Below are 115,343 nucleotides of genomic sequence, written 5' to 3' on the forward strand. Positions count from 1 at the left end.
ATATTAACGATGCTGTATTTAAAACCGCGAAAGAAGCGGGTTATCAAACGGTTCTATGGTCGTGGCATCAAGACCCGCGTGATTGGGCAAATCCAGGGGTTGAATCCATTGTAAATCATGTAGTGAAAAATGCTAAAAGTGGAGACATTGTATTGTTACATGATGGAGGAAATGATCGTAGTCAAACAGTAGCAGCGTTAGCAAAAATTTTACCTGAGTTGAAAAAACAAGGCTATCGATTTGTAACGGTTTCAGAATTACTACGTTATAAACATTAGAAAAAATCCCAAAAGGAAAATGGACCTTTTGGGATTTTTCGTTACTGGTTCTTTTTACGTTTCTTATTATTTTGTCGCTCTGCTGGAGTTAAAGGCTCGTTTGCAAATTCTTCATTGAAACCAGCACCTTGTCCTTGTGCAGATGCCGCATTCATTCCTGAAATAGTATGATTTGCTTTTCTTTTACCCATTTTATTTCACCTCTATAACATTTTTTGTGTGTTGAATGATAAGCAGTTCATAGTATGTATGAACTGTAAGCAAAGCGCTAATAGAGCACTTTACTTTATGATAATAGTATTCATAAGGAGCATGAACATTATTCAAATTTAGAAACATAAAGAAAACTTATGATAATCTATAAGTTTCTTATTATTTACTTATTTAGAAAGTTGTAATAAGATATTATCGTAAGGTATTGAAAAGTTTGTCTACATTTTATATTCAGACAACTTAGTCACGTTTAACAGGGGGGAAACATAATGGTCAAACATAATCCATTTCAATCACGTGCAACTTTTGAATTAGATGGAAAAACGTATCATTATTATGATTTGAAAGCGCTTGAAAACGCAGGGGTTGGCAACGTATCTCAATTACCATATTCCGTGAAAGTTTTACTTGAATCAGTACTTCGTCAAGTAGACGGACGTGTAATTACAGAAGAGCATGTTACAAATTTAGCGAAATGGGGAACGAAAGATGTGCAAGATATCGATGTTCCATTTAAACCATCTCGTGTAATTTTACAAGATTTCACTGGTGTACCAGCTGTTGTTGATTTGGCTTCGCTGCGTAAAGCAATGGCAGACATGGGTGGGGATCCTGATAAAATTAATCCAGAAATTACTGTAGACCTTGTAATTGACCACTCTGTACAGGTTGATAGAGCGGGTACGGCAGACGCGCTTGCATTCAACATGGACTTAGAGTTTAAACGTAATGAAGAACGTTATAAATTTTTAAGCTGGGCACAAAAATCATTTGATAACTACCGTGCAGTTCCACCAGCTACAGGTATTGTACACCAAGTAAACCTTGAATATTTAGCACCAGTTGTTCATGCTGTGAAAAATGCTGAAGGTGACTTAGTTGCATACCCAGATTCATTAGTTGGAACAGACTCACATACAACAATGATTAACGGTATCGGCGTTCTTGGATGGGGCGTTGGTGGTATTGAAGCAGAAGCAGGAATGCTTGGACAGCCTTCATACTTCCCAGTACCTGAAGTAATCGGTGTGAAATTAACTGGTACACTTCCAAGTGGTACTACAGCAACAGACGTTGCATTAAAAGTAACACAAGTATTACGTCAAAAAGGTGTAGTTGGTAAATTCGTTGAGTTCTTCGGTAATGGACTAAAGAGCATGCCTTTAGCTGACCGTGCAACAATTTCAAACATGGCACCAGAATATGGCGCAACTTGTGGATTCTTCCCAATCGACGATATTTCATTAGAATACTTACGTTTAACAGGTAGAGATGAAGAGCAAATTCGCGTTGTGGAAGAATACTGTAAAGCGAACGGCTTATTCTATACAGCGGACAGCAAAGATCCAATTTACACTGATCTTGTTGAAATTGATTTAAATACAATTGAATCTAACCTTTCTGGACCGAAACGCCCACAAGATTTAATTCCACTTTCAGATATGAAAGATGCGTTCCACAAAGCTGTTGTAGCACCAGTTGGAACACAAGGACTTGGATTTAATGAGCAAGAGTTCGATAAAGAAGTGAAGGTTACATTAGAAGATAAAGAAGTAACGATGAAAACAGGTGCAATTGCAATCGCTGCAATTACAAGCTGTACAAATACATCAAACCCATACGTATTAATTGGGGCAGGTCTAGTTGCGAAGAAAGCAATTGAAAAAGGACTTGTAGTACCTGAGTACGTAAAAACATCATTAGCACCAGGATCTAAAGTTGTTACTGAGTACTTAGATAAATCAGGTTTAACAACATATTTAGATCAATTAGGTTTCCAAACAGTTGGTTACGGCTGTACGACTTGTATCGGTAACTCTGGTCCATTAGCAGAGGAATTAGAAGAAGCAATCGCAGCAAACGATTTATTAGTAACATCTGTTTTATCTGGTAACCGTAACTTTGAAGGTCGTATTCACCCGCTTGTAAAAGCAAACTACTTAGCATCACCACCACTTGTTGTGGCATATGCACTTGCAGGTACTGTTGATATTGACCTGAAAAATGATGAAATCGGTAAAGATGCAAATGGCAATGCTGTATACTTCAACGATATTTGGCCATCAGCTAAAGAAATTGAAGATGTAGTTCAAAGTGTTGTTACATCTGAACTGTTCAAGAAAGAATATGCACAAGTATTTAACAGCAATGAGCGTTGGAACGAAATCCAAACTTCAAATGAAGCTCTATATACTTGGGATAATGATTCAACTTATATTCAAAACCCACCATTCTTTGAAGGTTTATCAAAAGAGCCAGGTGAAGTTGAAACGTTATCAGGCTTACGCATAGTTGGTAAATTTGGTGATTCTGTAACGACAGACCACATTTCACCAGCAGGTTCAATCGGTAAGCACACGCCAGCTGGACGTTACTTATTAGAAAACGGCGTACAACCAGTTGACTTCAACTCTTACGGTTCTCGTCGTGGTAACCATGAAGTTATGATGCGTGGTACATTCGCGAACATCCGTATTAAAAACCAAATCGCACCAGGAACAGAAGGCGGATATACAACACATTGGCCAACTGGTGAAGTAACATCTATCTATGATGCTGCTATGAAATATAAAGAAGAGGGCACAGGCCTTCTAGTTGTTGCTGGTAAAGATTACGGTATGGGAAGTTCTCGTGACTGGGCTGCGAAAGGTACAAACTTATTAGGTATTAAAGCAGTAATCGCAGAAAGCTTCGAACGTATTCACCGCAGTAACTTAGTGTTAATGGGTGTGTTACCACTTCAATTTAAAGATGGCGAAAGCGCTGAAACATTAGGTCTTGTTGGTAACGAGTCATTTGAAATTCAAATTGACAAAACAGTTAGACCACGCGATCTTGTAAAAGTAGTTGCAACTGATGCAGATGGCAACGAAAAACAATTTGAAGTAGTAGCTCGTTTCGATAGTGAAGTTGAAATTGACTACTACCGTCACGGTGGTATCTTACAAATGGTTCTTCGTGAGAAAATTGAAGAGTCTAAAGTGTCGAACTAAATAATTGAAATGAACGATAAGGAAGCTAACAACTGTTAGCTTCCTTATTTTATGAAAAGGGATGAAACCATTTGGTTTCATCCCTTTCTTTTTACTTTAAAAAATGGAGGAAAGGTCATGAAAAAATATAAAAGAATATTGTTACCGTTACAGAAAGAAAAAATGTTAGTAATAGCAGCTGTATGCAGTGGATCCTTCGCAGCTATTTTAAACTTATCTAGACCGATTTTAATGGGATTAATTGTAGATAACCTTATTCAACGGGAGTTAAAGGAGGTGTATTTTTACATTACTTTGTTTACAGTTAGTCGCATGCTGATGTGGGTGAACAATCTTTCATTTGATTATATAAGCTCCAAAGCAAGTCAACGAATATTGCGAAAGAAGCGTATAGATGTATTACGCCATTTTTTCTCATTATCGTTTGAAGAGAGTGAGAAAATTAAACAAGGAGAGTTAGAGACGTTAGTTGTGTCTGATATTCCGAATTGGATTAGGTTATATGGTTCTATATTAATAGAATATATTCACGCCATTGCGCAATTTATAGGTGCGTTCATAGCACTACAACATATAGATATCATGTTCATATTATGGGTAACTCCGTTTTTATTTTTAAGTGCAACGGTTCCGATGTTGATGGGGAAAAAGGTAAGAAATATTGCAAGCATTGCTCAAAGCGATCAATCAAGTGTTGTAGAGATGGTTTCACAGTTTGTAAAAGGAGCACAAGATTTACGTAGTTTGCAAAAAGAAAAGTGGGCCATGTGCTTATTTAAAGGAGTAACGGCACAATCTTATAAAACAGAAGTAAAGAAGACGATGATGCAACATTGTATTGGAGTAGTTGGAACAATGATTGAAACAGGAGCATATATCGTTGTTCTCATTATGGGTACGCAGAAAATAATGAAGGGGGAAATGGAAGTTGGCTCACTTGTTGCGGTATTAGCTACAATTGAAATGCTCTTTTTTCCAGTTCGTTACGTTGGCGATTTATTAATGATGACACAAGTTGCAGTCGCTTCGGCAAATAGAGTTTTTTCATTTTTAGATAAAAGAGTGGCAGATAGTAAGGTAGAAAGAGCGATGGGGATGACGGTAACAAATGTTTCATTTCAGGAAAGTGATGGAGAAAAATGCAGAATTAAGAATATCGATTTGCAAATTCATCCTGGTGAACTCGTTATTATTATAGGAGAAAGTGGTGCAGGAAAAACAACGCTTTTAAAATTAATGACAGGGTTGTATAAACCATCAAACGGTAGCATTGTTTATCATGGTAATGAGGCTCGTATGACGACAGTGTGGCAAGAACCTCGATTTTTCCGAACGACAGTAATAGAGAATATGTATTTCGGGGAAGTGTATTTAGAAAACCAGTTAGAAAAAAATATGGAACTTGTTAATGTGAAGCCAATTATTAGAGATTTATCAGAAGGGATTCAAACTGTACTACATAAAAGCGGTGAAGAGTTTTCGGGAGGAGAAAGAAAACGTCTTGCATTATTGCGAGCAATAGGTTCAAATCCGAATCTTATTATGTTAGATGAACCGACTGCGGGATTAGATCCGAGCAATCAAGAAACTGTTTGGGATATGATAGAAGGATTAGGAAGAGATGTCACGAAAATTGTGGCAACACATGATGTCGAGAGGGCGATGATAGCGGATCGGGTTGTTGTCATGAATAATGGAATTGTTGTGGAATGTGGGGACCCTAGAGAATTATTAACATATAAGTCATTTTTCAAAAAGATGTTAATAAAAAGATAAGAGCGACATAGTGCTCTTATCTTTATTCACTCGTATTAAGTTGATACGTATAAGACTCAGTATCGTTAGCGTCAAACTCTTTCACCAGAGTAAGTTGGTTTGTATCTGGATTATATTTGAAAATTTTGACCGTATGTTCGCTACTTAGAGAGGGGTTATATTCTTGAATAGCGAATGTATTTTCAGCAATCTGTGTCATATTACTGGTCGAAACATTTTCTGTAGAATCATGATTTGTAGAAATTTCAACGACTTTTTTACTATTGAAAAATAAAAGAACAATTACTAAAACAACTAAACATATCCGTATATAACGAAGTTCTTTACTTATAGGATGTTCTCCCAAAATAATCATCCTTTCTATAACTACTGTATAGTAGTGGTAGTCATAGTCGTCGTGAAGAAACTAAGAAAACCAAGGCCGGCTAATAGGATAAATGAGATTAAAGCGATATAGAGGCAAATACGTCCCACTTGCCTTTTTTCAGGATCTTTACTGAAGAGCGAGATGATCCAAGTAATAATGCCGATTGGGGAAAATATAAAACTAAGAATATATAATAGTATTTTTTCAAATAAGTTCATAAAAACATCCTCCTTTTTGAAATTTCTATATGTGGAGTTTTCTTCTTATTAATGCTGCCGTTATGTAGGAAAGTACAGAATAAACAGCACTAAAAATGATCCAAGTATCAAAGCTTTGTAAAGCTAGGTGTATGTCAAATTCAGAAACGATAATGAAAAATATAAACGGGACAGTAAAAGAAATAATAATAGCAGCCCATTTAAATTTGTATAGCAAACTGCTCAAACAAATACATAGTAATGGTAAAGTGAAAAAAACGAAAGTGAAAGGGTTAATTAGCAATTGTAAAATACATATCACCTCGCAGTCTTTGTATATATTTCTAATTATATGATATAAAGGTAAATATTTCATTTAAATTACAAATATTCCGATTATTTCGACTGTGAATATTTCCAAGCTCGTCCGTATAAGCTAAAATAAGATATATAGTATTTTGTTAATTAAGTTATAAGAAGACAAACACGTTAGGGTGATATAAAATGTGGCGGAAGTTTACGATTATTGTAGTGTTACTTTGTTTAGCCGGATATGCAGCGTATGAACAGTTTGGTAAAAACGATCAGGTGGTACAAGGGAAGCAAGAAAAAAGTGAAGCTGCTATGAAAGAGATGATTGCAAGTAATGGTATTGAAATAGGGAAGAGTGCTCCGGACTTTATATTAATGAAGTTAGATGGAACGAATGTAAAGTTATCGGATTTAAAAGGAAAGAAAGTGATTGTAAACTTTTGGGCAACGTGGTGTGGACCTTGTCAGCAAGAAATGCCTGATATGGAGGCTTTCTATAAAGAACATAAAGAAAACGTAGAAATTTTAGCAATAAATTATACACCTTCAGAAAAAGGTGGGGGCGTAGAAAAGGTAAGTAATTTTGCTAAGGAAAAAGGAATTACTTTTCCTATTTTATTGGACAAGAATATTGATGTAACGACAGCCTATAAAGTAATTACGATCCCAACTTCGTATTTTATAGATACGAAAGGTGTCATTCAAGATAAGTTCATTGGACCGATGACGCAAAAAGAGATGGAGAAACGGATTGCTAAATTAAAATAACGGTGAAAAGGTAGAGGTGGAAAGTTCCCATTTCTGCCTTTTCTTTTTCACGTAGTGATAGCAGCATGTTATGATAAAAGAAATATAAACGTTTAGAGATAAAGGAGTGTATGGAGTGGGGAATATATCCTTACCGTTAGATTATGTTGTAATTGATTTTGAAACAACAGGATTTAACCCTTATAATGATAAAATTATTCAAGTCGCAGCAGTGAAATATCGTAATCATGAACTAGTAGATCAGTTTGTTTCCTATGTGAATCCAGAGCGTTCAATTCCAGATCGGATAACGAGTTTAACAGGTATTACAAATTATCGTGTTTCAGATGCACCAACGATTGAAGAAATATTACCTTTATTTTTAGCATTTTTACATACAAATGTAATTGTCGCTCATAATGCATCTTTTGATATGCGTTTTTTGAAAAGTAATGTAAATATGCTTGAGCTGCCTGAACCTAAAAATAAAGTGATTGACACTGTGTTTTTAGCAAAGAAATATATGAAGCACGCGCCTAATCATAAACTTGAAACGTTAAAGCGAATGCTTGGCATTCGTTTAAGTTCTCATAATGCATTTGATGATTGTATTACGTGTGCAGCTGTTTATCAAAAATGTGCATCTATTGAAGAAGAAACAAACAGGAAATCGGACACGGAAGTACTTGATGAAACAGCAGTATATGAAGCAGTAAAAAAGGTGCTTGTACGAAATAAACGTGATATCGAATGGGTTCGTTGCATGAATGTAGGAAGTTATTTAGATATAAAAGCTTTTTATCCAGTTATGAGGGTAAAAGTAAAAGGGCGAAAGAAATACGTGTTAACAGAGATATTAGAAGATGATGTGAAGGGAATATGTACGAGTTTAAATTGTGAACCGGCGTTAAAAAGTGAAGTTGGTAACACGAGAATTATGCTTAATAGCTTAGAGGATGTCCTGAAATTAGAAAGTTATATTTTAGAACAGTATGATTTCGTAATGCAAGCGCTAAGTGAGTATAAACAAAGTGAAATGAATGCAGATGAAAAGTTAAAAGAGTATTTAAATATGATGGTATAAAAAACTCCGTGTACAAGAAGTTGTACACGGAGTTTTTTTAGGAGTACTAAAACATAAAATTTTCTTGTAAATCTGATTAAAGGGTTTTTCATTTGCTCATACTATGTATAGTAAGAATGCGAAGGAGAGAGGGTGAACAGCATGAGAAGAAGTCGCCGTAAATCATTTGACGAACTTGTGAAAGAAAATAAACAACAATTATTAAGCGATCGTGATGCAATCGATCGTATTGAAGAGCGTATTGAAAAACGTTATGAAATGAAACTTTTTAAGCAAGCTGAATAATTCTTAACACTAGTACGATACTAGTGTTAAGGAGGCGATAGTAATGGGTAATCCGAAAAAGAATTCAAAAGATTTTGCACCGAATCATATTGGGACACAATCAAAAAAAGCTGGTGGCAATAAAGGAAAGCAAATGCAAGACCAAACAGGTAAACAACCGATTGTTGATAACGGTTAAAAAGGGAGAATGTTGTCATTCTTCTTTTTTGTGACGGATTTTTAATAGTAAAAAAGGGCTGACTTTTGTCAGCCCTTTTTCGTAATCGTAAAATTTTCAACGAGTAAACGCCAATTTTGCGGGAATGGTAAACCGATCTTCCAGTAACTAATACCACCAATGCCTTGTTCTTTCATTAAGTTGAATTTACTTTGAATAGATCTCGAATCTTCAAACCAAACTTCGTGTTGTACGCCGTTTTCGTCAAAGTAATTGAAATGTGGAGCTTGAGCTGTGAAATCATAGCGGATAGGAACATTGTATTTACGAGCTAGTGCAACAGCTGCGACAGAGCTAACTGCTTTTGCTGGCGGATTCCCTTGTTTGAACGGAAGTTTCCAATCGAATCCGTATAAATTTTGCCCCATCATAATTTTTTGGGGAGGCATTTGAGATTTTGCGTATTGAAGTACTTCTTTTACAGGACCGATAGGAGAAATAGCCATCGGTGGTCCGCCTTGCCAACCCCAGTCGTATGTCATAATAACGACGAAATCAACAATTTGTCCTTGTGCTTTATAATCGTGAGCTTCGAAAAATTTTCCTTTTTGATTTGAACTTGTTTTCGGTACAAGCGTTGTACTTAATGTGTATCCGTTAGGTAATCGTGTTTTCACATTTCGTAAAAAACGATTATACGCTTCGCGATCTTCAGGTGCCACGCTCTCGAAATCAAAATGAATGTCTCGCATACCGTACTTCTCAGCTGTTTGCAAAATGTTTGTAATAAATTTGTTTTGAATCGTTGCATCACGTAAAATAACTGACGTTAGATCGGCACTGAAATTTCCGTTTTCAATATTTGTAATAACGAGCATAGGGATGGTTTTGCCTTGCGTTGCAATATTAGCGATTTTAGCTGTTTCAGTTGGTTCTTTTAACGTACCATCTCTTTTTGCCTCAAAACTGAAGTAAGCTAAGTATGTTAAAAATGGATTAATAGCACGCGTAGCATTAACTAAACTTTCTTTAATAGGTATAGTTGAAGGTTGTAAATAAGCGATGGATTCTACTGCTCGTTTTGTTCCTTTCGGTATATATAATTGCTGTCCGACATGGAGAATGGATTTTAAAGATAAGTTATTCACTTTAGCTAAGCTAGCGAGAGGAACGTTATATGTTTGAGAAATTCGATAGAGGCTATCGCCAGGCTGTACATAATAATTATTTCCTTTCGTATTCACGATTAGTGCCTGACCAACGACGAGTGTTTCAGATGGATTTAGTCCATTGTCTTTTACTATTTCATTAGGTGTTGATCCATATTTTGATGCCAAGCTATATACGCTATCACCGCTACGAACAGTTACAATTTGAATCATATGCTTGCTCCTTTCGGTAAAAGATTCACTGTTTTTATTTTATTTTTGATGTCACTGTATTATGATTAAATGTATGCAAGGTAGCAGAAGTGAAAGAAGGCGAATACATATGTTTGTAGCAGAACATGAAGTTGAAATCCGTTATGCGGAAACAGATCAAATGGGTGTTGTTTACCATTCAAACTATTTGGTGTGGCTGGAACTAGGTCGCACGAAACTTATACAAGATTTAGGATTTTCATATGTTGAAATGGAGAAAGAGGGAATTATTTCTCCTGTGTTAGACTTACAAATTTCATATCGTAAAGCGATGCGTTACGGTGAAAAAGCAATTGTGAAAACGTGGGTGGACAATGTGAGCCCGCTTCGTGTTGTATATGGTTATGAAATATATAACGGTGACGGAGATCTTTGTATTACTGCAACTACGACGAATATTTGTGCGAAAAAAGAAGGGTTCAGGCCCGTATCCTTTAAAAAGTTATATCCTGAGTGGTATGCGAAATATGAGGAAATTAAGAAAAAATAAAAAAAGTGTGGCAGAAGCCACACTTTTTTTATTTTTCATAATTAAATTGCGGGAAATCATCACCGTCGTTAAATGTAACAGATAAATTATGTCCATCGAAGAACCACTCATCATCGCCTTCAATAAAGAAGTTAATACCTTCTTCTTGAGTTTGAACAGCAGGATGTGCAGGGTCATCTTTACGAATACCTAAAGAAAGTCCTTTTTGCACAGTACTGCAACCGCCGTATTGTACGAAAAGGCGTAGTGTTTCACCCGATTGTAAGTTTAATTCGCTTTTATACCATTGTGCTGCTTCTTTTGTTACGGAAAGATTCATGTATAGTTCCTCCAAATTATGTTGCTTTTTCTTTAGTATAAAAAATAACGCAAAAAGACGCTATTAATATGCTTCACGTTTTCTTTTTGCGTTATGTGGGTTACGATCTTATTTTTGCTTTTTTGAAAAGTTTGCTTTCGGTTCAGTTTTATTTATAATTCGTCCGATATTTGCACGGTGTTTATAAATAACCATACCTGCTAATAAACACATCGCAATAATGAAGATTTTATCCCCGCTAACAATGGATGCAATAACAGCAACGACGGCTGTTACCATAGAAGAAAGTGATACGTATCTTGTTGTAAATAAAAGGCTGAAAAAGACAACAGCTAATATTGCAAAAACAACTGGAGAGTAGCATAATAGCACGCCAGCAGAAGTTGCAACAGCTTTACCACCACGGAATTTTGCGAAAATCGGATACACATGTCCAAGAACAGCTGCTAATCCGAACCATAGTGGATGAACATCTAATCCGAAAATAATCGGTAGGCTTGTTGCTAATGTACCTTTTAAAATGTCAGCAATTGTAACGATAAAACCTGCTTTTTTCCCTAGTGTGCGGAATGTATTTGTTCCGCCTAGATTACCGCTTCCGTGCTCACGAATATCGATTCCGTAGCCGATTTTTCCAACGACTAGTGCGAATGGAATCGAGCCAAGTAAGTAGGCAACGATAAATAAAAGATATGTAGTAACCATAAGTTCAGTCTCCTTTATTCAAATGTGTTGATAAAGGGTAAAAAGAGTTTTTCCCGTATATTGTACCATACATTTGTAAAGAGCACATTTCTTTTTTGTAAATGAAAAATTCATTATTTCGTGAAAAAAATTTCACAGGAATGTTACATTTCTCACAGAAACACCAAGACTATATGTAGTAACATTTTAATCAAAAGACAACAACATATTGGTGGAGGGTTATAAATGTTACAACGAAATGTACGTGGAGAAGAATTAATGAAAGTGTTTGAGACGATTGTCCACGGTAGTGAGCAAGATTTAATGCAAGAAAATGCAAATGTAGATGGCCGCTCTCCGATGGGGGTAATGGGAACGTTCGCATCAGAGAGTGCGAAATATTATGCAGTTGAAAATTTATTGTCAGATCAAGTGAAAAAAGCGATAAATCAAAATATATTATATCCACATGATTTAGATTTTTATGCGACAGGAACGACGACTTGTTCGCAAATTCCGTTAGCTCAAATGCTTGCGAACGGTTTTCATACCGGACATGGGCATATGAGACAGCCGCAGGATATTAAAAGTGCATTGGCTCTTTCGTCTATTATTTTTCAGGCGAATCAAAATATGCAACACGGTGGTCAATCATTTGCACTCTTTGATATTGATTTAGCTCCATATGTGAGAAAAACAGTAGCGAGACATAAGAAACGATTACAGTCATATCCGCTTACGAAAGAACAAATAGAAAAATTTGCATGGAAAGAAACAGAAAATGATACGTATCAGGCGTGTGAAGCTTTCATTCACAATTCAAATAGTATGCATAGTAGGGGCGGGGGACAAGTACCGTTTATTTCTATTAATTATGGAACAGACACATCAAAAGAAGGTCGGTTATTAGTTAGACAGCTTTTAAAAGCGACACAAGCTGGTCTTGGTAAAGGAGAAACACCAATTTTTCCTATTCAAATTTTTAAAATGAAAAAAGGTGTGAACTTTGAAGAATGTGATCCGAACTATGATTTATTTGAATTAGCGCTAGAGACAACTGCTGAACGGTTATTCCCTAACTTTTCATTTTTAGATGCGCCATTTAATGCCGTGCATTATGACGGGCGACCGGAAAGTGAAGTATGTTACATGGGATGTCGTACCCGTGTTATGTCTAACATACATGGAGAAGAAACAGCGATTGGAAGAGGTAATTTATCATTTACGTCTATCAACTTAGTGAAATTAGCGTTAATTAGTGGCTCAAAAGAAGCATTTTTTGAAGCGTTAAATTATTACTTAGATTTAGGAATTAAGCAATTATTAGAGAGATTTGAGTATCAATGTACGAAGCGAGCAAGAGATTTTCGATTTTTATATTCACAAGGTGTATGGCGCGGTGGAGAAAAGTTACATCCTGAAGATTCTGTAGCATCCATTTTAAAGCAAGGTACGTTAAGTCTTGGTTTTATCGGTCTTGCGGAGTGTTTAGTAGCTTTAACTGGAAAGCATCATGGAGAAGATGAAGAGTCATGGAAACTCGGGTATGAAATCATTTCCTTTATGAGAGATAGAATGGATAAAGCGACGGAAGAACATGAACTGAATTTCTCAGTAATTGCAACTCCTGCAGAAGGATTATCAGGGAAGTTTGTGAAAAAGGATAGGGAAGAATTTGGTGTGATTAGCGGTATAACGAACCATAATTATTATACGAATTCATTCCATATCCCAGTTTACTATAACATTCAAGCGATAAATAAAATTCGTTTAGAAGGACCTTTCCATGCCCTATGTAACGGGGGACACATTACGTATATTGAGCTAGACGGAGCAGCTATGCATAACAAACAGGCGTTAAAACAAATTGTACGAGCGATGGCAGATCATGGCGTTGGATACGGTTCAATTAATCATCCAGTTGACCGTTGTAAGTGCTGTAGTTACCACGGAGTTATTGGTAATGAATGCCCAAGCTGTGGAAATGAAGACGAGGCTAATATAGAAAGAATTCGCCGTATAACAGGTTATCTTGTAGGTGATATGTCGAAGTGGAATAGTGCGAAACGCAGTGAAGAGATGGATCGGGTGAAGCATAAATGAAAGTGATGAACATCATTCATGATAGTGTAGTAGATGGAGAAGGGTTGCGGACAGTCGTGTTTTTTGCGGGCTGTCCGCATCGTTGTTTCGGCTGCCATAACCCGAAATCGTGGAATATTTGTAATGGGACTGAAATGACAGTAGAAGAAATTGTGAAAGAGATTGCAAGTAATCCATTAACTGATGTAACATTTTCAGGTGGAGATCCATTTTTTCAAGCTGCGGAAGTGAAAAAAGTAGCAAAGGCTGTGAAAGACTTGAAAAAAAATCTATGGATGTATACAGGTTATACGTTAGAAGAGATACAGAGTTCTCAAAATAATGATATGATAGAGTTGTTACATTATGGGGATGTTTTAGTCGATGGAAGATTTGAAATCGAGAAAAAAGATTTAACACTTCCATTTCGCGGAAGCTCCAATCAACGTATTATTCGATTGAAAGAGTAAAAAGGCGGGATAGATGATATGAATAAAACAGTATTACTAGTTGAAGATGAAAGAAGACTACGTGAAATCGTTAGTGATTATTTTCGTAATGAAGGCTTTGAAGTAATCGAAGCAGAAGACGGAAAAATAGCATTAGAATTATTTGCAGAGCATGAAATTGATTTAATTATGTTAGATATTATGTTACCAGAAATAGATGGATGGTCTGTTTGTAGACGAATTAGAAAAGAATCAGCAGTACCAATTATTATGCTAACAGCACGTTCAGATGAGGATGATACATTACTAGGGTTCGAATTAGGTGCAGATGAGTATGTAACGAAACCTTTCAGCCCGAAAGTGTTAGTAGCTCGAGCGAAGACGTTATTGAAACGTGCGGATGGCGTGGTAGGAGTAGCGGAAGAAAATACTATGTCCTTAGCTGGAATAGAAGTAAATCGTCTATCTAGAACGGTGCTAGTAAATGGAGAAGAAATTATATTGACACATAAGGAATTTGAACTTCTTGTTTATCTAATGGAGAATAAAGGAATTGTGTTGTCACGTCAACATTTATTAGATCAGTTATGGGGATATGATTACTACGGTGATGACCGAACAGTTGATACTCATATTAAAAAACTACGAAATAAGCTAGGAGATAAAGCGAAGCATATCGGTACTGTTATTCGAGTTGGTTATAAATTTGAAGAATAACCTTGAAAATACTATGTAATTTGGCTTTGGGATATAGCAAATTTATACTCTCTTTTGTAGGTGGAATGTACAAAAAATACTTTTCTTGTCTACAATGTTAGATAAGAGTATTTTTTTAATTGGATTTCACGATGAGTTCACAAGAAGGACACAAACTGTGACTATACTGAAAGTACGAATTCACCAGAGAGGGGAAATAAAACATGGGATATTACGACGGACCGAATTTAAATGAAGAGCATAGTGAAACGAGAGAAGTGAGAAAATCAGGCGGTAAAAAAGGTTATTTTTTCACAGGTTTAGTCGGAGCGGTAGTTGGGGCTGTCACAATTAGTTTTGCAGCACCATATATGCCATGGGCTCAAAATAATGGAGCGGCCGTATCATCATTCAGTTCGGATTCAAAAGTTGAAGGTACTGTAGTTCCTGTTGTCAATAAAGCTAAAAATGAAACTGATTTACCTGGTATGATTGAAGGCGCGAAAGATGTTGTTGTAGGTGTTATTAATATGCAACAAAGCATTGATCCATTTGCAATGCAACCAACAGGCCAAGAACAACAAGCTGGTTCAGGATCAGGTGTTATTTATAAAAAAGCAGGAAATAAAGCATATATTGTAACAAATAACCACGTAGTAGATGGTGCAAATAAACTTGCTGTAAAATTAAGTGATGGTAAACAAGTAGATGCAAAACTAGTAGGAAAAGATCCTTGGTTAGATTTAGCTGTTGTTGAAATTGACGGGTCTAATGTAAATAAAGTTGCCACTTTAGGTGACTCAAGTAAAATCCGTGCTGGTGAAAAAGCAATTGCAATCGGTAACCCACTAGGGTTTGATGGAAGTGTAACGGAAGGGATTATTAGTAGTAAAGAACGTGAAATTCCAGTAGATATTGATGGAGATAAACGACCAGATTGGCAAGCACAAGTTATTCAAACAGATGCAGCGATTAACCCAGGTAATAGTGGTGGTGCGTTATTTAACCAAAACGGTGAAATAATTGGGATTAATTCAAGCAAAATTGCACAACAAGAAGTTGAAGGGATTGGATTTGCTATTCCAATTAATATCGCAAAGCCAGTTATTGAATCGCTTGAAAAAGACGGAGTAGTGAAACGTCCAGCTCTTGGAGTAGGTGTCGTTTCATTAGAAGATGTGCAAGCTTATGCAGTAAATCAATTGAAAGTACCAAAAGAAGTAACAAGCGGCGTTGTATTAGGTAAAATTTACCCAATATCACCTGCCGAAAAAGCTGGCTTAGAACAATATGATATTGTAGTAGCATTAGATAATCAAAAAGTAGAAAATTCACTTCAATTCCGTAAATATTTATATGAAAAGAAAAAAGTAGGCGAAAAAGTAGAAGTTACATTTTACCGTAACGGTCAAAAAATGACGAAAACAGCTACTTTAGCAGATAATTCAGCTACAAAGAATCAATAATTGAAATAAAAGAAAGTCTCTTTCATATTGAAAGAGACTTTCTTTATCGGCTATACTAAAGGAATAGGAGGGATAAATTATGACAATTGAAAACCCAACTCGTACGGAAATTGGTGAAGTATTAAAGAAAAGCAAAACGATTGCAGTTGTTGGATTATCGGATAAGCCAGAACGTACATCGTATATGGTTTCAAAAGCAATGCAAGATGCGGGGTATCGCATTATTCCGGTAAACCCAACAGTAGATGAGGTACTTGGAGAAAAAGCAGTTTCTTCACTAAAGGATATTAAGGAACATGTGGACATTGTAAATGTATTCCGCCGTTCAGAATTTTTAATGGATGTTGCGAAAGAGTTTGTAGAGATTGATGCAGATGTTTTTTGGGCACAATTAGGAGTACAAGATGAAGATACATATAAACTGTTAAAAGAAAAAGGCTATACTGTAATAATGGATCGTTGTATTAAAGTAGAACATGCGATGACAAAGTAGTATAGATTTTAAAGAGAGAAAGATTGATTCAGCCCTCGTTATAGATAAGTAGGGCCGATGAACGAGGTGTTCATCATGAGATTTTTTAAAGGCTGTTTTTGGGGATTATTACTCGTTATCCCATTTTGGATATTGATCATTTGGATCATGATAAAGGTGTGGAATGTGTAATCTTGGCATACATATCCATTTCTCGTTGACAAACGATTATTTTTCTGAAATAGTAGCCTAGAGGAATCCTTGTGAAAAAAACAAGGATTTTTCTATTGAAAATGGTATATAAAAGAGATAAGATAACTTGCCAAAACTATAGTCGAGGCGTTATTCTATAATAGAAACATATGTTCTGATTTGATTAGGAAAGGGGCAAGGAGTTTGGCGAAGCATCAGTTCCAATATAATGAAGATGCAATTCAAGTGCTAGAAGGACTTGAAGCCGTTCGAAAACGCCCGGGTATGTATATCGGGAGTACGGATAGCCGTGGATTGCATCATTTAGTATATGAAATAGTAGATAACTCCGTTGACGAAGCGTTAGCGGGATTTGGCGACGAAATTTCTGTCGTAATACATAAAGATAATAGTATTAGCGTTATAGATAAAGGGCGAGGAATGCCTACGGGAATGCATAAACTTGGGAAACCTACACCTGAAGTTATTTTAACTGTACTTCATGCTGGTGGTAAGTTTGGTCAAGGTGGTTACAAAACGAGTGGTGGTTTACATGGTGTTGGGGCATCAGTTGTAAACGCCTTATCTGAATGGTTAGTCGTAACGATTAAGCGTGACGGAAATATTTATGAACAACGCTTTGAAAATGGCGGTGTGCCTGCAACGACGTTAGAGAAAATCGGGAAGACGAAAGAGTCTGGTACGACAATGCATTTCAAACCAGATACAACGATTTTCAGCACGACAAATTACAATTACGAAACATTATGTGAAAGATTACGTGAATCTGCATTCTTATTAAAAGGGATGAAAATCTCAATAAAAGATGAGCGAAATGATTTAGAAGATGTCTTTCATTATGAAACAGGAATCGAAGCTTTCGTTTCATACTTAAACGAAGAAAAAGATTCAATCCATCCGGTAGTATATTTCACTGGTGAACAAAATGGAATTGAGGCAGAGCTAGCATTCCAATTTAACGATGGCTACTCAGAAAATATTCTTTCGTTTGTAAATAACGTACGTACAAAAGATGGTGGAACACACGAAGCTGGGTTTAAGACAGCAATGACTCGTGTGTTCAATGAGTATGCTCGTAAAGTATCGTTATTAAAAGAAAAAGATAAAAACTTAGAAGGTACAGATATTCGTGAAGGTGTAGCGGCTATCGTTTCTGTACGTGTACCAGAAGAAGTCCTTCAGTTTGAAGGACAAACGAAGGGGAAACTAGGTACAAGTGAAGCTCGTTCTTCAATTGATGCCATTGTATCAGAGCATTTAGCTTACTTTTTAGAAGAAAACCCGGATGTTGCTACACTTCTTGTGAGAAAGGCAGTTAAAGCAGCGCAAGCACGTGAGGCTGCTCGCAAAGCGAGAGAGGAAGCACGTACTGGTAAAAAGAAAAAGAAATCAGAAGGTACATTAAGTGGTAAGTTAACACCTGCACAATCACGTAACCCGCAAAAAAATGAACTGTACCTAGTGGAGGGTGACTCTGCCGGTGGTTCAGCGAAACAAGGTCGAGACCGACGTTTCCAAGCGGTATTACCGTTACGTGGTAAAGTAATCAATACAGAAAAAGCAAAACTTGCTGATATCTTTAAAAATGAAGAGATTAATACAATCATTTACGCTATTGGCGGTGGTGTAGGGAATGAATTCGCTGTTGAAGATATTAACTACGATAAAGTTGTAATTATGACCGATGCCGATACAGATGGTGCACACATTCAAGTATTGTTATTAACGTTCTTCTACAGATATATGAAACCACTTATCGAAGCTGGCAAAGTATTTATTGCACTTCCTCCTTTATACAAAGTAAGTAAAGGAAAAGGGAAAAGTGAAATAATTGAGTATGCATGGTCCGATGAAGAATTAGATGGTGTAACAAAAAAGGTTGGTAAAGGCTACATGCTGCAGCGCTATAAAGGACTTGGCGAAATGAATGCAGATCAATTATGGGAGACAACTATGAATCCCGAAACACGTACGTTGATTCGTGTGAAAATTGACGATGCATCAAGAGCGGAGCGCCGAGTTACGACATTGATGGGTGATAAAGTAGAACCTCGTCGTAAATGGATCGAACGAAATGTACAATTTGGTATGCAAGAAGAAGGAAATATTTTAGAAAATGAAATGATTATGGAGACGGAGGTGGAATAACATGCAGGCAGAGAAGTTTCATGACCTCCCGCTTGAAGACGTGTTAGGTGACCGCTTTGCACGTTATAGTAAATATATTATTCAAGACCGCGCGCTTCCAGATGCGCGTGACGGTTTAAAACCTGTACAAAGACGTATTTTATATTCTATGTATGTAGAAGGAAATGTACATGATAAAGCATTTCGTAAATCAGCTAAAACAGTTGGTAATGTTATCGGTAACTACCATCCACACGGTGATTCCTCTGTATATGAAGCGATGGTACGTTTAAGTCAAACTTGGAAAGTACGTAATGTTTTAGTTGAAATGCATGGTAATAATGGTAGTGTGGATGGCGATCCAGCAGCGGCAATGCGTTATACGGAAGCCCGCTTATCACCAATTGCATCTGAGTTGTTACGTGATCTTGATAAAGAAACAGTAGAATTTGTGTCAAACTTTGATGATACGAGTGAAGAACCTGTTGTGCTTCCAGCGATGTTCCCGAACTTATTAGTGAACGGATCTACAGGGATTTCAGCTGGTTATGCAACAGAAATTCCTCCCCATCACCTTGGGGAAGTAATTGATGCGACGATGATGCGTATTGATAAGCCGAATAGTACTGTTGATGATTTATTAACAGTTATGAAAGGACCAGATTTCCCGACCGGTGGTATTATTCAAGGGATTGATGGTATTAAAAAAGCGTATGAAACAGGAAAAGGTAAAATTATTATTCGCGGGAAAGCTGAAGTTGAAACGATTCGCGGTGGTAAGCAACAAATCGTTATTACAGAAATTCCATATGAAGTAAATAAAGCGAACCTTGTTAAAAAAATGGATGAATTACGTCTAGATAAAAAACTAGATGGAATTGCTGAAGTACGTGATGAGACAGATCGTACAGGTCTTCGCATTGTTGTAGAGCTGAAAAAAGAAGTAAATGCTGAAGGTATTTTAAATTATTTATATAAGAATACAGATTTACAAATTCCATATAACTTTAATATGGTTGCGATAAATAATCGTCGTCCTACACTTATGACGTTACCAAAAATTTTGGATGCATATATTGGACACCAAAAAGAAGTCGTAACAAAGCGTTCTCAGTATGAGTTACGAAAAGCAGAAAATCGTCAACATATTGTTGAAGGTTTAATGAAAGCATTATCAATTTTAGATCAAGTAATCGAAACGATTAGATCTTCTAAAGATAAGCGCAATGCGAAAGATAACTTAAGTGCTAAATTCGGCTTTACAGAAGCACAATCAGAAGCAATCGTTTCGTTGCAATTATATCGTTTAACAAATACAGATATTACAGCACTGGAAAAAGAAGCGGATGAATTAAGTACAAAAATTGCAGAATTACAGGCAATTTTACAAAGTGAAAAAAGACTTCTTCAAGTTATTAAAACAGATTTGAAGAGAGTAAAGAAAACATATAGTGATGATCGCCGTGCTATTATTGAAGACCAAATTGAGGAAATTAAAATCGATGTGGAAGTGATGATTCCGCAGGAAGATGTCATCGTTACTGTAACGAAAGAAGGATATGTGAAACGAACAGGTTGGCGTTCGCATAATGCATCGAACGGGAAAGACTTCGGTATGAAAGAGGGTGACATCTTACTGGAGCGATTCGATACGAATACGACAGAGACAGTCCTCTTATTTACGAATAAAGGAAACTATATATATCTGCCAGTATATGAAATGCCAGAAATCCGTTGGAAAGATTTAGGTCAACACGTTGCGAATCTCGTTTCGCTTGAGCGGGATGAAATGATTATTTGGGCGACTGTCGTACCGAATTTTGAAGAAGAAAAACGATTTATCGTATTTGTAACAAAGAATGGCATGATTAAGAAAACAGAATTAAACCAATATAAAGTACAGCGTTATTCAAGGGCGTTTGTTGCTGTAAACTTGAAAAAAGATGATGAAGTAGTAGATATATTTGCAACAGATGGAACGAGTGATATCGTTCTTGCAACCTATGGTGCATATGCACTTATTTTCCATGAAGATGAAGTAAGTCCAGTCGGTGTAAGGGCCGCTGGTGTGAAAGCAATTAATTTAAAAGAAGATGATTATGTTGCTTCTGGTAAACCGTTAAATGGTGAAAAAGATCAACTTATTCTCGTAACGCAGCGCGGTGCTGTAAAACGTTTAAAAGCATCAGAAATTGAAAAATCAACGAGGGCGAAGCGAGGTCTTGTTATTTTCAAAGAGTTAAAACGTAATCCATACCGTATTGTCGGTATTGAAATTGTTCGAGACGATGAACTAGTTTACATGAAGACAGAGAAGCACATCGTAGAAGAAATTGATCCGAAAGCGTATCGAAATAAAGACCGGTATAGTAACGGTAGTTTAGTACTAGATGTTAATGATACTGGTGAAGTTATTGAAACGTGGACGAAAAAACGACCGGAGTAAAGTGAAAGCATCTTGCTATGAATAATAGCAAGATGCTTTTTTCTAGGCAAATTATTATGTCCATAACAATAATCTTGTTATAATAATTGAATGAAATCGTTCTCATAAAGTGAAACTTTAATCAGTGAGTGTTTTTTTTATCCCCACTGATTATTAGTTGAAGCCGGACAGATGGAGGGGCAACATGAAAAGAATAGGTGTAGGGATTGTAGGATTTGGGTTTTCTAGTACAACATTTCACATCCCATTATTACAAACGATAGAAGAATACGATATTCGTGCTATTTTATCTTCAAAAGAAGAACTAGTGAAACAAGCGTTACCAAACGCTGAAGTTGTTGGCACAATTGAGGAATTAGTAAATCGTGCTGATATTGAGTTAGTGGTCATTACTTCACCGAATACGACTCATTTTCCATATGTAAAAGAAGCAATTTTACATGGTAAGCATGTAGTTGTGGAGAAACCATTCGTTGTTTCAATTGAAGAAGGGGAAGAGCTTATTTCGTTAGCAGAGCAACATAATGTGGTTTTAAGTGTATATCATAATCGTCGTTTTGATAATGATTTCTTAACGATAAAGAAATTGTTAGAAGAAAATAGAATAGGAAATGTATACGCATATGAAGCGCATTTCGATCGTTTTCGCCCGAATGTACGTGATCGCTGGAGAGAAAAGAATTTACCAGGATCAGGTATACTATATGATTTAGGATCGCATTTAATTGACCAAGCACTATCATTATTTGGGAAACCAGATGCGATAAGTGCAGATGTGATTAAACAACGACCAGGTGCAGAAATTGATGATTACTTCCATGTTATACTTCACTACGGGGTGAAACGTGTCACTTTACATAGTAGCAGTTACGTTAAGCAAGCAGGTCCACACTTTACACTGCATGGAGATAAAGGTTCTATCGTGAAATACGGTATGGATTCACAGGAGGAACAATTAAAAAATGGAATGAAGCCAGGCGATAACGGTTATGGAGTAGACGCTGAAGAGAATTTTGCTACTGTAGATGTTGAAGAAAAGCTAGAGCGTATTCCGACAGAAGTTGGCTGTTATGACATGTATTATAAAGGTGTAAGAGATAGTATTGTAAATGGTGAAAAACCACCTGTAACAGCACAAGAAGGCTTAGAAGTTATCAGGCTTATTCAATTAGCGATTGAAAGTAGTGAAACAGGTAGAGTTATCACTGTAAAATAAAAAAGACACGAATTTCGTGTCTTTTTTTATTGAGAATATGTGAATAGGGCAAATTATTTAGCCTAATCGTTTGTCATACATTAACTGGATTTGTATGCCGTATGGATCTTCAATAATACCATATGCTTCACTAAAGATATTTTTTTCTAGTGGAGAGATTACCTTCACGTTCTTATCGGAAATTAAATTATTATAAAATCTTTGTATTTCTTCTAAATTAGCACTTTGAATACAAAGTGACATGTTATTTCCAATGTTAAAACGTTCCTTAGGATTCATTGTATCTTCTGCTATCATTAGCTTTGTATTCCCAATTTGTAAAACAGAGTGAGCAATATGATCCTTATTTTCACTTGTAATTTTAAAAGAACGATCTCTTTTCGCCAGTTCTTCATACGTAACAATCATTAACTGCTTAGCTTCTAAATTGCGTGTATAAAAATTAATTGCCTCTTTTGCATGCCCATTCATTGAAAGAAAAATAGCTATTTCTAATGTCATACATATACAACTCCTTTATTAGTTAATAATTATAATATAGACTAAAAAGGTTTCAATACATGACACCTTTCGGGAGGGGAATATGAAAAAAACGGAACGAATTAATGATATGCTTATTTTCTTAAATAATAAAAGGCATTTTAATTTAAAGGATTTAATGGTTAGATATGCTATTTCTAAAAGTACAGCTTTACGAGATATTCAATCATTGGAAGAAATAGGTGTACCATTATATTCTGAATTAGGTAGAAATGGAAGTTATAAAATTATAGAAAATAGTGTGTTATCGCCAATTTATTTTAGTGTGGATGAAATGTATGCGTTATACTTTTCGATTCTCACATTAAATGGATACAAGACAAAACCATTTAATATAGAAAGTATTGCACTTGAAAATAAATTTAAACATGTATTACCTGAAAATGTGAGTAAAAATATTTCAATTATGGAACAAACGCTTTCTTTTGAAGTAACAAATCATAGTAATTTTAGTCCGTTCTTAAAAGAAATTTTACAGGGGATTTTTGCTGAGCGAGTTTATCATTTAACATATTTAAAAAAAGATGTGGAGAAAGTAATGGTAGCTCAATTTATTCGAATCGAATCTAAATTTGGCCAGTGGTATGCTAAAATCTTTAATTTTGAGACAAATCATGTTCAAATCATTAGATGTGATAAAATTCTTTCTATTGAGGAAACAAGCAATACGAATCCAAAAAATCTTGAAGAATTGTTAAGTTATCTTACAACTTTTCATAGAAAGCCTGATGCAACTGATTTTAGTGTCATTGTTAATCAAAAAGGAAAAGACATTTTTGATAAAGAGAATTATCCTTCCATGAAGATACAAAAAGAAAATGAAAATTACATTATAACAGGCTATTTTAATAAGCAAGAAGTTGATTTTATTTCGAACTATTTTCTGAATTTCGGAGAAACGATTATCTCCATTCAGCCTGTTATGTTAAAAGAGTTAATCTACAATAAGGTATTATCTATAAAAAAGCATTTAACTTCTTTAAGATAAAGTTAGTTTTAATCATTTTTTGATGTGAAAAAGCCCTTGAGATTTAAATATCTAAAGGGCTTTTTTGTGATGTTATTTGTTCACTAGAAACATTATTTTTCTGGGACGGACAGTCCATAAAAGAACATCGTAACGATATCTTGTATATGTTTTTCGCGATCGCCTTCAAGAAGCTGTGCTCCGAAATCATCACCTAATTTAGTGAACATTTGAATGTATAATAACATCATTTCTTTAGTAAGGTGAGGGTTAATTTCATTTTTTTGCTGTGCTTGTTCTAATATTTCTAAATACCAAGGTAGGATTTTTTCTTTTTGATAACTATAAATAAACTCTCGGAGCTCTTCATCTCTTTGCATCATTTGTAGTAACATATCTGGCTGAAATAACCCACCAGTATTCATTTTTCTTACAATCATTTTTTGCATCATATCATGAAAAGGTAATTTTTCCGCTGCAAGATCTTTATAATATTGAAATTCAGATATAATAAATTCTTGTATAAGCTCTCGAAATAAAGCATCTTTACTTCCGAAATGATTATAAATGGTAACTTGAGAAACGTTTGCTTTTTTTGCAATATGTTCTATTTTCACTTCATTAAATCCACGTTCTGAAAATAATAAGAAGGCGGCCTCTTTAATGGCACGTTTTTTCTTTTCTTTCACTTTTTCAAAGCCGTTCAATACAATCACCTCAATTAAAATATACAAGAAAAAATAATGGAAAACAATAATTTTGAAATATGGACATATAAATATTTCAAAAAGTTGTTGCGAATATGAAAGATGAGGAGTACAATAATTTTGAAATATCACATATTTAATATTTCAAAAAATGAGGTGGAATTATGATTTCAGTTCAAAATGTCACAAAACAGTTTTCAAATGGAAAAGGTTTGTTTCATATTACATTTGATGTAAAAGAAGGAGAAGTATTCGGTTACTTAGGACCAAATGGTGCCGGGAAATCCACAACGATTCGTAATTTAATGGGATTTATAAAACCGACAGATGGTAAAGCGACAATTTTTGGATTAGATTGTTGGAATGAAGCAGCGAAAATTCAAAGAGAAGTTGGCTATTTACCAGGAGAAATCTCTTTTATTGAAGGAATGAACGGATTAGAGTTTTTAAAGTTAATGCAAGGAATGCGTGGGCTTAAGGATACGAAAAGAAGAGATGAATTAATAGAACGTCTGCAATTTGATGTGAAAACGCCGATTCGAAAAATGTCTAAAGGAATGAAGCAAAAAGTAGGGATTGTTGCTGCTTTTATGCATGATCCAGAAGTGTTAATTTTAGATGAACCGACATCAGGGCTCGATCCACTTATGCAGCAAGTATTTATAGATTTAATAGTAGAGGAAAAACAAAGAGGAAAAACAATTCTTATGTCGTCGCATATTTTCACTGAAATTGAGCGTACGTGTGATCGAGTAGCGATTATTAAAGATGGTCGCCTTGTAACGGTTGAAAATATTCATGATTTACAAAGTATGAGACGACAGGTAATAGATGTAACCGTATCATCGCAAGAAGAGATTGAATCTCTGGCGCAATGTAATTTGCAATTTGAAGCGGTGAAAGGAAGAGAAGCATCGATTATTGTACAAGGAAACTATCAAGCTGTTTTACAAACACTTTCAAACTATAATGTAACGGCACTTCAAACGAGAGCAATGGATTTAGAACATTTATTTATGCATTATTACGATAAGAAAGGAGGGGTAAAGCATGAATAGGCAATTGTTTTTAGCTAGTTTGAAAGAAACACAAAAAAGTATTTTGAGTTATGCAACTGGTGCAACTCTATATTTATGGTTGTTAATTTGGATATTCCCTTCAATGGTATCGGCGAAAGGGTTAAATGAATTGATAAGTGCTATGCCTGATAGTGTGAAAAAAATTGTTGGCATGGAAAGTCCGATTCAAAACGTAATGGATTTTTTAGCTGGTGAATATTATAGTTTATTGTTTATTATCATATTAACAATTTTTTGTGTAACGGTTGCAACACATTTAATTGCTCGTCATGTAGATAAAGGAGCAATGGCATACTTGCTAGCAACACCTGTATCTAGAGTGCAAATTGCAATCACACAAGCGGCTATTCTTATATTGGGACTACTGATTATTGTAGCTGTTACGTATGTAGCGGGTATAGTAGGTGCAGAATGGTTTTTAGAAGATAATAACTTAAATAAAGAATTATTCCTGAAGATAAATGTAGTCGGAGGGCTCATATTTTTAGTCGTTAGTGCTTATTCATTTTTCTTTTCTTGTATATGTAATGACGAAAGAAAGGCACTTAGCTACTCAGCGAGTTTAACTATTTTATTCTTCGTAACGGATATGGTAGGTAAATTAAGCGATAAGTTAGAGTGGATGAGAAATATATCATTATTTACGCTATTTCGTCCGAAAGAAATTGCTGAGGGAACGTATAATATATGGCCAGTGAGTATAGGTTTAACTGCTGGAGCCCTTTGTATTTTCATAGTAGCAATTGTAGTGTTTAGAAAGAGGGATTTACCGTTGTAAAGTAGAAAGTCCACTGAGAAAGTGGGCTTTTTTTGATGAGGAGGAAGCGAATGAATCATTTGTTCCGGGTTCAGTTATATGTAAATGATATTGAGAGGTCATTATTGTTCTATGAAGAAGTAATTGGTTTACAGTTGTATAAAAAAGATATGCATGCAGCACGTTTTAATCACGACCAGTTTTCTTTATTGCTAGTCAGTGATTCAAGATTGAATGAAAATCACTATTTTTACAATCGAAAAGAAATGAAGGGGAATGGCTTTGAACTAATTATTGTTGTCAATCGGATTGAAGAAGTATATGAACGTTGTAAAGGGAAGCGGTGCACAATACAAGAAGAAATTCAAACGTATCCGTGGGAGATGAAGGGATTTAAAGTTACGGATCCAGATGGATATTTCCTTAGAATTACATCTGAGTAAAGGTAAACATGAAGAATGTTTACCTTTTTTTATGAAAATATTCAAAAAAATGAACCTTTTTCTAGGCTCATCCGTCTAATACATGTAAAGTTAAATTTGAAGTGAGGATGAAACAGGAGGAGCAATTGTGAAAGTAATCCCTTTATATAAAATGATTGTAAAAGAAGAAACCGATGTTTCTTTAGCGAAAAAAGGTAATCATGAAGCGTTTATGGCGCTTATACATACAGAAAAAGTGAAGATGTATCGCATTGCAAAGGCTATGTTGCGTGATGAGACAAATATAGAAGATGCGATACAGGCAACAATTTTAAAAGCCTATGAAAGTATTAAAAAATTAAAAAAAGAAGAGTTTTTTCAAACGTGGTTAATTCGAATTTTAATGAATGAGTGTAACAATATTATTAGAGCGTATAAAAAGGTAATTGTGACAGAAGAGAATGATTACAATATGAGTGCGTGTGATCAGTATGAAGATATAGATTTGTGTAATGCGATTCAATCGTTACATGAAGAATTAAGAGCTGTTACGGTGCTTTATTATTATGAAGATATGAATCAAGAGAGTATAGCGAAGCTTTTAGAAATACCAAAAGGAACAGTAAAATCGAGATTATCACGTGCGAGGGAACAACTGCAAAAACAATTAAAGATGGAATAGGGGGTGTATAGGATGGATAACGAAAAATTATTTGATGAGAAATTAAAAAAGAGAATAAAAGAAGAGAATGTGATAGTACCGACAGAGTTAAATGAAAAGATTAATCGTACACTACATAATCTTCCGGTCAAAAAGAAAGGTTACAGAGTTTATATGATGGTTATAAGTGCAGCTGTTCTAGCACTTTCAATCGTATCTATGTCGGAGTTCTCTGATCAAATTTTCGCTCAAAATGGTGGAGTATTTCAATATGTAAAGAAAAAGGCGTTTTCTGATTATGAAAATGAAGAGGAAATAAAATCGAACGTAAATTATCCAGATAAAGAAAAAATTCATGAAAAGATGCTGGATTCTATTGATCATTTTAAAAATATTTCAGGACAATTTGAGGAATATTCTAGCTCGTCAAGAATTGCTACAACATACAAATATGCGATTGATACGGAGCAACAAAGTGGGATCTCTTCGAAAGAAGATAAACTAGCGAAAAAACGAACAATTATATATAACGAGGGCAAGAAAAAAGAATTTGATGATGAGAAGTATACATATAAAGAGACAAAATGGAGCCCAAAAGAAAGAAACTATGAACTATTAAAATTAAATCCCGCGGAAAGATTATTGAGAAAATCAGGCGAGAAAAAAAGATATGATGATGAATATATGGGATTTGCTAAGTATAGTATTCAATCAGAGTTTGCGGATTTATTAATTCGATATAAAGATTGGAATTATAAAGAAACGAAGTATCTTGGACTTGATTGCTACAGAATAGAAGGGACAATAAACATAGAAATGCCTGTAAGTACATCTGAAGATTTAAAAGGGAAATTTGAAATGGTTGTAGAGAAAAATACGGGGATTATGCTAAAGTTCCTTAGTTTCCACGAAGGTATGATTCAATATTCGATTACGACTGAATGGATACAAATAAACAAAGGGTTGAAAGAGAATGTGTTTCAAAAGGATAGCGCTAAGTATGAAAAATTGAAAAATATATTAGATGAATAGAAAATGGAGGGAACTATATGGAGAATACCTCTTCTTCAAGAGAAAAGAAAAATAAAAGACAATATAAAAAGACAATGATAATAAGTGTATTGTTAGTAGTATTACTATTTGGCGGAGTGGGATATGGTGCTTATGTGTATATGAAAACTTCTAATCTCGTACAAAAGTCTAGTGTACATTTAGCACGCGGTGAAAAATCAAATTTACGTGAGAACGCTGTAAAGCCGATTACAAATAATGTTTCACTTTTAATTATGGGAATTGATGAAAATCAAGAACGACAAAAGGAGTATAATGGTGCTTTTCATACAGATGCATTACTGCTAGCTACTTTTAATAAAGATGATAAGACAGTGAAATTAACGAGCATACCACGTGATACATATACATATGTTCCAGTTGAAAAGAAAAAAGATAAAATAACACATGCATATGGTAGTGGTTTCGTTAAAAATGGTAAAGATGGAGGGCCGCAAGCTTCAGTGGAAGCGGTAGAAAAATTGTTACAAGTGCCTGTTGATTATTTTGTGAAGTTTAATTTTAATGCATTTACTAAAATTGTTGATGGATTAGATGGGATTGAAGTAAATGTCCCAGTTGAATTTACGGAGCAAAATAGTAAAGATGAGCCTGACGCAATTCATTTGAAAAAAGGACTACAAAAATTAACAGGGGAAGAAGCACTTGCACTGGCAAGAACGCGTCATATTGATAGTGATGCAATGAGAGGTCAGCGTCAACAGCTTGTTATTGAAGCGATGTTAAGTAAATTAAAAAGTGTAGGTTCGATTACGAAACTAGAAAAAATGGTTGAGGCGGTTGACGGTGATTTTAAAACAAACTTAGTAATGGATGATATTTTATCATTTTATAAGTACGGTTTAAACGGTTCAGTTGAAAAAATACAATTAGCTGGTGACGATTTATATTTACCTAATGGTCCAAATGGGCAACGTGTATATTATTATAATCCTAATAAAAAAGATCTACAGAGTTTGAGTAATACGCTTAGAACACATCTAGGATTAAGTGAAAAGCAGATTGAGGAGAATTGAAGCAGGCATAATGTCTGCTTTTTTATTTTTGTAGAAAAGAGGTTTGTTACGATATACATTATTTATTAACAATAATTTACAAGCGTTTTATAGTGGAGGGATATAAAGACTATTAAATCAGTACATAGAACTCAATGAGGTATAGTGTTTCGAAAGATTATGGAATTTTTATGAATATTACTGTAAAAAAATAATTTTTTAAAAATTTTCAATAATAACACTTTACAAAACTCAAAAAATTAGTAGAATAATAGTTAATAAGAATCTTCTGATAAATATATAAAGAAAAACAGAATTATCAGAAAATTCTTAAATGAGAGCGTTAAGAATTAGGGAGGGTACAGAAAGTGAAAAAGAAAAAAATCAAAAAACTAACAGCAGTTGTAGCACCAGTTTTAGCAATGAGTATGGCATTAACAGCATGTTCTACATCAGGCGGAGATAAGAAGACAAGCACAAATTCTAGCTCTGGCGGAGATAGCAAATCAGAAGAAAAATTAGCAGCGAAACAAGTGCTAAATCGTACTGAAACAAATGAGATTCCAACAATGGATACTTCTAAAAATACGGATACATTAGGTTCTCAAATTTTAGGGAACACAATGGAAGGTTTATATCGATTAGATAAAGATAACAAACCAATCCCAGCTGCGGCAGAGTCAAGCACGAAGAGTGAGGATGGTAAAAAATATACATTTAAATTACGTAAAGATGCAAAATGGTCAAATGGTGATCCTGTAACAGCGAAAGATTTCGTATATGCTTGGCAACGTCTATTAGATCCAAAAACAGCTGCTGAGTATGCATTTATCGCATTCCCAATTAAAAATGCAGAAGCCGTTAATAAGGGGGAAAAACCTGTAACTGAACTAGGAGTAAAGGCAGTAGACGACCTTACTTTTGAAGTTGAATTAGAACAAGCAGTACCATACTTCTTAAACTTAGTAGCATTCCCATCGTACTATCCGTTAAATGAGAAGTTCGTAAAAGAAAAAGGGGATAAATACGGTTTAGAGTCTGATACAACAGTATATAACGGACCGTTCGTTCTTACTGATTGGAAGCACGAGCAAGGCTGGAAACTTAAGAAAAACGATCAATATTGGGATAAAAAGACTGTAAAACTAGATGAAATCAATTATAGTGTAGTAAAAGAAGTAGCTACAAGAGTAAACTTATATGATACAAATGCAATTGATTTCGCGCTATTAACAGGTGAATTCGTTGATAAGTATAGAAACAATAAAGAAGAGTTTGGCTCATACTCACAAGTAAGTACTTACTTCTTACGTATGAATCAAAAACGTGGTGGACAAGATACACCGTTAAAGAGCCAAAAATTACGTGAAGCAATCGCATTATCAATCGATAAAAAGAATTTGTCAAACGTTATTTTAAATGATGGATCTAAGCCTGCGGACTTCTTAGTACCGAAAGGATTAGCAACTGGACCAGACGGTAAAGACTTCCAAGAAACATTTAAAAATGGTATTAAACCAGATGCGAAAAAAGCAGCAGCTGCATGGAATGAAGCGAAAAAAGAGCTTGGGAAAGACCAAGTTACAATTGAGCTATTAAACTATGACACTGGTAATGCGAAAAAAGTTGGCGAATATGTAAAAGATCAAATTGAGAAAAACTTAAAAGGTGTAACTGTTAATATTAAACTTCAGCCATTCAAACAAAAGCTGAAATTAGAAACAGAGCAAGACTATGATATATCATTTGCTGGTTGGGGACCTGACTACGCTGACCCAATGACATTCTTAGATATGTTCCAGTCTAATCATTCTCATAACCAAATGAGCTTCGCTGATTCAAAATATGATGATATGATCAAAAAAGCTGGCGGAGAATTAATGGGTGACGCGAAGAAACGTTGGGAAGAGCTAGGAAAAGCTGAGAAATTACTTCTTGAGCAAGATGTAGCGCTTGTACCTTTATACCAACGTGGTGATGCATACGTTCAAAAACCAAACGCAAAAGGCATCGTTCACCATAACATTAGCCCAGAGTATAGCTTCAAGTGGGCATACATGACTGAAAAAGATGGGAAATAATTTTAAACAGTAATACTAGATTTAGGTGGATTTATAAAAGTTTCTTAGCTTATTTTGTAGTGAGAATCTCATCGTCCACAATAGTAAGATAAAATGATAGAGCATTCTAAAAGTAGACTATTTACTTTTGGAATGCTCTTTTATTATGAGATTAAATGTAAATGAATTGATAGATATAAATAATTTGTATAGTAACAATTGTGAAAAATACATTTTACTATAACAAAAAAATAATTTTTAGAATATTTTAAAAATAACTTTACAAAAATAGAAAAGTTAGTAGAATATTAATTAATAAGAATTTTCTGATAACTAGTTATTAGAAAATCTCTCAAAATTAGTTCCGTACATATAATTGGGGAGGGTACAAAAATGAAGAAAAAGATGAAAAAGTTCACGGCGGTTGTAGCGCCAGTTTTAGCGATGAGTATGGCGTTGACAGCGTGTTCTGGATCTGGTGGGGAGAAGAAATCAAGTACGACGTCTAGTGGTGGTGGGGAAGAGAACAAATCCGAAATTAAATACGCAGCAAAACAAGTATTAAATCGTACAGAGAATCAAGAAATTCCGACGATGGATACGTCTAAATCTACTGATACGTTAGGGTCACAAATTTTAGGGAACACGATGGAAGGATTATATCGTCTTGATAAAGATAATAAGCCAATCCCAGCTGCTGCAGAATCTAGTACGAAAAGCGAGGATGGCAAAAAATATACATTTAAATTACGTAAAGATGCAAAATGGTCGAATGGTGATCCTGTAACAGCGAAAGATTTCGTATTTGCATGGCAGCGCTTACTTGATAAAAATACAGCGTCAGAATACGCATTTATTGCTTACTATATTAAAAACGCAGAAGCAATTAATAAAGGTGAAAAACCTCTAACAGATTTGGGAGCAAAAGCATTAGATGATTATACACTAGAAGTAGAATTAGAAAAGCCAGTACCATATTTCTTGAATTTACTAGCATTCCCGTCATACTATCCGTTAAATGAAAAATTCGTAAAAGAAAAAGGCGATAAGTACGGTTTAGAAGCAGATACAACGGTGTATAACGGGCCGTTCGTGATGTCTTCATGGAAACATGAACAAGGATGGCAGCTAAAGAAAAATGATAAGTATTGGGATAAGAAGACTGTGAAATTAGAAGAAATTAACTATAGTGTAGTAAAAGAAGTTGCGACGAAAGTAAACTTATATGATACAGGATCAATTGATTTCACACTACTATCAGGAGAGTTTGTAGATAAATATAAATCGAACAAAGAAGAATATGGCGAGTATGCAGAATCAAGTACATTCTTCTTACGTTTAAATCAAAAGCGTAACGGACAAGATACGCCGTTAAAGAGCAAAAAACTTCGTGAAGCAATCGCATTATCAGTTGATAAAAAAGGTTTAGCAAATGTTATTTTAAATAATGGTTCAAAAGCAACAGATCAATTAGTACCAAAAGGACTTGCGACAGGACCAGACGGTAAAGATTTCCAAGATACATTTAAAAATGGTCTGAAATATGATCCGAAAAAAGGTGCAGCAGCGTGGGAAGCAGCGAAAAAAGAACTTGGCAAAGATCAAGTTACAATTGAATTACTAAGTTATGATGATGGAACTGCGAAAAAGATTGCTGATTATGTTAAAGATCAAATTGAGAAAAATTTAAAGGGTGTAACGATTAATACAAAAATTCAGCCATTCAAACAAAAATTAAAATTAGAGACTGCACAAGATTATGAAATTTCTTATGCAGGTTGGAGTCCAGACTACGCGGATCCAATGACGTTTATCGATATGTTCGAGTCGAAGAGCCCGTATAACCAAATGAGTTACTCAAATGCCAAATATGATGATATGGTATCAAAAGCAGGTAATGAATTAATGGGTGATGCGAAGAAGCGTTGGGAAACGTTAGGAAAAGCAGAAAAATTATTCCTTGAAGAAGATGCTGGGTTAGTTCCTTTATATCAAACAGGAAGAGCGTATGTAATGAAACCGAATGTTAAAGGAATTGTGAAACATAACATTAGTCCAGAATATAGCTTTAAGTGGGCGTATGTAACGGAAGGGAAATAAGAAAAAAGAGCGTTTGAAAAATATATTATTTATTTTTTAAACGCTCTTTTACTATTCAATTAAATTTAAATAAATAGAGAAGAATAAGAAAAGTGGTACTTACATATAGTAGATGGGGGAGAATTCGTATAGTAGTAATAGATTGTTATTGATTTAAATAAATTAATTATTATGAATATTAATTAAAAATACTTTACAAATTACGAAAAATTAGTAGAATAATAATTAGTAATAATTTTCTGATAATTCAAATTAGAAATCTCTCAAAGTTAGTTTCGTACATATAAATTGGGGAGGGTACAAGAATGAAGAAAAAGATGAAAAAGTTCACGGCGGTTGTAGTGCCAGTTTTAGCAATGAGTATGGCGTTAACAGCATGTTCTTCTGGATCTGGTGGGGAGAAGAAATCGACTACAACGTCTAATAATGGCGGGGAAGAGAAGAAATCTGATATAAAATATGCAGCGAAGCAAGTGCTAAATCGTACAGAAACGAATGAAATTCCGACGATGGATACTTCTAAAAGTACAGATACACTTGGCGCACAAATTTTAGGGAATACGATGGAAGGTTTATATCGCCTTGATAAAGATAATAAGCCAATCCCAGCTGTAGCAGAATCTAGCACGAAAAGCGAGGATGGGAAAAAGTATACATTTAAATTACGGAAAGATGCAAAATGGTCAAACGGTGATCCAGTAACGGCGAAAGATTTCGTATTTGCATGGCAACGTCTCGTAGATCCAAAAACAGCTGCTGAGTATGCATTTATTGCTTACTATATTAAAAATGCAGAAACAATTAATCAAGGAAAAGGAGAAGTTGCTACATTAGGTGTAAAAGCGACAGATGATTATACGCTTGAAGTGGAACTAGAAAGACCAGTACCATATTTCTTGAACTTAATGGCATTTGCGTCATACTATCCATTAAATGAAAAGTTCGTAAAAGAAAAAGGGAATAAATTCGGTTTAGAGTCTGATACAACAGTATATAACGGACCGTTCGTTCTTACTGATTGGAAACATGAGCAAGGCTGGAAATTAAAGAAAAATGAGCAGTATTGGGACAAAAAGACTGTAAAACTAGAGGAAATCAACTATAGTGTAGTAAAAGAACCAGCTACTCGAGTGAATTTATACGATACAGGAGCGATTGATTTCGCCCTTTTATCAGGAGAATTTGTTGATAAGTATAGAAATAATAAAGAAGAGTTTGGTGCGTATTCGGAAACAAGTACGTTTTACTTACGTCTAAACCAAAAACGTGGCGGGCAAGATACACCGTTAAAGAGCAAAAAATTACGTGAAGCAATTGCATTATCAATTGATAAGAAAGCTTTAGCGAATGTCATTTTAAATGATGGTTCAAAACCAGTGGATTACTTAGTACCAAAAGGTTTAGCGAGTGGACCAGATGGTAAAGATTTCGCAGAAACGTTCAAGAATGGTTTAAAACAAGACACTAAAAAGGCAGCAGCAGCTTGGGAAGAAGCGAAAAAAGAACTTGGAAAAGATCAAGTAACAATTGAACTGTTAAATTATGATACTGGTAATGCGAAAAAGGTTGGGGAGTATGTAAAAGATCAAGTTGAAAAAAATCTAAAAGGCGTGACAGTAAATATTAAACTGCAACCATTTAAGCAAAAGCTGAAATTAGAATCAGACCAAGATTATGATTTTTCATATGGTGGCTGGAATCCAGATTACGCGGATCCAATGACGTATCTTGATATGTTTGAAACGACAAATTCTCAGAACCAGATGAGCTACTCAGATTCAAAATATGATGACATTATTACTAAAAGTAAGACAGAATGGATGGCTGATGCAAAAAAACGTTGGACAGAGTTAGGGAAGGCAGAGAAATTGTTACTTGAAGATGATGTAGCGCTTGTACCTTTATACCAAAGTGCTAAATCATATGTTATGAAACCAAATATAAAGGGAATTGTGAAACATAATATTAGTCCGGAATATAGCTTCAAATGGGCGTATATTGAAGAGAAATAAAAAAGAGAAGAGCATTTTCAAGTTGCGGTATTATAGCACTTGAAAATGCTTTTTCTATGCACTTTTATTTCTTCCCCGAATATATAAAATAAAAAAGGGAGAATCCCATGGAACGAAATACTTACATCGATTTCCTAGCTTATTATGGAATAGGAAGTGCTCATCCTGGTGGCTTTACGCTAACAAAACAATTGTTGGCGCAACTACCTTTTAGATTTGGAGCAAATGTCCTTGAGATAGGGTGCGGTACGGGGAAAACAGCGGCATATATGACAAAAGAATGTGGTTATAAAGTAACGGCGGTTGAAAAGAATGAGATTATGATTCAAAAGGCGAAAGATAGATGGTTAATTGAAGGACTAGACATTCAATTAATTGAAGGGAATGTAGAGCAATTACCTTGTTTGCATAATTCATTTGAGTTCGTACTCGGAGAATCGATACTCGCTTTTACAGAGAAAGAAAGGGTTATCTCGGAGTGCTATCGTGTATTACAGAAGGATGGCAAGCTTGTTGTCATTGAAATGATTATTGATAGGCACATTGAGAAGAGTGAGGAAGAAAAGATTGTCCAGTTATACGGGATGGAAGAACTATTAACTGAGAATGAATGGGTACAATTATTCCAGAAGGCAAATTTTAAAAGAATTATAATTGCTGGCGGTGGTACAATTGCAGAAACGATCTCGGGCTATATAGAAGATCCAGAATGGAATGTATCCTCGCATATTCCAAATGAATTATATGAGGCATGGGTACAGCATGAAAATGTACGACTTATGTACCAACATATTTTAGGTCATCGTATTTTTATATGTGAAAAATAAATAAAAAGAGTTGGCTAAAGATAGTCAACTCTTTACTATGTTAAATGAAAAATAATGCAGCTAATGTAATTCCGAAGATGAAACCAAATCCAAGTTCAACGCCCCATCCACAACCGCCGCCTCCCCAGCCGCCGCAATTACCGCAACCACGACCGCCACATCCACAGCCACTGAATCCACCACCACAACCAAACCCGCAACTATCACATCTGCTAAGGCCGCCGCAAAGATCGCAACCACCGTTTGTATAAGCGTCATAGTATCCGAATCCTGTATCAAAAGATGAGTGCTGTTGTACTGGTTCAATCCATACAGAGTTTTTTGTCACATCAATTATTTTACCTAAATGGACGCGCCCATCACGATCTTCAATTCGAACGACTTTACCGAAATAACGTTGGCACGTATCATAGCATTTTTGTCTATGCATGTTCTTTCCTCCTTCTCCATTACAGTAATACGATATGTAAGGGGGACAAGTGCGGCTTGTACGAATGCCCTATCTATCATAATTGTTATAGGAAAGGGGAAATATAGGAGAAGGATATATAAGGAGGAAAAGGCAATGAAATCTACAGATCAGTTTCAGACATACGAAGTACCGTGGGAAGAATTTATTGAAGCATTGCGAGAGGAAATGAAGAAGCAAGTAGGGGCAGATATAATTGATACAGTAGTTTGCAATTTAGAAGATGGCTTTGAAGTGTATACATATGTGCAAGGGGATTTGGATTTTGAATATAAGGAAGCACTTGAAAGAAAATACGGAAGCGATGCAAAAACGCCTAATGTGTTAACAATTATGTTATTAGCCAGTATTTATAGTGCGAGTGAAGAGAATATACGCTTGCATGCGGATAATAAAGATAATCCGGTTGTTGAAGTGTATGTGAAGCAATGAAACACGCTGTGAAAGGCGTGTTTTTTATTTTTATGATAAAATGTTAGAAAATTAAGAAAGAAGGTGGCGGTTTGGAAATTAAACATCTTAATTTAACAGTTTCAGATGTAGCAGCTACTAGAGAGTTTTTAGAAAAATATTTTGGTTTAACTTGTAGCGGAACAAGGGGAAATGGCTTTGCAGTTTTGCGTGATAATGATGGGTTTATATTAACATTAATGAAAGGGAAAGACGTACATTATCCACAAACATTTCATGTAGGGTTTCCTCAAGAAAGTGAAGAACAAGTAAATAAGATGAATCAAAGATTGAAGGAGGATGGCTTTTTGGTCGAACCTCCTAAGCATGCACATGCGTATACGTTTTATGTTGAAGCACCTGGTGGATTTACAATTGAAGTGATGTGTTAATTCAAAATCAAACTTTTTGATATATGTTTTCAATATGAAAAGTAGGAAAAGTCTGTTTTAAGTGTAGAGCTTAAACAGGCTTTTTTACTTATAGTATCGGATAGAAAACGCTAGAAGGAATACTATTCAGTTTATATAACTGTTTACATAATAAAGTTATGCTATGTAGTTGTCCTAAAATACAAGTCATATATCTTGTTTCCTCTCATAAATTTAAACATAGGAATTTGTCTACAAAGGTGGCGAAGCCTCATCATGAAAATTCGAATTTGTGCCACATTCATGTTGTTTCTATTTATATGGTTACATCCTTTTTGGACTTTTGCAAAAGGAGAGGAGGCAAAGGAAAGGGTCGTTTCACTTGTATATGATGATTCGGGCAGCATGAGAAATAACGATCGCTGGAAATATGCCAATTATGCTTTGCAAAGTTTAGTTGCGCTATTAGATGAAAAAGATAAATTTTCGTATGTTCCAATGAGCAAGCCGAATGATCCATTAAACATTTCATTAACGAAGGATAAGAGACAAACAGAAATTGAGGGAATTGGGGCATGGAAAACGTATTTAAATACTCCGTTTAGCGCAGTAGAAACGGCGATGCAATCTATAAAAAAGGAAGCAGATATAGATGGAAAACGTGAATTTTGGCTTATTGTCTTAACTGACGGGGCATTTAATGATTTAGAGAAAGATAAGGTTGGCGGAAAAGAACAAATTTTGCAGAAGCTAGCACAGTTTAAGAAGGATATGGATGCAAAAAAGATATCGCTACATCCAATTTTAATTACGATGGAAGAGGATTTAGGACAGCAAGAAAAGGCACAACTAAATACGTTTAAAGAGATATGGAAGAAAGAGATAAACGGAGTTACGATGCCATCTAGTGGAGAGGATGGTATTGTAAAAAGCGTCAATCAAGTGGCAGCATTAGTTGCAAATCGTGATCCGTTCTCTTCTGTTGAATCGATTGTAAAAACGAAAGTAGTAGGGAAGAAAGTAGAGATTACAACACCATTTCCATTAAAGCGTATGACGCTTGTACGACAATCGCCTTCTTTGTCTACTTATCAGGTCACACAAATTTCTAAACCGTTACAATTACAATCTTCCTATTCCATACATGCACCAGGAGAAGCGAAATTATTCGGAAATATAGTTCATATCAGTACGGAAAATCAGGAAGTTATTAAACCAGGAACTTATACGATAGAGGTGGATCGAGACATTGAGAAAGAAGGACTACAAGTACTAGTTGAACCAGCGCTTAACTATACTGTTTCTACTTATGACAAAGATGATCGTAGTCAAAAAAATGTGGAAGAAATGTACGAAGGTGTTACCGCTGTTATTGAAGCGAAGCCTACCGAATTACCAATTCAGTCTTCATATTTTCAGGCAGAAGTAGAAATAGACGGAAAACAGTACCAGATGAAGTGGGACGATAAAAAACATGTATTTTACTACGAAACGAAGATTGATAAAGGATTAGTGCGCGGGAAAGTTCATATGAACATAAAGGGATTTTACAGACAGACGAAAGAATTTAAAGTCGAAGTAACGAAAAAACCAAAATTATCACTGCAAACTATTACGAAAGATTATGAAGAAAAAGTAACAAATTTAGAGAATAGTAAACCCTTTATTATACAACCACAGTTAGATGGTAAGCCGATGACAGAAGAGGCTGTAAAGAAACTATTAAAATCTACTGGTGTCACATCTAAACAATCAATCAACTATGAAATAAAACAACATGGTAATCAAATTTATATTTATCCTCGACCTCATTACTCCGACACATTCAATTTTACAGATACCGGCACCGTAGAAGCTACCATCGCAGTGCAAGATTCAAAATTACAAGAAGTAAAGAAAAGTATTTCACTTCATATTCAAAATGCACCGTTTTATGAAAAATATGCGCTTATCTTTAAGTTTGTTATTCCTATCACTTTATTACTGTTAGTAGTAGGAATAATCGTTTTAGGATGGATTGTTCGTCCAAGATTTCACCGGAAAGCACTATTGTATTATGAATGGGATCAAGAGGTAGCGAAAGATTGGTTATATCAATCTGAACCAGAGTTACTTAAAAATAAATGGTGGAAGCACTATTTTGGCATTCCGTTTAGGGCAGAAAGAAAGACTGTGCAATCTGTTACGTTTATAGCAAAGAAAGGATCGAAATCAATATTTGTAGCGAAAGAGTCACAAGTAGTAGGAATGATTATTGATGGGATGTTTATAACAGAGGATGAGGTTGGAATGGAGCATAAGACGCTATATCCAAATGAACTTTTAGTAATTGATAGAGGATATGGTAAAGAGATTTACAGGTACGAGTGTGAATAGTAGATAGGGCAAAGAGGGGGATTTTAGCTTTCCCTCCTCTTTTCAAACAAGCAAGAATAGGAAGGTGGTTCACATGACGTTACAAGTTCCAACGATATTAATTGGTTTAGGTGGAATCGGTAGTACTGTAACACATCAAATATATGAAAGACTACCTGAGGAGCGCCGGAAAAAGGTAGCAATGCACGTATTTGATACAGATGTGAATACATTGAGTAAATTTGATCATATTCGAAAGTTTAAAACACAAACGAGTTCAAGTAAAACGCCAAGAGAGTATATTGCGGGAGATCCAACGATTCCAGAATGGTTTCCAATGGACCCGACTATACTTGATAAACCACTGACGGAAGGGGCAGGACAGTTACGCGTCATTTCCCGTTTAGCGTTACGTGCTGCGATGAAAGAAGATAAATTGACATCCTTTTGGCAAGAAATCGAGAAGATTTTTCCGGTTACAAGCGATCAAACGGAATATGGAGTACGTGTCATTATAGTAACGTCACTAGCGGGCGGAACAGGTTCAGGGATGTTTCTACAAATTGCATTATATTTACGTGAAATGCTTCGGAAAAAACTGCAGCATCACAACATTTTAATACGTGGTGCGTTTCTAATGCCTGACGTTTTAGTTAAGACGAGAACGGTTAGTGCGAAAGAGTTTGAAACGGTGCAAGCAAACGGCTATGCATCTTTAAAAGAATTACATGCCATTACACTCGGTTCTACGGGGGAATTATCAAAACGCGGTGGCGTCACGATTGAATTAGAGTATCGTCCTGATCAAGTAGATGAGGATGGGAGAACGAATCATACGATTAAACAGCATCATTTACCGTACAATTATTGTTTCTTATACGATTATGAAAATCTACATGGACACCATCTGCACAATTTATCAGATTATATGGAGCAAATGGCAAATACGATTTATTTACAGTTATTTAGTCCGATGTCTGCAAACCATTTTGCGCAGGAAGATAATCAAATTCAGCAATTAGCAGAATCGAGCGGGAAAGGACGATATTGCGGGGCAGGAACGGCAAAGATTATTTATCCGTATGAGCACGTGTTAAAATATTGTGCTTTAAAATGGGCAGTGCAAGGTTTAGATGAATCGTGGCTTCATTTAGATCAACTGTTTCAAGAGAAGAAACAAAGATATGATCAAGATGTAAAACGAGGGATGCAACGTGAAAAGCCAGAGCGTGGGAAAAGTTATTTAGAAGACTTAGAACATCTTGCTACTCGTCCGGAGCAGGCTCATATTTTCTATAGACAAATGTACAATGAAACGCGTGAAGGAGCAGAAGGTGGTAAGGTTGGTGTAGCGAAATCTAAATTATTTTTAGAAGCTGTAGAAAGCTATGTACAGCGTACGGTGCAAAAAGATGAGGAATTAAACCGTCTGCAGCATGAGTGTAAAATTTCGGCTGCGAAGCTGAAAATGATGGAGCAAATGAAAGGTGAAGTAGCAAGAGTGGATCATGCGGTTCGTTTATATGCGTATGCGATTCCGAGCCGCGTACATGAACACGTAACGACACTTTTATATGACATGATTGAATCAGACCGTTTTTCACCAAGTGGTTCTGAAGGGCAGTCATATCAACTAAATACATGGTTTTTAAAGAAAACAGATCCTGTTCATCCAGTATCAGCTCGTTTTATGTTGTATGAAATTCGAAAGCAGTTAGTAGAGAAAATGAATCGTTTACATGAAAATAATGAACAAAAGCGTAATTTAATTCAAAACTACGATAAGAAATTTAATGTAAGTAATATTGATGGAACGGTAACAGCTGTTCGCCGAGTAGAAATCGCGCAGCAACAAGGCTGGTTTGGGAAAATGATGAATAATCAGCAGCGTTTGTTTAAAAAAGAATTTGAAGATATTGTAACGCAGTACGTACACAAATTAAACGAGTATCGTAAAGAAATGCTATTAGAACTCGTGTATCAATCACTATATCAAGCAGTTAATAAAATGATTCAATATTGGGAAAGGTTTTTTGATAATTTACACGAAACACGTGAAAATTTATTGTTCGAAATTCAAAAACGAAGCAAGGAATTTGAAGGGAAAACAAACCCAACGAATGTATACGTATTAGCTGAAGAGAAGTTACAAGAAAAAATATGGCAAGATATGCAGCAACATTTAAATTTAGGAGTATTACCGAAAGATATATCTGCGGAAATTTATATGAGTTTATACGGGGAATATTGCCGGGATGCGAAAACAGAAGAGATTCAATCGAAAAAGGTAGAAGACTTTTATCGTGAGCACATACTAAGTTATTGCTACGATGAATTACAAATACGCTATCGCGATAAGTTAGAACTGAATATCGTTGAGGCGTTACGAAAAGAAGCGGATTATAAGAAGCGTGATCGTGATGAATACGTCCGTGAAAAAATTGAAGACTTGTTCCATTTAGCTAGTCCATTTGTGCCGAAAGTTTCACATCATAGGGAATTACAATATTGGGGTATACATCCGTCTTTAAAGAAAGAACTACAAGAGGAATTAATTCAAGAAATGTTTAAAGAAAAAGATACAGTACATGAAGCTTTTTCGCCATTTGAAGTCATTTGTTATCGTGCGCATTACGGTTTATCGTTGCAAGACTTTCCTAAGCTTTCGTCTGGACACATTGCAAATGGATTTATGAATGATAAAGGTGATTATTTTCAGTCATACTATCGCCGTGTAAACAAGTTGAATAGTAAAAAATCTAGTTTAACGCCGCATTTAGATAAGTATTGGCACTTACCAGCATTCATGCCAGACTTAAATGTAACACAAACGAAGTTAGATTACGATAAATGTAATCGAGCTCTTCTATACGCGTATATGTATCGCTGGATTAGTTTAGTTGCTGTTGATGGTCAGTTCGTGTATCAATATAACGGCGTTGGGCGTAGCTTCTTAATTCAGTCGATGGGAAAAAATATTTCAAGTGAAAGTTACAAATTACACAGAGCGTTGCTTCATAATCCGTTTATTTATGAAAACATCTTGTCCAGATTTGAAGAAGAACAAGAAAAAGCTATGATACAGGGCGGACATTTATATACACATCCGTTTGTATTAGGTGCTCAAGATATTAGATGGCTTCGTAAAGAGCATGTCCATAATATATTAGATATGATTTTAATGTATGACCGTGAAGCGAAATATGATCCAACGCTAGAAGAAACTTCTGATGAATTATTAAGGCTATTCCTTGATGAAATTGAGTTGTATTTCCAAAACTATTACGGTACAGGTGCCGATATGGTTGCAAAGAAAGAGAAAGAAATGTTTATTAAACAATTGTGGGATCGTTCGTACGCGAAAGGTTATGTAGATCCAAATAGTGCTCCTTATAAAAAATGGCAAAATTTATTAAGCGTTCATGATGAAGAGGAGACGCCAAAAACGAATGTTTAATGAATGAAAAGGGAATCCTTAAAAGTGGCAATACAACTTTAGAAAAGAGGGATTCCGATGCCGTTTTTAGGAAGTGTATATCAAATATTTGGATTGTATCCAGAAATTTATTATGGAATGATTTCAGCTGAACTTGCAGAGCAACAAAGATTGGAACAAGCGGAAAACGAAGAACCAGAAACAGAAGCGTAACTGTATAAGAAGTTTTAAGATAAAAATGATAACACGCTACTTACTCTTTACACGTATAAGAGTAAGTAGCGTGTTTTTATTATTTAATGATCCCGTTTTCTAAAATTTTAATAGTAGGAGCTACTTTCACATTAGCTTTTGAAAAGGCACGTGGCCAATCATCTTCGACAGTTTTCCATTCTTTATATTGAAACGCTCTCGCATAATCACCAAATCCAAACGGATCAAGTTGCTGTTTTTGAATGTTGTGGATTAAATCGTTTAAATCTTTGTTTAGCTGTTTTGTAATAAGAGAAGTTAATTTCTTTCTATCTTTGTCTATATCCATGTTGAATGTAAGTTCAGATACGGAAACTTTAAAATCCATTGCAATATTAAATTTGAAGTGGTTATCGTTATAACCTGTGTGAATGTCACGATTCATACTAAGAACATTTATTGTCACGAAATCTTTGCCGTCTGTATCTTTTAAATCACTATTACTTTCAACTTGAGTAGAAGGGATCTTCATTGTAAGAGAAACTGGTGTATTGGCCTTCTTTTGTAATAGAAGAAGGAGGGCACTTTCATATCGATTTAAAGACATCTTATAAATTCCGCGAGAAGTTAATAGTGCGGAACCGGTAACGATAATATCTTTTTTTCCTTTTTTTATTTCTGAGATAGCAGGTGTTATACCTTTATTAAAAGTTTGCCTATGAAATTCATGGAATGTCGTAAACGCGGTTCGATTGTACAGTTTGTTCGTATTAATTAAATCTGTTAAATATTCAGGAAGTGCAGGCTTATCTTTAAAATTATTATATATAACGGAAGAAATTGGACCGTCAACTGCAACCATGCGCATATTTCCAGTATTTTTAGGGTCGCGATACCAAACATCAAGGTAAGGCATAGCGCCTTCTTGTTTTAAAAACTTCGTGCTAAATAAAATGAGCTGTAACTTTTCTGTAGATACTAAACCGCTACTTGAACTATTAAATGTTGCTTTCGCTTCTCGAGGGGTATGTACTGTCGCTTCATGAGTTTCGTATTTTTTCTCCACATCTTCATTAAAAATAGGGTTTACGTGGTACACAATTAATTTTCCTTTTGCTTTTGCGTCAAACCCATAAATTAATGAAATGGATTGTTTTTCTAAGTCGAGCCGATCTCCTCCACATCCTGTTAAAAAGGTTATGAGAAAGCAAAATATAGTGAAAATAAAGCATCTCATTTAAATTTTTCTCCTTTTCCAATGCTGATAAAGTGTCATGTATAAGAGAAATAAGACTGGGAATAGAAAAACGATAAAATAACTTGCAGTTCCCCAAAATTCTCGCAATGCACTTATTTGATACGAGGATGGGATATAAAAGAATAAAACGAAAACACACCCTAATAATAAAAACCAAACAGGTAATGAACTCCCTTTTTTGTTAAGCAATTGATTGATTCCATCTGAAGCAGTGAAAATATAGGGAATGCAAGAATCAAAAATAATGAAGAGATAAAATGACAAAAAGATAATTTCAAACCGTTCAAGAAATGAAAAGTGAAATGGTGTAACAAGAGAAAGAGTGGGCCATAAAAACTTTGTTATACCATCCGGGCTAAAATAAACAAAAGAGACGAACGTGACTTGAAGATAAACAAATAGCGTAATCAAATTCGCAAGAACAATGCCTTTTTTTGCAGATGATTTATTACTGAGATAAGGATAAAGGACAAATGCAAACTCAAATCCGAGAAACGCAATAATAGTTGATTTTACTGTGTTGAAAACGGGTATCCATCCCTCTTTCAGGAGAGGAAGAAGATAAACCCAATGCCCGTCTTTAAGTGGGATAAATAATAATAATGGCATCCAGAGTGTAAAGAAGACAGTAAAAACAGCATAGCGGCTAATAATAAGAACACCTTTACATGCGAGCATAAGCATTGGAATAGATAGTAACATCATAATTAAAAACATAGGAGATCTAGGTAAAATCCAAATGTGAATAACGTATAAGAGGGAGAATATTAAAGAGACAGCTGCAAGTACAGCATATAAAATCCAAAGCAGCATCGCGATTTTTCCTAGCCATTTCCCAAAATAACGTGTTAACACATCAAGTAAAGAATAACCAGGATGTTTCGCCATAATTTGTATAATACAAAGACTTACACAAGTAGTTATAGCCCATCCAATAATAATTGACATCCAGCCATCGGTATTCGCTCCTTGTGCAACTTCACGTGGAAGTGTGAGTACACCAAATCCAACTTGAACACCACTAATTGTTAGAATGTATTGAAATAAAGTGATCTCCCTCTTTGCGCGATTTGTCACTTTTTTTCCTTCCTTTCCTTCATATCTCGTTGTCGGTTTTCTTGTTTCAAGTTAAGAGAGAGAGGTCGTTTTTTCATGATTTTCCATGGGAAACGTATGAGAATGTCTTTTAAATCCGAAGCAAATGACGGAGAAAAAGGACTACCATATGGTACACCAAGTGATTCCATAGAAAGAATATGGATGATGATAATTGCCATCCCGACCATAATGCCAATGACACCAAATAAAGAAGCGATTACCATCATTGGGAATCGAAGAAGCCGAATTCCTGCCGACATTTCCATGTTAGGAATGATGAAAGAAGCGACTGCAGTAATAGATACGACGATAACCATAACATTACTTACGATTCCTGCTTGAACCGCGGCTTGTCCAATAACAATCCCTCCTACGACGCCGATCGTTTGTCCAACGGGACCAGGAAGCCGAACCGCAGCTTCGCGGAGCATTTCAAGTACTAATTCCATCAAAAGTGCTTCTAATATAGGAGGAAAAGGAATTTTAGCTCGAGATTCTCCAATTGTTAACAATAATTTAAGTGGAATCACTTCATAATGAAAGGAAATCATAGCAATATAAAGAGCTGGTGCAAATATTGCAATAAATAATCCGGTGAAACGAAGTAATCGTATGAAAGATGGAATCATTGGCCTAAAGCTGTAATCATCTATCGTCTGAAAAAAAGCTGAAAAGGTCATAGGTCCAATTAATACGCCTGGTGAGCGATCTACAACAATAGCAATTCGTCCATCCAGAATATGATGGGCCGTTGTGTCAGGGCGTTCAGTGATAGATAATTGGGGAAAGAGAGTATAGGAATTATCTTCAACAAATCCTTCTAATTCTCCGGTAGTAAGAATGGCATCCACTTTAATGGATTCGATACGGCATGCCATTTCTTGTACGACATCTTCATTTGCAGTGTCTGCTAGGTATAGCAAAAAAACCTTTGAAGTAGCTCGTTCACCAACAGTGAATTCCTTCACTTTCAATTCGCGATTTGGAATATAGCGACGAATAAGTGCAAGACTGTCGCTCGCTACCTCATTAAATCCTTCGTGTGAGCTTTTTATGGAAGTTTCTGTAGTCGGTTCTTCAATACTTCTTTTTGGCGCAGATTGCGTATCTAGTTCTAAAGCTGTAAGTTGTCCATTAATGAATAAAATGCTTTTTCCATGTAAAAGGGACTGTTCGATGTCTGCCCACTGCTGAACTTTCTTTATATTCCCGATTGTAACGGAAGATTCCCAAAAATCGTCCTCATTCCACTCTTTAAATAGGAGTGGGCGAAGAATATCAATGTTAATAACAGTTTTATCTACAAGTCCTTCCATATATATAAGTGCAGCTTCTTTGCCGTTTTTTAACGGGAAAGTGCGTGTAATTAATTCTGGAATACCGCTAAACAGTTTGGATAAGTGCTTTAAATTAAGGGAAAGAGAAGAAGAAATAGATTTTTTTAATTGGTGATCAGCTTGCTCTTGTGCAGAAAAAGATTTTTCACCACGTATCCATTTATTAAAAGACCCCATTTGTTCGCTTACTCCTTGTCATATATTATATGGGTTATTATGGATAGTTCTATGCGGACATATGCGTAGTTTAAATTTTATATTGTATATTTTTAGCTTTAACGCTATAATTATAGTGTTAAAGATGGAATCGTGATATGACCTGTTATGAATCTATCGTTTTATTTATGAATAAATGGATTGGTATTTTAGCAAGATGTGCTAATAAACTACTCCACCATGATAATAACGTGCCGAAATGTGGTGCGTATATTTTCGTGGTGGAGTTTTTTTATTCTCAAAAAGGGGGAAAGACCATGAATAACAACATGGTTCATATTACAATTGACGGAAAAAAGTATACAGCGGAGCCTGGTTCAACGATATTGGGTGTTATTAATGAGAACGGGATTGAACATCCGCAAATTTGTTACGTGCCAGAAGTAGATCCTATTCAAACATGTGACACTTGTATTGTAGAAGTTGACGGAAAGTTAATGCGCTCTTGTTCGACAGTGGCGACGGAAGGTATGAACATTGAACGTAATTCTACTCGTGCAAAAGAAGCACAAACAGAGGCGATGGATCGGTTACTAGAAAATCATTTATTATACTGTACGGTATGTGATAACAACAATGGGAACTGTAAACTGCATAATACAGCAGAATTAATGGAGATTGAACATCAAAAATATCCTTATGAACCGAAAGTAGATGTAAGTGAAGTTGATATGACGCATCCGTTTTATCGCTACGATCCCAATCAATGTATTGCATGCGGTCAATGTGTTGAGGTATGTCAAAACTTACAAGTAAATGAAACGTTATCAATAGACTGGGAAGCGGAACGCCCACGAGTTATTTGGGATGAAGGAGTAAATATTAATGATTCTTCATGCGTGAGCTGTGGCCAATGTGTAACCATTTGTCCTTGTAATGCTTTAATGGAGAAAACGATGCTCGGTGAAGCTGGATTTATGACGGGATTAAAACCAGATATTCTTGAACCGATGGTAGATTTAATTAAAGAAGTTGAGCCTGGATATAGCGGTATTTTTGCGGTATCAGAAGTGGAAGCGGCCATGCGTGATACTCGTACGAAGAAAACGAAAACAGTTTGTACATTTTGTGGCGTAGGTTGTTCATTTGAAGTGTGGACGAAAGGGCGTAAAATCCTTAAAGTACAGCCTTCTTCTGATGCGCCAGTTAACGCAATTTCTACTTGTGTAAAAGGAAAATTCGGTTGGGATTTCGTAAATTCTAAAGAAAGAATTACAAAACCTTTAATTCGTAAAAATGGAACGTTTGTTGAATCTACATGGGAAGAGGCACTACATGTAGTTGCAAGTAAATTAGGATCTATTAAAGAAAAATACGGTAAAGATGCTATCGGTTTTATTTCTTCATCAAAAATTACGAATGAAGACAATTATGTTATTCAAAAACTAGCTCGACAAGTATTTGAAACGAATAATATTGATAACTGCTCACGTTATTGCCAATCGCCAGCGACAGACGGATTATTCCGTACAATTGGTATGGGCGGAGATGCTGGAACGATTAAAGATATCGCAAAATCAGGTCTTGTTATTATTGTAGGTTGTAATCCGACAGAAGGTCATCCTGTTTTAGCTACACGTATTAAACGTGCACATAAATTACACGGACAAAAATTAATTGTGGCTGATCTTCGTAAAACAGAAATGGCAGAGCGTTCAGACGTCTTTATTAGTCCAAAACAAGGAACAGATCAAGTATGGTTAATGGCTGTTACGAAATATATGATTGATCAAGGCTGGCACGATCAACGATTTATTGATGAGAATGTAAACTTCTTTGAAGATTTCAAAGAGAGTCTGACAGAATATACACTTGAATATGCAGAAGAAATGACTGGTATTTCAAAAGAAACACTTATTCAAATGGCTGAAATGATTCGTGATGCAGATGGTACATGTATCCTTTGGGGTATGGGAGTAACGCAAAATACGGGTGGATCTGATACTTCTGCTGCGATTTCAAACTTACTTCTTGCAACAGGTAATTATCGTCGTCCAGGTGCTGGTGCATATCCACTTCGAGGTCATAATAACGTACAAGGTGCTTGTGATATGGGTACTTTACCAGGATGGCTTCCAGGATATCAGCACGTGACTAACGATATGGAGCGTGCGAAATTTGAAATGGCTTACGGAGTGAAAATTAATAGTGAACCAGGTCTTAATAATATTGAAATGCTTCATGCGATTGATGAAGGGAAAATGAAAGCTATGTATCTTGTCGGAGAAGATATGGCTCTTGTAGACTCTAATGCGAACCATGTACATGAAGTGTTATCAAGCCTTGATTTCTTCGTTGTGCAAGATGTTTTCTTATCTAAAACTGCTCAATATGCAGATGTTGTATTACCGGCAGCGCCGTCTCTTGAGAAAGAAGGTACTTTCACAAATACAGAGCGTCGTGTACAAAGATTGTATCAAGTTCTCCCTACGCTTGGAGATGCGAAGCCAGACTGGTGGATTGTGCAGGAGATTGCGAATAAATTAGGTGCAAATTGGAATTATAGCCATCCAAGTGAAATTTTTGCTGAAATGGCAAGTTTATCACCACTATTCTCACAAGCAAATTATGAAGTACTTGAAGGATGGAATAGTTTCCATTGGGGAAGTTTTGATGGAACAAATACACCACTTCTGTTCCAAGATGGATTTAACTTCCCGGATAAAAGAGCTCGTTTTGCGATTGCTGATTGGGTACGTCCAGCTGAATTCCCAGCGGAGTTCGATCTTCACATTAATAACGGTCGTATGCTTGAGCATTTCCATGAAGGGAATATGACAAATAAATCAACAGGTATTCAAACGAAAGTACCTGGCGTTTTCGTTGAAATTTCTCCAGCGCTTGCAAAAGAACGTGGAGTGAAAACAGGTTCATTAGTTCGTCTTGTCTCCCCTTTTGGAGCATTAAAATTACGTGCGCTTGTAACAGACCGTGTAAAAGCGAATGAGTTATATTTACCGATGAACTCTACAGATAATGAAACAGCAATTAATTTCTTAACAGGTCCTGCAGTTGATACGCGTACGAACACACCTGCTTATAAACAGACGAAAGTGCGTATGGAAGTGCTAGAAGTTGATGGCGAAAATCCGATGCCAAAAGCAAACCCACGTAATAAAAAACGTCATCCTCAAGCTGGTATTGAGGTAGATCGTAAGTGGGCACGTCCAGGGTATGTGCATTTAACGGATAAGTAGGAGGAGAAAAATATGGCTGCACCTATAAAAATGATTCAGAAACAAGAATTAACTGAGGAAGAAATACAACAGCAAAAATTAGATGATTTAAAAGAACTTCTAGCTAATAATGAAGAAGCTTTAAATCAAATGTTTAATATTGTCGGTGAATTAAATGACATCGGAATGCTAGAAGCTGCAAATTCTATGCTAAAAGCGAAAGAACCAATCGCAAAAATCGTTCTCGGCCAAGTGACTCGTGAGCCTGTTACAAATTTAATTAATAATATGATGGGTGCTGCAGGTGCTTTAACAGAACTTGATCCGGAACTTACGAAGAAGCTTATAGGTAGTTTATTAGTAGGACTAGAAGAAGGTAATGAACATCTAGAGAGTAATAAAAAAGTAGGGGTATTCGATCTTATGAAAGTATTGAAAGACCCAGATATTAACCGTGCTATCGGGTTTGGGCTTCATTTCTTAAAAGGTATGGGTAAAGGGTTAAAAGACGAATAATCTTCATGAAGTGAATCTTTTCGCCCAAATGTTTGTACGAAATAGTTTGGGCGGAAGGCTCATTTTGGTAAAATATATAATAAAGTAAAATGAGGATTTTTGGAGGTATAATTGTATGTCAAAAAAAGTACATGAATTTAATGATATGATACGAAAACTTCGAAAGGAACTTTTCGGAAAAGGACCGGAACGAATTCATACTGTTTTTGCTGAAAATATGGCGATTGCGACCCTTTACGGAAACTTAACACCTACTGAAAAATTCATTTCAAGTACGATGGACGGTGCGGAAATGGTTCATTTGGCTAGAACGAAAATGATTCAAGAAGTGTATGCTGCGAATTCCCGTGAACATTTGGAGGAACTTGTTGGAGCAAAATTAGTGAATTTATTTTCAGATATGAAAGTAGAAGAAGATATTGCAGTTTCGGTATTCGTTTTTGATAAAAATATAACGTGAGAGAAGGATACTGATCGTGAAACCGATACAGGTAGAAAGAGAAATCTTTCGTTATGAACAAGGGGCGTTTAAACATATAGAGGACAGCATTGTAACAGAGTTTCCAGTCACGATTAAAATGAACGGACAGGAGTTTGTTACAATGGTTAGTACTCCAGAATATATAGAAGACATGGTAATAGGCTTCTTAGCATCTGAAGGAATCATTCGGAAGTATGAAGATATTGATGACATATGGGTACAAGAGAAAGAAGGATTTGTACATGTCACAACGAAAAAAGTGAACCCGTATTACGAACAAATGCAAAATAAACGTTATATTACTTCATGCTGTGGTATGAGTAGACAAGGATTTGTTTTTGCGAATGATGCACTAAGCGCGAAAAAAATGAATGGCGTACATGTACAGGTTGCTACAGAAGGCTGTTTTCGTTTAATGAAAGAAATGCAGCAATCTGCAGAGACATTTCGTCATACAGGCGGTGTTCATAATGCATCTTTGTGTGATGTGAATGCTATTATTTTAAGCCGAATGGATATTGGTAGACATAATGCATTAGATAAAATTTACGGTTATTGCTTAAAAAATAATATTTCTATAAGCGATAAAATCATTGTTTTTAGTGGTCGTATTTCTTCGGAAATATTATTGAAAGTTGCAAAAATTGGTTGTGAAATTATACTTTCAAAATCAGCTCCAACTGAGTTGGCTTTGCAGCTAGCAGAAGAATTAGGTATTACTACGATAGGATTTATTCGGAATCAATCCTTAAACGTATATACACATCCAGAGCGTGTTTTAAATATAAAATAAGTAAAAGCGAGGCAATAAATATGAAATCTGTCACATTAGACAAACTACAACGCCCTTTAAAGGATTTACGTATTTCTGTTACTGATCGCTGTAATTTTCGCTGTCGTTATTGTATGCCAGAAGAAATATTTGGTCCTGATTATTCGTTTTTGTCTAATGATAAAATTTTATCTTTTGATGAGATTGAAAGGATAACACGTATTTTTGTTTCTTTAGGTGTAAGAAAGTTACGAATTACGGGCGGAGAACCGTTACTTCGAAGAGGTCTTCCGCAGCTTATTGAGCGCCTTAATAAAATAGATGGTGTGGAGGATATCGGTTTAACAACCAATGGATCGTTACTTAAAAAGTTTGCTCCTGATTTATATAAGGCGGGTTTATCACGTGTGACAGTTAGTTTAGATTCCTTAGAAGAAGATCGCTTTTTCTATTTGAATGGTAATAGAAGCAAAGTGCAAAGGGTTCTAGAAGGAATACAGGCTGCAGCTGAAGTTGGTATGAAAATTAAAATAAACATGGTCGTTCAAAAGGGGAAAAACGAACAGGACATCTTGCAGATGGCGCAATACTTTAAGGAAAATAAGCATATTCTTCGTTTTATTGAGTATATGGACGTTGGGAATTATAATGGTTGGGAATTAAAAGAGGTTGTTTCGAAACAAGAAATAGTAGATGCGCTTCATCAAGTTATGCCATTAGAACGGATAGAAGCGAATTATGCAGGTGAAGTTGCAACTCGTTATCGTTATATTGGAAGTGATGAAGAGATAGGTATTATTTCATCAGTAACAGATTCCTTCTGTTCATCATGTACGAGAGCACGTATTTCTGCAGAAGGAAAATTATATACTTGTTTGTTCGCTTCTAAAGGAAATGACTTGAGAGAACTACTTCGATCTGGATATACTGACGATGAAATAACATATATCGTACGTGATATATGGAACAACCGAGAAGATCGTTATTCAGATGAACGCTTAAGTCATACTAGTAAAAAAAGAGCGCCTAAAATTGAAATGTCACATATTGGTGGTTGATATGTAAGAGTGACGCTTTGATGAAGTATATACAAAATGGAAAGTATGCAACGGTTGTAGATTTTCTATTTTATAGTAAAAGTGATGATTGATATCTCTGTAAAAGATGTGCAGAGAAATTAAGCAGCATTCAAAAACCTTTATTTTGAGGAGGTTTTTTGAAGCTGCTTTTTTATTTGGAGAAAATGGGGGAATTGGTAATGGCATTTCATAAACCGGAACAAATTGCTGAGCTTGTAATTGAGGCCGGTGTTCAAAAAGTAAGTCAGACGTTGCCAGCAATGCTTATTCTCGGTTTTTTAGGAGGAGCGTTTATTTCGTTAGGTTTTTTGCTTAACATTCGCGTTTTAGGTAATTTACCTGAGCGCTGGGGTAGTTTAGTCAATATTTTAGGAGGAGCGGTTTTTCCTGTTGGATTAATGCTCGTCGTATTAGCAGGAGGAGAATTAATTACCGGAAATATGATGTCACTTTCTATGGCGCTTTATGCAAAGAAAATTACATTGGTAAGTGTACTAAATAATTGGGTTTGGATTACTTTTATGAATTTTGTGGGAGCTATTTTTGTTGCGTATTGTTTCGGTCATCTTGGCGGATTAACAGAGGGAGAGTATTTAAATAAAACGGTAGCGATAGCAGAAGGAAAGTTACATGAAACGTTTGGGAGAACGTTAATTTTAGCAATTGGATGTAATTGGCTCGTTTGTCTTGCGCTTTGGCTCGCTTATGGGACGAGTGATTTTGTCGGGAAAATAATCGGAATTTGGATTCCGATTATGGCATTTGTAGTGATTGGATTTCAGCAGGTGGTAGCAAATATGTTTGTTATTTCAGCAGTTATTTTTGCAGGTCATCTGACGTGGATGGATCTTGCTAGAAATTTTGTTCCTGTTTTTATCGGAAATGTAATTGGGGGAGCTGGATTTGTTGGATTTGCTTACTTTGCTTGTTATCAAAAACAACATTCTAATATGAAATAGAGTTCGTGAGAGGAAGGGTATGTAATGACTGAGCGGTATTCACGACAGCAGTTGTTCAAACCGATTGGGAGTAAAGGACAAGAAAAAATTCGAAATAAACATGTGTTAATTGTAGGAGCAGGCGCATTAGGAAGTGCAAGTGCTGAAAGTTTCGTACGTGCAGGTATCGGCAAGTTGACGATTATTGATCGTGACTACGTTGAATGGAGTAATTTACAAAGGCAACAATTGTACTCTGAACAAGATGCGAGAGAGAAAATACCGAAAGCAATTGCTGCAAAAAATCGGCTAGAACAAATTAATTCGGAAGTACAAATAGATGCTTTCGTAATGGATGCAGTTGCAGAAAATATGGAAGACCTATTAAAAAATGTAGATGTAATAATTGATGCAACAGATAATTTCGATATTCGATTTGTAATAAATGATTTATCACAAAAACATAATATCCCGTGGGTATACGGTTCTTGCGTTGGATCGTACGGTATGAGTTATACAATTATTCCGCAAGAGACACCGTGTTTACATTGTGTGCTGAAGAACGTTCCTGTTACAGGTGTGACATGTGATACTGCCGGAATTATTAGCCCGACTGTTCAAATCGTCGCAGCATATCAAGTGGCGGAAGCATTCAAAAGTTTAGTAGGAGATTTTTCAGCCATTAGAAAAACATTTTTCATGTTTGATATATGGAGTAATCAAAACCATTTTATAAAACTAGGGAAAATCAAAACAGACGATTGCCCTTCGTGCGGCTTAAATCGAACTTATCCTTATTTATCATACGAAAACCAAACGAAGGTAGCTGCTTTATGCGGAAGAAATACAGTACAAATTAGGCCAGTAGAAAATAGAAAGTACGATTTTGACGATATAGAAAAAGTATTAAACAAACTAGGGAAAGTAGATCGGAATCTGTATTTACTATCTTGCCAACTAGATAATTACCGCGTCGTTATTTTTCGAGACGGGCGTATTTTCATTCATGGTACAAATGATATTTCGAAAGCAAAACAATTATATTATCGTGTATTCGGTTAATAGAAAGGGTTGTCAATAATGGAAAGAAGAGTGCCAATTACGGTTGAAGAAGCTGTTCGTAAAGTAATGGGATTTGCTAATGAGGGATTAAAGGAGCTGCTACCTATTGAATTAGCTTACGGGCGTATATTAGCAGAGGATTTAGTAGCTGACCATGATGTACCTTCATTCAATCGTTCACCGTATGACGGGTTTGCTATTAGAGCAGAAGATACGAATGTAGCAAGTTATGAAACGCCAATTATGTTTGAAGTAATTGGTGAAATTGGTGCGGGATCAATATTCCACGAGAAAGTAGGTCCGTTTCAAGCAGTTCGAATTATGACGGGAGCGCAAATTCCGAATGGGTGTGATGCGGTGGTTATGTTAGAGCTGACTCGTCAATATGAGAAAACTGGCAACAATTATATGGAAGTGAAGCGATCATTCAAAACGGGTGACAATATTTCTTTTCAAGGTGAAGATGCTCGTAAAGGAACGGTTCTTGCAAAAAAAGGATCATACATTCATCCAGGTATTTCAGCTCTTCTTGCTACGTTCGGTTATAGTGAGGTGCCAGTGGCGAGAAAGCCTGTAATTGGATTGTTAGCGACTGGTAGTGAATTACTGGATGTAAATGATTCACTACAGCCAGGGAAAATCCGAAACAGTAATACGTATATGGTATTGTCTCAAATTCGAAGAGCGGGCGGCAGAGTAAAATGTTTTGGGAAGTTTAGCGATGATTTTCATACATGTTTCACAGCTGTAAAAGAAGCGTTAAGTCAAGTAGATATGCTCATTACAACAGGCGGTGTATCAGTAGGGGATTACGATTATTTACCAGCTATTTACGAAAAGTTAGGTGCCTCTGTTCTTTTCAATAAAGTTGCAATGCGTCCAGGGAGTGTTACGACTGTAGCACAATTAAATGGCAAGTTATTATTTGGTTTATCAGGAAATCCATCTGCTTGTTACGTAGGATTTGAATTGTTTGTAAGACCTTGTATTCGGAAGTATATGTTTAGTGAAAAAGCACATATGAAAAGAGAAAAAGCGTTATTAGGAGAAGATTTTCTAAAACCAAATCCATTTACAAGATTTGTGCGAGCAAAACTGACATATAAAGAAGGGCAATTAATTGCTTATCCGTCAGGGGTTGATAAATCTAGCTCAGTTTCTTCCCTAGCAGAGACAAATATATTTATTGTACTTCCAGGTGGTACGAGAGGGTATAAAAAAGATATGTTCGTAGATATTCTCTTACTGGAAGATAATGAAGGTAGTGAATGGCCTGGGACATTTTATAAAGTGAGAGGTGTTTCTAATGGGACAAGCACTATTTGAAATTGTAGATATACCGATTTTAGTTGAAGAAGTAACGAATAAAGTCGCAAGAAGAGAAGCAGGTGCCATTACAACGTTTATTGGTACGGTGAGAGAACTTACAAAAGGAAAACGAACGCTACATTTAGAGTACGAAGCATATAAACCGATGGCAGTAAAACAACTTATAAGAATTGGGGAAGAAATAAATGAAAAGTGGCCGGACGCAAAGGTAGCAATTACGCACCGTGTAGGGCGGCTAGAAATCATGGATATTGCGGTAGTCATTGCAGTTTCATCACCGCATCGTAAAGTAGCGTATGAAGCGAATGAATACGCGATTGAACGTATAAAGCGAATCGTCCCAATTTGGAAAAAAGAATTTTGGGAAGATGGAACGATGTGGATTGGAGATCAACTTGAAAATACGGCATATCCAGAAGGAAAACCGAAGAAGGAAGAATGAGAAGATGATTACAATTTTATTGTTCGCAAATTTGCGTGAGGAAGTCGGATCGGACCGATTCGTAATTTTAGAAAAACAAGAAATGACAGTTCAGCAATTAAAAGAATGGCTGAAAGCAAGTTATTGTTTACAATCGCTTGATAAAGTGATGGTGGCTGTGAATGAAGAGTTTGTAACGAATGAAGAGATGATAAAAGCTGGAGATATAGTCGCATTAATCCCGCCTGTTAGCGGGGGGTAAAAAGCTTTTTCGCCAAGAAAATGTTGTATATAAATTCGAATACGAGAAGGGATGAGTGCTATGATTACGCAAGAACAAATAATGAACGCATTAAAACATGTAGAGGATCCGGAGTTACACAAAAGTATTGTAGAATTAAATATGGTTAGAAATATACAAATGAATGGAACAGAGGTTAAACTTGAAGTAGTGCTAACGATTCAAGGTTGTCCATTAAAGGCAAAAATTCAACAAGATGTGGAAGAGTCTCTTCAGGCAATTGGTGCATCTAAGGTAGATTTGACATTCGGTTCTATGACACAAGACGAACGAGCTGCGCTAACAGAGAAGTTAAAGAAAAATACGAGAACAGAAACTGGTATGCCGAGCATGCTTCGCCTTGACTCAGGGGTACGATTTATTACTGTAACGAGTGGTAAAGGTGGAGTTGGAAAATCAACAGTGACAATTAATCTTGCAACTGCTTTAGCTCGTATGGGCAAAAAGATTGGGATATTAGATGCGGATATATATGGTTTTAGCATTCCAGCTATGATGGAAACGAATCAAAAACCGACGATGATTGATCAAACAGCAATTCCAGTCGTTAGTCACGGTGTTAAAATTATGTCGATGGGATTTTTTACGGAAGGAAATAACCCGGTTATGTGGCGCGGGCCGATGTTAAATAAATGGATTCAAAATTTCCTTGCGAATACACACTGGGGAGAATTAGATTATTTACTTCTTGATTTACCACCTGGTACAGGAGATGTTGCTATTGATGTTGCCGCAATGATTCCGCAGGCACAAGAAATTATCGTTACAACACCACACAATGTAGCTTCGTTCGTAGCATCTAGAGTAGGTGTTATGGCAAAACATACGAAACACGAGATTTTGGGGATTGTAGAAAATATGGCTTATTATGAAGAACAAGATGGATCAAAAAACTATCTCTTCGGAAAAGGTGGGGGTGAAATGCTTGCAGAACAATTGCGAACAGAAGTGATCGCGCAAATACCTTTTGCAAAACGAGAAGAAAACAACGGTTCATCTGTATATGATGAAGACTCTTTTGTAGGAGAAGTGTTTACATCGTTAGCGGAGGATATTATTTATAGAGGATAGAGGAGGGATTTTTTATGGCGTGTAATATTGATCATTCTATGGAAGATGTAATGAATAAGCTTGAAAGTCAAAAGGTTTTTTTACCGGAAGTGATTTTTAAAGAGGTAAAGGGATTTTTGCAAGGGAATCATTCACAGGAAATATTAAATGATGTCTTTCATCTTTTAAAGAAGTATGACTTAGTTAGTGAAGAAGAAAGAGAGACGAGAAATACTCAATTATTGCTGATTATAAAATAAATACGCTTTGGCTTTTGTTTTTTTGCAGAAGGGGTGAATGTAATGAATATGAAAAAGATGATTGAAATGGTAGAAGCAACTAAAGTGACCGACGAAGAATTATCGATTTCTACTTTACATCAAAAGATTGTGAAGCTGTATAGTCAAAAAGATAGTGTAGAGTATACGGAGTTATTAAAATATATTTTATCATTATCCGTGCAGCTGAAGCTGAATCTCGTATTGAAATACTTTGGTGTGCGTCCGGTTGCTGCTGCAGATGAGCGTATGCAATTTCAAGAGATATTTAAATGTTTAGCTAATAAAGATGAAAATGGCGAATGGTTTCTAAATTTCGTTTCTTTATATATAGGACTAATTGTAGTTCTTCATTTTGATGAAAAAGAGATTGAGAGAAGTTTTTTCGATGATATGGTAGTGGGTGAAGGGAATGAAATATAAGGTTCTGCTCATAACATCGCTCTATTTAATTGCTGTAACTGCGGTTTTAGTTGATTATATAAATATAAAGATAACTAATTAGTTTAGTGAAAAGCGTTCTTCAGTTGTTTCCGTCGTTTTTTCATGTTACCATTAAGCGAATTTTTCATAGGGAGAGAAAGCGATGAAATGGATTTATTTTATTATTATTAATGTTATAGCTTTTGGCCTTATGGGGCTTGATAAACGAAAAGCGAAGAAGAAACAGTGGAGAACACCAGAAAGTACGTTGTTTTTATCAGCGGCAGCTGGAGGCGCAGTTGGTGCTTGGATCGGTATGTATATGTTTCACCATAAAACACATAAAAAGAAATTTGTTTTCGGTATACCGTTACTTGTCGTTATAACAGTATGTTTACTTGCTGCTGTATGAGAAATGTCGAAAGAATTGCAGATTGATTATTGGTAAAGTGAGCATGCGGGACCGTATAATGGAGAAAAACGAGAAGAGGAGAAAAAGGAAGATGGGGAGTCAATCAGCACAGCAAAAAAAAGGGATTATATATGCGGCTGGTGCTTATACGATGTGGGGAATCCTACCAATCTATTGGAAATGGGTTGAGGAAGTTCCAGCAGATGAAATATTAGCACACCGCATCGTTTGGGCATTCGTTTTTATGTTACTTGTATTAGGTGTTACGAAGAGATTTCGTCAGTTTATTGGGGAGTTCGTGAATCTTTTTAAACGACCTAAATTATTAATGTCATTAACAATAGCTTCGGTCTTGATTAGCGGAAACTGGTTTGTCTACATATGGGCCGTTAATCATAATCATGTCATTGAAGCCAGTCTCGGATATTATATTAATCCACTTATTAGTATTTTACTTGGTACAGTTGTATTAAAGGAAAAGTTAAACTTTTGGCAATATGTTGCAGTTGGTTTAGCTGGAGTAGGGGTTATCATTTTAACGGTACGTTTTGGATCTATTCCGTGGGTTTCTTTATCACTTGCCTTTTCATTTGGATTATATGGATTAACGAAAAAATTGTTAAACTATGATGCGACAATTGGTCTTACGATGGAAACGATGTTAGTGACGCCGTTTGCGATTATTTATCTCGTTATGACAGGAGTACATGGTTTCGGTTCATTTGGATCTATTTCCATGTTATCGACGTTACTATTAATAGGAGCAGGCATTGTTACAGCTTTACCACTTTTTTATTTTGCAAAAGGAGCACAACTTATTCCGCTTTATATGGTAGGATTTTTACAATATATTGCACCAACAATTAGTTTAATTTTAGGTGTATTCGTATTTGGTGAGCATTTCACATCTACTCATATGATGGCATTTTTCTGTATATGGGTTGCATTATTTGTATTCTCAGTAGCGAAAACAAAGTTCTTAGTGCAGAAACAACCGAAATTTATAAAAAATAAATCAGCAAAAGTATCATAATGCGTAGTATTTTCTACGCATTTTTCTTTATACTGATACTATAGAAATTCCATTATAGTCAGTAGGGAGCTGAGAACGTGGAAACAATTTTACATAATGATCCGCTTATGGCTGCTGTAATTTCATGGTTTTTAGCACAATTAACGAAAGTAGTCTTTAAATTATTCAAAACGGGTGAATTTGATTTTGCAAAGTTTTTCGCTTCAGGTGGGATGCCAAGTTCTCATGCTTCAACTGTTACAGCACTTGCGACAGGTGTTGGTGTTGTGGAAGGTGTGGAAAGTTCCATGTTTGCGATCGCTGCTATTTTTGCCATTATTGTTATGTATGATGCTTCAGGAGTAAGGCTCGCGGTAAGTAAACAAGCGAAAATATTGAATGAGTTTTTTCACGGTAAACAAACAGAATATAAGAAGTTAAATGAACTTGTCGGGCATACACCGTACGAAGTAGTAGTCGGTGCTTTAGTAGGGATAATTGTCGGAGTAGGATATTGTTTATGAGCAGAACATTTTATATGTTCTGCTTTTCTTTGTTTTCATACATATTCAGCTACCTTTTTGAATATCGTTATACGGATTTCGAAAGGGTGGGTGAGTAACTTGTTATTATATGAAAAAGTGCATGAAGAGATAGCAAGAAGAACAACTGCACTTCAAACGATGCAACGGCGAGATGGAACGTGGCACTTTTGTTTTGAAGGAGCACCATTAACAGATTGCCATATGATCTTTTTATTAAAATTATTAGGTAGAGATAAAGAGATAGAACCATTTGTAAAAAGATTAGCATCACTTCAAACAAATGAAGGAACATGGAAATTATATGAAGATGAAGTAGGTGGTAATTTATCTGCTACAATTCAATCTTATGCTGCCTTACTTGCTTCAAAAAAATATACAAAAGAAGATGCGAATATGAAGCGAGCCGAAATGTTTATAAATGAGCGTGGCGGGGTAGCGCGTGCTCATTTTATGACGAAGTTTTTATTAGCGGTTCATGGAGAATATGAATATCCTTCGCTCTTTCATTTGCCAACACCAATTATGTTTCTCCAAAGTGATTCACCTCTCAGTATATTTGAGTTAAGTAGCTCAGCGCGTATTCATTTAATTCCGATGATGGTTTGTTTAAATAAAAGATTTCGAGTAGGGAAAAAGTTACTGCCAAATTTAAATCATATTTCGGGAGGGGGCGGGGAATGGTTTCGAGAGGATCGGTCTCCGTTGTTTCAAACGTTAGTAAGTGATGTAAAACAAATTATATCGTATCCACTATCTTTACATCATAAAGGAAATGAGGAAGTCGAACGTTTTATGAAAGAACGTATTGATGAAAATGGAACGTTATATAGTTACGCAACTGCCTCGTTTTATATGATTTACGCTTTACTCGCGTTAGGACATTCTCTTCAATCAACAATCATTCAAAAGGCTATAACCGGGATAACATCTTATATATGGAAGATGGAAAGCGGGAATCATTTGCAAAACTCTCCTTCAACTGTATGGGATACGGCGTTACTCAGCTATGCGTTACAAGAGGCCCACGTACCGAAAGATAATAAGATGATTCAACATGCAGTAACATATTTATTAAAAAAACAGCATACAAAAAAAGCTGATTGGAGCGTACATGCACCAGCGCTTGCACCAGGTGGTTGGGGTTTTTCAGATGTGAATACGACAATCCCTGATGTTGATGATACAACAGCCGTGCTAAGAGTATTGGCAAAAAGTAGAGGGAACGAAAATGTAGATTATGCTTGGAAGAAAGGGGTCACTTGGGTTAAAGGATTACAAAATAATGATGGTGGCTGGGGAGCATTTGAAAAAGGTGTGACGAGCAATTTATTAGCAAATTTACCAATTGAAAATGCAAGCGACATGATTACAGATCCTTCTACACCAGATATTACAGGAAGAGTGTTAGAGCTTTTCGGGACATATGCGCAAAATGAATTGCCTGAGAAGCAAAAACAAAGTGCGATAAATTGGTTAATGAATGTACAAGAGAAAAATGGATCATGGTATGGAAAATGGGGGATTTGTTATATATATGGTACGTGGGCGGTGATGACCGGTTTACGGTCACTCGGCATTCCATCTAGCAATCCATCATTGAAACGAGCGGCTTTATGGCTTGAACATATACAGCATGAAGATGGTGGCTGGGGAGAATCATGCCACAGTAGTGTGGAAAAAAGGTTTGTTACTTTACCATTTAGTACACCATCCCAAACAGCATGGGCGTTAGATGCTCTCATTTCTTACTATGATAAGGAAACACCAGCAATTCGAAAAGGTATCTCATATTTGCTTGCGAATCGTTATGTAAATGAAAAATATCCTACTGGAACAGGTTTACCAGGTGGTTTTTATATTCGTTATCATAGCTATGCCCATATATATCCGCTACTTACTTTGGCACATTATATAAAAAAATATCGAAAATAAACCGAGAGAATATCTCTCGGTTTATTTTGTTGGGTAGTAGGTCCCTGTTGAAAAGAATAAGGTTGTGCTTTCCTTATTTTTCTGTTGATTGGCGTTTTTGACGTGCATCAGCGGCATTTGCACGTGCGTTTGCTTCTAAGTCATTGTGGTCAGCGAGTTCACGAGAGAACTCAACATCAATGCCATCAACAGCTTTGTTTTGCTTGAAATTTTTTTTGTTCATTCGACACAATCTCCTTGTGTTTTATGCGACGTTGCAAAGTTAGTTTGACACAAATAGACTTTTTTATACAAAGAGGAATTAGAAAGTAAAAAGCCGAAATATACAGTATAAGTAATAGAAATGGGGGATAGGGATGGAATTTTTAAATGGGAAAACAGCTGTTGTAACAGGAGCTGCACAGGGAATTGGAAAAGAGATTGCAAGGGTTTATGCAAAACTAGGGGCAAAAGTATTAATTAGCGATGTAAATGAAGAAAAGCTACAAAAAACGACACGTGAGTTATCGGATGAAGGATATGAAGTGAGTTTATATCGATGTGATGTGAGTAATCAAAATGAAGCGAAGTCATTAATTGAATATGCGGTTCAAAAATTCGGTACATTACATATTTTGGTGAATAATGCTGGGATTACAAGAGATGCAATGTTACATAAAATGGAGAAGTCTTCTTGGGAACAAGTATTGCAAGTGAACTTAACTGGTGTTTTTTATTGTATGCAGCCAGCGCTTCTTTACATGAGACAACAAGGGTATGGACGCATTATTAATATATCTTCAATTAGTAGAGAAGGAAACATAGGTCAAGCGAATTATGCTGCTACAAAGGCAGGCGTTGTAGGTTTAACGAAAACAGCAGCGAAAGAAGTCGGAAGTTTCGGTATTACATGTAATGCGATTTGCCCAGGGTTTATGGATACAGATATGACAAAAACGATACCAGATAAAGTGAAAGAAAAGATGGTTGGCGCGATTCCGGTTGGTAGAATTGGAACGCCAGAAGATATTGCGAACGCAGCGGCCTTTTTAGCATCAGAATACGCATCCTATATTACAGGAGAAGTATTAAATGTGAGCGGGGGACTGCAAGTTTAAAGGAATACATAATGAAAAGAACCTGACCGGATAGGTCAGGTTCTTTTTCGTTAGTTTAAGTTGAGCCAAACACTCTTCACTTCTGTATAGTTATTTAATGCGTAAGATCCCATTTCACGGCCAAGACCAGATTGTTTAAATCCTCCAAATGGAGATGCTGCATCAAAGACGTTATAACAGTTTACCCATACAGTACCAGCGCGCACTTTACTTGCAACATAGTGTGCTGTTTTAACATTTTCTGTCCACACACCAGCCGCTAAGCCGAATTGTGATTTATTTGCACGTTCAATTACTTCATCAATATCGTTAAAAGGTATTGCAGAAATAACTGGACCGAAAATTTCTTCTTTTGCGATCGTCATTTCGTCATTTACGTCAGCGAATACTGTAGGAGAAACGAAGTAGCCTTGGTCGAATGGATTACTTCCTCCGCAAAGTACTTCAGCGCCTTCTTCAATCCCTTTTTCAATGAAGCCCATTACACGTTTTTGTTGTTCTTCAGAAACGAGAGGACCGATTGTAGTTTCTGGACTTAGACCAGCGCCTTGATTTAATTTTTTAGAATAAAGGACGAGATCAGCCATGACATTATCATACATTTTCTTTGGAACAAATAAGCGTGATCCAGCAGAGCATACTTGTCCTTGGTTAAACATAACACCAGAAAGCGCACCAGGAATCGCGCGAGATAAGTCGGCGTCTGGTAAAATAATGTTCGGTGATTTACCGCCAAGCTCTAAAGTAACACGTTTCAATGATTCAGATGCTTGTCGCATAATTTGTTTACCGACTGGAGTAGAGCCAGTAAATGCAATTTTATCAACGAGTGGATGATTAACAAGAGCTTGTCCAGCTGATTCACCGAATCCAGGAACGATATTAATAACGCCTTTCGGGAATCCAGCTTCTTCAATTAATTCAGCTAAGTATAGAGCGGATAGTGGAGTTTGTTCTGCAGGTTTTAAAACGATTGTACATCCTGTAGCAAGCGCTGCTCCCATTTTCCACATTGCCATAAGAAGTGGGAAGTTCCAAGGAATAATTTGACCGACGACACCAACAGCCTCATGGCGTGTATAGTTAAAGTAATCACCGGAAACAGGAATTGTTTGACCAACGATTTTCGTAGCCCAGCCAGCATAATAGCGCATATGTTCAATTGCAAGTGGTATGTCTGCTGCCATTGTTTCACGAATTGGCTTTCCGTTATCTAATGTTTCGAGCTGTGCAAGCTCTTCTTTATGTTCTTCCATTAAATCAGCTAACTTGTACATAAGACGGCTTCGCTCAGCAGTGCTCATGCGAGACCAAGGACCTTCGTCAAAAGCCATGCGAGCTGCAACAACAGCTTTATGAATATCTTCGCGACCAGCCTCAGAAACGACGGCAAGTGTTTCGCCGGTTGCTGGGTTAGGTGTTTTAAATGTTTTACCGGAAGCGCTTTCAATGAAGGATCCATTCACATATAACTTTTTTGTACCTTGAAGAAACTTTTCTACCTTTTCATGAAGATTTACAGCTAGTTGACTCATAGTATAACCCCCTTGAAAATATAATGTAAACGCAGTACGAGACGGCGTTTATTCCGAAATCAAGGATGTGGGAACTAGATGGAAAGCCTCTAATTTAAATCATAATTAACAAATACTGAAAATTCAAATTTCATTTGTGTTACAATTGTAAAAAATATGTAATGTAAGAGAATCTTCTATATGAATTTAAAAAATCCTGCTTGTTTTTGCTTTCTAGTAGGAAAAACTAGAAGAACAATGGTACAATAATACCTCGTGAGAGGAGGGAGAAAAATGAAGGATTATCATGATGATCCACGCTTTCGAATCGCCCATAGAGAAGCGTTAATTGGTCTTGGACTTGCTATTATCAATTTTATAATATGGTACGGATTTGCTTATGGGCTTGGTAGTAAAAATCCAAGTGAATATACATATGTATTCGGTTTTCCAGCATGGTTTTTTTATAGCTGTATCGTTGGGTTTGTCGTTATGGTTATTTTACTTAGTTTAGTTGTTCGTTTTGTATTTCAAGATATTTCACTCGATGAGGAAGAAAAAAGTGAGGAATAATAGATGAATTGGTATGTAATCATTCCAATGATAATTTCATTTATCGTTGTGTTTTTAATTGGTGTATATGCTTCAAGACGCGTACAAGCGACTGCTAATAATAAATTTTTACAAGAATATTTTCTTGGTGGGCGTGAGCTTGGCGGTTTATTATTAGCGATGACAATGATTGCTACGTACGGTAGTGCTAGTAGCTTTATTGGTGGTCCAGGTATTGCGTACAATATGGGCCTCGGATGGGTATTATTATCTGCGATTCAAGTTGTAACAGGGTATATAGTATTAACGGTTATCGGTAAAAAGTTTGCGATTATCGCAAGGAAGATGGAAGCTATTACTCTTATCGATTATTTAAAGGGAAGATACAATAATAAAGCAGTTGTTATACTTTCTGCGTTATGTATAATTATCTTTTTATTTTCAGCAACAGTAGCTCAATGGGTCGGCGGTGGCCGATTAATTGAGTCGCTAACGGGTCTATCTTATACAACGGCACTATTTCTATTTACTTTTTCTGTACTTGTGTACGTATTAATTGGTGGATTTCGTGCAGTTGCTTTATCAGATACGCTATTAGGAATCATTATGTTAGTTGGAACGACAATCATTTTAATTGCTACTGTCATTGCTGGTGGTGGAATTGAAAAGATTATGCAGGAACTTGTTCAAATCAATCCGAATTTAATTACACCGTTCGGAGCGGATGGTAGTTTAACGAAATCATATGTGACATCATTTTGGATTTTAATTGGAATTGGCGTTGTTGGTTTACCGCAAATTAGCGTACGTGCCATGTCTTATAAAAATTCAAAAGCTATGCATCAAGCATTAATAATTGGAACAGTTGTTGTAGGTACAATTATGATTGGTATGCATTTAACAGGTGTATTTGCAAGAGTCGTACTTCCAGGTATAACGGTACCGGATAAAGTCATGCCGCTACTCGCGATGGAAGTGTTGCCACCTTGGTTAGCCGGTGTTTTCTTAGCTGCGCCAATGGCAGCAATTATGTCTACAGTAAACTCGTTATTGTTACTTGTAAGTTCATCAATTATTAAAGACATATACGTAAATTACATAAATAAAGATGCAGCAGACAGTACGATCAGAAAAGGAAGTTTGTGGATTACTGGTATCGTAGGACTGCTCGTTTATGCAGCAGCAATTAAACCACCAGATTTTTTAATATGGTTAAATTTATTTTCTTTCGGTGGATTAGAAGCAGCATTCATTTGGCCAATCGTATTAGGGTTATATTGGAGAAAAGGAAATGCGACAGGAGCGCTTGCCTCTATTTTAGTTGGGGTAGGCTCATATATGTGTATCCATCTTTTCTATCCAAATCCGTTCGGTATACATACAGTTGTCTTCCCGATTTGTTTAGCGTTTATCGCTTATATCATTGGAAGCATGAGTGCTGTGAAGAAAAACAGTATAGGTTAGAGGAAGAACGTAGTCCTTATAGAGGACTGCGTTTTTTTGTGTGAATTTATTCTTTTTTATTCTGTATATGTAAGGTTATTCATAAATTAATAACAATTGAGGGGATGGAGTTGAGGTCGATGAAAAAAGTATTATTTTTGGGAGACCCAGGAATTGATGACTCTTTAGCCATCATGTACGGAATTATGCATCCTGATATTGATATTGTTGGTGTTGTAACCGGATATGGAAATGTAACGCAAGAAAAGGCGACGAGTAATGCAGCATATTTGCTGCAAATGGCGGGGCGGGAAGATATACCTGTTATAAATGGTGCAAAGATCCCTTTATCCGGGGATGTTACAACGTATTATCCAGAAATTCATGGGGCAGATGGATTAGGACCAATTAAACCTCCAAAAGCTTTTTCGCCAAATATAAAACCTTTTTGTGCTTTTTTTGATATTCTGGAAAAGTATAAAGGAGAATTAATCATTGTTGATGCTGGTAGGTCAACGACCCTAGCGACAGCATTTATTTTAGAAAAGCCGATGATGAAGTATGTGAAAGAATATTATATAATGGGCGGTGCTTTTTTAATGCCTGGCAATGTAACACCAGTCGCAGAGGCGAATTTTCATGGTGATCCCATTGCATCACAATTAGTTATGCAAAATGCTAAGAATGTGACATTAGTGCCACTTAACGTTACATCTGAAGCAATAATTACGCCAGAGATGGTAAAATATATTACGAAACACTCTAAAACGAGTTTTAATAAATTAATCGAGCCGATATTTACGTATTATTATAAAGCGTATAAAAAGTTAAACCCAAAAATAACAGGGAGCCCAGTACATGATGTCGTTACAATGATGGTTGCGGCAAATCCGTCTCTTTTAGATTATGTATATCGCCGAGTTGATATAGATACAGTTGGAATTGCGAAGGGTGAAAGCATTGCTGATTTCCGTCCTCAACCCGACTCAAAAGCTTTAAAGAATTGGGTGCGAATTGGTTGGTCGTTACATTATAAAAAATTTCTTGAAGACTTCGTGAAAATTATGACGTAGACATAATAGGAGAATACAAGTTAAAATAATGGAGACGGTTATTTAAATAACCGTCTCCATTATTTTTTAAAAAGATAAATAGAGAAGAGTTACACAATAGGAGAGGAATTTTACTTGAAAAAAACTATAGTATGCGCAGTAATTGTGGGTATTTTCGTTTTGCTAATATCGGGTAATTTTTTAGTGAAAAAAGTGTGGAGTTCAAATAATGATGATGCGCAGTATATCGCATCATTTATTGAAGAACATAAAGATGAAAAAAATAGTGCGCTTCTAGTAAAGAGAAATGATAAAATTGTTTATTCTGTAAATCCAAATGTTGTATTGCCAGTTGCTAGTACGATGAAGTTAATCGTGGCGCTTGAATATACGAAACAAGTTACAGAAGGGAAAATTGATCCGTCTAGTTTTGTTTCCATTAATGATGTGAATCGTTATTACGTACCGAATACAGATGGCGGTGCACAAGATAGATGGCAAAAGTATTTACAAAAGACAGACAAGATAACAGAAGGAGCAGTTTCTTTAGAAGAAGTGGCAAAAGGAATGGTCAAATTTAGTTCGAATGCGAATGCTGAATATTTAATGGAAGTGTTAGGATTAGATAATATTAATCGGAATTTACAAAGTTTATCACTTCCAGCACATCAGCCGCTATTTCCGATTGTTTCATCTTTATACATCCCTGGATATTTGCATAAAGAACTACATGTTCCGAAATATAAAATAGAGAAAAAGTTAAAAGAAATGTCTCAAGAGCAATATCGTGAATATGCGATGATTATTCATGAACGCTTAAAAAAGAAGGGGCCATTATTACAGAAGGAAATTCCTCTTTACTTAGAGGAACGTTACGATAAAATTTGGTCAGATCGATTACCAGCAGCTTCTGCAAATGATTATATGGTATTGCTTCAAAAGGCGAATCATAAAGGTGGCCTAACAGAAGCCGAAGAAAAAGTGTGGGCGAATATCGTTGAAACAGATATGAGTGCTAAGAAATACCGTAAAACATTTAGACATGCAGGGCAAAAAAATGGCTATACGCCATGGACAGTTACAAAAGCAGTTTATGCCATGGATAAACGCGGGAACTGTACAGAAATTGTGTTCTTAGCAAATAATTTAAATGAAGACGACAGTGCAGAAATACGAAAACATTTAGCGAACTTACATTTCCAAGTGTTGCAAAGTGATAAGTATGATGCGACTTTTATTAAGTAAACTCGGTGCAGAGAGCACCGAGTTTATTTTTATCCCACTTTAATGGGCAGTAAGACCTCCACCTCAAAATTCAGCGAAAGCAAAGAATTAAGATGGGGGATCACCTGCCCATAAAAGTCCGATTGGTGAGGGCTGATTAAAGTTTCGCTTTATGTACAAGCACTTTTTTCCTATCTCTGGGTATGATGGGTAGTAATACTTAGGTGAGAGGGGAAAAGGTGATGAAACAAAGTAAAGAAGAGTTTATAAAGAGTGAAGGCGCTGATTTCCCTGGGAAAACATATGTCGATTGTGTATTACAACATGTATTTCATTTTCAGCGAGATTACTTATTAAAAGATATGTTTCAAGTGCATAAAGCGCATATTGCGATGCTGACGGAAGAGAATTTAATGAAAAAGGAAGAAGCTAAAGTTATATTACATGCACTAAAAAAGATAGAGGGAATTCCAAAAGATCAATTGCTATATACAGAACAGCATGAAGATCTCTTTTTTTTAGTCGAACATTTAATTTTTCAAGAAGCGAAATGCGATTTTGTAAGTAATATGCATATTGGCAGAAGTAGAAATGATATGGGTGTAACGATGTATCGCATGAGTTTAAGGCGGTATGTACTACGATTAATGGAGCATCATTTGTTATTGCAAGAAAGTATATTGCAACTTTCCTATGATCACAAGGAAACGATTATGCCAGCTTATACACATACACAACCAGCACAGCCAACAACATTTGGTCATTATATGTTAGCGATTTATGATACGATGCAAAGAGATTTAGAACGAATGAAACGAACGTACAAACTTTTAAATCAATCTCCAATGGGAGCTGCGGCTCTTTCTACAACAAGTTTTCCGATTAAACGAGAGCGAGTTGCCAATTTACTTGGGTTTACTAATGTAATTGAGAACTCATATGATGCTGTTGCTGGAGCGGATTATTTATTAGAAGTTAGCTCGTTACTTATGGTAATTATGACGAATACGAGCAGATGGATTCATGACTTCTTACTATTAGCGACGAAGGAATATGATGGTATTACTGTTGCGAATCCATATGTACAAATTAGTAGTATTATGCCGCAAAAGCGAAATCCAGTTTCAATTGAGCATGCGCGTGCAATTACGAGTAGCGCTTTAGGAGAAGCATTTACAGTATTTCAAATGATCCATAATACGCCATTTGGTGATATTGTCGATACAGAAGATGATTTGCAGCCGTATTTATATAAAGGAATTGAAAAGACCATTCGTGTTTTTTGTATTATGAATGCAGTCATTCGAACGATGAAAGTAGAAGAAGAAACGTTGAAAAGTCGTTCTTATAAACATGCAATTACGATAACTGATTTCGCAGATGTTTTAACAAAAAACTATGACATTCCATTTCGGCAGGCGCATCATGCAGCAAGTGTTATTGCGAAAGTGTCATTGGATCAACAAAAGGAGCTACATGAATTACATTTAAAAGATGTAAATATATACTTACAAGAAAACTTTAAAATATATTTATTAGAAAACGAGTGGGCAGAGATTGTATCGCCAGAAGCATTTATTCAAAAAAGAAATGTATACGGTGGACCGAGTAAAAAAGAAATGGAGCGCATGATTAAAAATCGAAAAGAGACATTTCAAAATGAAGAAGAGCTATTTGAAAGGGAAAAACAAAGAATTTTACAAGCTGAAAATGATTTGAATACGTTGGCTTTGAATATTATTGAATCGTAAAAGAAGGATTTAGAGAATTAATCGCCAATACTTTATGAAACTATAAATAGAGAGAAGAGATTGTCGATGATTCAATTACATGTATATGAAGAGGTTCTTACTTTTAAAGAAGAAGTTACGCCATTTTTAGAAAAGAATGAGCAGGAAAATAATCTCATATTAGGTGTATTACAAATGGTCCAACAACCGATATTTATGGGGGTAGTAAAACAAGAGGAAGAAATTGCAGTTGTATTTCTTCAAACAGAAGAGAAGAAACAAATCATTGTTGCTACGTCTGAAATTGCGGAAGAGGACATCGTGGAACTTGCAAAGGAACTAACGAAAGTATATCCAAATGTTCCTGGATTGATTGGAAATAAGAAAGTTGTACAGAGATTAGCAGAAGAGATTGCGGCGATAGAAAATAAGAAAACGAATGTTGCAATGGAGCAAGGTATTTATGAATTAAAGCAAGTACAGAAAAAGTGGAACGGGGATGGAATCTTTCGAGAAGTAAGTAGTGAGGAGCTACCATTAATAGAACAGTGGATATATCAATTCTGCGAAGATGTGAAACTTCCTACTACGAAAGAAGAAGCGAAACAAACCGCCCATACATTAATTACTAACCGTTGTCTATTTGGTCTAGAAGTAGAAGGGAATCTTGTTTCTGTAGCTGCAAAAACGAGACCAACTACAAACAATATAACAGTTAATTTCGTATATACACCGAAAGAAGTGCGGAAAAAAGGGTACGCATCTAGTTGTGTCGCTGCACTTAGTCAACGTATGTTAGACGAAGGTTACAAAACAACGACATTATATACTGACTTGGAAAATCCAACATCAAATAAAATTTATCAGGAGATTGGTTATGAGAAGTTGATGGAGTCTGTACTTATATTTTTAGAGAAATAGAATGAAAGGGCACGCTAGTAGAGCGTGCCTTTTTGTTATTCATCAATTCGAATTACTTCACCTTGCGGGAAATTCTCAGTTTCTAGTAAGCTACGAATTGCTTTCGCAACGTATTCAGGTGATAGTAATTTTCCTTCTTCTTTTAGTGTGATGAAGCGATCTAAATGTATGAAGTCTTCTTTATTTGTTTCACGAATTTGTGCTTGCATACTTGTATCAACAACACCAGGTGCAAATGCGACGATTTTTACTGGATATTCTTTTTCTGTTTCTTCGGTTGCTACGCACTGTGTAAACATATTTACACCAGCTTTCGCTGTACAATAAGCGCCCCAGCCAAAGTAAGGATTTTTTCCTGCACCAGATGAAATATTTATAACACGTTTATCTATTTTCCAGTCTTTCGTATGTTTCATAAAAGTGGAGGTAAGAATCATAGGTGCAAGTAAATTAATTTGAACGTTCGTAATGAGCAGTTCGCTTTCAGCTTTTTCTATTGGTTTCATTGGTGCGAGTGTACCAGCGTTATTAATTAAATGAATAGATGATACAGTGTCTTCTGGAATAGATGAAATGATTTCGTTAAAGTTCGTTTCTAAATTATGTACATCTTGAAGATCTAAGGAGTGGAAAATACAATTGCTGTTATATTGCTCTGCGAGTTTCGTAAGCTCTTTATTTTCTCTTCTAGAAATAGAGATGATACTCGTGTTTTCTTCTAACAATTGCGCAGCAATTGCTTCACCTAAGCCTTGTGAAGTTCCTGTTACGATAACATAACGCATAGTGTAGTAAGCTCCTCTCGTATGTGCGGAATTTTGTTGGACAAAGTACATTGCATAGTTTGTCTACATTTTATAGTATAGAGCACTTTTTACTATAATTGAAATGAGATGATTGTATGCCTTTTATAAATCGTTTTACAACAACAGTACCTGGTGCCGTCACGTTCACTGGGAATACGCTGGGACTTAGTCCTACATCACCTGCACCAGGTAATATTTTTGGTACACTTGCTGTGTTTACGACAGTAAATACAGCGTTGCAAGTACCAGGATTCCCAGCAGGGACAACAGATGAGTGGCAATTGAATTCTTCAAGTGCAATTTTAAATCTTCCAGCGGGAAGCAGTGTGTTATATGCAGAATTAGTTTGGGCCGGTACTTTCCGGACTGATACGGAAGATGTTTTACCTTTTTTAAATGATAACATTACATTTACAACGCCAGCAGGGACGTTTTCTGTTACGCCAGATCCTGCTACCGCGCAACAAGGTTCAGTAGGAAACCAATTTTATTACGCTCGCTCTGCTAATGTAACGAATCTTGTTAGTGCAGGTGGGGCAGGAACTTATACAACGGGTGCAGTGCCAGCCGCAAGAACTTCATCTGATCCAACTATCAGTCGTTCGGCTGGTTGGACACTTGAGGTTGTTTATCAAAATGCAAGTTTGCCACTTCGGAATTTGTCAGTTTATGCAGGTCAAGAAATTATCGATGCTTCATCACCACCGGTTGATGCTACTATTTCAGGATTTGCTACCCCAGCCACAGGAGTTGTAACAGGACGAGTGCTCGTAACTGCTCAAGAAGGTGATTCTAACATTGTTGGAGATCAACTTCGCTTTGGACCGAATGCAAATGCTACAGTTGCATTATCCGGCCCGAGAAACCCTGCTAATAATTTCTTTCAGTCACAAATTTGTAACGACATTGGAGAGTTAGATACAACTGGAACGTTTGGAGATTTGAATCAGCCATTAGGGATAGCTTTAGCGGTCCGAAGGCAAGGGTGGGATATTACAAATGTAAATGCCTCTGCATCATTAGTAAACAATCAAACGTCAGCAACGGTTCGATTCGTTACAAATGGAGATGGATACGCTGCAGCTGGTTTTGGGGTTCAAATTGATGCAACGGGGCCAATTATTAATCCTGTTAAATCGGTCAATAGAACAGTTGCAGGAGTTGGAGATATTCTTACCTACACAATTACAGTTCCTAATACAGGTACGGGAAGTGCAGAAAATGTTATATTACAAGACAGTATTCCGAACGGAACGACGTTTGTTACAGGTAGTGTAACAGTAGGGGGAGTAACACAGCCGAATGCGAACCCTGCTAATGGAATTAATTTAGGCACAATCCCAAATAACACGCAAAGAGTTGTTACATTTCAAGTGCGAATAACATCGTTCCCAAACCCAAATCCTATTTCAAATCGTGCAATGGTCTCATATCAATTCCGTCCTTTTGTCGGTAGTCCACCTATTACTAGTATGTCTTCTTCAAATACAGTACAAACGACAGTGAATCAAGCAACTATAAGTATGCAAAAAACTGTAGATTTACAGACTGCAACACTTAATGATGTATTAACATACACGATTAATGTGACGAATAATGGAAATGTCACTGCAAATAATGTTGTTTTTGTTGATAGTATCCCTGGTGGAACAACATTTGTTCCAAATAGTGTTACAGTGAATGGAGTAGCACGTCCAGGAGCGAATCCAGCAAGCAGTATTAATATAGGAAGTATTAATGCATCGCAAACGACTGTAGTGCGCTTTCAAGTTCGAGTAACATCGAATCCTCTTGTCAATCCAATTCCAAACCGCGCGAGTGTAACATTTAACTTTATTCCAGTGCCTGGTCAACAACCAGTTTCAGGGCAAGCGACAAGTAATACTGTAGTTACGACAATTAATATAGCTGAAATAACAACGAGAAAAACAGTGGATAAAGCTTTTGCCACGGTTAACAATGTTCTTACGTACACGGTAACAATTCAAAATACAGGAAATGTACTTGCGACGAATGTTATTTTTCAAGATCCAATCCCAACTGGAACGACTTTTATCGCAAATAGTGTAACTGTAGATGGAATTTCGCAACCTGGAGCAAATCCGGGAACTGGGTTTACAGTTGCTAACATATCTCCAGGTGGAAGTAGGACAGTTACATTTCAAGTACGAGTAACTTCCACGCCATCAGGAGGTACGATTGCGAATCGCGGAAATGTATCTGCTAATTTCATCGTTAAACCGAATCAACCACCAGTAACGATTAATAGACAAACGAATACAGTTGTGACACAAGTGAATACAGGTGGTTTAAATGTAATAAAAGAAGTGAATACAACACAAGCAGCAGTCGGTGACACTTTAACGTACACGATTGCCGTTCAAAATACAGGAAACGTTCCGTTAACAAATGTATTTTTCCAAGACCCTATTCCTTCTGCTGTTTTATTTGTTGCAAATTCTGTAACAATTAATGGAGTACCGCAAAGTGGATTGAGTCCAAATACAGGATTTTCTCTTCCGAATATTTCTGCGGCTCAAACCGTTGTAGTCACATTTGACGTATTAATTGTACAGGATCCAGAAAATGAAGATATTTTAAATCAAGCAAATGTAACAGCGAGTTTTCAGGTGAATCCGAGTGAACCACCAGTAACAATCAATGTTCCGAGTAATGTTGTGAATACAACAGTACAATCAGGGAACTTTGAAGTTGTGAAATCAGTGAACACGGATGTTGCAACAGTAGGGGATGTTTTAGTATATACAATCGAAATTATAAATGCAGGTAGTGTACCAGCTACAAATGTATTTTTCCAAGATTCAATTCCACAAGGGACATTATTTATTGAAAATAGTGTAGTTGTTAATGGTGTTTTACAAGAAGGGGCAGATCCAGAACTTGGATTCCCATTAAATAATTTGCCTACTGGCGCGAGTGCAATTGTTACGTTTGAAGTATTAATTGATGAAATTCCCCAAGGAAATAATGTCGTGAATAATGCGAATGTAACTGGAGATTTCCTTGTAAATCCAACAGAGCCACCAATTACTGTAACAGTACCAAGTAATACTGTTATGACAGTGGTGAATTCTTCAGGGTTAAATGTAATGAAGAGTGTAAGCGCTACTGAAGCAGGAGTAGGAGATACGTTAACGTATACAGTTCGTATACAAAATAGTGGAACGGTAGCAGCGACAAATGTGTCATTCCTTGATCCAATTCCATCTGGAACCACTTTTGTAGCGAATAGTGTAACAATAAACGGGATATCTCAACCTGGTTTAAACCCAACAACTGGATTTCCACTTGCTAATATTCCAGTAGGAGGGATGGTAACAGTTACTTTTCAAGTGACGATTACGAGTGTACCACCAAATAGAGTTCTTCCGAATAATGCGAATGTAACTGCGGATTTCCAAGTAAGTCCTCTCCAGCCACCAATTACAATTGTAACGATTAGTAATATTGTTGTGACGCGAGTAAATGTGGGATCACTTAATGTAATGAAGAGTGTAAATACACCACAGGCAGGAGTAGGAGATACGTTAACGTATACGATTCTTATTCAAAATACAGGAACTGTTCCTGCAACCAATATTATTTTTCAAGATCCAATTCCGTCGGGTACTGCGTTTGTAGCAAATAGTGTGACGATAAATGGAGTTGTTCAACAAGGTGCGAATCCTATGGCAGGATTCCCAGTACCGAATATTCCGGTCGGACAAACGGCTACGATTACGTTTCAAGTTACAGTGACGAGTGTTCCGAGCGGTGGAAATATAAGAAACCAATCGAACGTTACTGCAAGTTTTCTTATAAATCCTGCAAACCCTCCAATAACGACTGTTACGAATAGTAACTTTGTAGTGACGCAAGTAAATACAGCTCGATTAAATATACAAAAATCTTCATCTGTACAACAAGCTACCCTTGGAGAAACTTACACGTATTCTGTAGTCATTAGAAATAATGGAACGGTAACAGCGACGAATGTGTCATTCCTTGATCCAATTGCTCTAGAAACGACTTTTGTAGCAAATAGTGTAACGATAAATGGAACGCCTCAACCTGGATTTGATCCAAATATAGGTTTTACGCTTCCTAATATCGCTGCTGGAACAGCATTGACTGTAACGTTCCAAGTAACAGTAGTTGCGCCATCCACACGAGGAGCTGTACTAAACACGGCATCTGCTACAGCTACTTTTTTATTAAATCCTTTACAGCCCCCTGTAACAACGACGAATACAAGTAATACGACAGTAGTTACAATACCATTACCTCCTCCTGGTGAAGTAACAGCAATAAAAACAGTAAATGTTGCCGCTGGAGCTGTTGGAGATGTATTAACGTATACAGTGCTAATAACGAATGTAGGAATTATCCCTGTTACAGATGTACTCTTCCAAGATGTCATTCCGGAAGGGACGACGTTTGTTGACAATAGCGTAACGATAGGTGGAATACAGCAACTTGGATTAAATCCAGAAATAGGCTTTACAGTTAGTCCGTTATTAAATGCTGGTGCGAGTATTTCTGTAACGTTCCAAGTGACCATTACGGAAATTCCAGATAATGAAGTCATATTAAATGATGCTGACGTTACATTTACTTCACAACCGAATCCGCAAGAGCCACCGATTACGCAAACGCTATTAACGAATTTAGTCGTTACGACAATTAATATAGCTTCAATTTTCCCAGTAAAAATAGTAGATAAAGAGGCGGCGACAGTTGGAGAAATATTAACTTATGATGTCCTAATTTTTAACTTTGGAACAGTGCCGGCAACGAATGTTCAATTTCTTGATTCAAGTACGAGTGGTGTAGCGTTTGTACCAGGAAGTGTGAGTATAAACGGCGTACCGGAACCTGGATTAGATCCGTTTATAGGCTTTACAGTTCCCGATATACCTGTAGATGATTTTGTGCTTGTCACATATCAAGAGATGGTAACGAGTATTCCTCAAGGGGGAACAGTTGTAAACTTTGTAGATGTTACGGCTACATTTGCTGTAAGTGAAACAGAGCCGCCTATTACTGAAACGACAACAAGTAATACGACATTAACAGAAATCAATGAACCTGGATTCAACGTTTTAAAATCAGTAAGTCAGCCAATTGTTGCAGTAGGCGATACAATCACATATACAACAGTAGTTCAAAATACGGGAACAGTGATAGCGACGAATGTTCAATATAGTGATGTATTACCGTCCTCAATAACATTGGTACCGGATAGTGTAACGATAGATGGTGTGCTACAACCTGGATTAGATCCTAATAATGGATTCCCGCTTCCAGATATAAACCCAGGAGGAAGTGTAGAAGTCACATTCCAAGTAACCGTTGTCAGTGTCCCATCAAACGGAACAATAGCTAATACGGCGAATGTTACAGGAAATTTTATATTAGTACCAGGAGAACCACCAGTTGTAGTGAATCAGCCAAGTAACACAACGCTAACAACTGTAAATAGAGGAAGCTTTACTATTATTAAACAAGTAAATAGAGCAGCTACTCTAGTGGGGGACGTATTAACGTATACAGTGCAAATAACGAATACAGGAACAGTAACAGCAAATAATGTTCAATTTATTGATACGATTTCAGCAGGAGCGTCATTTGTACCAAATAGTGTAACGGTAAATGGAGCCCTGCAACCAAACTTAAATCCGATTACTGGCTTTGGAGTTGGAGATATATTCGTTGGGGAAACGGTTATAGTGACGTTTCAAGCGACAGTTATAAACATCCCGTCATCAGGAACAATCACGAACGTTGCAAATATAACAGGAAGCTTTACTTTAGTACCAGGAGAGCCACCGGTTGTAGTAACTGAACCGAGTAATACGACAATAACAAGGGTAAATAGAGGACGATTTAATGTTATAAAAACCGTGAATAAGCAAGCAACACGATTAGGAGATACGTTAACGTATAGTGTGCAAGTTACAAATACGGGAACGGTAACAGCGACGAATGTTCAGTTTATTGACGTTCCATCGCCTGGTTTAGAATTCATTCCTGGAAGTGTACAGATAAATGGGATTCCGCAAGTAGGTTTAGATCCTTTTGTAGGCTTTTCATTACCTGATCTCGCAGTTGGAAATGGCGTATTAATAACGTTCGAAGTAACTGTAATCGCAATACCACCTTCTAATAGTATTATGAATTCGGCGAGTGTAACGGGTGATTTCGTATTGATTCCAGGAGAACCTCCGTTTACAATTACGAATTTAAGTAATACGACAGTCACGCCAGTAAATAGAGGTAGTTTAGATATGCTGAAAGAAGTAGATCATCCAATTGTTGGAGTAGGAGAAACAGTAACGTATACTGTTCGTATATTAAATACCGGTACTGCTGATGCGATGAATGTTCAATTTATAGATGTGTTATCTCAAGAAGCTGATTTCGTCGCAAATAGTGTAACGATAAATGGAGTTCCGCAGCCGGGGTTAAATCCGCAGGTTGGATTTACGATACCAGATATTCCGGTTGGTGAGACTGTACTTGTAACGTATGAAGCTACGATTACAAGTTTCCCAGATGGTGGTACAGTAGTAAACGTTGCTGGAGCGTTAGCAGAGTATATTTTAGTACCAGGAGAGCCGCCAATTACAGTAATGGACACGAGTAATACTGTTATTGTAACGGTAAATACTGCAATTTTATTTGTTGCAAAAGGAGCGGATTTTGAAGTAGCGATGGTAGGAGATGTTGTCACTTACGGAATTGCTGTTATTAATGACAGTACAGTTCCTGTGACGAATATTGTTTTAACAGATATCATTGATCCGAATACGTTATTTATAAATGGCACAGTAACAGTAAATGATGTACCTCTTCCATTTGCTAATCCGAATACTGGTATTCCGTTAGGTGATTTTCAGCCAAATGATGCAGCAATTATTAATTTCCAAGTTGTAATAACAGGAGGACAAATAAATAATTTAGTTACAAATACTGCTACAGCGAATGGATTTGCAACTGTGAATCCAAATGAACCGCCTGTAGTAGTTGAAGCTGATAGTAACACAGTTGTTATCCCATTTATTCCTCAAAATGTTTCAACGACAGTCGTAAAAACGGCAGATCATCAAACAGCAACGATAGGCGATGTTATTACGTTTACGACAGTTATTACGAATACGGGGGATACTGTCATACAAAATATTCGTTTTCAAGATATGTTAGATAGTAGTGTTCGATTTGTCATTGGAAGTGTAACGGTTGATAATACGCCAGTGCCAAATGTAAACCCAGTATCAGGATTTCTTATAGGAAGTTTAAATCCAGGTGAAGCACGGACAGTTTCGTTCCAAGTAGTAGTGGAGAGTGCACCAAGCGGTTCAGGGAATTATATAAATCAAGCGAGTATCCGTTTCGAACACCAAGTAGGTACAGTGTTACCACCTGTTACACAAATAATAGAAAGTAATATTGTTGTCATACCGTTTGTCCCAACAATCGAACAAATTTGTGAAACAAACTTTAATTGCTTAGATATAATTCCGTTTCAATGTTCTCCGTGTAATCAGTTGAACGGGCATAAAAAATAAAACAAAAAAGAGCATCCTGGAAGAACGGGGTGCTCTTTTTATGTGAATTGATCAAATAGATTCATTTTCGGGCGAGGTAAAAAACTCGTTAATTTTGTTGGAAAGTAGAAATGGAATGGCTCCCTTTATAACAGAAATATCCCAGTCCCACCATGCGAGATTTTCTAGTTTTTCAATGATTTCCTGTGGGAAACGATATCGAACAAATTTTGCAGGATTACCAGCTACAATTGCATATGGTGGTACATCTTTTGTAACCACACTCTTTGCACCAATAATGGCACCGTTACCAATCGTAACACCAGATAAAATGCAGGATTGATAACCAATCCATACATCATTGCCGACTACGATATCACCTTTTGAAGAAGGGTGACCAGTAATATGTGCTCCTTCATCAAAAAGTGCATTAAATGGGTAAGTCGTTATCCAGTCTGCGCGATGTTCACCACCAAGTATGAACACGACTTCTTCTCCTAATGAACAAAACTTACCTATTTTTAATTTTGTTTCATCATTCCAAGAAAAAATAGTTGGACCTACTTTACTGTAAGTATAATCACCGATATCATATTTATTATATTCAGGATTTTGATTTAAATATAACATACCAATTTTAGCATCCTTTCTAAAGCAAGTAATGGATATGGAACATTATATGCAACTTAGAATAAGTCGAACTGTGTTGTATGAATTGGTAATGCACAAATATAGTAGTAGATGCAACGAATAAAAAAGGAGTGGAATGAATGATATACGAAATGGGGTTATATAATAAACCTTTTCAATCAATTCAATCAGGACAAAAAGTATATGAAGTACGTTTATACGATACAAAACGTCAGCTTATAAAACAAGGAGATCATATTGTATTTACGAACCTTACGACGTCAGCAACGATGACTGTAAAAGTAACGGAAATAAAACGATACGAAAGTTTTAAAGCAATGTACGAACAAATTGATAAAAAATTATTGGATTGTGAAAATGATAGTTTGGAGGAGATGCTAGAAAATACATACAAAATATATACGAAAGAACAAGAACAAAAGTGGGGAACAGTTGCGATTGGTATTGAGGGAATAAAATGATAAGAAATCGCGGCGCGGCTATCATTGTGCAGGAAGGGAAAATTGCTCTTATAAAACGTATTCGAGAAGGGGAAACATATTATGTTTTTCCAGGCGGAGGAATTGAAAAAGGAGAAACACCTGAAGAAGCAACGAAGCGAGAGGTATATGAAGAGTTAGGGGTACATATAGAAGTGGAGCATCTAATTGCAACGGTGGAGTATAAGGGTACGGAGTATTATTATAATGCCTATATTACAGATGGAGTTTTCGGAAGTGGTGAAGCTGAGGAATTCGAGCTGAAAGATAGAGGGATTTATATTCCATTGTGGTTGCCGATACATGAGTTGAAAAAAGTGAATATAAAACCGTATGAAGTGGTCGGAAGTATTTTCAATCATTACAAAATGTAAGGTCTGACAACATACAAAAAAAACCATTGACATAGTCTTCTGATTTAAGTATTGTATTCGAGTATGTTTATAATCAGGAGGTTTATATGAGCAATCAAACTACTACACATCATGTGAAAATGACAACAGCAGATCCATCTGGAATTGGTCTATTTGGATTAGCGATGGTAACACTTGTAGCATCATCTCAAAAGTTAGGCTTAACAGATGGCGTTTCACTTGTATTACCATGGGCAATCTTTTTAGGAGGATTCGCACAAATCTTTGCGTGCATTCACGATGCAAAGCATAACAATACGTTCGGTACAACAGCATTCGGTGCATACGGCCTATTTTGGTTAGGTGTTGGAATGACTTGGTTAATTCAACTTGGAGTATTTGGCGAAAAATTAGCACAAGCTGCAGATTCAAAACAGCTTGGGGTAGCCTTTATCGGATATTTGATTTTTACAATCTTTATGACAATTGGTGCAATGGAAACACATAAAGTATTATTTATGATTTTCGTCCTTATTGATTTCTTATTTATCGGTCTTTCATTAAGTACTTTAGGTGTTATGCCGCATGCCATGCATAATTTAGCAGCATATTCTGAACTTCTTATTTCATTATTCTCTTTCTATGGTTCAGCAGCAGCAGTGTTAAATACACACTTCGGAAAAGTTGTTTTACCAGTTGGAAAGCCGTTTGGTATTTTTAAAAAGTAATAAAAAAGCACAGATGATTGTATAGTCATCTGTGCTTTTTTGTATGAAGTAAACGGAAATAATAAAAAATATAATTGAAATTGATTATCATTATTAATATAATGAGAATGAGAATCATTTATTGTAAGAGGGGGATGCCGAAGTGGCGAAAATTTTAATAGCTTATGCAAGTATGTCAGGAAATACAGAGAGTATTGCTGATTTAATTAAAGTTAGTTTAGATGCTTTTGATCATGAAGTAGTATTACAAGAAATGGAAGGCATGGATGCAGAAGAATTGTTAGTCTATGATGGAATTATTTTAGGATCTTATACGTGGGGCGATGGTGAACTACCATTTGAAGCGGAAGATTTCCATGATGACTTGGATAATATAGATTTATCAGGGAAAAAAGTAGCGGTATTCGGATCAGGGGATACGGCGTATGAACTGTTTTGTGAAGCGGTAACGATATTTGAAGAGAAACTTGTAGAACGCGGTGCAGAGCTTGTACAAGAAGGGTTGAAAATTGAACTAGCTCCAGAAGATGAAGAGGATGTTGAAAAATGCAGTAATTTTGCAATTGCATTTGCTGAGAAGTTCTAAGAATGGGAGTGTCAACGTGGAGACAATGCTAAGTGCGACCGCTATCACAAAGTTAAGAGATGGAAAACTTATGTTAGCTACTACATATAATGGCTTATTTATTGAACAAGACGGAGAATGGAAACAAATTTTAAATGGTTTTCAAAAACGAATTAGGGATTTACATAGCGAGGATAATGTAGTGTATGGTGTAGGGGACGAAGGGATTTTTATTCGTAGTATGAATGGTGGAAAGAACTGGACGGTGCAGCGTTTTCCAACAAAAGCAACGAGTTGGAATGTGTGTAGTAATGTACAAGGAACTGTCATTGCTCATGGAGATAAAACGTTGTATCATTCGAATGATTTTGGTTCGACATGGGAAACCATTCATCCATTTCTTGAGTATGGTGGCGAGGCACCATCTATTCGATCGTTATTTTTATATAAACATTACTTATTTATCGGTACGAAAATACATGCTAAATATGGTGGTGTTTGGCTCTTTAATTTGGAGACACGTAAATTAAAGAGGATTAAGATCGTGATGAATCAGATGATCTCAGCGTTGACTTTACACAATTCTTATATAGTAGCAGCCAGTGGGTCGTGCAAAGGGAGTAGCGGGAATATTTCTTTTTGTAAAATAGATGAAAGTATTGATAGTGAAAAAATATATTGGCACACATGTCAAAGTGAGCAGAAAGCAAGTAGCTATTTAGCCTTAAGTGTAGATCAACATGTGCTATATACAACGTCAACGCAAAATAAGGTGGGAATTAGTACGGTTTGTCGTGTACTACTAGAAGAAGGACTTGTTACAGTATGTGACTCAGTTAAAGGGCATGGCTGGCGCATTGTTAACCAAAAAGAGGGCTATGTTGTAGCTGGATCAGGTGAATCAAAAGCAATGCAGCGGAAGAAAAAAGTTATATAGCAAAAAAACTTTGCTTTTATTATAGTGATATGATATATTATATCTAAACCATTTTACTTTTAATAATATAGAGATTTAAATGAGCTGTAACTTCCGAGGAGGATAGCAATGTTAAATCTCCTCTGGGGGTTGCAGTTTTTTAATGTCTGAAGTATTATTGTAAAGTGGTTGAAAATGAATATGTACATATAGGTACATTGTAGGAGGATTTTTTAAATGCAAAACGGTAAAGTAAAATGGTTTAACTCAGAAAAAGGTTTCGGTTTCATCGAAGTTGAAGGCGGAGAAGACGTATTCGTTCATTTCTCAGCTATCCAAGGCGACGGCTTCAAAACTTTAGAAGAAGGTCAAGAAGTTACTTTCGAAGTAGAACAAGGTAACCGTGGACCTCAAGCTACAAACGTTAACAAGAAGTAATTATGGAAAAAAGAAGGGCTTGCCCTTCTTTTTTTTTGCATTTTTTATTGAATAGCCTCCCATGTACATAGCATAATGAGATTGAATTTTCGTTTTTTAGACGAAGTATTTCATGCATAAAGTGCATGAATGAATAAATAAATACTGAAAATAGAGTATGTGTGTGAAAAGGAATGTAGAAAGAGGTAAATAAATTGGAAAACGCTACACATTTTATTGTGTTTGATATAGAGAGAAATTTTAGGCCGTATAAATCAGAAGATCCGTCAGAGATAGTTGATATCGGAGCTGTAAAAATAGAAGTAAGTACAATGAAGGTAATTGGAGAATTTTCAGAGTTAGTAAAACCGAGTGCACGTCTTACTCGGCATACGACAAAATTAACGGGAATTACAAAGGAAGATTTAATTGGTGTGGAGAAATTCCCGCAAATTATAGAGAAATTTATTCAGTTTATCGGAGAAGACTCTCTATTTGTTTCGTGGGGAAGAGAAGATTATCGTTTTCTATCTCATGATTGTACGTTACACGGTGTAGAATGCCCATGTATGGAAAAAGAGAGGAAATTTGATTTACAGAAATTTGTTTTCCAAGCGTATGAAGAATTATTTGAGAATACACCAAGTTTACAATTTGCAGTAGAACAGCTCGGTTTAACATGGGAAGGGAAGCAACACCGAGCTTTAGCAGATGCTGAAAATACAGCCAAGATACTTCTTAAAGTATATAGCGAGAGAGATATTCATAAACGGTACAAAAGACATGGTGAACTTGAACTTGTAGAGAACGGAAAACTAACAGAAAAAGCGAAAAAAAAGATGCGAAAATGGGTATTTAAAGAAATGAGAAAAAATACAGAGCGTCCTTTCGTTTGGAGTACATTTGAAAGTAGTGACACGTGGGAAAATATAACGGAAAGATACTATATAAGCGAATCTACAATAGAAATGTTGAAAAAGCATTTTCCTACGGCGGTTAGAAAGGCGGAAAGGCTGATTAGGCATTTGGCTGAGATGGAGGAGAATGTAGAGGTTAAATGACATTCTCCTCTACTTCTATCTACATAAATTTTACGTCATTGTGTTGAGGGATAAATAAAGTATTCATATTAAAATAGGAATGGATTTGTTGTGATTGGGCCATTATAATTGCTTTGAAAATTAAGATGTGGTAAGAATTTTAAAATATTTTAATGAGCGCCCATAGTAATGAAAGAGGGTAGAGTTAAATGGAAGCAATCTTTACCATTTTAACAGTTTTAGTTTTTGGGATAATATTTACCGCATTATTAGCACTAATTACACTTCTTTTCATAGCAAAGAAGAAAAATTGGAAAACGCTTAATATATCTTTAAATTATGGTGTATTAAAGATTAAAATCGAAGAGTAAGGTAAGAGTTTTATACAAGGGAGGTGTGATAGTGATAGACTTGGATATCAAAGACGTCAACGTACAGATGGAATTAAATGGAGTCTTTTGGAATGAGGATGGGATTGCTGAAATGACCGTGACTACAAAAGAAGAGCATTCTCTACTTCTTCGTCTAGTAGTTGACTTAGAAAGTAAAACTATTAGGGCGACGAGTGCCGAAATAGTGAATGGATTCTGCCCTCTGTGCAAGCAGAAAAGGGACGAATGTAGTGAGCTGAATGACTTACAAAACAAAATGGATATTTTAGAAGAAGCTTACGATTGGGTGAGAGAGCATCCAGAATATCGTTTTCAATTATCTTTTTACGAGTACAATAAATTTGAGGTAGTAAAGTGAAATTTTCATTTTAACAACATACATAGTGACTAAAAGAAAACACAAAAAACTTATAGATGGACTTGTTCAACTAGAAATATTGAAGTAAATAAGGAATCTACTTGATTCTTCAACAAATGTCCTTTTGGATCAAAAAAAGCATATTTTGTTATAAATCAGAAAAACCGATTCTTAGTAGAATCGGTTTTTTAAATAAATATCAACTAAGTTTTAAATAAAAGGGTACTTATTAAAAGCGCTCAGTAAAAATAGGGATATGGAAGGATTTATTCAATCCCATTCGGATTATAAGAATACTGCTGCTTATTCTCAATTCATTCAATCACATTTTGCAATTCATCCGGCTTCAGAAACTCAATTGGAGAGAGGTCTTTTGAATCAACTAGCAAGAATGCTATTAATCTTTTAACAACTTGTCTCCAAAATAGCAGGGCGAACATAAAATGCTATATATGATTTTAAAGGAGATGTTTTTTTGACGAAAAGAAATTGTAGGAGTCATCAGCAGTCATTTGCTCCCTTTATCAGCCCTAATCCAATCACTTCATTTAATCCGATTAAACGTTACCCAAAAATTGATAAAACAGCTTTTATAAGTCCTTTTTCTAGTGTAATAGGAGATGTGAGAATAAAAGATAACGTATATGTAGCTCCTAATGTAAGCATTCGTGCGGATGAAGGAACTCCATTTTATATTAGTTCAAATACAAATCTGCAGGATGGAGTTATCTTACATGGTTTATTGAATAAATTTGTTCTTGTTGATGATAAAAAGTATTCGATTTATATTGGGAAAAAAGTAAGTGTTGCGCATGGCGCCCTCATTCATGGCCCTTGTTATATAGGGAATAAGGTGTTCGTCGGTTTTAAAGCAATTGTGTACAATGCGATTATTGGAGAAGGCACAGTTATTTCATACAATGCAGTAGTAACAAACGGTGTGCGTGTTTCGGCGAACAGATTTGTACCGCCTGGAGCCAATATAGACACACAAGAAAAAGCAGATGCGCTCATTCGAGTACCGAAAGACGAAGAAGAGTTTGCACGAGAAGTACAACGTGTAAATCAAGAATTTCCTGCTTCTTATAACTTATTATTTGGTTCGCATCGCTGTTCTTGCGGAATGCCGTACAATCATTAAAAATTAGCAGTTTTTGAGATGAAGTGTTTATTATACATGACATTGGTTTAAAAGATTCAAATCCATTGAGAGACGGTGCTTCATTTGAAAAAATACCGGATCATACAATACGGATATGTTCTTGATACAAAATGTTTTCGATAATAAAAAGACAATGATGGTGTAACCCGTCATTGTCTTTTTGTATTGTTCTATTCAATTTCTCCTGGACTATAGCTATACTGCTGCTTATTCTCAATACGCTCAATCACATCTTGTAACTCATCCGGCTTCAGAAACTCAATTGGAGAGAAGCCTTTCTCAAACGTAAGTGTATCAGCTTCAATCATTAATACGTATCGGTCATTTACCTTTGCGATATGTATTTGATCCCCGAAATCAGCAAGCAGGGCCTTTACAGAGATATGGTCTGCTTTTAGCTTTAATTCCACTTCAGGAGCATGCTCGACGATTTGAGCGGTAGCTTCCATTACTTCTTCGGTTGAAAATTGTTCCATAATTTCACGTTTCGGACTGGCAGCCCATACTTCCATCGCTTGGTCGAATTGTTCACGTTCTTCCGTACCTTCTTCAAATACATCTTCAATTTGGTCATATACCATGTCCATTACTTGTGTTTTCATAATTTCAGGCATAGAGCGTTCGTACTCGACGAATTTTAAGAAGTCTTCAAAGTAGCGGGCGTGTGATGCTTGGTGAATTTTTAATTCACCCACTTCGACCATACCTTCTTCAGGCATGTACGGATATTGGATAGATTTCATATTTTTTGTTGTTATGGCCATTTCAACGTTACGAATTAGTGTAGATTCATCTGAAATTGAAGCAACTTTCGGTTCAAAGTCACATTTCATAACGAAAACGAATGGATCATCAAAGTATTTGCGTAGTTTTGCTTGCGCAATTAAAAATACACCACCGCGTACAGCACTTGTGTCAAGGTATGTATAAACGAGAGGTTCGCTCATATCTTTGAAGTTTTCCTTTGTTTCTGCAAAGCGAATGCGATTAAATAGGTTGTAATGAGGGTTTGAATCAAGTTCGTGTCCTTCTTCTACAATGAAGCGACCGATCTTTGTCGGAGCTTGTTCTGTTTTTGCATGACGTTCTACTTTTCGCTTTGAAATTTTTAATAATTCACCATTCAAAAATTCTTTTAAGGAGCTATCTTCATATTCTTCAGCGTCTAATGTTTGAAAATGTTTGTAGCGTTTATCAACAGCTTCACCTTTTCCTTCTACTTGTACAACATAAAAGGAAAGATAATTTATTTCAAAATCCATATTTATCACCTTGTTTCATTTCATTAACTCTTATCAGTATAGAGATGGAAAAAACTTTCGTCAATTTATATAAGGAAGGGGGAGCCCCTTCCTTCACATATTCTTTATCTTTGAAATTAAAATCCGTCTTCTAATGCTGAAAATGGAATGTTCAGTCTATTTTCTACTGTACGTAAACGTTGGTTTAAGCGGTTTAATCTACGTGTATGACGCTCAACCGTGTTTTCTAATTGACGTACTCTTTGCTCAAGCTCATTTACGCGTCTTTCTAGTTGACGGTTTCCAGTACCAGGAAAAGAGATTGGAAGTTGGAATTGTCGATTTTGATCATATGGATTAACTTGTTCTTCTGGATCTATATATTGTTGGTATTGTGCTTGTAAATCATATTGAGGCTGATAACCATGTTGGTTATATGGATCGTATGGATTGTAGGGGTACATAAAAACATCCTCCATTTCTTTTAAATAGGTTAATTCACCATAATGTATGTGTAAAAGCGGAGTGTGGCACGGCAAATACCTATTTATGTTCACAGGATGTTTCTTTATAAATAAGAATATGGAGTTTTTACATTTGTATTCTGTTTGTTTTATGGTATATACTGGATAATAGGGAGAGGTTACGTAAAGGTTACAATTCTATCAAACTCAAACTTTTATGTAAATATGTATAGACATTTGGAAAAGAAAAGAGTAATTTATATAGAGTAAAAAATAACTTGTAACAATTTATAAATATATTGTAAAATGATTGTAACAAAACATACATAAAAATGAAATAATACATAAAAGTAATATTGGGAAAAAGGGGAGAGTATATTGTTCCGTAAAGTAAAGGGTATATTAGTTGGGGTGTTATGTGTAGCTATAGTGAGTGGCTGTGGTGCAAAAGTAAGTGATGTTGCATTAGTAAGTGATATTGGTGGACACACGGTAGAGGCTAAAGCAGAGGTACAGGATTCTATTAGTTTAGTGGATGGTCGAACTGGTACGGAAGTGAAAAAGCTAGATTTATCGGGTCTAGGTTATTTTGAAGACGAAGCAAAATTTAAAAAATCGGTAACGAAGGTTGCTAAGGAAGTTGGTAAAAACGTTGACAAAAAGATGGTTCCTTCACGTTTAGCATCTGATGGAAGTTGGCAGGAAGGAAAACCTTCTTATGAATTAATGGAAAAAGAATTAGTAGATAAATTATTAAACGTTGGTATGTGGGATTCTTCATATCAATTACCTATTGTTGAGAAAAAGCCTACTGCAACACTAAGTGATGCGCAAGGAAGTGGTACGGTAATTGGTAGATATGAAACGAATTTAGGTGGCTCAGCAGGTGGCCGTATTGAGAATATCCGTTTGTCAGCAGCGAGCATAAATGGAGTTGTATTAGCAAAAGGAGACAGTTTCTCTTTCAATGCATTAATTGGTGATACAACGCCGGATAAAGGGTATCAACTAGGAAAAGAAATTGTAGATGGTAAATTAGTAGATGGATATGGCGGCGGTGTTTGTCAAACATCATCAACATTATACAATGCAGCAGATCAAGCTGGTTTGAAAATGGTAGAGAGAACAACACATTCTAAAACTGTAGGTTACGTTCCACAAGGAAGAGATGCTACAATTGCATATCCATACTTAGACTTAGTGTTTGAAAACACGAATGATGCACCTGTGAAACTTTATATGGGTATTCAGGGCGGAAAGTTAGTTGCTGAAGTACATAAAATGAAATAAGAGTTATAAAGTCACCTTTTCTGAAAGTTAGAAGAGGTGACTTTTTTATTATGAAAATAAAAATGTGTATAAATTCTGACTTTTCTTATTTACATAGGATGGTTTTAGTTGTATCCTTCAAAGTAACGGTAATATGTAATGGAAAAATATTGGGATAAGGAGATGGAGTTATTCATGATACAAATTCATCCGCAAACACGTATTGGTCATGTTGAATTTAAAGTGCAAGATTTAGAGCGTCAAATTGCTTTTTATGAGAATGTAGTAGGCTTAGAAGTAATTAAGAAAGAGGCGAATAAAGCATATTTATCAGGAAAAGGTGGAAAGAGCACGTTACTTGTTCTTGAAAAGTTAGAGGAGGGGGTGCTGCAAGAGCCGCGTACGACTGGTATATATCATGTAGCCTTTTTAGTTCCGACTCGTGAAGCTTTTGCTTCGGTGTTATTTGGAGTGATTCGTAATAAGAATGTAATTGATAGCCCAGCTGAACAAGAAGGGCGTTATACATATTCTAATGAAATTTTACCAATTTCAAGGTTTAATAGTGCAAGTGATCATACGTATAGCGAAGCGTTTTATTTACAAGATTTAGAGGGAAATGGTATTGAAATTTATGCAGACCGTCCGCGTGATCAATGGGGAGAAGGACCAGGAGGAAGTACCCCGCTAGATTTAAAAGAACTGGCAACACTCGTTGATTATGAGGCTGATGGATTACCTGCTAATACTGTCGTTGGGCACGTACATTTACGAATAGCTGATGTAGAGAAGTCACACGAGTTTTATGTGGAGACAGTAGGATTTGAAGTGCAACAACGCGAAGATGACTGCTTATTCATTTCAGCAGGAGGATATCATCACCATATAGGTGCAAATACGTGGAACGGAGTAAATAATCCGCACCCACCCGCACATGCAACTGGACTTAAAGTGTATACAATTGTATTACCGCATAAAGAAGCGTTAGATGAAGTGAAAGAAAGATTAATAGAAAAACAACATAAAGTAAACGAAAATACAAACGGATTTACAGTAGTAGATCCTAGCGGTATTACAGTGCAGTTTGAAATAGAAACAGCATAAAAGAAGTCGGAAGGTGTATAATCACTTTCCGACTTCTTTTTGATATGTAATCCAAGTAGCACAAGGATTGAAAGGAAAGGATTTTAATATTTCCATTGCATATATACTCGTTGAATCGAATTCACCTTGAATGAAAGAATAACCGTGTGTACTTGCATACATAGCTTGTTTGAAAACGAGTAGTTTCAGTAAGGATAACTTTTCTGTAGTGTGAGTCCCACACCATCCTAGTTCTACTGTATTAGTCTTTTCTGATGTATGGAGGAAAGAGTACGCAATAATTTCATTCTCTTCATTTATCATTACAAAGCTCCCATCTAGTAATGCGTCATCAGCTAAGATCTGTTCTTTCCCAATTTCGAGCGGGTATGAGGCAACCGGATTTGCTAAGTGAGTATCCTCATAATTTGTTTTTACTAAGTGAGCTAGCTTTTCAAAGAAGCTATTATTAGACAAGATGTTTGATAAGCTTTGTACATCATAATTTGAATGAAGCATTGTATCGATAGGGATGATTTTTTGTACGTCTAATATCGGCATATATGTTCTTCGAATTTCCGTAAAATTATGCTCTTCATAATAGGCTTTTAAATGAGCTGATGTTTCCCATATAGAGGTTTGTAATGGTAATTTGAAGTTTTCTCGTTTTAGAATCTCGTTTAATAAAAATTGTTCTATGTGTAGCTCTGAATAGAAAGGGTTCGTATATATTCGAAAGTATGTGCAGTATGGATGGAAGCTACTGTTCCAGGTGAAAAAGATGCCTACTACATCTTTTTTATAGCAGGCAACATGCGCACATTTTGTTTTACTATCTCGTAATAAGTTAAATAGATAAGAGTCTTCATTATATAAATCAATAAGTTGTTTTATTTTTAGCTCGTTACTTCTACTATATTTCTCTATAATAAGATTATTTTCATTGGATGACTTTTTCATAGATCAATCCAAAACCTTCTTACTACATTTCCATCTTCTTCAGTGAAATCATCATCACGAAGCCCACCGTTATGTAAAATTGTTTTTTCAGAAGCAGTATTTACTTCGTCGCAAACGACAAGTACTTTCTCGATGTTTAATTCCTTCGTTTTTTCTAGCGATAATTCTAATAACTTCGTAGCATAACCTTTTCTTCTTTCAGAGGGGCGAATGCCATAACCAATATGACCTCCCGCGTTAAATAAATGTTCGGTTAAACTATGACGTATATTAACAGCCCCTACAATTTTATTTTCATCTGTGACGAGCCAATATGTAGAGTTTGGTACCCAAGATTTAGGAAGATTTATGCCGTTATGCGCATCGTGAAGTTCTTGAATCATTGCCGTGAAATTAGATGGATCTTTTGAGATAACCCATGGAATCATCGTTTCACCGCTATCTTTCCATTCTTTATAAAAATCTAAGTATTCTTCTTGTAAATTGGTAGTAGGTGTTAGTAAAGAGACGTTCATTGTTGGTAATCCCCTTTGTTTATGTAGTATTTTAAAAAAGTTATGATACAAAATGAAAGCGTTTTCTAAACTTTCTCAACCTCATTTTATGCAATCCATATCTCGTTTTTAAATGGAAAGTACAGTTTATGGTTTTTCGTATAAAAAGTAGGTTGAATTCGATTTATGTTAATATTAAAAATATTAACATAAATCACCTGGGATATTAAGTATATTTTAATGAAAAGCTTTTATATCGATAAATAGATGTGTGTGATAATTTTTGTTCTATCTATCTATAATGAACGAAAGGGGGAAGGACTCGTGAGTGTAGATGTTGATCTAATTATACGAATCGGTGTTGCGGGTTTGTTAGGAGCAATAATTGGTATTGAAAGGGAAATTCGATCAAAAGAGGCGGGATTAAAAACACATTTCCTAGTAGCGGTAGGAAGTGCTTTAATAATGGTCGTTTCAAAATATGCCTTTTCAGATATTATGAATGAGGAACATATGGCTCTTGATCCGAGCCGTATTGCAGCGCAAGTTGTTAGTGGTGTAGGGTTTTTAGGTGCAGGTACAATTATTATACAAAAGCAGGCGGTGAAAGGATTAACGACAGCAGCTGGTTTATGGGCTACAGCCGGAATTGGATTAGCAATTGGTGCTGGCATGTATGTAGTAGGGATTGGAGCGACAATTCTCGTTTTAATTGGTTTAGAGATTGTGAGTCGTATTTTTAAGGTGCAATTTTTATTTCCGCAAAATATAACAGTGCAAATGTGTATAAATAAACATGAAGCGGTACAACAAATAGTAGAAACGCTACAAGTGAAAGGTATTCCAATACTTTCATATGAAGTAGAAGCTTTACAGCAAGGTACAGAAATAGTTTATAAGGTAGGGATGCAGCTGAAAAATATATCGTCAGAAGAAAAGAATGAATTTATTCAGCATATGCAAACATTACCGGAAGTTACGTTTATAAAGTTAAAATCATAGCGTTGAAAACGAGGATAGATGTAGCAGGAATTTCGCTATTATCTATCTTTTTTTGATATAAAATTCACATAAAGTCAAGTGTTAATTTTGCTAGGCATGGATACATGTGTGAACGTTCCCTTATTTTTTCTCAATACAGAATAAAAAGTAAGAATAGTAAAATAATGGTGCGGAACACTAAAAAATGTAAGGTAGGGGAGAGCATGAAAGGCTATTCAAAAAAAGTGTTAGTAGGGGTAAGTTTTGCTAGTTTAATGTTAGGGAGTTTCCAAGGGAGCGCATTGGCAGAAAGTACAAAGGGAGAGCAAGTTTCTTATCGGAATGTGCTCAAAATGGAGCCAGTTGGTGTACAATTACCAGTGCAAGAATTAGCTCATTCATCAAAAGTGCTTGAAAATAAGTCTTTTGAGAAAAGGCTACAATTTGCTGATTTGTCGCAAAGACCGCCTGAAGTGAAAAAAGAAAGTAAGCAATTAGCTGCAGCGAAAACTTATACAATTGCTGAATTAAATCAATTAAGTAATCAGCAGTTAGTAGATTTACTTGTAACAATTGATTGGGAGCAAATTACGGGTCTATTTCAATTTAATAAGGATAGCCTTGCATTCTATCAAAATGATAGTAGGATGCAGGCAATTATTGATAAATTGAAGCAGCAAGGACAAGCTTATACGAAGGATGATTCAAAAGGGATTGAAACTTTAGTAGAGGTATTACGATCAGGATTTTATTTAGGATTTTATCATACAGAATTAAGTAAACTAAATGAGCGGAGCTATCATGATAAATGCTTACCTGCATTAAAAACGATTGCGAATAACCCGAATTTCAAACTCGGTACGTTAGAACAAAATAGAGTTGTATCATCATACGGAAAATTAATAGGAAATGCTTCGAGTGATGTGGAAACGATAACATCAGCTGCAAAGATTTTTAAACAATATAATGATAATTTTTCTACATTGGTAGACAATCTATCAGCTGGAAATGCGATTTACGATATTATGCAAGGTGTGGATTACGACATTCAATCGTATTTATACGATACGAGAAAGGCACCGAAAGATACAGTATGGTACCAAAAAATTGATAGCTATATTAATGAATTAAGTCGTTTTGCCTTAATTGGAACGGTGACGGCGAAGAATGGTTGGTTAATTAATAATGGTATTTATTATACAGGTAGACTTGGTACGTTCCATAGTACAGGAACGAAAGGATTGCAAGTTGTAACAGACGCGATGAAAATGTATCCGTATTTAGGAGAGCAATATTTCGTAGCGGCTGAGCAAATCGCGACGAATTATGGCGGGAAAGATGCAAATGGAAATGTTGTTAATTTAGATCAAATACGAGAAGATGGGAAGAAAAAATATTTGCCGAAAACGTATACGTTTGATGATGGTGCAATTGTTTTAAAAGCTGGAGATAAAGTGACAGAAGAAAAAGTAAAACGTCTATATTGGGCGGCAAAAGAAGTGAAGGCACAATTCCATCGTACGGTTGAAAGTGATCAACCTTTAGAAAAAGGAAATCCTGATGATGTATTAACGATGGTTATTTATAATAGTCCAGCTGAGTATCAATTTAATCGTCAATTATACGGATATGAAACGAATAACGGTGGCCTTTATATAGAAGGAACAGGTACGTTCTTTACTTATGAGCGTACGCCAGAAGAAAGTATTTATAGTTTAGAAGAATTGTTCCGACACGAGTTCACGCATTACTTGCAAGGTAGATATGAAGTACCAGGACTTTGGGGACAAGGTAAGATGTATGAGAATGAGAGATTATCTTGGTTTGAAGAAGGGAATGCGGAGTTTTTTGCAGGGGCAACGAGAACAGATAATGTTGTACCGAGAAAGAGTATTATAGGAGGGATATCTTCAAATCCAGCAGAACGTTATACGGCAGAGCGAACGTTAAATGCAAAGTATGGAACGTGGGATTTCTATAATTATTCCTTCGCTTTACAATCGTACATGTACAATAAGAGATATGATATGTTTGACAAAATTCATGATCTTATTAGAAAAAATGATGTAACAGCATATGATGCATACCGTTCTGCATTAAGTAAAGATGCGAATTTAAATAAAGAGTATCAAGATTATATGCAAATGTTAGTCGATAACCGTGAGAAATATAATGTTCCATTAGTATCAAATGATTATTTAGCAACTCATGCACCAAAACCAGTTTCAGATATTGCGGCAGAAATTACAGCAGAAGCAAAATTAAGTAATGTATCAGTTAAGAAAAACAAATCACAGTTCTTTAATACATTTACACTACAAGGAACGTATACAGGTACTACTGCAAAAGGGGAATATGAAGACTGGAAAACAATTACACAAAACGTGAATGATACGTTAAAACGTTTAAGTGCAAAAGAATGGACAGGCTATAAAACAGTAACAGCGTATTTTGTAAATTATCGTGTAAATGCATCAGGACAGTTTGAATATGATGTTGTCTTCCACGGTATGAATACAGAAGAAGGTACTGTGAATAAAGCACCAGTTGCGGTTATAAATGGTCCATATAGCGGAAATATAAATGAAGCAATTTCGTTTAAAAGCGATGGATCAAAAGATGAAGATGGAAAAATTGTTGCTTATAAATGGGAGTTTGGTGATGGTACTGTAAGTAATGAACAAAATCCGACTCACGTGTATACAAAAGAAGGAACATATACGGCAAAATTAACAGTAACAGATGACAAAGGATTAACAAATACGGTTACAACGAATGTAACGGTTCAAAAGAAAGAAGATAACAGTGTAGAAAAAGAGCCAAATAACTCATTCCAGACAGCGAATAAACTGCAATTGAATCAAGTTTTACGTGCTAGTTTAGGAAATGGTGACACGAGTGATTACTTTGAAATTAATATAGAAACGGCGAAAAACCTACAAATTAATGTAACGAAGGAAAATAATATCGGAGTAAACTGGGTTCTTTATTCAGAAGCAGATTTAAATAATTATGTTACGTATGCCCAGCAAGAAGGGAATAAGCTAGTAGGAAGTTACTACACGTATCCAGGAAAATATTATTTACATGTGTATCAGTATGGTGGGGGAACAGGGAATTATACGGTAGAAGTGAAGTAGAAAGAAGGAGAGTTGTCTTGTTCAATGAATGGCACAAGGTCTGTACTTTAATGAAAAAAACAACTGCAGGCAATGTCTCTAGTGAGAATAATAAATTAAGAGTCGAGAGATGTTAAATTTACATTAAATAAATCTAATCAGTAAATGAGATAAAATCGATGAACTATTATTTCAGCACGATGTAAGAAAATTTATAAATATTAAGTGCGTTTAATTGAATTAGACTAAAGGATCAAAGTGTATCTGTAACAATAGATAAGCTCTGATCCTTATTATTTTTAATTAACACACATGAATTTAAGATAATTAATAAGTAAGCTAGCTGACGGGATTCTTAAAATTCATTTATGAAATTAATTAAACGGGAAATTTTTATCATATTAGCAAGGGATACTAATAGAAAAGCGTTTCCCTTTACCTAATTTACTCTCTATCTCTATATTTCCGTTTAACTCTTTAATAATACTATAAGCAATCATAGTACCAAGCCCAGCCCCTTTTTCTGTTGCTAGAAAAAGACTTTAAAATTTACATGTTTTTATGAAGCGTAATATTGTAGTTTTATCTATGTGGGTTTCTCAATAACTATTAAGGTGCAAAAAGGAATGCAAGTAATTGTCAGTCTTTTTTGTATGTTAAATAAGTAATTAATGAGAAGAAAAAGAACCCTATTGGGTTCTTTTTCAAGGCATATTAACAGTAAGGAGAATCATGAAATGCCACTTCAAATCTTTATTAGGGGAAAGATTTTGAAAAAGCTTAACACACATCTATTTTTACATAAATGTAAGATATAGTAAATTGATAATCTTTATACTTACTATTATTAATATTCAATTAAGAAAGTTAACACTATGTGTATAGTGTTAACTTGAGTTTAGTGCAGTTGACATTTAAAAATCTAATATTAGATTTTTAAATGTCAAAAAAGGGATATATCATTTCAAACCTAATTAATATTTAAACGATTTTAATTGAAATTGGGTCGGTATTAACTATTATAAGCCAAATAAAAGTAGATAAAATAAACGAAGACCCTGTAAAAAATACAGGGTCGGATACAGGGTTAAGGGAACGCATAGTTTCTTAAAACATAATAGCATATATTTTTTCTATATTTATAAAAGGATTTTGACAAAATTAAGAACAAGACAGAAAATCTTTAAGAAAGTAAATATTGTGGTGGAAATATGATTTGGAATTACAATATTAAAGAGAATAAAGAAAGCAAAAAACTTGTAGGCATTTCTACAAGTTTTTTTAGATAATGTAATAAGGTGAAACAGACTATCTCATTACTCGTAACAGGGAAACTATCTTACTTATGGCTTGATTACATTATATAACGAGTATTAACATGTAGAGTTTTTGATACTTGAAAATTATGTGAATTTATAAAAAAGTGTACTAATTTAAAGACTTGTTCTTGTCGTTGATTAAAGGAAAACTAAAGACCGGTAGGATAAGGTGCATAAAAGAGAAAGTCTCCTTTAATCGTTCGGAAAAGATGATTCTAAAGGCTATTTATGTATAGAATAAGCAGTTCAGGAATTTATCACCATTGGAAAAAGTAAACCAGAGACTTGATATATAAGCAAGAGCTTTAGTAGAGTAGCTGCGGAAGGGGGATAGTTATAAATTTGTTAAAGTGAGGCATTATTCTCTTAAAGGAATCACTAGAACAATATGTGATTCCTTTGAGAAATGCTATTAAATCTAAGACTAATTTCTAATGGTCCCAGTGTCTTTTATTTTGACGTGTGTTTTTACATTTATTTTAGCCTCTGCTAATGATTGTAACCAATCTCCTTTTACTTTTTTCCACTCTTTATATTGAAAGGCTCTAGCGTATAGGGATAATCCAATTGGATCAATTTTATTCTGCTGAATCTCATTTAATATATTTTTTAAATTATTATTAATTTCTTTTTCAATAGTACTTTTTAAGTTATTTATATTTTTTTTATTATCATAGTGCCCTTTCATTAAATTCGGATTGGTTTTTTCTATTAAAGCTACATTGGCATTGATATCGAGATTAAATATAAACTTTCCGTTTTGAAAAGTAACATCTACCTTCCTTGTCGCATTCTGTATGAAGATAGAAGTGTTTGTTTTTTTGTTTGATTTTTTAGGCGGAAGCCCAAGGTGTAGTATCATTCGGCCGTTACTTTTTGGCTTATTTATAAGATTGAAAAATTTAACATCTTTTTTAGGAATATGAGTTAAGTATCTCCCTTGGCGATTTAAAAATGCAATTCCTACCGTGTCGATTTCATTCTTTGTTTTTTTGATAAATGGAACAGTTTGCGTCATTCCTTCTTCATTTTGTTCTCTCATTAATTGTTGAATTGTAGAAGAGACGGATTGGTTATTTTGAATGGAGGATTCGATTACACCATTTATGTAAGATGAAAGTGATGGTTTACTAGGCTTGTGAATTTTAAAAATTTCTTCTGCAGGTCCATCTACAAGTACTATTTTAGCATTAATGGTAGCGTAAGGATCACGGTAAGAAGAATCAAGCTCCTGCAACCAATTTGCTTCTTGCGCTAATTTTTTCCCAATTAAAATGATTTCTGCTTTGGAAGCTGTCATAAAGCCAGTTAATTTTGTATCTATCTTACTGAATCCAGTATATACAGTTGATGCTTGTGTCCAATGTTCTATAGTACCTTTTGACTGTTTATGATGAAAGAGTGGTATGCTTGTTCCGACTTTTATATCTCCATTAGGGGTTCTATCCAGGCCAATTAACAGGATTAATGAGACCTTCTCAAGAGGAATTCTCTGACTACAACCAATTATATATACGCAACAAATTACAATACATATCCATTTTCGAATCAAAGTTGTTTCCTCCTAGTAACCCAAGTAAAAAGAATGCTGTAAGCGAAAAATAAGATTGGTAATAGAATAAAGAAAATGACATTTAAGATATCCATAAGAGAATATATAAACAAATATTGATCCACATCGGGATTTAGGAAAAGAAATAGACCAACAATAAATAACATAAAAGCAAGCAGAGCCCAATTGCGGGCGTTTTTTTGAAGTGAAATGGTAATGGATTCAAAACTGAAAAATAGATACGGATATATTGTAGTGGAGAATACAATTAAATAGTAAGCGATATAAATAATTTCTAATCGTTCCATGAAAGAAAAACGAACCCCTTTTAACAGATGAAATACTGGCCAAATTACATCTTTTATCCCCTCAGGACTAAAGTATATATAAGAAAGAATAGTCACATATAGATAGAAAATCATGGTTCCAGTATTCGCTATTAGTAGTCCTTTTATGGCCTTTTGTTTTTTTTGTAAGAACGGATATATATAATATGCAATTTCTAATCCGGCATAAGGTGTAATAGTTTCTTTTGTTGCCTTTAGAATAGGGGATAATCCATCTTTAAAAATAGGTAGTAGGTGTAAAGGGTTGTAGTTACTCTTTAGTGAAAAAAGAAGAAATAGTGGCATCCAAGTAGTGAAGAAGAAAACAAGCATAGAATAACTAGTAAGAGCCCTTAAACCACTCAGAGCTAAAATAATAAAAGGTAACAGTAATAGTATAGTGATTTGATAAGCAGGAGTGGAAGGGAAGATCCACACTTTAACAATATCAGTTGCCTTTAATAAAGTATTAAAGCCAGCAAAAAATAGATAAAAGGCATATAAAAGAAAAAGAATTGTCCCTATCCATTTACCAAAGTATGTCTTTAAGATTTGTGAGAAGTTTTTGTTAGGATTTTTTTGTAACATTAATATAATAAACACGCCGATTATAGAAGTAGCTATCCATCCAAGAATGATCGAAATCCAGCCATCTGTCCCTGCCGTAGTAGCTAGTGGGCTTGGCATAATTAACATACCAGATGCAAGTTGCAGTGAATGAATGAAAATAATGAATTCGAATAAAGTTACTTTTTGGAACTTAAGATTCCCCATGTGAACCACCTTCTTTTTTCTTTCTTTGTTTCGGCTGACCTGTACTCGATCGGCTGGTAAGCATAGAAATAGGAAATCTTACAAAAGAGTCTTTTAACTCTTGGAGACGAAAAGGTGCTATTGGCAATCCGTATGGTGAACCATAAGATGTTAGTGAAACAAAATGAGCAAATAAGAGCATTAATCCACTAACAATACCTACAATCCCATAAAAGTAAGCCAATAACATCATTGGAAAACGAATAAGGCGTATAGAACTCGATAAATCATAATTAGAAACAATAAATGAGGCAATGGCTGTAATAGATACGATAATAACCATAACGTTACTAACAAGACCCGCTTGAACAGCCGCCTGTCCAATTACAATCCCTCCAACAATTCCAATGGTTTGTCCAATTGGTTGTGGTAAGCGAATACCAGCTTCACGTAGCATTTCTAGTGTGATTTCCATTATAAAAGCTTCCAATAAGGGAGAGAATGGGACTTTGACTCTTGACGTTGCAATAGAAGTGTATAAATCTATAGGAATGATTTCAAAGTGAAAAGAGACTATAGCAATATAAAATGCTGGTAAAAAAATAGCTATAATAAATCCTGCAAATCGTAATAAACGAAAAAATGATGCAACGAGCCAATGAATATTATAATCATCTGGAGTTTGAAAGAATCCAATTAAATTCATTGGAACAATCATTGCACCAGGGGATCTATCCATTAACACTGCTACTTTTCCATCAAGTATATGATTTGAAATAGCATCTGGGCGTTCGCTTAAATAAGCCTGTGGAAAAGGAGACCAATTTTGATCCTTTGTAAAATTGGATAGTTCACCAATGCTTAATACCGCATCTGTTTTAATGCTACAGATTCTGTTTTCTATTTCTTGGACTACATCTGCGCTCGCAACATCACCTAAGTAAATTAAATAGACTAAAGAAGTGGCTCGTTCTCCAATCGTCAGCTTTTTGATTTTTAACTCTGTAGAAGGAAGATATCGACGAATTAAGCCTATATTTTTTGTGGCATTTTCAATAAATCCATCATGGGATCCTTTAATAGTAACTTCTGAAATCGGTTCTTGAATTGCTCTTTCTGCCCATCCTTTTGTATTTATTAGAAGTGAGCGCTTTTCTCCTTCCATAAATAGAACACATTGACCTTCAAGTAATCCTTCTTTAATTTCATTCCATGTATATACTATTTTCGTATGAGTAGCAATAATATTAGAATTAAATATTTGACTGTCTTCACTTACCTTTTGTAATAATGGGGTAACAACATTGCTTTTTAAAGCGACACCATCTGTAAGGCCTTCAAAATAATATAGTAAAATATTCGTGTGAGTTTTTAATTGCAAAGGGTGTTCAATTAAATCGGCACTAATATCAAAGATATTATCTAAAGTATTTTTAAGTTCTTTTAAGTTACTTGTTTGGATTTTTTCAATGGTATTATTTGTTTTAGTTTCTAAGGTCTCTTCATTTAAGGACAATATTGACACCTCTTTAATATGTAACGATTAGTTGTATTTATTATTTTTATTTGATGGAATTTTATTCACAAATTTAAACAAATTGGGAATGGAAATTAAAAATTGAGAGCATAAAAGTAGAGGTGATTTGTGTGCAAATCTAAGTATCAAGTTAGCATTGAAATTTGAATGATTATAATAAAAAAGAACCCTTGATGGGCCCTTTTTCATAGTTGGTAAATATGTTATCAACAATAGATGGCACTTAAGGTAATAATATAGATGTCTTTAAGTTAATTAGCTGAATTTTTTAGGAAGAACTTTTTTCATATCTTAATGCTCGATAAAAATAGGAAATTACATTTATTTGGGTGTTCTAGTGTAATTGAATTTTGCACGATAACAAATTTTGTTTAGGGACAAAATGTTTTTTCTGAATTAACAGAAAAATATATGTGCAAAATTCCTATTGGTTATTTTGATAGGTATCAAATATTTCTTTGGCCTTATTTTCTTGATATTACCGTACGTTTATATGTTTCTAAGGGAAAGAAATACTTTCAGTTGTATTACCATCTATTGTTTGATTAAGATGGTAACATGAAAATGAAACGTTTACAACCAGAAAATAAAGAAAAAATATTAAATTACGACTTTTTTCGACATTTTTTCAGTGTTAATATCTAATATTTTTATAGGAAAAGGTGGAGGGAAACGTACCTTTTCCTATAAAATGTTGTGTTGGAATTAGAATTAATTAAAGTAGTAATAATAGCTTAAAATTAGAATGTAATTCAATGAATTTGAGCCCAAAATCATGGGAACGATTGCTAACGTTATAATTGAATTTTTGAGCAGTAAGAGTTTTAAAAATATGGTCAAACTTTAGTCCACTTTGCGTTCCTTCCTTTTGTAACTAACCTAATCTGGCCAAATAATTGCAAGGAATTTAAAGCCTTACTAATTGTGCTCTCTGCAATGTCTGGATATCTGTTACGAATACTTTCCTTAGTAAAGGGTTGTTTTTGTTTAAGTATAAAATCCTGAATTCTTTCAACTTTAGTATGTTTACATATAGAATCTAGAACGGTGTTATGCAGATCTTTGTAAGCCTCTAATATAATAGTTAAAAACGTTTTCAACCAAAAGCTACTATTATGTTCCTCACAGTACCAATTTACCGAAGATTTATAAATCGAATTGTAATATTCTGATTCATTTTTCTTAATATATTTATCCAAACATACATATTTTACAAATGTATGTCCACTCTTAATTAGCAGCAACTGCATTAACATAAATGCTAGCCTGCCATTACCCTGATTGAAAGGGACTATGCAATAAAAATTTAATATAAAACGAGCTATTAATAAAAGCGAATGTAGCCCCTTACTAGTATTTAATGAGTTGTATTGATCACATAATTGCTCCATAAACTGTGGAATTAGTTCATGTGGAAGAATGCGGTAACTATTCAAGTGCATTCCATGCTCAGGAATACCTGGAATAATAAAGGGTTTTTCACGCCATTTGGCACTGTCAGAGGTAATATAATGTATTAATTGAAAATGTAATTCCTGTATAGTTGCTGGATTAATTGATAAAGTACAGGAGTTTTTATGTACAAAAGAAAGTGTTTGATAATAACAAAAAATAGCATCTTCCGAAATGTTTTGAGGTACTATATCATCTAAAATAAGTTCTTTTAATCTTTTATGAGGAACTTTTATATCCTCATAAAAAGTAGTGAAATTTTTTATGTAATGTAGCGGTATAGTTTTTTCTAAACTATTAAATATGTCAGGGTTTTGTTCCTGATAAGCAGCTAATTTTCCTTTGAACTCGCTAATTTCACTTATTAAATTGATTAACCTCCTTTTTAATTCAATATTTTTATACTTATCATCAAAAAAGTCTCTCATTTTTGTTCCCCCTGTAACCCCTTAACGCGTTGTTGCATACATCTTTCCATTCTAAAGGTATTTCATGACATCATTGTGAAATAACGCCATTTTTTGTTTTGATTTTGATCGTGTTTTAGAACCTATATTTTTATTTGATAATAAAAATATAGGAATTATAAAGAAGAATCGTTAGGATTCAATTTTAATAGGCATAATCCTAACATCAAATGTACAAATGTACAATAAAAAAATAAAAAATATAAAACTATAGAGACTTTTGAAAGATTATTAACTAGTTGTAGCTATAAATGTGTTTTAGTTTAAGAGTAAATATTAAAGCGATAATAAAGTTTTCATGGATGAAAAAATAGATAAGTCATTAATTTATGACAGTTATGTGCCTAATCTATTCATTTGTTATTATAAGAGTTCTAAAATTATACCTAAACGAGCTTAAATTTCTATATTTAGCATAAAGATTAGGGAGATAAGTTGATGAAATGTATCATTAAATATAGAAATATGTAACGTTTCATACTTGTATTGTAAAATATTTTGACATAAGTTAATTTAAATACTAGGTACAGGAACATTTAATAAAAATTCAGTAATGTACCCTTTAAACGTTTCACCCTAAAAACGTTTGTATTTATTTATAAAAAACCTCAAGCATACTGAAGTTTTTCCCTTTGTTTCTGTACCTTATTAGGTAAAAATAATACAATAAATTAGCGTTATTTTATAGGTAAAAAATAGATTTTCAATTCTATTTTTTATCTTACATTATCAACCTCTCGATGATTTGTTTAAAGTAAGGATTAATAGGGGAGGAGATAGCTATTAAAAAGGACTATAAAGTTAAGTTGGACAAACGGTCAGGGAAACGAAAGATTATTTTTGTCGTGGAACTGAGAAGCTTTCACTTTAAGTTTTTCTAAGTGGTGGATAGTTCATTCTTCCTGGTACTTTTAATATATAAGTTTGAACATCCTGAAGCTTATCAAAATATAAATTACATTAGTTATGTGGTTAGAGGGGTATATATCTAAGATTAAAGGATTTGTGTGCATTCACCATGTGAATATAAGTAGATTATTTATTTTGTTTTTTAAGGTTTAGAAAATATGTGTGAATTTAGCTTTAGAAATGACTTATTTGCAAGTTATATAATAGAAATATGAAGTCTGAAAGAAACTGATATTATCAGCTTCTTCCAGACTTTTTTACTTTAAAAGTATATTTTTTCTACATAAGATAAAATGCAATTCTCTCAATGAATATTTGAATTTTTTGTGAAATTAAGTGAGGTTTTTATTCCACTATTAATACATAATGTTACAAAATAAACTTATTATATTTATTTTTATTTTAATATGAGATTAAAAATAATAGTAAATGTACCAATGTATGAGAGATATTAGTATATTTATTAGTAATTTGTTCATTTATCTCTATATTGCTATTATATTAGCGATAACAATAATATATTGGGGGGACAAGAATGAATTTGAAATTAACATCTAAATTTGAAGGATTAAGAAAAAATAAAAAGGTAATTGGTGCTTGTATTTTAGCTGCAGGGGTGACCGCCATTACAATGATTCCTCAAAGTGCCTATGCACATGGATTTGTTGAAAAGCCAAGCAGTCGTGCTGCTTTATGTAGTCAGAATTATGGAGCATTAAATATAAATTGTGGAAATATAATGTACGAACCTCAAAGTTTAGAAGCACCTAAAGGATTTCCAGATGGTGGACCGATTGATGGGAAAATCGCTTCGGCAGGAGGACTGTTTGGAGGAATTCTTGACCAACAAACATCAAATCGCTGGTTCAAGAATACGATTAAGGGTGGAGAAAATACATTTACATGGAAATATACAGCTGCACATCTTACAAGTAAATGGCATTACTACATTACAAAAAAGGGGTGGGATCCTAATAAACCATTAACACGTGCTGAATTAGAACCAATTGGAACTGTGAAACATGACGGTTCGGCCGCATCAAATAATTTAACACATACAATTAATGTACCAACTGATCGCAATGGTTATCATGTTATTTTAGCTGTATGGGACGTAGCAGATACGTCAAATGCGTTTTATAATGTAATTGATGTAAATCTAGTAAATAATGAAACTCCCGATACAGTAGCTCCAAGTCAACCAACTGGTTTAAGTGCGTCTAAAGTTACTGCCAATAGTGTTGCACTAACGTGGAAGGCCTCTACGGATAATATAGGTGTAAAAGAATATCAAGTGTTACGCAATGGAGAAGTAATTGATACGGTACCAGGTACAACATTTATTGATAAAAAACTAAAGGCAAATACGGAATATACCTATACAATAAAGGCATTAGATTCGGCTGGAAACATATCAAAAGAAAGTGAAGAACTAAAGATTAAGACAACAAATGAAACCCCAGATAAAGAAGCTCCGACTCAACCGAAAGGATTACATAGTATGAGTACAACAGTGACAACTGTTGATTTGATGTGGAGTCCGTCTGAAGATAATGTAGGAGTAGACCATTATATTGTATATAGAGAAAGTGCTGGAGTTATGAATAAAATTGGGACAACGGATAATACATCCTTTATGGATAAAGAATTGAAGGCTAATGCATCGTATAAATATGTAGTAACAGCGGTTGATTTAGCTGGAAATGAATCTAGTAGAAGTGATGTATTGAATGTAACAACAAAGGCAGAGGATTCCACATATGAAAAATGGGATGCGAGAAAAGCATATACTAAAGGTGATAGAGTAGTATATGAGGGGAAAGTGTATGAAGCAGTTCAAAATTATCAAGGTAATGGTGACACAAATTGGATTTTTGCCCTATCGCTTTGGAAGCCAGTTTTGAATAAATGATAAGTAGGAAAATATAGTTAACGTTTTTGGGTTTTTCTTTGGAAATAAACGGTCGTTCCAAATATAAATTCTTTAATGATTTAAATGATATAGAAATAAATTCAATCTCCATCTAATGCTTACGAAAGGAAATCAAAAAAGAATCCCATTGGGATTCTTTTTTTCTAATTTGTAATAGCGTATATTTTCACAGTGAATTCCTTAGTGGCACCAATTGGACTTGCGATATAATATTTTGTATTTGTGTAAGCTTCAGTCCTAGATCCCTGTGAAATATTTTTCCAACGAATAGAATCGGTACCTAGGGAAACATCAATCATTACATTGAAAGAGATAGTAGAATGATGATCTATTTCTGAAGGCTCAATAACCCATTTTAATTCTTTGGTACCTGCAGGTAAACTATCAATTTTAAAGTTTTGACTGGATCGATTTTTTTGTCCGGATAAAGGACTAGATTCGGATGAAATTTGCGAAATTAATATCTCTTTTTCATTTGAATGTACACCATTTAATTTAATGATACTATCAATTAAACCTGGCCCAGGAAAATCAGCTGCGATAATACCAGAATGTCTAATTCCACCTTGTTGTAAGAGTTCGGTCCCAAGTGTATTCATCCCACCATAATATACTTGCCCATTTCTATCGCGAGGGAAATCAATCCAAGCATGAGTCGAATTCGTTTGAATCAACTTAGGGTTACTATCAGTATTTCTATTCTCTTTTCCGCTTGCAACAAACCAAGGATATACATTATTTAAAAATGCGGCTGCACCACCCGTACCACTAAAATGATTAAGATATATTTTTCCATTATTATAGTTAGTATTTGCACTTTGTAAATGGTTTTTTATCGCATTCCATTTTTCATATATTTCGTCTGGTCCGCTTCCAATTTCAAATTTATCTTGAATATTCAATCCATCGTAATCAATCCCGTACAATTGAGGGGATGTAAAGTTTTGTAGGATTACAATTTTTCCCCGGATATCTCCTAAAGTAGGGTTGTTTCTGTCTATAGTTGGTACGGAATTAGGATCCCAAAAATATGAAGCATTACCGTTTTTATATTTTAAAAATATCTCCTCAAATGATAGGGATCCACTTTCGGGAGTAGTTTCTTCTTTTAAGCGCATTAAAATTGTTTCTGTCGGATAATCTTTCAAAAATTGGATTGCTTCTTTTAATACATCTTCAAATACTGCTTTTTGATTGACAATACCATGGTACATTGCAAAAGAATCTTTTACACGTTTAACGCGCATATCTACATATCGAATTCCAGAATTTAATTGTTGGGATAGACTCATAGTTTGATTTCTTGTCAAATTTTCATCAAGAAAACTTGCTCCATGTAAAGCCATTGAACCATGAGTGCCTGGAATAGATATTTCACTTAATTTTGTTGAATCTGCTACTCCTGACATCCACGATGGATTTTGATAACCTATATTGGATTCATAAGAATAACCTGGATGACTATCAGCTGAAATTGTAGATGGTGTACTTAAACTTGCTAGTGTAAAACAAGTGAGGATGCTAACTTTAAAGAAATTTTTTATTTTTATTTTGTTCATCTTATCTCTCCTAACCTTTAAACAATAGCTATAATAAGATGGTTTTTTACTATATTTATTGTTTTCTATTCCTAATGTAATGAATTTTTGTAATTGAAAAAGAGGTAGTGAGCTAACTTGAGATAGTATTAGTTTATTGTAATAATTTATATCTAATAGCCAAACGGATTTTTAAAGAATTGAAGCATAGATAGGTAAAAAATAAGCTTTTTGCTGTATTGTATACAAACAAAACAGAAGCCTTAAAAAGACTTCTATTTTGTGACATATTATGAATGATAAGGTGGTTAACAAATTAAGATTATGTGAGTGAGCGGTAAAAATCTATTTATAGCTGTTTCAGGAATTTCTTAAAACAAGTCTATTCAGGAAAAGTGGTCCCTACAATGGTAATAAAAATTAAAAGATTCTACTCATTAAAACTTAGACTAACTACAGTTGCGATAGATTGAGCTGCATGTTCCCAGCTTCCATCTATAACTTTCCCAAGCTGCTGACCAAGTGCATTTAAATCATTTGGATTAACTGGAATTCCATTATACGCAGCAAGAATTGATAAAAGTGGAGCAGCAAATGGTGTCCAACCACCTCTATCAATATTAAATACAGGCTTATCTACTACTTTTCCATCTTGCACAGTAAACTCATAATAAAATTGATCATCTGGACGGAAACTTAAATGATGAGAAATTTGTCCTTTAACATATTTTTTTCCTCCACCTAGATTTACTACTTCTATTTCTTTTACATTAAATTCATGCTCAAATACTTTTATTTTTTTGACTTCTGGACCATTTAAGGCAGCATTAACAGCTGTTTCTAAATTATTTTGTGCTAATGGTTGAATACTCATTTGTGCCTCTTTTTGTTGGATAGGAGCCTCTTTTTCTGCAGCAAACACTGATGTAGAAGGTAGTGCACCTGTAGCTAACGTAGCTGCAAGTGCTGTTGTCATCATGATTTTTCTTTTCATCTTCATAGTTTATCTTCCTCTCTTAAAGTTTTGATATATAATCTTTTAAAGACTGACATTGTGTAATATTCTATTTAATAATGCACAAAAAGCTGGTTTAAGAATTATGTGGAGTTATGTCAGAGAATTAAAATTAATTATATATGTATTTAAGATGATATCTATCTACACATATTTTTTCAATTTTTCGACAAATATAATGGTAATGACTTCTTAAGAGTCAATTTAGTACCTTGTTTATCTATAGAAATCCTATAAATAAACTAATTTCATAGTGGATGTAGTATATTTGATATCAAATGTCTTACATAATGCTATAAAATTTCACAATTTTTTATTTTAAAGAATGAAGCGATAAGGCTTCAAACCGCAAGGGATGCGGGGATAGTCAAATAAATTAGAGTTTGAAAGAATCTTTACTTAGGAATGCCTCATTTTTAAATAAAGTGAAAGTGGGGGAATTCAGGGGGAGTACGCTTTTGAACGATTTTTCACCTGTAATAATTGCTCCATTAACTAGTTCTATTCTTGCTAGAATGGTAGCTTTTATAATAATGAGAAAGAATCAAAGTTAAGATGTATTGAAAGAAAAGAGCGTAATAATTTTACGTACCTTGGTTAATTGTCAAAAGTTCGGAACAATCTTCCGTCCCTTGAAATAACAAGTAAAAATAATAAGCACTCCCGTGAGTGCTTATTCAAATTCGATTTCTGTTTTACCATCTGATGTGAAGTATCTTATGGTTGTTTTGTCGTATTCTTGCAAGCCACTCTGCGCAACGGCGTCTTTTAACTTTGTTCTTGTTCTATAGCCAAAATTTTTCCGTAGGCCTTCGTCAGCATTTGACAATGCTGTTTTATCAACGAAAACATATAAGACATACAAGTTATTTTCTTTATTTAATTCAACCGCTGTTACAATACCACCGAAATATTCTATAATCTCCTTGGTTCTACGTTCAACACTTTTCACCATTCGTGTCTGTTCATCTTTTAGTTGTTCTGTTTTCGCCGTTGTTAATTGTGTTTTTGGTTGCTCCTTTTGAACTATTTCTTTTTCGCCGCACGCTGCTAACATTACAACAGATAAACCAACTGCTAATACTGATTTCTTCATCATCTAAATCCTCCTAATATCAATATCTAAATATTAGCATACTATAAGATTTCTTGCTGGATATGGAGTGAAGATGCCAATTAGGGCATCTTCACTCCATATCCGTAATCTTTTCCAGTAAATAATGCAGTAGGTCTACCTTTTAATTCTATCTAACTTCTCAAAAAAATTAGATCGATCATTAATAGTACTCGCATCACAAAATAGCCAATTTTTATTGATTATAAACGATGGGTGTTTTCTTTAAGTAGGATGTTATGAAAAAACTGCTGGAAAGTCCTATATTAAAGACTGTCTAGCATTTTCTATAACTAAGACCTAATAATATATAGACTACTTCTAAAAGAGAAAAGTTAATAAATAACAGAATTGAAATAAAATTAGAAAAAATACCGATGGAATGGTAGAATGTGGTTGGTTAAACTATAGATGTATAATCAATAATCTAGTATTAAAGGGGGAGTTAATTTGGGTAATAGGAATAGAGGAATGAAAATTTATTTTCAAAGGTTAGTAGCTGTAAGTGTATGTTTTTTGTTATTTTTTCTGGGGAGCAATTATTCAAAAGCCGAAACTGTTGAACCTATAACTTTAAATCCTAAAGATGTAGAAGCATTTACCAATAAAGTAATTCCAGAGAAAATGAAAAAAGAAAACGCAGCTGGTGTAGCTCTTGTCGTTGTAAAGGATAATCAAATTTTATTTCAAAAGGGATTCGGATTTTCCGATAAAGAAAAGAATACTCCCATCGATCCTAAAAAAACAGTTTTTCGATTAGCGTCAATATCAAAAGTTTTTACTGCTAGTGCTGTCATGCAGTTAGTTGAACAAGGTAAAATTGATATAAATAAAGATATAGTAAATTATATGGGGGGATTAAAGTATCAAAATAAAATGGGTGAACCAGTTACAATGCAACATTTACTTACCCATACAACAGGTTTTGATTACGTAGATCCTAGACCAGAGGATATCCATTATCAAGAGAATGATTATACTATGCTTAAAGATTATGTAGAAGATAATATGCCCACAGTAGTGAGAAAGCCAGGAGATACATATACATATGATAATTTTGCTTCTATGCTTCAAGGGTATATTGTTCAAAGTCTGACAAACACACCTTTTTACAAATATATGGCCAAGAATATTTTTTACCCTTTAGAAATGCATAATAGCAGTTTTGTTATGACTAATTTTATTAAAGAAAAGCTTGCAACAGGATATGACGCTAAAGGTAATGCCATTCCATTTTATCAAACAAGACCAACAGATATGCCACAAGGGAGTATGTTTTCTACAGGAAGTGATGTAGGCAATTTTATGATCGCTCAATTGAATGATGGTAAATTTAAAAATAACCAAATACTACAAAAAGAAACCGTAGAAGATATGCAAAAAACAAAATTTGCTTTACATCCCAAATACCCTAATATGACATATGGGTTTGAGTTCTTTTCACCGCAAAGCCATAATGGGCAATATGTGTTCGGTAAAGGGGGAAATATACCAGGTTTTTCATCTTTAATGTGGTTAATTCCAGAGCATAAAATTGGAGTTTTTGTAGTTACAAATAAAGATAGTTCGGCACTTCCTGTTGAAGTATTTGATGATTTTATGAATCACTATTTCCCAGATAAAACAAAGCCTGAATATTTAACCCCTAATGAAGAAGAATTAAAGAAATTTGAAGGTGTTTACCGTGATTTGAGATTAAAAAACCTAATGTCACATGTAAACATAAGTGAAGGAAAGTTATATGTAAGTGATAAAGTATATGGTAAACAGGAGCTAAAACAAATAGACCCTTTACTATTTGAGGATGAAAAAGGGAATTATATGGCATTTAAACTTCACAAAGATGGTACTGTGAAAGAAATGATACATTGGAACTCTGGCAGCTCAGCGGTGAAGTTAAGTGAGCCCGAGAGATTTAAAGACGTAGATGAAAATCATCCGTATGCTAAGTTTATAAATCCTTTACATCAATACGAGGTATTACAAGCAAATAAGGAGGGGAATTTCAATCCAGAATCTTCTCTTACACGGGCAGAATTTGCATATTGGTTATCTCAAATTGCTTACTTTACGCCACCTTCAAAAAAAGAACCAGTATTTTCGGATGTAAAAAATCATCCGTATGCACCTCATATTCAAAAGTTATATGAGATTGGTATTTTATATGAAAAAGAAGGGGAACAATTTCATCCAAACCGTGCAATTACTAGACAAGAAGCAGCATGGATTACCTGGCAGTATTTAAAAATGTTAGGAGCGCCATCTGCAGATGCAACATTAAAGGGAGACACTGATGAATGGGCAATAGAATCCGTGAAAAACATTGTAGGTCATCGTTTAGTAGGGCCTGAGGTTATATATAATGAAGATGGATCAGCAGATTATCTATCAAAACAAAGTATGAAACGACAAGAAGCAGCTGCATTGTTACTTTATGTTTTGTTATCTAGTTAATTTGTTTTGAGGTAAATTTCACAAAAAGAAAACATCTAAAGAGCTTGAAATAATACACAGAAAAAGAATAGTCATAGACCAATGATTTATCGTAACAAACAGGGGTGAATGAGTTATAACCATGCTCCAAATCTTAAGTAGAGCTGGTAATAGAATGATTTCTTAAACGTTTTGTAAGGTAAGGAGCTCCTTTCAGGGGAGCTTTTTTTATTTTATTAGTAATAATTTCATATACCGTAATTATTACTAATAAAATAAAAATCTACAACAAGGGGATTCAGTCCAAGCTAGGTCACAGTAATACACTAGATACCAACAAATATGATGTATAAAGAATTGTGTTCATCTTTTTTAGTGAAGGAAAATAATTTTAATCAATTTGATTGTTTATACAACAGTTCAATTATTAAAATTACCGACTGCTCACATTATGAAGAGACTGGAAAACAACAAAGGCGTTCTTGAATGTATATATAAACTTTAATAACAAAGATAAAAAAAGAATAGGTAATCAGAAATGTCGAAAGGTTTAAATTGATATTAAAAATTGAAGGTGATACTATAAATTTAAACAACGTTTAAAACATTGTTTAATTGATAAATTTTAGAGGAGGAGATAAGTTGAGTGGAAATGAAAACATATCTACGAAAGAAAAGATTTTAAATACAACATTAGAGTTAATTAAAGACAAAGGCTTTGAAAGTGTAACAATAAGAAAAATTGCGGCATTGTCAGATACTAATATTGCGCTTATAAATTATCATTTTGGCTCAAAAGAAAAATTGATTAGTGAAACAATTAAAATCTTATTAATTAGC

Annotated in this window: 101 protein-coding genes and 1 pseudogene (2 of these 102 cut by a window edge); 74 read left to right on the forward strand and 28 right to left on the reverse strand. The window is 35.2% G+C overall.

The window, feature by feature from the left end; genetic code table 11:
• Nucleotides 1-278: the final stretch of a polysaccharide deacetylase family sporulation protein PdaB gene (pdaB, locus tag MR115_RS15095; RefSeq protein WP_098374097.1), read on the forward strand. The gene continues 448 nt to the left of window position 1, outside the view; the window shows 278 of its 726 coding nt (coding positions 449-726); its start codon lies off the left edge, out of view; its stop codon occupies nucleotides 276-278.
• 41 nt (nucleotides 279-319) lie between these two features.
• Here the strand turns inward: pdaB and sspO are convergent, their stop codons facing one another.
• Nucleotides 320-469: an acid-soluble spore protein SspO gene (gene sspO / locus MR115_RS15100; RefSeq protein ID WP_063262465.1), complete on the reverse strand. Its 150-nt coding sequence runs from the start codon at nucleotides 467-469 to the stop codon at nucleotides 320-322.
• A 291-nt stretch (nucleotides 470-760) separates the two neighbouring features.
• Here sspO and acnA point away from each other — a divergent pair, with 291 nt between their 5' ends.
• Nucleotides 761-3,484 carry an aconitate hydratase AcnA gene (gene acnA, locus MR115_RS15105; protein ID WP_063262466.1) on the forward strand — a complete coding sequence of 908 codons (2,724 nt, stop codon included), beginning with the start codon at nucleotides 761-763 and terminating at the stop codon, nucleotides 3,482-3,484.
• A gap of 117 nt (nucleotides 3,485-3,601) precedes the next feature.
• Nucleotides 3,602-5,260, forward strand: coding sequence for an ABC transporter ATP-binding protein (locus tag MR115_RS15110; RefSeq protein WP_242241833.1), 1,659 nt, complete (start codon nucleotides 3,602-3,604; stop codon nucleotides 5,258-5,260).
• A gap of 22 nt (nucleotides 5,261-5,282) precedes the next feature.
• Here MR115_RS15110 and MR115_RS15115 read toward each other — a convergent pair whose 3' ends face one another.
• Entirely contained in the window at nucleotides 5,283-5,615 is a 333-nt protein-coding gene (locus MR115_RS15115) for a YmzC family protein (RefSeq protein WP_242241834.1), read from the reverse strand.
• Between the two features lie 11 nt (nucleotides 5,616-5,626).
• A complete protein-coding gene (locus MR115_RS15120) occupies nucleotides 5,627-5,845 on the reverse strand; it encodes a hypothetical protein (protein ID WP_242241835.1) in 219 nt (72 codons plus the stop codon).
• Nucleotides 5,846-6,328: 483 nt separating this feature from the next.
• Between MR115_RS15120 and MR115_RS15125 the strand changes: the two genes are divergently transcribed.
• The 4 genes from MR115_RS15125 to sspN all read left to right on the forward strand — a co-directional run bounded on the left by MR115_RS15125 (nucleotide 6,329) and on the right by sspN (nucleotide 8,430).
• Complete coding sequence (locus MR115_RS15125; RefSeq protein ID WP_242241836.1) at nucleotides 6,329-6,904, forward strand: TlpA family protein disulfide reductase; 576 nt, start codon at nucleotides 6,329-6,331, stop codon at nucleotides 6,902-6,904.
• Nucleotides 6,905-7,019: 115 nt separating this feature from the next.
• Nucleotides 7,020-7,967 carry a 3'-5' exonuclease gene (locus tag MR115_RS15130; protein WP_242241837.1) on the forward strand — a complete coding sequence of 316 codons (948 nt, stop codon included), beginning with the start codon at nucleotides 7,020-7,022 and terminating at the stop codon, nucleotides 7,965-7,967.
• A gap of 141 nt (nucleotides 7,968-8,108) precedes the next feature.
• Nucleotides 8,109-8,252, forward strand: a complete 144-nt coding sequence (locus tag MR115_RS15135; RefSeq protein ID WP_001254697.1) for an FbpB family small basic protein — start codon at nucleotides 8,109-8,111, stop codon at nucleotides 8,250-8,252.
• 43 nt (nucleotides 8,253-8,295) lie between these two features.
• Nucleotides 8,296-8,430 carry an acid-soluble spore protein SspN gene (gene sspN, locus MR115_RS15140; protein WP_000527987.1) on the forward strand — a complete coding sequence of 45 codons (135 nt, stop codon included), beginning with the start codon at nucleotides 8,296-8,298 and terminating at the stop codon, nucleotides 8,428-8,430.
• Nucleotides 8,431-8,498: 68 nt separating this feature from the next.
• On the opposite strand, the gene MR115_RS15145 is transcribed toward sspN, so the two are convergent.
• Complete coding sequence (locus MR115_RS15145; RefSeq protein ID WP_242241838.1) at nucleotides 8,499-9,791, reverse strand: glycoside hydrolase family 18 protein; 1,293 nt, start codon at nucleotides 9,789-9,791, stop codon at nucleotides 8,499-8,501.
• Nucleotides 9,792-9,900: 109 nt separating this feature from the next.
• Here MR115_RS15145 and MR115_RS15150 point away from each other — a divergent pair, with 109 nt between their 5' ends.
• The gene (locus MR115_RS15150; protein WP_242241839.1) at nucleotides 9,901-10,320 is read left to right on the forward strand and encodes an acyl-CoA thioesterase; all 420 of its coding nucleotides are present in this window, start codon (nucleotides 9,901-9,903) and stop codon (nucleotides 10,318-10,320) included.
• 28 nt (nucleotides 10,321-10,348) lie between these two features.
• On the opposite strand, the gene MR115_RS15155 is transcribed toward MR115_RS15150, so the two are convergent.
• Together MR115_RS15155 and plsY are read right to left on the reverse strand one after the other, a co-directional pair.
• On the reverse strand, nucleotides 10,349-10,639 hold the full coding sequence (locus MR115_RS15155; RefSeq protein WP_097819587.1) for a HesB/YadR/YfhF family protein: 291 nt from the start codon (nucleotides 10,637-10,639) through the stop codon (nucleotides 10,349-10,351).
• Nucleotides 10,640-10,747: 108 nt separating this feature from the next.
• Nucleotides 10,748-11,344 carry a glycerol-3-phosphate 1-O-acyltransferase PlsY gene (gene plsY / locus MR115_RS15160; RefSeq protein WP_000258967.1) on the reverse strand — a complete coding sequence of 199 codons (597 nt, stop codon included), beginning with the start codon at nucleotides 11,342-11,344 and terminating at the stop codon, nucleotides 10,748-10,750.
• A 225-nt stretch (nucleotides 11,345-11,569) separates the two neighbouring features.
• Between plsY and MR115_RS15165 the strand changes: the two genes are divergently transcribed.
• The 8 genes from MR115_RS15165 (at nucleotide 11,570) to MR115_RS15200 (ending at nucleotide 22,490) form a co-directional block, all read left to right on the forward strand.
• On the forward strand, nucleotides 11,570-13,426 hold the full coding sequence (locus tag MR115_RS15165; protein WP_242241840.1) for an anaerobic ribonucleoside triphosphate reductase: 1,857 nt from the start codon (nucleotides 11,570-11,572) through the stop codon (nucleotides 13,424-13,426).
• Entirely contained in the window at nucleotides 13,423-13,875 is a 453-nt protein-coding gene (nrdG, locus tag MR115_RS15170) for an anaerobic ribonucleoside-triphosphate reductase activating protein (RefSeq protein ID WP_000867061.1), read from the forward strand. Before MR115_RS15165 ends, nrdG begins: the two co-directional genes overlap by 4 nt.
• A gap of 18 nt (nucleotides 13,876-13,893) precedes the next feature.
• Entirely contained in the window at nucleotides 13,894-14,571 is a 678-nt protein-coding gene (locus MR115_RS15175; protein WP_061679915.1) for a response regulator transcription factor, read from the forward strand.
• A 203-nt stretch (nucleotides 14,572-14,774) separates the two neighbouring features.
• Nucleotides 14,775-16,016 carry a S1C family serine protease gene (locus MR115_RS15180; RefSeq protein ID WP_097819584.1) on the forward strand — a complete coding sequence of 414 codons (1,242 nt, stop codon included), beginning with the start codon at nucleotides 14,775-14,777 and terminating at the stop codon, nucleotides 16,014-16,016.
• 79 nt (nucleotides 16,017-16,095) lie between these two features.
• Nucleotides 16,096-16,509, forward strand: a complete 414-nt coding sequence (locus MR115_RS15185; RefSeq protein WP_000151391.1) for a CoA-binding protein — start codon at nucleotides 16,096-16,098, stop codon at nucleotides 16,507-16,509.
• 375 nt (nucleotides 16,510-16,884) lie between these two features.
• Nucleotides 16,885-18,849, forward strand: coding sequence for a DNA topoisomerase IV subunit B (gene parE / locus MR115_RS15190; RefSeq protein ID WP_061679913.1), 1,965 nt, complete (start codon nucleotides 16,885-16,887; stop codon nucleotides 18,847-18,849).
• A gap of 1 nt (nucleotide 18,850) precedes the next feature.
• Entirely contained in the window at nucleotides 18,851-21,274 is a 2,424-nt protein-coding gene (gene parC, locus MR115_RS15195; protein WP_061679912.1) for a DNA topoisomerase IV subunit A, read from the forward strand.
• Nucleotides 21,275-21,458: 184 nt separating this feature from the next.
• The gene (locus MR115_RS15200; RefSeq protein ID WP_098884801.1) at nucleotides 21,459-22,490 is read left to right on the forward strand and encodes an oxidoreductase; all 1,032 of its coding nucleotides are present in this window, start codon (nucleotides 21,459-21,461) and stop codon (nucleotides 22,488-22,490) included.
• A 57-nt stretch (nucleotides 22,491-22,547) separates the two neighbouring features.
• On the opposite strand, the gene MR115_RS15205 is transcribed toward MR115_RS15200, so the two are convergent.
• Entirely contained in the window at nucleotides 22,548-22,991 is a 444-nt protein-coding gene (locus MR115_RS15205; protein WP_097819581.1) for a VOC family protein, read from the reverse strand.
• Between the two features lie 82 nt (nucleotides 22,992-23,073).
• On the opposite strand from MR115_RS15205, the gene MR115_RS15210 reads away from it, so the two are divergent.
• On the forward strand, nucleotides 23,074-24,018 hold the full coding sequence (locus MR115_RS15210; protein WP_242241841.1) for a helix-turn-helix transcriptional regulator: 945 nt from the start codon (nucleotides 23,074-23,076) through the stop codon (nucleotides 24,016-24,018).
• A 92-nt stretch (nucleotides 24,019-24,110) separates the two neighbouring features.
• On the opposite strand, the gene MR115_RS15215 is transcribed toward MR115_RS15210, so the two are convergent.
• Nucleotides 24,111-24,704, reverse strand: a complete 594-nt coding sequence (locus tag MR115_RS15215) for a TetR/AcrR family transcriptional regulator (RefSeq protein WP_061679908.1) — start codon at nucleotides 24,702-24,704, stop codon at nucleotides 24,111-24,113.
• Between the two features lie 164 nt (nucleotides 24,705-24,868).
• On the opposite strand from MR115_RS15215, the gene MR115_RS15220 reads away from it, so the two are divergent.
• The 10 genes from MR115_RS15220 to MR115_RS15265 all read left to right on the forward strand — a co-directional run bounded on the left by MR115_RS15220 (nucleotide 24,869) and on the right by MR115_RS15265 (nucleotide 36,688).
• Entirely contained in the window at nucleotides 24,869-25,762 is an 894-nt protein-coding gene (locus MR115_RS15220; protein WP_242241842.1) for an ABC transporter ATP-binding protein, read from the forward strand.
• Complete coding sequence (locus tag MR115_RS15225) at nucleotides 25,755-26,561, forward strand: ABC transporter permease subunit (RefSeq protein ID WP_242241843.1); 807 nt, start codon at nucleotides 25,755-25,757, stop codon at nucleotides 26,559-26,561. The genes MR115_RS15220 and MR115_RS15225 overlap by 8 nt, the downstream gene beginning before the upstream one ends.
• A 50-nt stretch (nucleotides 26,562-26,611) precedes the next feature.
• Nucleotides 26,612-26,983, forward strand: a complete 372-nt coding sequence (locus tag MR115_RS15230; protein ID WP_242241844.1) for a VOC family protein — start codon at nucleotides 26,612-26,614, stop codon at nucleotides 26,981-26,983.
• A 127-nt stretch (nucleotides 26,984-27,110) separates the two neighbouring features.
• Complete coding sequence (locus MR115_RS15235; RefSeq protein ID WP_229134621.1) at nucleotides 27,111-27,644, forward strand: sigma-70 family RNA polymerase sigma factor; 534 nt, start codon at nucleotides 27,111-27,113, stop codon at nucleotides 27,642-27,644.
• Between the two features lie 12 nt (nucleotides 27,645-27,656).
• Nucleotides 27,657-28,655 carry an anti-sigma factor gene (locus MR115_RS15240; protein ID WP_242241845.1) on the forward strand — a complete coding sequence of 333 codons (999 nt, stop codon included), beginning with the start codon at nucleotides 27,657-27,659 and terminating at the stop codon, nucleotides 28,653-28,655.
• Between the two features lie 17 nt (nucleotides 28,656-28,672).
• Entirely contained in the window at nucleotides 28,673-29,710 is a 1,038-nt protein-coding gene (locus tag MR115_RS15245; RefSeq protein WP_242241846.1) for an LCP family protein, read from the forward strand.
• A gap of 347 nt (nucleotides 29,711-30,057) precedes the next feature.
• Nucleotides 30,058-31,770, forward strand: a complete 1,713-nt coding sequence (locus tag MR115_RS15250) for a peptide ABC transporter substrate-binding protein (protein WP_063262485.1) — start codon at nucleotides 30,058-30,060, stop codon at nucleotides 31,768-31,770.
• A 372-nt stretch (nucleotides 31,771-32,142) separates the two neighbouring features.
• Nucleotides 32,143-33,849: a peptide ABC transporter substrate-binding protein gene (locus tag MR115_RS15255; RefSeq protein ID WP_242241847.1), complete on the forward strand. Its 1,707-nt coding sequence runs from the start codon at nucleotides 32,143-32,145 to the stop codon at nucleotides 33,847-33,849.
• 305 nt (nucleotides 33,850-34,154) lie between these two features.
• On the forward strand, nucleotides 34,155-35,861 hold the full coding sequence (locus tag MR115_RS15260; RefSeq protein ID WP_242241848.1) for a peptide ABC transporter substrate-binding protein: 1,707 nt from the start codon (nucleotides 34,155-34,157) through the stop codon (nucleotides 35,859-35,861).
• A 107-nt stretch (nucleotides 35,862-35,968) separates the two neighbouring features.
• Entirely contained in the window at nucleotides 35,969-36,688 is a 720-nt protein-coding gene (locus MR115_RS15265) for a class I SAM-dependent methyltransferase (protein ID WP_242241849.1), read from the forward strand.
• 40 nt (nucleotides 36,689-36,728) lie between these two features.
• Here MR115_RS15265 and MR115_RS15270 read toward each other — a convergent pair whose 3' ends face one another.
• Nucleotides 36,729-37,118 carry a hypothetical protein gene (locus tag MR115_RS15270; RefSeq protein ID WP_061678498.1) on the reverse strand — a complete coding sequence of 130 codons (390 nt, stop codon included), beginning with the start codon at nucleotides 37,116-37,118 and terminating at the stop codon, nucleotides 36,729-36,731.
• Nucleotides 37,119-37,253: 135 nt separating this feature from the next.
• Here MR115_RS15270 and MR115_RS15275 point away from each other — a divergent pair, with 135 nt between their 5' ends.
• From MR115_RS15275 to MR115_RS15295, 5 genes are all read left to right on the forward strand, one after another.
• Complete coding sequence (locus tag MR115_RS15275; RefSeq protein WP_098375165.1) at nucleotides 37,254-37,589, forward strand: hypothetical protein; 336 nt, start codon at nucleotides 37,254-37,256, stop codon at nucleotides 37,587-37,589.
• Between the two features lie 71 nt (nucleotides 37,590-37,660).
• Nucleotides 37,661-37,999, forward strand: a complete 339-nt coding sequence (locus tag MR115_RS15280) for a VOC family protein (RefSeq protein WP_242241850.1) — start codon at nucleotides 37,661-37,663, stop codon at nucleotides 37,997-37,999.
• 255 nt (nucleotides 38,000-38,254) lie between these two features.
• Nucleotides 38,255-40,354, forward strand: coding sequence for a vWA domain-containing protein (locus MR115_RS15285; protein ID WP_242241851.1), 2,100 nt, complete (start codon nucleotides 38,255-38,257; stop codon nucleotides 40,352-40,354).
• A gap of 73 nt (nucleotides 40,355-40,427) precedes the next feature.
• The gene (locus MR115_RS15290; protein ID WP_097819574.1) at nucleotides 40,428-43,790 is read left to right on the forward strand and encodes a tubulin-like doman-containing protein; all 3,363 of its coding nucleotides are present in this window, start codon (nucleotides 40,428-40,430) and stop codon (nucleotides 43,788-43,790) included.
• Nucleotides 43,791-43,847: 57 nt separating this feature from the next.
• Nucleotides 43,848-43,982, forward strand: a complete 135-nt coding sequence (locus MR115_RS15295; protein WP_001116178.1) for a hypothetical protein — start codon at nucleotides 43,848-43,850, stop codon at nucleotides 43,980-43,982.
• A 79-nt stretch (nucleotides 43,983-44,061) separates the two neighbouring features.
• Here MR115_RS15295 and MR115_RS15300 read toward each other — a convergent pair whose 3' ends face one another.
• The 3 genes from MR115_RS15300 to MR115_RS15310 are packed head-to-tail and all read right to left on the reverse strand — an operon-like array spanning nucleotide 44,062 to nucleotide 47,831.
• Complete coding sequence (locus tag MR115_RS15300; protein WP_242241852.1) at nucleotides 44,062-45,198, reverse strand: Ger(x)C family spore germination protein; 1,137 nt, start codon at nucleotides 45,196-45,198, stop codon at nucleotides 44,062-44,064.
• A complete protein-coding gene (locus tag MR115_RS15305; protein ID WP_242241853.1) occupies nucleotides 45,199-46,296 on the reverse strand; it encodes an endospore germination permease in 1,098 nt (365 codons plus the stop codon).
• Complete coding sequence (locus MR115_RS15310; protein WP_242241854.1) at nucleotides 46,293-47,831, reverse strand: spore germination protein; 1,539 nt, start codon at nucleotides 47,829-47,831, stop codon at nucleotides 46,293-46,295. Before MR115_RS15310 ends, MR115_RS15305 begins: the two co-directional genes overlap by 4 nt.
• A 296-nt stretch (nucleotides 47,832-48,127) precedes the next feature.
• Between MR115_RS15310 and fdhF the strand changes: the two genes are divergently transcribed.
• The 17 genes from fdhF (at nucleotide 48,128) to MR115_RS15395 (ending at nucleotide 63,597) form a co-directional block, all read left to right on the forward strand.
• Complete coding sequence (gene fdhF / locus MR115_RS15315) at nucleotides 48,128-51,067, forward strand: formate dehydrogenase subunit alpha (protein ID WP_242241855.1); 2,940 nt, start codon at nucleotides 48,128-48,130, stop codon at nucleotides 51,065-51,067.
• Between the two features lie 12 nt (nucleotides 51,068-51,079).
• On the forward strand, nucleotides 51,080-51,562 hold the full coding sequence (locus MR115_RS15320) for a helical membrane plugin domain-containing protein (RefSeq protein WP_242241856.1): 483 nt from the start codon (nucleotides 51,080-51,082) through the stop codon (nucleotides 51,560-51,562).
• A 115-nt stretch (nucleotides 51,563-51,677) separates the two neighbouring features.
• Nucleotides 51,678-52,022: a Na-translocating system protein MpsC family protein gene (locus MR115_RS15325; RefSeq protein WP_000039580.1), complete on the forward strand. Its 345-nt coding sequence runs from the start codon at nucleotides 51,678-51,680 to the stop codon at nucleotides 52,020-52,022.
• 16 nt (nucleotides 52,023-52,038) lie between these two features.
• On the forward strand, nucleotides 52,039-52,836 hold the full coding sequence (gene fdhD, locus MR115_RS15330; RefSeq protein WP_242241857.1) for a formate dehydrogenase accessory sulfurtransferase FdhD: 798 nt from the start codon (nucleotides 52,039-52,041) through the stop codon (nucleotides 52,834-52,836).
• 20 nt (nucleotides 52,837-52,856) lie between these two features.
• Complete coding sequence (moaA, locus tag MR115_RS15335) at nucleotides 52,857-53,873, forward strand: GTP 3',8-cyclase MoaA (protein ID WP_242241858.1); 1,017 nt, start codon at nucleotides 52,857-52,859, stop codon at nucleotides 53,871-53,873.
• Between the two features lie 200 nt (nucleotides 53,874-54,073).
• The gene (locus tag MR115_RS15340; RefSeq protein WP_071720232.1) at nucleotides 54,074-54,853 is read left to right on the forward strand and encodes a formate channel; all 780 of its coding nucleotides are present in this window, start codon (nucleotides 54,074-54,076) and stop codon (nucleotides 54,851-54,853) included.
• A gap of 24 nt (nucleotides 54,854-54,877) precedes the next feature.
• Nucleotides 54,878-55,894, forward strand: coding sequence for a molybdopterin-synthase adenylyltransferase MoeB (locus MR115_RS15345; RefSeq protein ID WP_242241859.1), 1,017 nt, complete (start codon nucleotides 54,878-54,880; stop codon nucleotides 55,892-55,894).
• An 18-nt stretch (nucleotides 55,895-55,912) separates the two neighbouring features.
• Nucleotides 55,913-57,220: a molybdopterin molybdotransferase MoeA gene (locus MR115_RS15350; protein WP_242241860.1), complete on the forward strand. Its 1,308-nt coding sequence runs from the start codon at nucleotides 55,913-55,915 to the stop codon at nucleotides 57,218-57,220.
• Nucleotides 57,201-57,665, forward strand: coding sequence for a molybdopterin synthase catalytic subunit MoaE (gene moaE / locus MR115_RS15355; protein ID WP_242241861.1), 465 nt, complete (start codon nucleotides 57,201-57,203; stop codon nucleotides 57,663-57,665). Before MR115_RS15350 ends, moaE begins: the two co-directional genes overlap by 20 nt.
• Before the next feature lie 4 nt (nucleotides 57,666-57,669).
• Entirely contained in the window at nucleotides 57,670-57,906 is a 237-nt protein-coding gene (gene moaD / locus MR115_RS15360; protein ID WP_063262503.1) for a molybdopterin converting factor subunit 1, read from the forward strand.
• Between the two features lie 60 nt (nucleotides 57,907-57,966).
• Nucleotides 57,967-59,016 carry a P-loop NTPase gene (locus tag MR115_RS15365; protein ID WP_242241862.1) on the forward strand — a complete coding sequence of 350 codons (1,050 nt, stop codon included), beginning with the start codon at nucleotides 57,967-57,969 and terminating at the stop codon, nucleotides 59,014-59,016.
• Nucleotides 59,017-59,030: 14 nt separating this feature from the next.
• Complete coding sequence (locus tag MR115_RS15370; protein WP_242241863.1) at nucleotides 59,031-59,255, forward strand: group-specific protein; 225 nt, start codon at nucleotides 59,031-59,033, stop codon at nucleotides 59,253-59,255.
• A gap of 42 nt (nucleotides 59,256-59,297) precedes the next feature.
• On the forward strand, nucleotides 59,298-59,696 hold the full coding sequence (locus MR115_RS15375; protein WP_242241864.1) for a dUTP diphosphatase: 399 nt from the start codon (nucleotides 59,298-59,300) through the stop codon (nucleotides 59,694-59,696).
• 163 nt (nucleotides 59,697-59,859) lie between these two features.
• Nucleotides 59,860-60,108: a DUF1294 domain-containing protein gene (locus MR115_RS15380; RefSeq protein WP_242241865.1), complete on the forward strand. Its 249-nt coding sequence runs from the start codon at nucleotides 59,860-59,862 to the stop codon at nucleotides 60,106-60,108.
• 91 nt (nucleotides 60,109-60,199) lie between these two features.
• Nucleotides 60,200-61,141, forward strand: a complete 942-nt coding sequence (gene rarD / locus MR115_RS15385; protein WP_242241866.1) for an EamA family transporter RarD — start codon at nucleotides 60,200-60,202, stop codon at nucleotides 61,139-61,141.
• A gap of 77 nt (nucleotides 61,142-61,218) precedes the next feature.
• Complete coding sequence (locus tag MR115_RS15390; protein WP_061678478.1) at nucleotides 61,219-61,644, forward strand: divergent PAP2 family protein; 426 nt, start codon at nucleotides 61,219-61,221, stop codon at nucleotides 61,642-61,644.
• Nucleotides 61,645-61,743: 99 nt separating this feature from the next.
• Nucleotides 61,744-63,597, forward strand: coding sequence for a terpene cyclase/mutase family protein (locus MR115_RS15395; RefSeq protein WP_242241867.1), 1,854 nt, complete (start codon nucleotides 61,744-61,746; stop codon nucleotides 63,595-63,597).
• 73 nt (nucleotides 63,598-63,670) lie between these two features.
• Here MR115_RS15395 and MR115_RS15400 read toward each other — a convergent pair whose 3' ends face one another.
• Complete coding sequence (locus MR115_RS15400) at nucleotides 63,671-63,820, reverse strand: YfhD family protein (protein WP_001035810.1); 150 nt, start codon at nucleotides 63,818-63,820, stop codon at nucleotides 63,671-63,673.
• 133 nt (nucleotides 63,821-63,953) lie between these two features.
• Here MR115_RS15400 and fabG point away from each other — a divergent pair, with 133 nt between their 5' ends.
• The gene (gene fabG / locus MR115_RS15405; RefSeq protein WP_061678476.1) at nucleotides 63,954-64,694 is read left to right on the forward strand and encodes a 3-oxoacyl-ACP reductase FabG; all 741 of its coding nucleotides are present in this window, start codon (nucleotides 63,954-63,956) and stop codon (nucleotides 64,692-64,694) included.
• 50 nt (nucleotides 64,695-64,744) lie between these two features.
• Here the strand turns inward: fabG and dhaS are convergent, their stop codons facing one another.
• A complete protein-coding gene (gene dhaS, locus MR115_RS15410; protein ID WP_061678475.1) occupies nucleotides 64,745-66,229 on the reverse strand; it encodes an aldehyde dehydrogenase DhaS in 1,485 nt (494 codons plus the stop codon).
• A gap of 273 nt (nucleotides 66,230-66,502) precedes the next feature.
• Here dhaS and MR115_RS15415 point away from each other — a divergent pair, with 273 nt between their 5' ends.
• The 6 genes from MR115_RS15415 (at nucleotide 66,503) to MR115_RS15440 (ending at nucleotide 73,130) form a co-directional block, all read left to right on the forward strand.
• Nucleotides 66,503-66,781, forward strand: coding sequence for a YhdT family protein (locus MR115_RS15415; protein WP_000656242.1), 279 nt, complete (start codon nucleotides 66,503-66,505; stop codon nucleotides 66,779-66,781).
• 3 nt (nucleotides 66,782-66,784) lie between these two features.
• The gene (gene panF / locus MR115_RS15420) at nucleotides 66,785-68,224 is read left to right on the forward strand and encodes a sodium/pantothenate symporter (protein ID WP_001104843.1); all 1,440 of its coding nucleotides are present in this window, start codon (nucleotides 66,785-66,787) and stop codon (nucleotides 68,222-68,224) included.
• A 119-nt stretch (nucleotides 68,225-68,343) separates the two neighbouring features.
• Nucleotides 68,344-69,276: a nucleoside hydrolase gene (locus MR115_RS15425; RefSeq protein WP_132131338.1), complete on the forward strand. Its 933-nt coding sequence runs from the start codon at nucleotides 68,344-68,346 to the stop codon at nucleotides 69,274-69,276.
• Nucleotides 69,277-69,390: 114 nt separating this feature from the next.
• Nucleotides 69,391-70,500 (forward strand): serine hydrolase, encoded by a 1,110-nt coding sequence (locus MR115_RS15430; RefSeq protein WP_061678472.1) that lies wholly within the window; start codon nucleotides 69,391-69,393, stop codon nucleotides 70,498-70,500.
• Nucleotides 70,501-70,721: 221 nt separating this feature from the next.
• Nucleotides 70,722-72,230 carry an argininosuccinate lyase gene (gene argH, locus MR115_RS15435; RefSeq protein ID WP_242241868.1) on the forward strand — a complete coding sequence of 503 codons (1,509 nt, stop codon included), beginning with the start codon at nucleotides 70,722-70,724 and terminating at the stop codon, nucleotides 72,228-72,230.
• A 66-nt stretch (nucleotides 72,231-72,296) separates the two neighbouring features.
• A complete protein-coding gene (locus tag MR115_RS15440) occupies nucleotides 72,297-73,130 on the forward strand; it encodes a GNAT family N-acetyltransferase (protein WP_242241869.1) in 834 nt (277 codons plus the stop codon).
• 35 nt (nucleotides 73,131-73,165) lie between these two features.
• Here MR115_RS15440 and MR115_RS15445 read toward each other — a convergent pair whose 3' ends face one another.
• On the reverse strand, nucleotides 73,166-73,915 hold the full coding sequence (locus MR115_RS15445; RefSeq protein WP_242241870.1) for a (S)-benzoin forming benzil reductase: 750 nt from the start codon (nucleotides 73,913-73,915) through the stop codon (nucleotides 73,166-73,168).
• Between the two features lie 116 nt (nucleotides 73,916-74,031).
• Between MR115_RS15445 and MR115_RS15450 the strand changes: the two genes are divergently transcribed.
• On the forward strand, nucleotides 74,032-81,504 hold the full coding sequence (locus tag MR115_RS15450) for a beta strand repeat-containing protein (RefSeq protein WP_242241871.1): 7,473 nt from the start codon (nucleotides 74,032-74,034) through the stop codon (nucleotides 81,502-81,504).
• 51 nt (nucleotides 81,505-81,555) lie between these two features.
• Here MR115_RS15450 and MR115_RS15455 read toward each other — a convergent pair whose 3' ends face one another.
• Nucleotides 81,556-82,113, reverse strand: coding sequence for a CatB-related O-acetyltransferase (locus tag MR115_RS15455; protein WP_063262515.1), 558 nt, complete (start codon nucleotides 82,111-82,113; stop codon nucleotides 81,556-81,558).
• A gap of 140 nt (nucleotides 82,114-82,253) precedes the next feature.
• Here MR115_RS15455 and MR115_RS15460 point away from each other — a divergent pair, with 140 nt between their 5' ends.
• The 10 genes from MR115_RS15460 to MR115_RS15505 all read left to right on the forward strand — a co-directional run bounded on the left by MR115_RS15460 (nucleotide 82,254) and on the right by MR115_RS15505 (nucleotide 88,523).
• Nucleotides 82,254-82,595, forward strand: coding sequence for an ASCH domain-containing protein (locus MR115_RS15460; protein ID WP_061678466.1), 342 nt, complete (start codon nucleotides 82,254-82,256; stop codon nucleotides 82,593-82,595).
• Entirely contained in the window at nucleotides 82,592-82,987 is a 396-nt protein-coding gene (locus MR115_RS15465) for an NUDIX hydrolase (RefSeq protein WP_063262516.1), read from the forward strand. The genes MR115_RS15460 and MR115_RS15465 overlap by 4 nt, the downstream gene beginning before the upstream one ends.
• A gap of 86 nt (nucleotides 82,988-83,073) precedes the next feature.
• A complete protein-coding gene (locus tag MR115_RS15470) occupies nucleotides 83,074-83,694 on the forward strand; it encodes an acetate uptake transporter (RefSeq protein ID WP_242241872.1) in 621 nt (206 codons plus the stop codon).
• Nucleotides 83,695-83,836: 142 nt separating this feature from the next.
• Nucleotides 83,837-84,280, forward strand: a complete 444-nt coding sequence (locus MR115_RS15475; protein WP_001062768.1) for a flavodoxin — start codon at nucleotides 83,837-83,839, stop codon at nucleotides 84,278-84,280.
• Nucleotides 84,281-84,296: 16 nt separating this feature from the next.
• Nucleotides 84,297-85,196: a WD40/YVTN/BNR-like repeat-containing protein gene (locus MR115_RS15480; protein ID WP_242241873.1), complete on the forward strand. Its 900-nt coding sequence runs from the start codon at nucleotides 84,297-84,299 to the stop codon at nucleotides 85,194-85,196.
• A 216-nt stretch (nucleotides 85,197-85,412) separates the two neighbouring features.
• On the forward strand, nucleotides 85,413-85,613 hold the full coding sequence (cspB, locus tag MR115_RS15485; RefSeq protein WP_001179148.1) for a cold shock-like protein CspB: 201 nt from the start codon (nucleotides 85,413-85,415) through the stop codon (nucleotides 85,611-85,613).
• Nucleotides 85,614-85,807: 194 nt separating this feature from the next.
• Nucleotides 85,808-86,653, forward strand: a complete 846-nt coding sequence (locus tag MR115_RS15490; RefSeq protein WP_242241874.1) for an exonuclease — start codon at nucleotides 85,808-85,810, stop codon at nucleotides 86,651-86,653.
• Between the two features lie 188 nt (nucleotides 86,654-86,841).
• Nucleotides 86,842-87,003: a hypothetical protein gene (locus MR115_RS15495; RefSeq protein ID WP_242241875.1), complete on the forward strand. Its 162-nt coding sequence runs from the start codon at nucleotides 86,842-86,844 to the stop codon at nucleotides 87,001-87,003.
• Between the two features lie 31 nt (nucleotides 87,004-87,034).
• The gene (locus MR115_RS15500) at nucleotides 87,035-87,382 is read left to right on the forward strand and encodes a hypothetical protein (protein ID WP_132131346.1); all 348 of its coding nucleotides are present in this window, start codon (nucleotides 87,035-87,037) and stop codon (nucleotides 87,380-87,382) included.
• A gap of 475 nt (nucleotides 87,383-87,857) precedes the next feature.
• The gene (locus tag MR115_RS15505; protein ID WP_097864923.1) at nucleotides 87,858-88,523 is read left to right on the forward strand and encodes an LbetaH domain-containing protein; all 666 of its coding nucleotides are present in this window, start codon (nucleotides 87,858-87,860) and stop codon (nucleotides 88,521-88,523) included.
• 191 nt (nucleotides 88,524-88,714) lie between these two features.
• Here the strand turns inward: MR115_RS15505 and MR115_RS15510 are convergent, their stop codons facing one another.
• Both MR115_RS15510 and MR115_RS15515 read right to left on the reverse strand, forming a co-directional pair.
• Nucleotides 88,715-89,806 carry a DUF3900 domain-containing protein gene (locus MR115_RS15510; RefSeq protein ID WP_073515841.1) on the reverse strand — a complete coding sequence of 364 codons (1,092 nt, stop codon included), beginning with the start codon at nucleotides 89,804-89,806 and terminating at the stop codon, nucleotides 88,715-88,717.
• Between the two features lie 116 nt (nucleotides 89,807-89,922).
• On the reverse strand, nucleotides 89,923-90,249 hold the full coding sequence (locus MR115_RS15515) for a hypothetical protein (protein ID WP_141435038.1): 327 nt from the start codon (nucleotides 90,247-90,249) through the stop codon (nucleotides 89,923-89,925).
• Nucleotides 90,250-90,627: 378 nt separating this feature from the next.
• Between MR115_RS15515 and MR115_RS15520 the strand changes: the two genes are divergently transcribed.
• Together MR115_RS15520 and MR115_RS15525 are read left to right on the forward strand one after the other, a co-directional pair.
• On the forward strand, nucleotides 90,628-91,539 hold the full coding sequence (locus MR115_RS15520) for a VanW family protein (protein ID WP_242241876.1): 912 nt from the start codon (nucleotides 90,628-90,630) through the stop codon (nucleotides 91,537-91,539).
• Nucleotides 91,540-91,713: 174 nt separating this feature from the next.
• On the forward strand, nucleotides 91,714-92,622 hold the full coding sequence (locus tag MR115_RS15525) for a VOC family protein (RefSeq protein WP_242241877.1): 909 nt from the start codon (nucleotides 91,714-91,716) through the stop codon (nucleotides 92,620-92,622).
• Between the two features lie 21 nt (nucleotides 92,623-92,643).
• Here the strand turns inward: MR115_RS15525 and MR115_RS15530 are convergent, their stop codons facing one another.
• A complete protein-coding gene (locus MR115_RS15530; protein ID WP_242241878.1) occupies nucleotides 92,644-93,561 on the reverse strand; it encodes a GNAT family acetyltransferase in 918 nt (305 codons plus the stop codon).
• Entirely contained in the window at nucleotides 93,558-94,076 is a 519-nt protein-coding gene (locus MR115_RS15535; RefSeq protein WP_242241879.1) for a GNAT family N-acetyltransferase, read from the reverse strand. Before MR115_RS15535 ends, MR115_RS15530 begins: the two co-directional genes overlap by 4 nt.
• Nucleotides 94,077-94,379: 303 nt before the next feature.
• Here MR115_RS15535 and MR115_RS15540 point away from each other — a divergent pair, with 303 nt between their 5' ends.
• Together MR115_RS15540 and colA are read left to right on the forward strand one after the other, a co-directional pair.
• Nucleotides 94,380-95,057, forward strand: coding sequence for an MgtC/SapB family protein (locus tag MR115_RS15540; RefSeq protein ID WP_097819537.1), 678 nt, complete (start codon nucleotides 94,380-94,382; stop codon nucleotides 95,055-95,057).
• A gap of 203 nt (nucleotides 95,058-95,260) precedes the next feature.
• Nucleotides 95,261-98,176: a collagenase ColA gene (colA, locus tag MR115_RS15545; protein ID WP_242241880.1), complete on the forward strand. Its 2,916-nt coding sequence runs from the start codon at nucleotides 95,261-95,263 to the stop codon at nucleotides 98,174-98,176.
• A 380-nt stretch (nucleotides 98,177-98,556) separates the two neighbouring features.
• Here the strand turns inward: colA and MR115_RS15550 are convergent.
• The 5 genes and pseudogenes from MR115_RS15550 to MR115_RS15570 form a co-directional block, all read right to left on the reverse strand.
• A pseudogene (locus MR115_RS15550) lies at nucleotides 98,557-98,691 on the reverse strand (ATP-binding protein); the annotation flags it as partial.
• Nucleotides 98,692-99,898: 1,207 nt separating this feature from the next.
• Complete coding sequence (locus MR115_RS15555; RefSeq protein ID WP_242241881.1) at nucleotides 99,899-101,026, reverse strand: Ger(x)C family spore germination protein; 1,128 nt, start codon at nucleotides 101,024-101,026, stop codon at nucleotides 99,899-99,901.
• On the reverse strand, nucleotides 101,023-102,126 hold the full coding sequence (locus MR115_RS15560; RefSeq protein WP_242241882.1) for a GerAB/ArcD/ProY family transporter: 1,104 nt from the start codon (nucleotides 102,124-102,126) through the stop codon (nucleotides 101,023-101,025). Before MR115_RS15560 ends, MR115_RS15555 begins: the two co-directional genes overlap by 4 nt.
• Nucleotides 102,113-103,621: a spore germination protein gene (locus tag MR115_RS15565; RefSeq protein WP_242241883.1), complete on the reverse strand. Its 1,509-nt coding sequence runs from the start codon at nucleotides 103,619-103,621 to the stop codon at nucleotides 102,113-102,115. The genes MR115_RS15560 and MR115_RS15565 overlap by 14 nt, the downstream gene beginning before the upstream one ends.
• A gap of 857 nt (nucleotides 103,622-104,478) precedes the next feature.
• On the reverse strand, nucleotides 104,479-105,522 hold the full coding sequence (locus MR115_RS15570; protein WP_242241884.1) for a Fic family protein: 1,044 nt from the start codon (nucleotides 105,520-105,522) through the stop codon (nucleotides 104,479-104,481).
• 1,483 nt (nucleotides 105,523-107,005) lie between these two features.
• Here MR115_RS15570 and MR115_RS15575 point away from each other — a divergent pair.
• The gene (locus MR115_RS15575; RefSeq protein WP_242241885.1) at nucleotides 107,006-108,382 is read left to right on the forward strand and encodes a lytic polysaccharide monooxygenase; all 1,377 of its coding nucleotides are present in this window, start codon (nucleotides 107,006-107,008) and stop codon (nucleotides 108,380-108,382) included.
• 164 nt (nucleotides 108,383-108,546) lie between these two features.
• On the opposite strand, the gene MR115_RS15580 is transcribed toward MR115_RS15575, so the two are convergent.
• From MR115_RS15580 to MR115_RS15590, 3 genes are all read right to left on the reverse strand, one after another.
• Entirely contained in the window at nucleotides 108,547-109,962 is a 1,416-nt protein-coding gene (locus tag MR115_RS15580) for a phosphatidylinositol-specific phospholipase C (protein ID WP_242241886.1), read from the reverse strand.
• Between the two features lie 409 nt (nucleotides 109,963-110,371).
• On the reverse strand, nucleotides 110,372-110,941 hold the full coding sequence (locus tag MR115_RS15585; protein ID WP_073515827.1) for a methyltransferase: 570 nt from the start codon (nucleotides 110,939-110,941) through the stop codon (nucleotides 110,372-110,374).
• A 688-nt stretch (nucleotides 110,942-111,629) separates the two neighbouring features.
• Nucleotides 111,630-112,055: a hypothetical protein gene (locus MR115_RS15590; protein ID WP_097817242.1), complete on the reverse strand. Its 426-nt coding sequence runs from the start codon at nucleotides 112,053-112,055 to the stop codon at nucleotides 111,630-111,632.
• A 486-nt stretch (nucleotides 112,056-112,541) separates the two neighbouring features.
• On the opposite strand from MR115_RS15590, the gene MR115_RS15595 reads away from it, so the two are divergent.
• A complete protein-coding gene (locus tag MR115_RS15595) occupies nucleotides 112,542-114,524 on the forward strand; it encodes a serine hydrolase domain-containing protein (RefSeq protein WP_309243103.1) in 1,983 nt (660 codons plus the stop codon).
• A gap of 621 nt (nucleotides 114,525-115,145) precedes the next feature.
• Nucleotides 115,146-115,343 carry the start of a TetR/AcrR family transcriptional regulator gene (locus MR115_RS15600; RefSeq protein WP_242241888.1) on the forward strand. The gene runs 390 nt beyond the window's last position, so the window shows 198 of its 588 coding nt (coding positions 1-198); it begins with the start codon at nucleotides 115,146-115,148; its stop codon lies off the right edge, out of view.

Source organism: Bacillus cereus group sp. BfR-BA-01309, from assembly GCF_022664315.1.
Lineage (GTDB): Bacteria > Bacillota > Bacilli > Bacillales > Bacillaceae_G > Bacillus_A > Bacillus_A mobilis.

What these genes read in the sequence shown, in the direction of transcription:
- sspO (WP_063262465.1), bottom strand. Translation starts at nt 469, where the DNA reads ATGGGTAAAAGAAAAGCAAATCATACTATTTCAGGAATGAATGCGGCA.
- acnA (WP_063262466.1), top strand. Translation starts at nt 761, where the DNA reads ATGGTCAAACATAATCCATTTCAATCACGTGCAACTTTTGAATTAGAT.
- MR115_RS15110 (WP_242241833.1), top strand. Translation starts at nt 3,602, where the DNA reads ATGAAAAAATATAAAAGAATATTGTTACCGTTACAGAAAGAAAAAATG.
- MR115_RS15115 (WP_242241834.1), bottom strand. Translation starts at nt 5,615, where the DNA reads ATGATTATTTTGGGAGAACATCCTATAAGTAAAGAACTTCGTTATATA.
- MR115_RS15120 (WP_242241835.1), bottom strand. Translation starts at nt 5,845, where the DNA reads ATGAACTTATTTGAAAAAATACTATTATATATTCTTAGTTTTATATTT.
- MR115_RS15125 (WP_242241836.1), top strand. Translation starts at nt 6,329, where the DNA reads ATGTGGCGGAAGTTTACGATTATTGTAGTGTTACTTTGTTTAGCCGGA.
- MR115_RS15135 (WP_001254697.1), top strand. Translation starts at nt 8,109, where the DNA reads ATGAGAAGAAGTCGCCGTAAATCATTTGACGAACTTGTGAAAGAAAAT.
- sspN (WP_000527987.1), top strand. Translation starts at nt 8,296, where the DNA reads ATGGGTAATCCGAAAAAGAATTCAAAAGATTTTGCACCGAATCATATT.
- MR115_RS15145 (WP_242241838.1), bottom strand. Translation starts at nt 9,791, where the DNA reads ATGATTCAAATTGTAACTGTTCGTAGCGGTGATAGCGTATATAGCTTG.
- MR115_RS15150 (WP_242241839.1), top strand. Translation starts at nt 9,901, where the DNA reads ATGTTTGTAGCAGAACATGAAGTTGAAATCCGTTATGCGGAAACAGAT.
- MR115_RS15155 (WP_097819587.1), bottom strand. Translation starts at nt 10,639, where the DNA reads ATGAATCTTTCCGTAACAAAAGAAGCAGCACAATGGTATAAAAGCGAA.
- plsY (WP_000258967.1), bottom strand. Translation starts at nt 11,344, where the DNA reads ATGGTTACTACATATCTTTTATTTATCGTTGCCTACTTACTTGGCTCG.
- MR115_RS15165 (WP_242241840.1), top strand. Translation starts at nt 11,570, where the DNA reads ATGTTACAACGAAATGTACGTGGAGAAGAATTAATGAAAGTGTTTGAG.
- nrdG (WP_000867061.1), top strand. Translation starts at nt 13,423, where the DNA reads ATGAAAGTGATGAACATCATTCATGATAGTGTAGTAGATGGAGAAGGG.
- MR115_RS15175 (WP_061679915.1), top strand. Translation starts at nt 13,894, where the DNA reads ATGAATAAAACAGTATTACTAGTTGAAGATGAAAGAAGACTACGTGAA.
- MR115_RS15180 (WP_097819584.1), top strand. Translation starts at nt 14,775, where the DNA reads ATGGGATATTACGACGGACCGAATTTAAATGAAGAGCATAGTGAAACG.
- MR115_RS15185 (WP_000151391.1), top strand. Translation starts at nt 16,096, where the DNA reads ATGACAATTGAAAACCCAACTCGTACGGAAATTGGTGAAGTATTAAAG.
- parC (WP_061679912.1), top strand. Translation starts at nt 18,851, where the DNA reads ATGCAGGCAGAGAAGTTTCATGACCTCCCGCTTGAAGACGTGTTAGGT.
- MR115_RS15200 (WP_098884801.1), top strand. Translation starts at nt 21,459, where the DNA reads ATGAAAAGAATAGGTGTAGGGATTGTAGGATTTGGGTTTTCTAGTACA.
- MR115_RS15205 (WP_097819581.1), bottom strand. Translation starts at nt 22,991, where the DNA reads ATGACATTAGAAATAGCTATTTTTCTTTCAATGAATGGGCATGCAAAA.
- MR115_RS15210 (WP_242241841.1), top strand. Translation starts at nt 23,074, where the DNA reads ATGAAAAAAACGGAACGAATTAATGATATGCTTATTTTCTTAAATAAT.
- MR115_RS15220 (WP_242241842.1), top strand. Translation starts at nt 24,869, where the DNA reads ATGATTTCAGTTCAAAATGTCACAAAACAGTTTTCAAATGGAAAAGGT.
- MR115_RS15225 (WP_242241843.1), top strand. Translation starts at nt 25,755, where the DNA reads ATGAATAGGCAATTGTTTTTAGCTAGTTTGAAAGAAACACAAAAAAGT.
- MR115_RS15230 (WP_242241844.1), top strand. Translation starts at nt 26,612, where the DNA reads ATGAATCATTTGTTCCGGGTTCAGTTATATGTAAATGATATTGAGAGG.
- MR115_RS15240 (WP_242241845.1), top strand. Translation starts at nt 27,657, where the DNA reads ATGGATAACGAAAAATTATTTGATGAGAAATTAAAAAAGAGAATAAAA.
- MR115_RS15245 (WP_242241846.1), top strand. Translation starts at nt 28,673, where the DNA reads ATGGAGAATACCTCTTCTTCAAGAGAAAAGAAAAATAAAAGACAATAT.
- MR115_RS15255 (WP_242241847.1), top strand. Translation starts at nt 32,143, where the DNA reads ATGAAGAAAAAGATGAAAAAGTTCACGGCGGTTGTAGCGCCAGTTTTA.
- MR115_RS15260 (WP_242241848.1), top strand. Translation starts at nt 34,155, where the DNA reads ATGAAGAAAAAGATGAAAAAGTTCACGGCGGTTGTAGTGCCAGTTTTA.
- MR115_RS15265 (WP_242241849.1), top strand. Translation starts at nt 35,969, where the DNA reads ATGGAACGAAATACTTACATCGATTTCCTAGCTTATTATGGAATAGGA.
- MR115_RS15270 (WP_061678498.1), bottom strand. Translation starts at nt 37,118, where the DNA reads ATGCATAGACAAAAATGCTATGATACGTGCCAACGTTATTTCGGTAAA.
- MR115_RS15275 (WP_098375165.1), top strand. Translation starts at nt 37,254, where the DNA reads ATGAAATCTACAGATCAGTTTCAGACATACGAAGTACCGTGGGAAGAA.
- MR115_RS15285 (WP_242241851.1), top strand. Translation starts at nt 38,255, where the DNA reads ATGAAAATTCGAATTTGTGCCACATTCATGTTGTTTCTATTTATATGG.
- MR115_RS15290 (WP_097819574.1), top strand. Translation starts at nt 40,428, where the DNA reads ATGACGTTACAAGTTCCAACGATATTAATTGGTTTAGGTGGAATCGGT.
- MR115_RS15295 (WP_001116178.1), top strand. Translation starts at nt 43,848, where the DNA reads ATGCCGTTTTTAGGAAGTGTATATCAAATATTTGGATTGTATCCAGAA.
- MR115_RS15300 (WP_242241852.1), bottom strand. Translation starts at nt 45,198, where the DNA reads ATGAGATGCTTTATTTTCACTATATTTTGCTTTCTCATAACCTTTTTA.
- MR115_RS15310 (WP_242241854.1), bottom strand. Translation starts at nt 47,831, where the DNA reads ATGGGGTCTTTTAATAAATGGATACGTGGTGAAAAATCTTTTTCTGCA.
- fdhF (WP_242241855.1), top strand. Translation starts at nt 48,128, where the DNA reads ATGAATAACAACATGGTTCATATTACAATTGACGGAAAAAAGTATACA.
- MR115_RS15320 (WP_242241856.1), top strand. Translation starts at nt 51,080, where the DNA reads ATGGCTGCACCTATAAAAATGATTCAGAAACAAGAATTAACTGAGGAA.
- MR115_RS15325 (WP_000039580.1), top strand. Translation starts at nt 51,678, where the DNA reads ATGTCAAAAAAAGTACATGAATTTAATGATATGATACGAAAACTTCGA.
- moaA (WP_242241858.1), top strand. Translation starts at nt 52,857, where the DNA reads ATGAAATCTGTCACATTAGACAAACTACAACGCCCTTTAAAGGATTTA.
- MR115_RS15340 (WP_071720232.1), top strand. Translation starts at nt 54,074, where the DNA reads ATGGCATTTCATAAACCGGAACAAATTGCTGAGCTTGTAATTGAGGCC.
- MR115_RS15345 (WP_242241859.1), top strand. Translation starts at nt 54,878, where the DNA reads ATGACTGAGCGGTATTCACGACAGCAGTTGTTCAAACCGATTGGGAGT.
- MR115_RS15350 (WP_242241860.1), top strand. Translation starts at nt 55,913, where the DNA reads ATGGAAAGAAGAGTGCCAATTACGGTTGAAGAAGCTGTTCGTAAAGTA.
- moaE (WP_242241861.1), top strand. Translation starts at nt 57,201, where the DNA reads ATGGGACAAGCACTATTTGAAATTGTAGATATACCGATTTTAGTTGAA.
- moaD (WP_063262503.1), top strand. Translation starts at nt 57,670, where the DNA reads ATGATTACAATTTTATTGTTCGCAAATTTGCGTGAGGAAGTCGGATCG.
- MR115_RS15365 (WP_242241862.1), top strand. Translation starts at nt 57,967, where the DNA reads ATGATTACGCAAGAACAAATAATGAACGCATTAAAACATGTAGAGGAT.
- MR115_RS15370 (WP_242241863.1), top strand. Translation starts at nt 59,031, where the DNA reads ATGGCGTGTAATATTGATCATTCTATGGAAGATGTAATGAATAAGCTT.
- MR115_RS15375 (WP_242241864.1), top strand. Translation starts at nt 59,298, where the DNA reads ATGAATATGAAAAAGATGATTGAAATGGTAGAAGCAACTAAAGTGACC.
- MR115_RS15380 (WP_242241865.1), top strand. Translation starts at nt 59,860, where the DNA reads ATGAAATGGATTTATTTTATTATTATTAATGTTATAGCTTTTGGCCTT.
- rarD (WP_242241866.1), top strand. Translation starts at nt 60,200, where the DNA reads ATGGGGAGTCAATCAGCACAGCAAAAAAAAGGGATTATATATGCGGCT.
- MR115_RS15400 (WP_001035810.1), bottom strand. Translation starts at nt 63,820, where the DNA reads ATGAACAAAAAAAATTTCAAGCAAAACAAAGCTGTTGATGGCATTGAT.
- fabG (WP_061678476.1), top strand. Translation starts at nt 63,954, where the DNA reads ATGGAATTTTTAAATGGGAAAACAGCTGTTGTAACAGGAGCTGCACAG.
- dhaS (WP_061678475.1), bottom strand. Translation starts at nt 66,229, where the DNA reads ATGAGTCAACTAGCTGTAAATCTTCATGAAAAGGTAGAAAAGTTTCTT.
- MR115_RS15415 (WP_000656242.1), top strand. Translation starts at nt 66,503, where the DNA reads ATGAAGGATTATCATGATGATCCACGCTTTCGAATCGCCCATAGAGAA.
- panF (WP_001104843.1), top strand. Translation starts at nt 66,785, where the DNA reads ATGAATTGGTATGTAATCATTCCAATGATAATTTCATTTATCGTTGTG.
- MR115_RS15425 (WP_132131338.1), top strand. Translation starts at nt 68,344, where the DNA reads ATGAAAAAAGTATTATTTTTGGGAGACCCAGGAATTGATGACTCTTTA.
- argH (WP_242241868.1), top strand. Translation starts at nt 70,722, where the DNA reads ATGAAACAAAGTAAAGAAGAGTTTATAAAGAGTGAAGGCGCTGATTTC.
- MR115_RS15440 (WP_242241869.1), top strand. Translation starts at nt 72,297, where the DNA reads ATGATTCAATTACATGTATATGAAGAGGTTCTTACTTTTAAAGAAGAA.
- MR115_RS15445 (WP_242241870.1), bottom strand. Translation starts at nt 73,915, where the DNA reads ATGCGTTATGTTATCGTAACAGGAACTTCACAAGGCTTAGGTGAAGCA.
- MR115_RS15450 (WP_242241871.1), top strand. Translation starts at nt 74,032, where the DNA reads ATGCCTTTTATAAATCGTTTTACAACAACAGTACCTGGTGCCGTCACG.
- MR115_RS15455 (WP_063262515.1), bottom strand. Translation starts at nt 82,113, where the DNA reads ATGTTATATTTAAATCAAAATCCTGAATATAATAAATATGATATCGGT.
- MR115_RS15460 (WP_061678466.1), top strand. Translation starts at nt 82,254, where the DNA reads ATGATATACGAAATGGGGTTATATAATAAACCTTTTCAATCAATTCAA.
- MR115_RS15465 (WP_063262516.1), top strand. Translation starts at nt 82,592, where the DNA reads ATGATAAGAAATCGCGGCGCGGCTATCATTGTGCAGGAAGGGAAAATT.
- MR115_RS15470 (WP_242241872.1), top strand. Translation starts at nt 83,074, where the DNA reads ATGAGCAATCAAACTACTACACATCATGTGAAAATGACAACAGCAGAT.
- cspB (WP_001179148.1), top strand. Translation starts at nt 85,413, where the DNA reads ATGCAAAACGGTAAAGTAAAATGGTTTAACTCAGAAAAAGGTTTCGGT.
- MR115_RS15495 (WP_242241875.1), top strand. Translation starts at nt 86,842, where the DNA reads ATGGAAGCAATCTTTACCATTTTAACAGTTTTAGTTTTTGGGATAATA.
- MR115_RS15510 (WP_073515841.1), bottom strand. Translation starts at nt 89,806, where the DNA reads ATGGATTTTGAAATAAATTATCTTTCCTTTTATGTTGTACAAGTAGAA.
- MR115_RS15515 (WP_141435038.1), bottom strand. Translation starts at nt 90,249, where the DNA reads ATGTACCCCTACAATCCATACGATCCATATAACCAACATGGTTATCAG.
- MR115_RS15525 (WP_242241877.1), top strand. Translation starts at nt 91,714, where the DNA reads ATGATACAAATTCATCCGCAAACACGTATTGGTCATGTTGAATTTAAA.
- MR115_RS15530 (WP_242241878.1), bottom strand. Translation starts at nt 93,561, where the DNA reads ATGAAAAAGTCATCCAATGAAAATAATCTTATTATAGAGAAATATAGT.
- MR115_RS15535 (WP_242241879.1), bottom strand. Translation starts at nt 94,076, where the DNA reads ATGAACGTCTCTTTACTAACACCTACTACCAATTTACAAGAAGAATAC.
- colA (WP_242241880.1), top strand. Translation starts at nt 95,261, where the DNA reads ATGAAAGGCTATTCAAAAAAAGTGTTAGTAGGGGTAAGTTTTGCTAGT.
- MR115_RS15560 (WP_242241882.1), bottom strand. Translation starts at nt 102,126, where the DNA reads ATGGGGAATCTTAAGTTCCAAAAAGTAACTTTATTCGAATTCATTATT.
- MR115_RS15570 (WP_242241884.1), bottom strand. Translation starts at nt 105,522, where the DNA reads ATGAGAGACTTTTTTGATGATAAGTATAAAAATATTGAATTAAAAAGG.
- MR115_RS15575 (WP_242241885.1), top strand. Translation starts at nt 107,006, where the DNA reads ATGAATTTGAAATTAACATCTAAATTTGAAGGATTAAGAAAAAATAAA.
- MR115_RS15580 (WP_242241886.1), bottom strand. Translation starts at nt 109,962, where the DNA reads ATGAACAAAATAAAAATAAAAAATTTCTTTAAAGTTAGCATCCTCACT.
- MR115_RS15585 (WP_073515827.1), bottom strand. Translation starts at nt 110,941, where the DNA reads ATGAAGATGAAAAGAAAAATCATGATGACAACAGCACTTGCAGCTACG.
- MR115_RS15590 (WP_097817242.1), bottom strand. Translation starts at nt 112,055, where the DNA reads ATGATGAAGAAATCAGTATTAGCAGTTGGTTTATCTGTTGTAATGTTA.
- MR115_RS15595 (WP_309243103.1), top strand. Translation starts at nt 112,542, where the DNA reads ATGAAAATTTATTTTCAAAGGTTAGTAGCTGTAAGTGTATGTTTTTTG.